Here is a 115,343-nt window from a genome sequence, read left to right as displayed (position 1 = left end):
CTATTTTTATTACTTGCTAAATAATAAATAAGTTCAAATTCCTTGGGTGGCATTTTAATTTCTTCTCCATTGTATATTACAGTATAGGAATTTATATCTATTATTAAATCATCAAACCTCAATGCCTCTTTATTATCTCCTTCTGAATTATACCTCCTTAAAACAGCTTTAATTCTGGCTAATAATTCTTTTGGTTCAAATGGCTTTACTATATAATCATCTGCTCCTAATTCTAAACCTAAAACCTTGTCAAAAGTCTCTCCCTTAGCAGTAAGCATTATTACCGGTGTTTCGTAATCTTTTCTTATCCATTTAAGCACATCCACTCCATCCATAATGGGCAGCATTATATCTAGTAAAACCAAATCTGGTTTATACTCTAAAAAACATTCTTGTGCTCCCCTGCCGTCATTACTTATTTTTGTAGCATAACCAGAGTTCTCCAGATACATCTTTATTATTTCGCATATATTTTCATCATCATCCACAATTAATATTTTAGCTATTTTCCCTTCCATTCTTTAACCCTCCTAATGTAATATTACTACCTTAAATTTATCATATATTAACCTCTTTTTTATAGTATATTCTTAAAAAGTTACAAAATATTTACTACTTTCAAAAATTCTTAATAAAAAAAGAAAAAGAATGGTTTTATTCGAGTAAAACCATTCTTTTTTATATAATTATTGTTCAAATAATTTACTTACTGAAATTTCTTCATATATTCTGCTTATTGCTTCTGCAAATACAGGCGCTACTGATAATACTTTAAATTTAGAGCTTTTCTTACTTGCTGGAAGATCAATTGTATTCAGCATTATTAATTCTTTTATTACTGATTCATTTATTCTTTCTATTGCAGGTCCTGATAATACGGAATGAGCACAACAAGCATATACTTCTTTTGCACCCATTTTTACTAATGCATTTGCACCATTTGTGATAGTACCAGCTGTATCTATCATATCATCTATAAGTATACATGTCTTATCTTTTATGTCACCGATTATATGCATAACTTCTGATACATTCGGTTTTGGTCTTCTTTTATCTATTATAGCTATTGGAGCATGAATTCTATCAGCAAATTTTCTAGCTCTAGTAACACTTCCTAAGTCTGGAGATACTACAACTACGTCGTCTCTTTGGTCAAATCCATTTTCTGCAAAATACTTACCTAAAATAGGAACTCCTAATAAATGGTCTACTGGTATATTGAAGTATCCTTGTATTTGAGATGCATGTAAGTCCATAGTTAATACTCTATCTGCTCCTGCTGCTGTTAAAATATCTGCTACTAATTTAGCTGTAATTGGATCCCTTGCTTTAGCTTTTCTATCCTGTCTAGCGTATCCATAATATGGCATAACCGCAGTTATTCTTCCTGCTGAAGCTCTTCTAAATGCATCTATCATTATAAGTAGCTCCATTAAATTATCGTTTACAGGTTCATTTGTAGATTGTATTATAAAAACATCCAAGCCCCTTACTGTTTCATTAATATCTACACATATTTCTCCATCACTGAAAGTTCCAACCTTTGCATCTCCTAGGGGAACCCCTAATATATCTGCAATATCCTTAGCTAACTTTGGATTTGCATTACCTGTAAAAATTTTCAAACCTTTACTTTGACTCATAATTGAGTAAACCTCCTTAGTACTATTTATTAAATGCTTTTTTTGTTACCCATCCTTCTTTGTTCGTCTGTTTTGCTCTAGCTATAGCCAAAGCATCCTCTGGTACTTCTTTAGTAATAGTTGACCCTGCTGCTATATATGAATTATTATTTACTTTTACTGGTGATACTAGATTCGTGTTACAACCTATAAATACATTATCTCCAATAATAGTTTTATATTTATTTTTTCCATCATAATTGACTACAACAGTACCACATCCAAAGTTACAACCTTCTCCAACTTCTGCATCTCCAATGTAGGTTAAATGTGATACCTTAGTATGGTCACCTATAGTAGATTTTTTTATTTCAACAAAATCTCCTACCCTCACTGATTTTCCAATTACACTCTCCGGTCTTATATAAGCGAAAGGACCTACTGTAGTATTATCACCTATACGACTTTCTAATATAACAGAGCTTTGAATTGTAACCTCAGCTTCTATTGTACTATCTTTAATTCTTGAATTGGGATATAAAATACAATTCTCTTTAATTACTGTTTTCCCTTCTATTACATTTCCAGGATATATAATAGTATCGTTTCCAATAATTACATCTGAATCAATATATGTGTTTTTAGGATCTATGAAGGTTACTCCATTTTCCATATGCTTATTATTAATTCTTTTTCTCATGATATCTTCTACTTCAGCAAGCTGAACTCTAGAATTAACTCCCATTGTTTCCTCAAATGCAACGGGCATGGCTCCTAATTTTTCACCTTTAGTTTTTAATATTTCAATCACATCTGTTAAATAGTATTCTCCCTGAGCATTACTATTAGATAGACTATCAAGACTACTTAAAAGGGCATCTATATCAAAACAATACATGCCTGCGTTAATCTCATTAACTTCTAATTCCTTTTTAGAACAGTCTTTATGTTCGACTATTTTTTTTACTTCTCCATTTTTTTCTCTTATTACTCTGCCATAACCATAGGGAGTTTCGACTATTGATGTGAGCATTGTCCCTTTAAAATTGTTTGCTTGATGAAAGGATACAAGCTTGCTAACAGTTTGAACTGTAACCAATGGAGCATCTCCAGTAAATATTGCCACAATTCCTTTTTTTTCTTTCAAAAAATTCCTTGCACATTTTACCGCATGTCCAGTACCCAACTGCTTCTCTTGAAGTGAATAACTTACATTTTTTGATATGGTATTTTCTTTTACCTTTTCTGCACCATTTCCGATAATTATATCAACATCATCAATACCAGCTTCTCTTAAAGTATCTATAACGTGGTTTATCATTTCTTTACCACATACCTTATGTAAAACCTTAGGTGTGGTAGATTTCATTCTTTTTCCTTCTCCTGCTGCTAGTACTACAGCGCAACTATACATTTTATCACCTCTTCAAGGTCATTTATTTCATTATTTAATTATATTTTATATGGGCATTAATTTCAACCTTATTAAACATATTCAGAAAATTCCCAAATACAAAAAGGAGTATTTCTACTCCTTTTCCTTTTGTTATTGATCTACTACTTCTTCTGATTCGTCTTTAACTTTTTCGTACTGGTCTAAAATTGCTTTTTGAATCTTTTCTCTTGTTTGTGTATTTATTGGATGAGCTATGTCCTTGAATTCTCCATCTGGAGTTTTTCTGCTTGGCATAGCTATAAACAGACCATTTTGACCCTCGATTACCTTTATATCATGAACAACAAATTCATTGTCAAAGGTCACTGACACAATGGCTTTCATTTTTCCTTCCGCAGCAATCTTTCTAACTCTTACATCTGTAATTTCCATAGATACTCCACCTCCGAGATGCTTATGTACATTATATTATTCTATATAACTTTCATTTTTCCTTCTTTATTTTTAAAAAATTATAAAAATTTAAAAATTTTATAATTTTATCTTTTTAGAAGGATATAGTATTACGTTATTGTCGGAATCAAATCCTTCAAATTCTACAATGGAAACATATTCTTCCTTTAATTTCTTTTCAATGCTTATATTATCTACCAATACACCTATCCCTACTAGATTACTGTCAAACTCTTTTAATAAGTCAATTATACCAAAAGCAGTTCCTCCAGCTTTCATAAAATCATCTATAAATACACAGTTGCTGCCACCTTTAATAGCTTTTTTAGATAAAGACATATTCTGTATTCTATTAGTGGATCCTGATACATAATTTATTGTAACGGTGGGGCCCTCTGTGACTTTTGTTTCTCTTCTAACTACTACAAGTTGCACACCTAACATTTTTGCAACCTCATATGCAAGAGGTATCCCTTTAGTCTCTACAGTTACTACATAATCTACATCCAAACTATTAAAAGCCGATGCTAAAATTACTCCTGCTCTTTGAATAATATAAGGATTTAAAATTAAATCTGTTACATAAAGAAAGTTTCCTGGTATTATTCTTTCTCTATCTTTTAAAATCATACATAATTCTTCAACAAATTTTAAGCTATCTTCTTCTGATATGCCACAAACATATCTTACTCCACCTGCTGCTCCCGATATAGTTTCTACTCTTCCCATAGAAAGTCTTGATAGAATATCTTTTATAGCAATTAAATCTTCGCTTATTGTTGACTTTGCTGCATTGAATTTTTCTGTAAATGTATTTAAATTTATTATTTTATTTGGATTTTCTATTAATATTTTAGTTATTGCTGCTATTCTTTGGTTACGTGTAAATTTTTCCATAATATATCACCTATCCGTTATTCTTACGAATTATTTTATTAAATAATTATCTTATTATTCATATTTTATTCTAAATGTTATATATAATCAATGTTTTATACAAGTTTTACAATATTAAATCGCAATAATGTGTTTTTTTCAGTGTTTTTTGTATATAATTATTTAATGGAGTTAATTTTTAAAGGAGTTGATTACTTTGTCGCTAGAATTTATTAAAAGTATGGATAAAAAAATTCACTTTATCGGCATTGGTGGAATAAGTATGAGCGGTATAGCTGAAATACTTTTAGAAAAAAACTATAATGTATCAGGTTCTGATATAAATAGTTCTAATATAACTAATATATTACAAAATAAAGGTGCAGAGATCTATATTGGTCACAAGAGTGAAAATATAGATAGCAATACAGGTTTAGTGATTTACACCGCTGCTATCTCAAAGGATAACCCAGAAATATTGAGAGCATCAGAGCTAAATATACCGTTAATGGATAGAGCTGAATTTTTGGGTAACTTGATGAAAGATCATAAATATAATATAGCAATCTCTGGTACCCATGGCAAAACTACTACTACTTCTATGGTTTCACACATAATTATAAAAGCTGAATTAGATCCTACAATATTAGTTGGTGGAGAATTAGATATAATAGAGGGAAATGTTAAAACTGGAAATAGCGAATATTTTATAACAGAAGCTTGTGAATATAAAGGCTCCTTTTTGAAATTTTTCCCTTATATAGGGGTTATACTAAATATAGATGAAGATCATTTAGATTATTATAAAGATATAACTGAAATTCAAAAAGCTTTTGTAGATTTTGCTAAAATGATACCTAATGATGGATATTTAATTGCATGTGCTGAGGATGATAAAATGGACAAAGTTTTACAATCCGTAGATTGCAATATAATAACCTATGGCTTAAATACAGGATGTATTCAAGCTACAGATATAACATATAATGGAAGCGGTTGTGCTTCCTTTAAAGTACTTAGAGATAATAATTATTTATTTACTGTAGACCTTAACGTTCCCGGAGAACATAATGTGTTAAATGCTTTGGCAAGTATAGGAATATCTTTGGCGCTAAATATAAGTTATGATCACATAACAGAAGGCTTAAAAAGTTTTCATGGAACTCATAGGAGGTTTGAATTAAAAGGTACTAAAAATGGCGTAACTGTAGTAGATGATTATGCTCATCATCCAACGGAAATAAAAGCCACCTTAAGAGCTTCAAAAAATTATCCTCATAATAGAATAGTATGTGTATTTCAGCCCCATACTTATACTAGAACCTACACTTTACTTAAGGAATTTTCAGAATGCTTTGATGGAGCGGACAAGATAGTCTTAGCAGATATATATGCCGCAAGGGAAAAGGATGAAGGATTGGTAAGTTCAGTAATATTAGGGGATAGAATGAGAGAAAAAGGATTATCTTGTGTAAATTTTCATAGTTTTGAAGATATAGTTAAACATCTGAAAGAAAATCTACTTCCGGGAGATTTACTATTAACTGTAGGCGCTGGAGATGTCTTTAAAATAGGAGAAATGTTTTTAAAAGAATAAAATATTTATAAAAATTTTATTTAAAAGTGTAAAACACCTTTAATGTGGTAACAATAATTATAAGTCATATTGGAGGTGTTTTCTTGTGAGAAATTTTTTAATATCTGCAGTAGTAAATTTGATTCTAATCATTATTTCTTATATTTTTTTCAAAAATATAATAAGTGGCCCCACAAGGCATAGGTTATATGAAAAATTCTTTAATTCCTTTGCAAAGTTTGTAATATATCTTTTTATTATAAGCGTAGGAATTACACTTATATCTGTTTTAGTTCTATACAGAACTAGATATATAGCCTATGTTAATGTTGTAACTCCATCATTATTATCAATATTAGTAGGATTTGTAGTTTCAACAGTTCCTACTCGTGGATCAGGAGATAAAGAAAAAGGGGCAAAATAATTTGCTCCTTTTTAAATTTGCCATAAAATCATATTGATTTTTCTCTATTAATAAACTATAATATGATTATCTACGGGGTGTGGCGCAGATGGGAGCGCGCGTGGTTTGGGACCATGAGGTCGCAGGTTCAATCCCTGTCACCCCGACCAATTTGTAATAAAAAAAATATATTTGAGAAAAATAAAGCAGATGAATTATTCATCTGCTTTATTTTTTTATCCGATGACTACCATCCGTAATACTCCCATCTTCTACAAGTGAGAGATATTAGAACTCTTGAGCTTCAGCGATTTAGAGTTCTTATGCTGTGCATAACGGATGCTACGTCCCTGGATAAGTTCTTCTAAGCTTCAGTTGGAGTAAGTATTCCTTTTAAGCAAACTCTATCTGAAGCTAAGAATCACTTGATATTTGAAAATTTTACAATGTAAAAAGGAGTTGATTTATAGTGAATGATGACTACAGATCCATTTTTAAAGAACTTGTAAAGGCTTATAAAGAAGATAATTTTCAAAATAAACTACAAGATTTATTTGATAGCGAAAATATAGATAAGGAGAAACTTGCTTTTATAGTATCTTCTCTCTCTGGAGTGGAGATTGATTTTAATAAAGACTATATAAAAAACATAGAAGAAGCAATAAAAAGCTACACCCCTGATCATCATGTAGTTTCAAGATTTTCATCTTGTAATGAAAATTGTCATAAAGATTCTGGTAGAACTCTTTGTGAAGACTCCTGTCCACTTAATGCTATTATGAGGGATCCTAAAGACAATAGGATATATATAAATAGGGATCTTTGCATAGATTGTGGTATATGTATAACTAGTTGTAAAAATGGCGGTATTTTAGATAAAACTGAATTTTTACCATTATTAAACTTATTGAAGAATAAATCTATAGTAATAGCTGCTGTAGCTCCAGCCATTACAGGCCAGTTTGGAGAAAATGTAAATATAAATAAACTAAGAACTGCTTTTAAAAAACTAGGCTTTACGGATATGGTTGAAGTAGCATTCTTTGCTGATATGCTTACTTTAAAAGAGGCTGTTGAGTATGACCACTTTATAAAAAATGAAAAGGATTTTATGATAACTTCATGTTGCTGCCCTATGTGGGTAGGAATGTTGAAAAAAGTATATAATAACTTAATTAAAAATGTATCTCCCTCTGTATCTCCCATGATTGCAGCTGGAAGGGTACTAAAAAAAATAAATCCTCATTGCAAAGTAGTTTTCGTAGGTCCATGTGTTGCTAAAAAAGCAGAGGCTAAAGAAAAAGATTTATTAGGGGATATAGACTTTGTTTTAACTTTTACAGAGTTAAAAGATATATTCGATACATATGAAATTCACCCGGAAGAATTAGAAGAAGATCTTTCTGATGAATATGCTTCAAGAGGTGGAAGATTATATGCCCGTACTGGTGGAGTATCCATTGCCGTAAGTGAAGCTATAGAGAGGTTATTTCCTAATAAATTTAAATACTTAAAAACTACGCAGGCTAATGGCGTTATTGAATGCAAAAAAATATTATCAAAACTTCAAGAAGGTGAAATAAACGCTAATTTTATTGAAGGCATGGGATGTGTTGGTGGATGTGTTGGTGGCCCTAAAGTTATAATACCAAAAGAACTTGGTAAAAATGCCGTAGATGACTTTGCCCAAAATTCAAAAATTAAAGTATCTGTTGATAGTAGCTGTATGATAGAAGTTTTAAAGAACCTAGATATTAATTCTGTAGAAGATTTTAAATCTAAAGAAAAAATACTTATCTTTGAGAGGGAATTTTAGTTATAATATAAATGTCTAAATAAATAGCCAAGAAAACTTGGCTATTTATATTGTGTAAATATCTAAATAAAAGGGGTTGTAAGCTTATGCTAAAAAATATTAAGGGTGCTATATTCGATATGGACGGGACTTTAGTAGACTCAATGTGGGTTTGGCATACTGTGGATGTAGAATATTTAAAAAAAAGAAATATTCCTATGCCTAAAGATTTAAAAGAAAATATTGAACATTTAAGTTTTAATGAAACTGCAAACTATTTTAAGAAAAGATTTAATTTAGAAGATAGCATAGAAGATATAATGGATGAATGGAACAACATAGCTCTAAAAGAGTACTCAAGTAATGTAAAATTAAAACCTGGCGCAAAAGAATTTCTTTCTTTGCTTAAATCTAATGGAGTAAAAATTGGACTAGCTACTAGTAATTGCGATATGCTTCTTCAAATAGCTTTAAAAAATAATGATATACTTCATTATTTTGATTGCATAACAACAACTAACGAAGTATCTAGAGGTAAGAACTTCCCTGATGTCTATCTTTTGTGCGCTGAAAAATTAGGAGTTAATCCAAAGGAGTGCATAGTTTTTGAAGACATACTTCCTGCGGTAATAGGTGCAAAATCAGCTGGAATGAAGGTAGTTGGAGTTCACGATGTATATTCAGATGAGCAAAAAGAAGAGATTATGAACTTAGCAGACTTATTTATATTCCACTATAATGAACTGACAAAAGCAGTGTAAAATTGATATAAAAGATACTTAGAAAACATTGATTTCTAAGTATCTTTTATATTTGTGTAGATTTAATATTTTATTGAATAGAATATAATAAGTAATTTTTGAAGGAGATTCTTTTTATGTGGTTTCTGTTTCTACTTATTTTATGTTCATCTCTATGCATAATCTATTATTTAAACAATAAAATATTTATACAAAAAAGAGAAATAATGATATTACAAAAACAAAATAAAGAATTAAAAGATAGGCTGAATAAACAAAATAAATCATTGGATGATATGTTAATACAGGATAAAGAAGATATATAATATATAATTAATTTTTCATTGACAGTAGAGAATAAAAAGGGATTTTATTATGCAAAATCCCTTTAACTTTCCACTGTCATTTTATTTAATTCTTCCATCCGCATATTCTGGAACAATATCTATTATATCTTTTTTACAGCAATATTTTAAATCATCAAGTAGGCCTAACTCTTCAATTCTATTATAATGGGTTGCTTCTTTAATAAAGCTTAAATCAGAGCTTTGTCTATATACAAAAAGAGCTGTTTTTGCAATATCTGTTAATTCAACCTGATGATTCTGTTCTAATATACAATGTATAATATATCCGCTACATATAAAGTCATCTATGGAAAACTGTCCATAAGTTCCAGCATTTACTATTACTAAACCTTCTTGTAAATTCAATACTTTTTTACTTACCGCTTTGGCATTTATCATAGCACCAATGAGTATATTCTTAGCACCTTCACATCTTTTTATTGCTTTTGTTCCATTACTTGTAGTCATTATTAATCTTTTATTATTAACTATATCCTTTGTGTATTCAAGCGGAGAATTTGAACAATTAAACCCATCTATTTTCAAAGCTTTTCTTTCTCCACCTAATATGCACTCACCTTCACTTGCCATTATTAAAGCCTCTTCAATTTCTATCACTGGAATAACTTCCTTACAGCCATTGTTTATAGCCGTAGTAATGACAGAAGTAGCTCTTAAAATGTCTATAACCACCACAGTTTTGTCCATAACCTCTTCTTTGTTTATATGATTAGCCGAAATCATAACATCAATCTTCATTTTGTTCAACTCCATTTATAATATTAATAAGTAATAACTTACCCCTTGTCTTTCTTTCCACAATAATATTGCTAACTAAAAAATTTTAATACTGAAATTATATATTAATATTTTATCACTTCAAAAATCTTATTTCCATTCACTAATCATGGGAAAATAATCTCTATTTCAAAGAAAGGTATGATCCTTGACATATTCCTCTTTCTTCTAGATTATTATCAATAGCATTTAATATTTCCCACTTCTTTAAGCTCCATTTTGGTCCAATCAATAAACTTCTCGGTGCATCTCCCGTTAACCTATGAACTACTATATCTCTCCTTAATAATCCTATTGCTTCACATATTATATCTATATATTCTTCTTTCTCTAAGAACCTAAATTCTTCCCTCTCATATAAATCCACTAGAGGAGTTCCTTTCATAAGATGTAGTAAATGAAATTTGATACCTTGAATATCCTTAGAAGATAAATATTTAACTGTTTTTAACATATCTTGTTTATTTTCTTTTGGTAACCCAAAAATACTGTGGACTACCACATCTATTTTTCTTTTTCTTAAGTTATCCAAAGCCTGTTCAAATACCTCTAAAGAATACCCCCTATTTATTATTTTTGCCGTTTCATCACTTACAGTTTGTAGCCCTAACTCTACCCATAAATAAGTTCTACGGCTTAGCTCTTCTAAAAGATCTAAAATCTCTTCTCCTAAACAATCAGGTCTAGTAGCTATTGCTAAAGCTACGACTCCTTCGTGACTTAAAGCTTCTTCATATTTTTCTCTTAATACAGAAACCGATGCATAAGTATTGGTATAGGCCTGAAAATAGGCTACATATTTTCCTTCCTTCCATTTCTTTTGCATTAATGTTTTAATATCATTAAATTGCCTGGATATTGAGTACCCTCTATCTCCTGCAAAATCACCAGATCCCCTAGCACTACAAAATACGCAACCTCCACTGCTTATTTTTCCATCTCTATTAGGACATGAAAAGCCTGCATCTAAAGATATCTTATATACCTTGCATCCAAACTTTTCTCTTAGAAAATAATTTAATGAATAATATCTTTTATTTCCCCATAAACTTTCCATATATGCAACTCCATTTCATCATAATTAATATAAAAATACCCATAAACATTATAGTCTACAGGTATAATCCTTTCAATATTTGTTCACATTATACTTTTTTAACCTTATACTCCTTCAAATCCAATTGCCATCTACCAATTAATTCACCTATAGACCTATCAGAACTAGACTTTGGTATAACTTCGTAATTTAATAAATCCTTATCAAAGGATGTAAATATTACATCTACCTTATCCATAGGATAATATTTTTCAAAATTATATGGTATCATATCTCCATTTTCAGAAAAATATACTCTTATGCTCTTTCCTTCAGCTTTTTTATATTGAGCAAGAACATATTTTTCATTGTCTGAAAACATTACATATTCTACTTTAGAATCTTTTAATAAATCTAATGACGTGATATTTTTTCCTATAGGTTTTTCTTTAACTAGATTTCTTTTTCCACCTTTTGGTTGACCACCACCCTCCGGTTCTTGACCTTGACCTTCTGGCTGCCCTGCAGCTCCTCCTTGTACTGTCATACTCTCATCAATTTTTACTATAGCAATATAACTATCTTTGCTATATGTAGTTATCACAATGCTATCCCCATTATACGAAAATATCATAGGTCCATAATTATCTTTAGGAACTGATATTTTATTGGTTTTTCCTTTATCATCTTTGGAAAATTCATAACTAGGTATACCACTATCATCTATTAACAAACTATTATCTATATTATTTCTTATTCTAATTCTTAAATTTCCATGCTTTTCAAAGGCTTCTCTTTCCATAATAGTGTTTATATCCTGTATCTTATAATCTTCACCTTCTTTGTTTACTTTGACTGTAATCTCCTCTAAGGAAGCATAAGGAGTATCATTGTTCATCTTGGTTACTTTAATTTTAAAAAGTCCAGCTCTTCCTAGTTCTATAATTTCACTAATATTATATCCTCTTATTTTTAAAGCTTTTTCATTGGTTTTCGTTGAATTTGCTGCCAACTCTTTTGAATAAAACTTTAATGCATCTTCATAATCTTCTTTTATTAATCGGTTCATATAACTATTCACTATGTTTTCTGCTGCTTTAATATCAAAGACTTTATCTATATCCTTTTCCGCTGTTGGTTTCTTATCGATTCTCCTGCATCCATTACAGCTTAATGAAAATATGAAAATACAAATAAATATAAAATATTTCTTAATTCTTCTCACGCTTCATTCCTCCATTTCTATATATAGTTTTCCTCAAAAATAAAATTTTTATATATAAAATCATTATTTTGAAATTTTACTATATATTTATATGGAATGCTTTTATTAATATGGGGAGGAGAATTTTTTGTTTAAAAACATAAAACTAGTATTTCAAATTGCCGCCGTGTTTATAGGCACTATTGTTGGAGCTGGACTTGCATCCGGTCAAGAAATAACTCAATTTTTTTCTACTTATGGATATAAGAGCTTTATTGGTATATTCATCTGCTGTATTATTTATATCCTATCAGGTTACATAATTGTAGATCTAAGTATAAAATATAGGTTGAATTCTTATAATGAACTAATTCAACTTGTAAGCCCTGGTCTTTTAGGTAAAGTTACTGACTTTATAACTACATTATTTCTAATAAGTGGATCTGCTATAATATTGGCAGGAAGCGGTGCCTTAATACATCAATACTTTAACTTAAATAAATGGGTGGGCATAATATTGATGTCTATTATGGCAATGTTTATATTGTTTAAAGATACTAAAGGACTTATACAAATAAACTCACTGATAGTACCTTCTTTAACAATAGTAATAATAACTTTGTTTATACTTTATGTATTTTTTCACGACAACACAAGCTTTTCATATGTAAAAACTCTCACAACTCATAAGAAAAATTGGTTTCTTTCAAGTTTACTATATTGTAGCTTTAATGTTTTATCTGCTTCGGGTGTAATGGTACCACTGGCAAAAGAAATTCCTAAAAAAAGATACATGTTTACTGGAATTGCTCTTGGAGCAATCTGCTTGACCGTATTATCATTAATAATCAATTTACTCTTAATGTTAAATATGCCCTATATATTTGAATATGAAATACCATTATTATATGTTGCCAATAGATTTGGAAAAGCTCTTCAATTTCTATTGCTTACAATAATATGGTTTGAAATGTTTTCTACTGAGGTGTCTGATATATATAGTGTGAGCAAAACATTGGAACAAACTTTTAAGATTTCTTATAAAAAAGGGTGTTTTTTAGTAATGTGTATTGCTATTCCTCTTTCTCAAATTGGATTTGTTAAGCTGATTACTTTTCTTTACCCTGCCTTTGGTTTAATAAGCCTTATCTTCTTAATTCAATGCTGCTTATTTTACTTTAAAAAATAAGGGTTCCATTATGGAACCCTTGTCTAAATTTTATACTTACTTAAATCTTCTTTAAATGATTCAGTAATATTTCTAAACTGATGAATAGTATCTACCAGTTTTTTAATTTCTCGTGTATAATTCGCTACACTAGCACTAACTTCTTCTGATGAAGCGGAGTTTTCTTGAGCAATAGCAGCCAAAGATTCCATATTTTCAAATATACTTTCTATAGTATGTGCTTCTTTATTTAAATCATTTATAGTATTTATCATATCACCTGCTACCGATTGCACAGAAGTTGTTGCTTCATAACTTATATCTCTTACATTTTCTAGGCTCTTAGTTTCATTTTGCAATATATTATACTGATTTCCTATTTTATCTGACAATATCTTTGTTTCTTCCGCAAAAGTAACTAAGTTTGAGTTAATTTCCTCAACAGCTATTTTCGTCTGCTCTGCAAGTTTCCTTACCTCTTCAGCAACAACAGCAAATCCCCTTCCTTGCTCTCCCGCCCTTGCAGCCTCAATTGAAGCATTTAATGCTAATAAATTTGTTTGTTCCGATATTTGAGATACTATTGACACAATGTTTGTTATATCTTTGGCCTTATTTTCTAGTTCTAAACTCTTATTATTAACTTCTTTGAATTTCTCTAAAGTATCTAAAATATTTTTACTTGTGTTGTTAACATTATCATAACTATTGCTAATTTTGTCTAACGCTTTTTCAAGTTCGCCTTTATTTATATTTTCTCTACCTACAATTCCTCTTAAATTCTCGATATTATCACTTAAAACAGACACAGCATGTTGTGTACTCTCAGCTTGAGTAACTGCACAATTAGCCACTTGTTCTACTACTCCCTCGATCTCTTCTGAGGTAGATCTCATAGAATCCGATATGATGTTAATACTGCCTCCAAAATTATTCATTTCGTCAGTAACACCTTTGAATCCGACAAAATCTGTTTTAATAATGCTCTTATATTCTTTTATAATCTTAAAGAAATCTTCAAAAAAATCTCCCGTTACTATATCCCCATCTTCTAAGTATTTATTTTCTTTTATCTTTTCTAATTCATTTTTTATTAATTCCTTAGGCATCATGAGTAGCTGTGCTACTATAAAAGAAGCTATAGCAGCTATGACTGATGATATACTTGCTTTTGTTATATTATTTGTACCCATTATAAATACATTGCTAATAAATGAAATTAAAAATGTAAATAAAGCTACCTTTCCACCAATATTTTTAATGAATCCTAATGAAAGAATTTTGTTAAACTTATATGTTTTTTGGTAGTAAATATCTTTTTCAAAAGTAAGTTTTAACTTCAATGAAGAATCCGTTCTATCAATTTCATCTATATTGATGCTTTCCTTAAAAAATTCCATACTACCATCTATTAGCCCTAAAAAATAGTCAAACATTCCCCTCTTTGAAGAATATGTAAAAACAGCTTGTCTATTTGATATAGGTTCAATTGTAACAATTGGAGGTTTAGCTCCTGGAAACTTTTTAGTCATAACAACATGTACATCAAATAAAGATTTAAAAAACGAATATAAATTTTCATGTTCAAAAAATGCTGGAAAATCCTTATGGAAGGTTTTTATATTATCCTTTCCTATCTCTCTCCATAATTTTTTTACATCTACATTTTTCTTTGTTGCAATATATTTAATAACATCTTTTACTTCTTTATCGTCAACAGTTTCAATAGGGGTGAAAATCCTCTTATTATTCCATCCAACAGATTCCATAGCTTTATTAACAATTTCGTCATCGTAGAGCTTTCTACAGGTCTTTAACCATGTAGATACTATCGTACCCTTCATATCGTATTTCCTCCCTCATAGGTTATAACCTTATACTAAATTTTAATAAATATAATAATAAATAAATTATACCTTATAAAGCATATTATTACAAAATATATAATATTATAATTTATTAATGAGTTAAATATTTTAAAGTATAGTGTATTATATATGTGGAGGTTGTCTATATGAAAAAATTTATAACAACAGTTATATTTCTTGTTGCTATACTTCTAACTATAGTATTTTTCCCTAGAAGTAAAGAACATGCTGTAATTGTTGCTTCTAAGGATAATTATTCTGAAATATATGTAGAAGAAAAATTATACAAAGTTAAATTTGCTAAAAATTATCCTGTAGGAACAGTAATAAACTACAATTATAATTTCTTTAAAACCTTTAATGTAAAAGTTCTATCTCCGATAGAGGAAAGAGTCATGAAAATAAACAACCACATCTATGATTTTGAACTATCTGGCGAATTAAAAGCTGATGACTCAATTAGTTTTTATTATTTAGATAAAAATAATAATATCTCTCCTCTATCAAAGGACAAAATACTTATAGGAAAAGAAAATATAAAAACATATTTAAATAAAAAAAATAATATAAAAACTTTTATTCTCACCCCTTATGACCTATCTATTATGAGAGTTGGTATTTCTACTACAGGCTTTAGTTCTTTAGAACATAATGAGATTAATTTAGCATGTTTAGAGGAAGTTGATTTATTTAATCTAAAAGAAAATTATAGAGAAACTGTACCCAAGGGTACAAATATTAAAATATCAGCTTTAAATGATAAAATATCATTAAATATAAATGGTAACATAAAAGTTTTTTCCACCAGAACATACTTTAAGGGAAATAACATTAGAATTGACAATATCACTAGAGGAATACCTAAATTTACACCCAATTATTCTGGAATTTTAGAGCTTACCAGCAATAACAACACATTATATATAATAAATGAAGTAAACATGGAAGATTATTTATGCAAAGTAGTTCCCTCTGAAATGCCTTCAAGTGGAGGATTAGAATCTTTAAAATGTCAAGCTATAGCAGCTAGAACATATGCATTGTCTGATATGCTTCAAAATAGATTTGCACATTTAGGTTTTTATGTTGATGATAGCACTCAAAGCCAAGTCTACAATAATATGCAGACTAACGAATTAGCCAGTAAAGCAGTATTAGATACCAAAGGGCTAATAATGACTTTTAATAATGAGCCTATAGATGCAAAATATTACTCTAGCTCAGCTGGAGTGGCTACAGCATATAAAGATGTATGGTTCAATGCAGATTGGTCTAGTGAGAATAAAGACTATTACTATAAAGGTTCCTATATTCATGATAATTTGATCCCCAACAATGAAAATGAATGGTTAGACTTTTATAAAAATAAAGATTTAAAGGCTATAGATAGTGACTCTCCTTATTTTAGATGGTATGCTCACTTTTCAAAAAATGCCTTGGAAAATAGTTTGAAAAAATCACTAAAGCTAATACACGAAAGAAGGTCTGCTTTTATTGATATATTACAAGATAATACAAAGATCAATAACATACCTGAATTAGGCGATATAAAAGATATTAAAGTATTAAAAAGAAGTGAGTTTGGAAATATCATGGAAATTTCTTTTTTGTTTAGTAATGCTACAGTAAATGTTAAAGGCGATTACAATATAAGAAGTTCCATAAGATGCAACAAAGACTTTTCCGGGGAAATAATCCCCATAATAAGGCATAAAAAAGAACCTTTAATCGATAATAATTTTTTACCATCTTCTTTCTTTGCTATAGAAAAAGACTCTGAAGGATTTAAAATCTATGGGGGAGGATATGGCCATGGTGTAGGTATGACTCAAAATGGAGCTATGGAAATGTCTAAAAAAGGTTCAAGCTATGAGGAGATACTAAACACTTTTTATAAAGATGTGAAACTTGAAAAAACGTATTAAAAATTGCGACGCATTGAAAATTATAATTTAAAACAAATACTTTTAAAAATTTAAAAATAGACTAAATTATTCTCACAGTTGCAAGTCTCTATAAAAATGATTTGTTGTACGAAACAGAGAGCTAAGCATGCAGTGAAGCCGCTCCAGAAAAAGTCGCTATTTCACTACATACTTAGCTCTTTTGTGTTTTACCAATTTTTTCTCAATTATAGTAAACACTTATTTATTGTGCAAAACTTAAAAATGCTATGTAATATGCCCTAATCTTTATTCTTAGTAATTATAAATCTATTTCCAATCTTATAAGTCTAGCAATAACCTTTAGGCTTTTGACATCTACAGTATCTGCCCTAACACTATTAGGATTGCTAATCAAAAGAATTTTGCTATTATCCAGCTTTTTAATTTGTCTAATTTTTCTTTCGCCTGCATCTTCAATTAAGCAAATAGAATTATTTATTACTTCTTGAGTAGAAGCCGCAAGAGCTAAATCCCCTTTGCTGATTCTAAATCCTATCATTTCATCATCTTCAATTTTTAAATAAAAAACCTTGTCTTGAGCATATCCCTCAATTTTATTTCCTACTATAGGTAATTGCTTACCTCCTAGTGTTTTATTTAATGTATATTCATATATAGGTATGTTCTTTAATACTGAACCAAAGGCTTCATTCCATACTTCGTTTATCTTTTCCTTTTTTGGTTCATAATTAAGCTTCTTTTCTTCTTTCTTAAATACTTCTTCTTCAAAAGACATAGTAATATCATTTAAATCTTTACCCAAAACTTTTCCTATTCTATCTATTAAATTTTGGTTAATTACTTTCCTGCCTAGTTCTATCTCATTTATAAAACTTTCTGAAACACCAAGTTTTTTCCCTAGTTGTTTTTGAGATAGTCCAACTTCATCTCTTAACTGTCTTACTTTTTCTCCTACTCTGCTCATAATTAAACACCTCGTTTTTTAAACAATTCTCTTTCTTCAATTAAATGTTCTAATAAATCTTTAAATGTCCACTTAATAGAAGTAGGGGTAACTACTGCAAGAATGGGTGACGGACTGAATACTCCCCTTACAGAACTTATGGCCCTATCTAACTCTATATCGCTTAAATTATTAAAAAGTATCACTTTTTCCTCTGGTAAATCTTGAACATTAAATAATTCTAATTTTAATCCATTTATAATATCATTAATAGTCATATTGCACATCTTTTTTTCTATTACCTTATATGTTGGAAGTTTTTTAATGCTCACCAAATTTTCCAAAATTTCTTTTTCTTTCTCCGTAAATCCATATATTAATATAGTTTTATTATTTTCCATCATACAGTCACTCCTTTCTGTTTCATTTATTGCCCTTTATCTCTTAATTATACAGTATTTAATAATAAAGTGTATACATTAAGATGAGTTCAATATTATTTAATTTTTTCACATTTTCTGACTATATCGCCTTCATCTTTTTGTTGACAAACAAACATATATAATTATAAAATCAGAAATATAAAATTTTATCCTAAACTTTTGTTCGAAGGAGGTAAAATATGTTAAAAGACTTAATTTATGTAATACACAAAGATAATCACTCTGAAGAGGCTCTCCGTTCAATATTTAGCTCTAACTCTGAAATTAAATTTGTTTCTTTTGTAGGTGTAGATTTAGCTGGAAATGACACAGATGAAAAAATACCTGTATCAATTTTTATGGAAGACATAGATACCTTTTTAAACGGTTCAGTTCAAACTGACGGTTCATCAGTATTCTTCCCAGGAATTGCATCTTTGAACAATGGAAAAATAGATATGATTGCTGACTTAGATGTTAATTGGTTTGTTGACTATAATTATGAGCATATAGATTTAGAAACTGGTAAACCCATCGGTACTCTTCGCATCCCTTGCTACCTTTATCATGATAATAAGCCTATAGACTCAAGATATATACTAAAAAACTCCATTGAATTCTTTAAATCTTCTCTAATGGACTTATTTAAGACTCACCCTGAATCACTATCATCATTCGGAATTAATTATAATGATATCGACTATATTGATGTTACTTCTGCTACTGAACTGGAATTTTGGGTTAAAACTCCTAATGATAAAGCAGAAACAGAAGAGTTATCTACATCTCAAGTTCTTCATGAGCAGTATTGGACTAGAACAAAAGGCGTTGTTAGAACTTCATTAGAGCAGTCTCTTATGATATTGGAATCTTACGGCCTTTGTCCAGAAATGGGACATAAAGAAGTTGGAGGGGTAAAAGCTAAACTAGATGACACAGGAAATCTTACTCATATTATGGAGCAATTAGAAATAGATTGGAAATACTCAAGTCCACTTCAATGTGCTGATAATGAGCTTCTCGCAAGAACTATGATAAAAGAAACCTTTAGAAAAAATGGTCTTGATGTTACTTTTCTAGCTAAACCTGTAGATGGGGTGGCAGGTAGCGGTAAACATGTTCATATTGGCATTGCTCTCAAATTAAAGAATGGAAAAAAGCTTAATTTATTTTCAACCAATGAAAAACACTTTTTGAGTAGCATCGGATATTCTGCACTTATGGGGATATTGAAAAATTATGAAGTAATTAATCCTTTTATATCTTCTACAAATGATTCTTTAAGAAGGTTACAACCTGGATTTGAGGCTCCTATTTGTATAGTTACTTCTATTGGCCACTCAGTTGAAGTTCCTTCTAGAAATAGAACTGTACTTGTAGGCGTAGTTAGAGATTTACAGAACTCTTTAGCTACAAGGTTTGAATTAAGATCTCCAAATCCTCATACAAATACTTATTTGGCTATAGCAACTCTTTATTTAACTATGTTAGATGGAATAAAATACGCTATAAAAAATAACAAATCTCAGGATGATTTATTAATGGAATTATCTAAAAATCCTGGTGTTGAAGTTCCATATTTAGAAAAAGAAAGAGCATATAGATCAGAAGAAGATGTATTTGAATATTTTACAGTAGAAGAAAGAGAGAGATATTTTGGAAAGGCTCCTGCAACTGTATATGAAAATTTAATAGCTTTTACTAAATATCCTGAAAAATTAAAAGCGCTCCAAGCTGGAAATATATTTAGTGATAAGATAATAAATAGTTTTAGGTTAGCCGCTATAAATAGATGGATCACTGAAATTTCCCATAGACTTATAAATAACTATACAGAAGAGATTAGAAGTTGTAAAATGATACATTCAAAAGACACTGCTTCAGATTTAGATATGTCAAAATGGATGAAAATTAACGAATTGAGACAGTATATAATGAAAGATACTCATGATCACAAAAGTTTATTTTCAAGAATTAGAGAAGCTGCATATAATAATAATTATGAGGAACTTTCGAATCTACAAAAAGAGCTTGATTTAGAAATGACTAATCTCAGAAAATACTATGCTTGTTATAAAAAGAATATACTAGATATATAAACTTAACCCTAGGTATATGGTTTTATATACCTAGGGTTTTATGAATTTATCCACTAAAATTCTCTTAAAGAAAACGACTTTACTACCATTTCTTTTCTATTATTAATTGGTTTCCACAATTCTATTCTCTCTATAGTAGCTGTTTCTTTTATACTTTTTCCCTTCATCATTTCACATGCATTTAAATACTCTTTACTACTCCATTCTCTTTGAGCATAATTTGTATTTGCTAAAGATACATGTAAATCCCAGTTATCTATATTTTGTCTTACTTTAAAATTGCTTAACTTTAAAGTATCATTAAATTTCCTAGCTAATCTTGATATATATCCTTTGTTTTGTAATTTAAGATTTACAGATTTGTATGGTGGATCAAAACATATTGCTCCATCTATCATTACTTTAAATTTCTTATAAGGATTTATTATATTATTTACTATTCTGGTCAATTCTTCTATATCAGGATCCTCTATAACCTCTAATGTTATATGTAACATAGGCATATTTTTATATAACTTATATTTTCTACATATACCTCTTTGAATATTCTCCATGTATTTATAAGATTCTTCATCAAATAAACCTACTAAATAATACTTCATTTTTATCCCCCAATTTTAATAACATATTTTATTTTCATATTAAAGTATATTATTACACACATAATTAAATTACGCAGTGAAATAATAATAATAATTCAATTAAATTAATATTTTATGGGAGGGACTTTAAATATGAAACATAATAATAGTATAGCATGTACAGTTAATGAGTGCAAATTCCATTATAAGCAGGATGACTATTGCACTTTAGATCAAATTAAAGTTTCAAAACATGAACCTGTAGCAACAACTATAAAATGTACTGATTGCTCTAGTTTTAAAAAAGATTAGCAAATGAAAATCCCAAAGGATAAATTTACCTTTGGGATTTTTGATTTATTTCTTTTTTAGCTATTCACATTTTAAATTTTAGTGTTAAAATAATATGGAATTATGATATAATATACTTTGTAGTAAAATGAGTATAAGTTTACGCATGTAAGTTCAATATATAGATAGATTAATAAATTCGTAGATAAGGATGGATGCGGGGAATGGAGAAATTAGTTATAAATGGTGGTAGATCCCTAAATGGTAAAATAGATATTAGTGGAGCAAAAAACGCTGCTGTGGCAATTCTTCCAGCAGCTATAATGGCTGCTTCAGGAGTTTGTACTATAGATAATATTCCAGATATTGATGACGTTCATTGTATAGAAAGAATAATAGAAAGCCTGGGTTGCAAGGTTAAAATATCTGATAACTCAGCAATTATTGATAGTTCATGTTTAAATAGCTACAATGCTAATACAGAAGATGTTAGAAAAATGAGAGCTTCTTACTATTTAATAGGCGCATTACTCGGAAGATTTAAAAAGGCTCGAGTTGAAATGCCTGGTGGTTGCTCTATAGGTGTAAGGCCAATAGATCAACATATCAAAGGTTTTGAAGCTTTAGGAGCTAAAGTTACTATTGAACATGGTTCTGTTTATGTCGAAGCTGAAAAGCTCATTGGTACAAATATTTTTCTTGACGTAGTAAGTGTTGGCGCTACAATTAATCTTATGCTAGCTGCTACACTGGCTGAAGGCACTACTGTTTTAGAGAATGCAGCGAAAGAGCCTCATGTAGTAGATGTAGCAAATTTCTTAAATTCAATGGGCGCAAATATAAAAGGTGCAGGTACCGATATAATAAGAATAACAGGTGTAGATGAATTAAAAGGATGTTCTTATAGTGTAATTCCGGATCAAATTGAAGCGGGTACATATATGATTGCAGCCGCTGCCTGTGGTGGTAAAGTTACCATAAACAATGTAATACCAAAGCATTTAGAATCTATTACTGCAAAACTTGTAGAAATGGGTGTAGAAGTTTTGGAAAACGGTGATTCTGTTACCGTTAACTCCAATAAAAATTTAAAAGGTGTAAATGTGAAAACTTTACCTTATCCTGGTTTCCCAACGGATGTTCAACAACCGATGAGCACTCTTCTATGTATATCTGAAGGAAGAAGTCTTATTAATGAGAGTATATGGGAAAGCAGATTTAAGCATGTAGATGAATTGAAAAAAATGGGTGCTAATGTTAAGGTAGAAGGTCGAACTGCAATTATTGATGGTGTAAATAGACTCACCGGCGCTATAGTGAAAGCGACAGATTTAAGGGCAGGAGCTGCTATGATAATAGCAGGTTTAATTGCAGAAGGAACTACTGAGGTATTAGATATAGATCATATAGATAGAGGGTACCCACATATCGAAAATAAATTTAATGCCTTAGGTGCTGATATAAAAAGAGTTACTGTTAAATAAGGTGGAGAATATTATGCATTTTTGTTCGTTATATAGCGGAAGCAGTGGAAATAGTATTTTTGTGTCTTCTGAAAAAGGCAAGATACTAATAGATGCTGGGCTTCCTGGAAAAAGTATAGAAAAAGCTCTATGCTCAATAGGGGAATCTCCTGAAGAAATAGATGCTATTTTAGTAACACATGAACATTCTGACCATACTAAAGGAGTTGGAGTTCTTTCTAGAAAATATAATATTCCTATATATACCCATCCCCATACTTGGGAAGCGATGATGTGTAGCATAGGAAAAATCAAAGAAGATAATATTAAATTCATTGATAGCAATAATATTACAATTAAAGATATGGAAATCATGAGTTATAAAATACCTCATGATGCAGCTTATCCTCAGGGATATGCTGTATATCACAAAGGAAAAAAGTTTTGTTTAGCCACAGATTTGGGTCATTTTTCATCAGAAGTAGAGAATATTTTAAAAGATGCTGATGCAATATTGTTAGAAAGCAATCATGATGTAGAGATGTTAAAATTCGGTCCATACCCTTATCCTTTAAAAAGGAGAATTTTAAGCAGTATAGGCCATCTATCTAACGAAGATTGTGGAAAAGCCCTACTTAAAATATTGGGAAACAAAGAAAAAAAAGTAATGTTAGGACATTTAAGCAAGACCAATAATTATCCAGAATTAGCATATCAAACTGTAATAAACATACTCTTAGAAAATGATGTAATATTAGATAAAGATATAAAAATTTTCATGGCTAAAAGGGATATGCCTAGTGACTATATCGAATTTTAAAGAAAGGTGAATAGTATGAAAGGTATTATCAGTATTGTTTTATGTTCTACTTTAATTGTTTCGTCAGTCGCATTAACTTCTTGCGAAAAGAGGGATAAGCTTAGCAAACAGAATAAGCAAAAAATTGAAAAGCTAAATCTTACTAATGATAAAGATAATACGGTAGAACTGCATCTATATTTTGATGCATCAAAAAATAACAAAGCCTCGGAAATAGCCGTGGAGGAGAGACTAATAAAAAATGATGAACTTCTTGGTGAAATTATTATGCTTGAACTTATTAAAGGTCCAACCGTTAATAGTAAACTAAAACCAATTTTGCCAAAGGAAACTAGATTAATATCTTTTTCTATAACTGATAAAATAGCTTATGTTAATTTCAGTAAAGAAGCTATCACCAATATGTCATCAACCAAAGAAGAGGCTTCTTTAAAAAGTATTATTTGGTCATTAACCACAATACCTTCTATAGAAAAAGTAAAATTTCTAGTAGATAACGAGGATATAAAAACTTTGGGTGGAAATTATAACCTATCTAATCCTCTTGGAAGAAATGATATGGATAATGCGAAGCTTAAATAAAAACTGAAATTTAATATTATTTATTGAATGTAAGATAATTTTCTATTATAATATTGTAAATTAAAAACTTTTACTAAAGGAGAAATGTATATGAGTTTATATAAGCAATGGACAGATATGGTTGTAGATTATGTTAGAACAAAAGGGGAGGCAGCCTTTTGGAAAGAATACGGCGCTATTGAAAAAAGTATCTATACTCAAGTTTTAGCTGAACATAATGGCCAAGTTGTTGGAGTTTTAAAGGAATTAGCTGATAAGTATAATACTCCTACAATTTTCTTCATAGGTTTTCTTGACGGAGTAAATGATAGCCTTAAAACCCCATTAGACCTTGATACACTAGATGAAAACTCAGAAGTGAGTTTAGATATTGACTTTGAAAAATTATATTTTAACATGTTAGATGCAAAAGCTGATTATTTATATGAACTTCCACAATGGGAAGCTATCTTCTCTATAGAAAAAAGAAAAGAAATACGTAATCAGTGGAAAGACACAAAAACTGTAGTAAATGATAATAAAATAGGAAGAAATGACCCTTGTTCTTGTGGCAGTGGTAAAAAATACAAAAAATGTTGTGGAAATAACTAATAATTAAATATTATAAGTAAATAATATACTGGGGCTGGCATTTATGCAGCCCTTTTTAAATTAATTTTTATAAAAATCAGGTGATAAATTATGAATATAACTATTATTTCTGTAGGCAAGATTAAGGAAAAGTACTTAAAAGATGCCGTAGGAGAATACTCAAAAAGACTAGGCAGATACTGTAAATTAGATATGATAGAACTTCCCGATGAAAAAACTCCAGATAATGCTTCTGAAAAAGAAGAACTTCAAATAAAAGAAAAAGAGGGAGATTTAATATTAAGAAGTATAAAGGATAATATGTTTGTAATAGCCTTAGATTTAAATGGCAAAGAGCTTACTTCCGTATCTTTTTCAAACTTCATAAATAATCTGGGAGTTAAGGGAGAAAGTAACCTAACTTTTGTTATCGGAGGATCCTTAGGACTATCCCCTCAAGTTTTAAATAGAGCAAACTACAAGCTTTGCTTTTCAAAAATGACCTTTCCCCATCAACTATTTAAAGTAATGCTATTAGAGCAAATATATAGAGGATATAGAATTATGAAAGGCGAACCGTACCATAAATGACGTAGGTTTTTGCTAAACTTTTATAGAAAATAATAATTTCTTATGAATTGCATTTAAAATTTCAAATATATAGTAAGCCATTATAAGAAATCTATACTAAGTTGATATGTATTTTTTATAATGGCTTATTTACAGGTTATTTTAAATATAAATCAATTACTTCCAATGCTTTTTTCTTCATTTCAGAGATAGCGTCAATAGGTTCAATAATTTCAATATCCTTGCCGTATCCAAAAGCAAACTCTATACCCTGCCATATAGCATCAAACTCTATATTAAGATAAATTTCATTTTTTTTAACCATAGTTTCACTTATAGTTATGAATTGTCTTTCTTTTATATGATTTAAGATATAGGGGCTAACTTTAAATGTAAAAGTATGCTTAGGAATTAAACTTTTAAAATTACTAATAGAATTTCTCCAGTAACTTTTTAAGTTGAAATCATATGGTCTAATAAACCTATCATCCATTAATAAAGCAGACTCAATAGAAGTTACTTTATATGTTTTAATAATTTCATTATTTACTGCAACTAAATACCAAATCCCTCGTTTGCAAACTAAACCAAGCGGATTTAGTACTACTTCTTTTGTTTCATTTATTTTTCTATATAATATCTTTAATGATTTTGAGTTCCATATAGCATTTTGCAATACAGAAAGAATGTCTGTATTTACACTAATATTAGTCTCATTCCAAGTATACATATCTATATAGATATAATTTTGAATGTTTTCAAATTCTTTTACTTGATTAGGTGAAGAGTTTCCTAAAATTTTAAGTATTGTAGAATTCTTAAGATTTTCAACGCCTAAATCCTCTAAAATTTTATCACCAGTAGGAATGAATAAAGAGAAAAGTTCATTTTCATTTATTCCTGTAATGGAAGTTTTATAGTCTCCTAAAAGCCTTATCCCACCATTTATACCCTTATCAGAAACTATAGGTACTCCAATACCACTGAGGGTATCAATATCCCTGTAAATAGTTCTTACAGAAACCTCAAGTTTTTTTGATAGTTCAGAAGCAGTTAATTTTTTATGTATTTGTAACAACATTATTATAGAAATTAATCTGTCTGCTCTCATAACCTTCCTCCTATTATATGACATAAGATGTCAACTATTATAGACTATAATTAATTAAGTATCAAACAATAATAATTATAAACTATATGAAGACTAAAATAATATTTTAGATAATAAGGAGGAACTTAATATGAAAAGAAAAATAATTTTAAATTTAGCGATAAGTCTTGATGGATATATAGCGTCAGAAGATGGTGGTTTTGATTGGATAGTTGGAGATGGAGACGACACATTAAATACTAAAAATAAATTCGATTTTGATAAATTTCTAGAAGGAATAGATGTAGTAGTTATGGGTAAAAATTGTTATGCGCAAAATATGCATAATGACTTTAAAAATAAAAAGGTATATGTAGCAACATCAGAAGAAATTCAAAATCAAGACAACATCCACTTTATTAGCGGAGATATATGTAAGGTAATCCAAGAAGAACAAGAGAAGGATGGCAAGGATATATTTCTATTCGGTGGTGGAGGACTTGTAGATAACTTTATTAAGGCTGATATTATTGATGAATATATAATTGGAATAATTCCTACAATATTAGGAAAAGGAAGACCTTTATTTTTAGAAAATAATCCTACAATAAAACTACATCTAAAAGAGTATGTGGTAGATAGCGGTATTACAATTTTAAAATATTCAAAAATATAAACTAATCCTTAACCTTGATATTGGGGTTGGTCACTTAATTATTCATCAAAGGCTTTTAGATTATCAATTGCTTCTTGATTTGGATAGACTCTCATATTATCCCTCCTTCATTTTGTTACAATTTTAGTATATAATTACAATACAATTACATAATTGCGATAATGTTAAGCTTGGTTGACAGATTTCCAATGATAGTTGGTAGAGGTAACAGTTGTCAAATAGTACAATAAAACGGAGGGAATGAGATGAATTTTAATAAAAAGCTATTGTCTTTGAGAAAAGAAAAAGGATTGTCTCAAGATGAATTAGGCAGTCAGTTAAATGTATCAAGACAAACAATATCAAAGTGGGAATTAGGTGAAACAACTCCTGAAATGGATAAATTAATATTAATAAGCGAATTTTTTAATATATCACTAGATGGGTTGGTAAAAGGCACATGCACTTCAGAGGTTAACTCTAAAGTTTCAGATATTTCTGTAGCTAAATTAGATACACCGAAAAAAAGTGTATATGAGATTATTCTTTTACTTGCTAAAATTTTTGGTATGATATTTTTGATTGACGCTATAATTATGATAATATATTTTGTTTCAAATGGATTTCCCGCATAATCAAAATTCATCTTACTACAATAAATAGTAAGGAGAAAAAAGATGAGCATATCACAAATTAAGTCGTCATTTATGAAAAACAAAAATTCAATTGTAGGTATCATAAAATCCATACTGGGGTTTATAGGAATTTACATGGCATCGGGAATTATTGGACAGATATTCATAATTATAGTTTTTAAATGTATTGGTATTAATATTTTTAGTGATGCTATGCCAGATAATATTTTAGTACCAACTATGCGGCTTTTGGGATTTATATTCTTCATTATTGGCACTATTATATACTGCAAATTTATTGAAAAGAGATCTATGCAATCAATGGGCTTCATTAAAAAAGGCTTTATTATCAGCTATTTAAAAGGGTCTATAATAGGTATTATTCTTATATTACCAGTACTACTTATTCCAATTTCTGCTAGAGCTTTAACTTTTAGTGGTATAAATAATGATATAAATTTATTATCAGTAATTTTATTTTTATTTGGTTATATTATTCAAGGTATGGCTGAAGAAGTGATGTGCAGAGGTTATCTAATGACCTCACTTTCTAAAAAAACATCAATGTTTTGGGCAGTTCTCATTAGTTCATTAGTTTTTACATTTCCACATTTACCACCATTGTTTGCAAGTGGTGTTCAATTTGGGACAATTGGTTTTGTTAATACAATGTTATTTTCTATATTTGTTTCTTTATTTATGATAAAAGAAATGAATATATGGATCATAGGTGCTATACATAGTTCATGGAATTATATATTAGAAGTATTCTGTGGAATTAGTATTAGTGGTAGAAAAGTAAACACATCAATTTTGATTTTTACTGGCAATGAATCTAAAAGCTTAATTAATGGTGGAATATATGGATTAGAGGCAGGGATTATAACTACTGCCATATTAATAATTTCTATAGCAGTTCTAATATTTACAATTAAAAGAAAGGCCACACTTAGAAGCGCTACGAGGACCGTATCATAAATAGTTTACACTTTCTCGAAATCTATTAATATATGATAAAATATATGGCAATACCCGAAATGGATATTGCCATTTTATAAGGAGTTACTGGACAAACCTCTTTATTTTTTTGATAGTTCACTTAATATCCTAACGATATTCTCCTTTGTTATGTTTTTCTCTCTTAAGACTACTTCTCCTTCTTTTGTGAAAATTAAGCCCGGTGCTTCTACATTTCCCAGCCTAGAAGCTAAGCTTGAATTTTTGTATACGTCTATCTTATTCACTTGAAGGGTAGCTGCCATTTCTGACTCCACTTCTTCAATAATCTTCAATAACTCTCTACTCTCCTCATCAATAGGAGACCATAGATAAATTAGTCCTAATTTATTCTTTTGCATTATTTCTTCTTCAAATATCTCTGACTCTGCAATATATTTCTCCGCACCAACTCCTGCTATAGCTCCGTCGCCAACAGCTGTAGATACTTGTTTTAAAAACTTATCTCTTACATCTCCCGTTGCAAATACTCCCTCTACATTAGTTTCCATATTTTCATTGGTCTTAATAAAACCTTGAGGGGTTAAGTCAATTTGTCCCTTGAATATTTCTGTATTAGGTAAATATCCGATAAATAAAAAGCATCCATCTACCCTTGTGTCTATAAGTTCTCCAGTCTTAACATTTTTAAGTACTACCTTATTTAATCTCTCTTCTCCCTCAAAAGAATGTACCATTGTATTCCATACAAATTCCATCTTAGGGTTTTTAAGAGCTTGTGCTTGAGCTATCTTATTGGCATCCATAATTCCTTCATCATGAATAACTGATACTATTACCTTATCTGCAAATTTTGTTAAAAACATGCCTTCCTCAATTGCTGCATCTCCACTACCTATAATCATAACAGTTTTCCCAGTATAATATGCAGCATCACAAGTAGCACAGAAGGAAATACCCTTATCATATAGGAAATTTTCTTCATTTAATGCCTTTGTAAGTCTTGGCTTGCCACCGGTAGATATAATTACGGTTTTAGCATGGTATACTGTCCTAAAGGTTTCCACTAACTTGTCTTTTCCCTCTAGATTAACACCTCTAACGTCTGTAAGCTTAAAATTCACTCCAAATTTTTTAGCTTGCTTATGGAATAAATTCATAAGTTCTGTGCCTGAAATATCCTCTGGGAAACCAGGATAATTAGCTATTTCACTGGTATAGGTAGCAAGTCCACCCACAAGAGATTTTTCAATTAATAAAGTTTTAAGCTGTGCTCTACCACAATATATAGCGGAGGTTAACCCACCGGCACCTCCTCCTATTATAACTACGTCATAATATTCATGCTTTTTTTCCATAGTCTTCCCTACCTTTCACCTTCTTTAAAAATTTAAAAAGGTTTTAATTTATACTTGTTTTTTATTCTCAACCTAAATCATAAGGTGGCTCTATTAAAGCCACCTTGATTTACGAAATATGAACAATATCATTACATAAAATATTTAACTAAAAGCTTGCTTCCAATCCAAGCACCTATAAATATGAATATCCAATACATCCAACCATGTAGAGACATGGAAGCTATTCCACTAAATAAAGCCCCTATATTACATCCAAAAGATATTCTTGCACCGTACCCCATAAGCAATCCTCCAAGGATAGCTGCTATTACTTGCTTCATGGATTTAATTTTTTTAATCCTAAATTGAGAAGCTAATAAGGTCGCTAAAAAAGCTCCCACAATTATGCCTACATTAGATACAGAATGCATATCATTTATAAATCCACCGCTTAATGCTGCAGCATGAGACTTTTGTTGAAAGTAATACCAATTTTCAGGGTGCCCACCAAAGAATTTATAAATCCATGCTCCCCAGTAGGATAGAGGAGTAGTAACTCCCCAAGCTTTTCCTGTGGATGCAAACATACCTATATTAAGCAGTCCTAGTATTACTCCTCCAGTTACATAAGTCCAAGGATCTTTAAGAAGCTTTTTATAGTATGGATTATTTTTAATTTCCATTTTATATCCTCCTATTCAAACTTCTAGTAATTACTTAGTCTTTTCAATAAATATCTCCCATTGACCATCATCTACTTCTTCAATTTCCACATTATGACCTTCTTTTCTAGCCCATTCCGGTATATTTTTCATTGCACAACTATGATCTATATCAACTATTAATGCTTCTCCCACCTTCATAGTTTCCATCTTCTTTTGAGTTTTAATTAAAGGTACTGGACAAGCCTCTCCTAAACAATCTAATCTTTTTTCTGACATAACAAATTCCTCCTTAAAAATATTTAATAAATAAATTAATTTTCTTGAGATTTTTTATTGCCAAACCACTCAGCTAAAATATATAATCCTAATAATGCTATACACTGAAAAGCTACTGCAGGTGCCCATCCTAATACATCAGGCAGAAATACTCCCTTTTCAGGCATAAACTTTTCTGCCCACCAACCGAAATCCTTTGCTCCCCATAAGGAACCTATAACAAAGAATATAAAGGCAAGCATTTGCATTAAAAAGCCTTCTCCCACTCTCATCAGAGTTCCAGAAGCACATCCTCCAGCTATTACTGCACCTATACCAAACATTATGGCTCCAATAGCTATATGCACCCCTACTGGTGATATATTACCTGGTATAGGATTTCCTTTAACATAAGCTCCATATTGAATAGATATAAATCCTACACTAGCAGTAGCTATAGTAATAATAACTGCCTTAGTAAGGGATGTCCCTCCTGTGAGTACTGGATCTCTTAAAGATGCAGTAAAACAAAATCTAGATCTTTGAAGTGTAAATCCTGCTGCTACACCAAACATCCACATTAGGGATGCTCTTGGATTGTTATTTCCCATGAAAAAACCTACTCCAATAATTGCAATAAATAAAGCCACACCAAATGGTATTTGGTTAACCTTTTTCTTTTTAGGTCTTCTTGAAACGGAAGTTTTAACTTCAGACATTTTCTCACCTCCTTAATTGTTTGTTAATTAACTAACTTACAAACTAAGATCTTTACAATATAATTTTACTACATGTAATCTAAAGAAAATCATTAGTTTTTCTGATATAAGATTAGAATTTGTTATACTGATATTTTAATTTTCTGAAAATATTATTGTAATTATATGGTATAATAGTTTTGAAATAATTAAAATATTAACGATCCAAAAGAGGAGAAATTATGAATATAAATTATTTAATATCATTTTTAGAAACTTTGAAGCAAAATAGCATATCAAAAGCTGCATCAAGTCTTCATATGACACAATCTGCCTTAAGTCAGCAAATACAATCTTTAGAGAAAACGCTAGACTCTCAATTAATGATAAGAAGTAATAAAGGACTTCTCTTAACTGAGGAGGGTGAAATCATTGAAAGCTATGCAGAAACTCTAATAAATATATATGAAAATATGATAAAAGAATTAGAACAACTAAAGAAGTCTAATATGCAAAATATAAAAATTTGCTCCTGTAGTACAGTTGGTCAATATCTTTTACCCTGTACATTACATCTTTTTAAAAAAGATAGGCATAATCTTAAATTTAATCTTAGAATTGAAGAGAGTAAAAAAGTTATCGATAGTGTATTGGATTTAAGTTGCGATATTGGTTTTATTAATGGAGAAACAAATATAAAAGGTATGGAATGTTATGAAATATGTAGTAACGAATTAGTATTTATCTACTCCAATAAAAGGAATATAGATAAAACTAATATTAGTATAGAGGAAATATGTGAATTGCCCTTAATACTTCCACCAGAAGGGACGAGCACTAGAGATATGATTAATACACTGATATCTATGAAAAATATAAAAAATTTAAATGTTGAAATGGAACTAGAATCTATTGAAGCGATAAAGGTTTCTGTTATGGCAGATTATGGAGCTTCCATAGTTCCTTATACCTCTGTGAAAAAAGAAATTTATTCAAAAGTCTTGAAAAAAGCCAGTATAACGGAGCAAATATGTGACTGCAAAATAAGTATGATATATAATAAGCATATAGCTTCAAATGTCTACATAAAAGATTTCATAAACTATATTAAAAGATATGGAAGAGAGACCTTTTGTTGATTATACAAAAGGTTTCTTAGTTCTTCTCATTGAAAAGCTTTATAGCTAGTGCTATTGCTTTGTTATAGTAATATACCAAATGCCCATCTCCTCTTCTATGTTTATAGATGCCTTCATTGCATTAAAGGCATCTTTTATATTTTGGCAGGAACAACTATGATCTGTAACTATAGTAATGCTCTCTCCTGAAGTTAGTTTCTTGTAGTTAAGCTTTGCTTTTATTAAAGGAATAGGACAAACATCCAACACACAATCAATAACCCTATTTTTCAAATTTATCCCCCTTTGAATGACAATAATAATTGAATCTATATACTTTGTCACAAGGAATTTTTTACATTATTTACTATATTATACGATAAGAAATTATTCTCTACAAGTAAAACACACCCTTCTTCTTAATAACTCACTTAACAATATGCTTCAAAAGCAATAGAACCTTTTTTAAATACTCCTCCTACATTATTAGATAATGTTTTGATTAAGTAAATGCCAAATGATACAATATTACTAAACTGTGGAAAAATTACTCCACTAACTTAAATGAAACAGGAGAAGTTTTATGAATAATAAAAAACGTAATAAAATCTTACCATCCCAAATACCAGAGATATTAGATATGCTACCACCCTTTGTTAATATACAAGATGAGGACTTTATGTCTATGGGCATTATTTCCAATTGTTCCATTGAAAATGAAACTGCAGAACGTGTGATCTTAAAACAAATTGTATTTAAGAATGTTATATTCAAAGAAGTATCATTTAAGTTTTTTGATTTAACAGATGTTAAATTTGAAGACTGCGACTTATCTAATGCTGATCTGAGCGGTGCGATCATACATAGAGTCGAGATGATAAACTGCAAAATTATGGGCATAAATTTAAGTGAATCCACTCTTCAAAACGTTACCTTTGATAATTGCAATGGTCGCTACGCATTTTTTAGATTTTCTCACTGCAAAAGAGTAAGCTTTAAAAATTCTTTATTACATAGCGTAGACTTCCAGCAATCCCGTTTTTCTGAAGTTGAATTTTTCCATTCTAATTTGCAACAGGCAGAATTATCAGGAACAAATTTAAATGGTATTGATTTAAGTAGTTGTGAAGTAGAAGGAATTGGTGTAAGAATAGAAGATTTATCTGGAGCTGTGGTGTCTCCAATGCAGGCAGTCTTACTCTCAAGACTATTAGGTCTCATCATCAAATATGACTAGAAATAAGAAAAATAATATAAATGAGCAAAACCCTTAAATAATTTCATAAGAAAATCGATAATTATTTATAACAAATAAGATTGGAGAAATAGATTTGAAAAAAAGATTAATTACTAAAATATCACTATTTATTGTATTTGTAATTTTTATTACTATATTTCCAAGGAAATTTGTAGTTCACGGAATGGAGGAATCTACTGATGGTGAGGTACGAGCTGTTTGGATGACCACTGTTCATAATATAGATTGGCCTTCAAACAAACATTATAAAAATATACAGGCGCAAAAATCAACTTTAGTAGATGATATGAAATTTATTCAAGAAAATAATATGAATACTGTCTTCTTTCAAGTTAGAGGAATGGGCGATGCTTTATTTCCATCTACCTATGCTCCATGGTCAAAATATTTAACAGGAACTTTAGGGAAAAATCCTGGATATGATCCGTTGAAATTTGCCTTAGATGAAGCTCATCGTAGAAATTTAGAGTTTCATGCTTGGTTTAATCCCTTTAGAATCGATAGTAATGCTAAATACTTTAATAAACAAATTTATATAAATAGTTTACCTAAGGGCAGTCCATTAAAAAGCAATCCCAATTGGATAATTAGATATGGAAACTACCACTGGTTAGATATAGGCATTCCACAAGCTCGGGAATATGTAATAAATACTATACTAGAGGTTGTTAAAAATTATGATATCGACGGTGTTCACATAGATGATTATTTTTATCCTTATCCTGAAAAAGGAGTTATTTTTCAGGATAGTAATACATACGCACAGTATGGTAAGGGATACTCTTCAATAGCTGATTGGAGAAGAGATAATGTTAATAAATTTATAAAAGAACTCAACAATAGAATAAAAGAAACAAAACCTAATGTAAAATTTGGAGTTAGTCCCTTTGGTATATGGAGAAATGGAACTTCTTTTGGAGGAACACCTACTACTGGATTAAGTAGCTACGACGCTATATATACGGACTCAAAAAAATGGATTGACGAAGAGTGGATTGATTATATTGTTCCTCAAATATATTGGGAATTTGAAAATAAGCACTCTCCTTATGCTACATTGGTAGATTGGTGGTCAAAGCAAGTTGAAGATAAAAATGTTCATTTATATATTGGACATGCTGCATATAAGTTAGGAGATACAAAATCTTATGGTCAGGCATGGGGCAAAAAAAATGAGATTATAAATCAAGTTAAATATGCAAGGAGCAATAAAAATGTTGTGGGAGAAAGCTTTTTTAGCTTAAGAGACTTAAAAGCAAACAAGCTAGGAATTAAAAACATACTAAAAGCTTTTTACCCAACAAAAACAAAAATTCCTCAAATGCATTGGCATGACATGTAATCTTAAAATTAAGAGAACCCCGTTAAGTAAGTACAGTAAAAAACTGTTGCGAAATCTACTTAGCGGGGTAATTTTTATTTTAAATAATATGTTTTAAAAATTTAAATCTTTATAAAATTATTATATAATTCCTAAATTTTCATTAATTAATAGCTAACTAAAACTGTATAAATTATCAAATCTATAGTAATCATTAATAAATCCTTCGTATATCATTTCCTTATTTCTAATTTCAAACAAATCATCTGGTGTAATTAGTTCAGGAATTTTATGTGAATTATAAATGTTGCTTCTAATTAATACTTCCGAGACAAATTGTGAGCAAAAATAATAGTTTCTTCTTTTAAAAGGTTTGTTTAGTAATACCCCAAACAATCCCAAGAAATTATATCTATATTTGTGTTTTTTTATTAAAAAGAATTCTATTTCTCTCTTAAGAGAATTGTATTGTTCCTCAGTAACAGGTATTCTGTATATTAAGCATTCACTTCTTCTAAACTTCCTATAAACTCCACCATATAAGCTTTCTTCAACTAATCCTCCCGAAAAAGGATTATTAGGGTTAGTCCTACCAAAAGAATACATCTTTTTAAAGCTGCTATCAAAGCTAACTGATGCATGTACATATTTAGTTTCGGAGAAGATACTTATTGCCTGTGAAAGCCATGTTCCTGTTCTTGAAAAAATTAAATAAATATATTTACTACTCATTTCATCATACCAAGCTCCTTAATGTTTTTAATATATTTTTTCACATATCTTACTTGTTAATTATAAAACACAAATCTTAACCTATCATGAAATAAACATTATATTTTCCTTAAAAAATTATAAAGTTTGTTTAAATTCTAAAAATACATATATTGAAATAAGCTATTAAGAATGTTATTAAAACACTAAAAAAGAACATATCTTTAATAGGTTAACATAAATATTAAGTATTTTCTTTATTTTATCATAAATAATGGACACTACCAACTATTATTAATAATTGATTATACTAATTCATTATAATACTTCCTCATATAGCATATTATCCCTTATAATAATCAATAATAAGCATTGGATTTTTATTAAAAGAATATCATAATAGAAATAGGATAGTATTAGAATGTGTTACAATATAATTATTACGCTATGTTAGGAGTGAATCAATTGCTTAATGAAGCTTTAACCGCTTTAAATGAGTATTATGGATATAAGAGTTTTAGACAATCCCAAGAAGAGGTAATTAAAAGCATATTGGAAAATAAAGATACCATAGCCATAATGCCTACAGGAGGTGGGAAATCTATTTGCTATCAAATACCAGCTCTAATATTCAATGGTATTACAGTTGTAATTTCTCCTTTGATTTCTCTTATGAAGGACCAAGTTGATGGAATAAAAGAATTAGGAATCAAATGTGACTATATTAATAGCTCTAGAAACAACTCAGAAATTAGAGAGATATTATTTAATCTCTCATCAGATAAAATTAAACTATTATATATAGCTCCTGAACGTCTTGAGTCCCAAGAATTTTGCGAACTTATGAAGGATTTAAATATATCCCAAATAGCAATAGATGAGGCTCATTGTGTCTCTCAATGGGGTCATGATTTCAGAGGAAGCTATAAATACATATCTACTTTTATAAAAACATTGAATAAAAGACCTGTGGTTACAGCTTTTACAGCTACAGCTACGGATGAAGTAAGAGTTGATATAGTAAATCTATTAGGTCTTAATAATCCTAGGTTATTAGTATCAGGATTTGATAGGCCAAACCTAAAAATATCCACATTAAAAGTTCCAGATAGGACGAAATTTTTACTCCAGTATGTGAAAGAAAATAAAGAGGATTCGGGGATTATCTATGCTGCTACAAGAAAAGATGTAGATAAAATTCATTGCTTGCTGATTGATAATAACATAGACGCTTCAAAATATCATGCAGGTTTATCTAATGAAGAACGAAAAAATAATCAAGAGGATTTTGTATATGATAGATCAAAAATAATAGTAGCCACTAATGCTTTTGGAATGGGAATAGATAAATCAAATGTTAGATATGTAATGCATTATAATATGCCTAAGAATATAGAAGCATATTATCAAGAGATAGGTAGAGCAGGCCGTGATGGTGAAAAGAGTGAGTGTATTTTGCTATTTTCGCCCCAAGATATAATAACTCAAAAATATCTTATTGAAATAGGCATTCAATCACCTATGAGGAAAATAAACGAATATAAAAAACTTCAGCAGATGGTAGATTTTATTCATTATAACGGTTGCTTAAGAAAATATATCTTAAATTATTTTGGTGAAGATGTACATTATGATGAATGCGGTAATTGTAGTAATTGCTTAACAGAGGGAGAGCTTATAGATAAAACCCTAGAAGCCCAAAAAGTTCTTTCTTGTATTTATAGAATGAATCAGAGTTTTGGAGTTGGTACTGTTGTAGATGTATTAAGAGGTTCTAGGCAACAAAAAATTATCCAGTATAAGTTTAATGATCTCTCTACATATGGGATAATGAAAGACTATTCTAAAGAAGATTTGAGTAATTTTATTAATACACTAGTAGCCCATGGGTATATAGACTTAAAAGATGGCAAATATCCAACGATTCTATTAAATATGGAATCAATGAAGATATTAAAGAATGAAAAAAAAGTACTACTAAAAGAGATAAATAAGGTTGAGAAAATAAATGTTAATAATAATCTTTTTGAAATTTTAAGAGAATTAAGAGCAGAAATTGCTAAATCTGAAGGGGTTCCCCCTTATGTTGTTTTTCATGATAATACTTTAAGAGAAATGAGCAGTAGATATCCTAAAACTGAAGAAGCAATGATGAATATCTCTGGAGTTGGTAAAGTAAAATTTGAACGATACGGTAAATTGTTTTTAAATAGAATAATAGATTATATAAATGATAACAATATTAACTTTAGTTCAAGTTCTAATGAAGAAAATAAAGATATATTTGAAGTATCTACTGATATGAATTTGTACACTAGATTAAAAGAAGTTAGAAATACAATTGCTAAAAAAGAAAATATTCATTTCACTAAAGTTTTTTCTATAAATACATTAAAAGAAATGAGTGGACGATACCCTCTTTGTAATGAACATTTATTAGATATTTCAGGGGTTGGCCCTGTAAAACTTGAAAAGTATGGTGATTCATTTTTAAAAAGTATTAAAGAGTATTTAGATCAAAATAATATTGTTCCTCATTGGGTTCATAAAGGAAAATCTAAATTAATTATAGATGGAGAAACTAGAACAAATAATGAAATTTCCATAGATATGCTTAAGGAAGGTGCCAGCATAGAGGAGATTGGTGATGAGTTAGAATATTCTATTGGAACTATAATAGGATATGTACTTAAATTTATCCAAGAAGGTAATGATTTAGATGCTAATTTAAATTTAAAACAATACTATAATGAGGAAGAAAAAAATATTATTTTAAATGTAATTAGAGAGTTAGAGAATAGTGATTATAAATCCATTAAAAATAGACTTCCTGAAAATCTTAGTTACGAAACTATTATGGCAGTAATACTAGAATTTCATATATCCAACCATGAAAAATGATTGTATTTAAGGGATAGGATTTTATTTTTAAAATTCTATCCCTTAAATATTTCATACTTGATTTATAAAATAATATATAATTAAGATATATACTAAAATTATTAATGCTAGGAGGATAATTATAATGTTAAATAGATTTCAACTTAAGTTGTTAATGTTATTTTTTATGTTGCTGGATCATGTAGGAAGTTTTATCCCCAACACACCTATTTGGTTAAATTACATTGGTAGAGTAGTTGCTCCTGTATTTTTCTATCTACTAGTAGATGGTTATTTTTATACGAGAAATAAAAATAACTATGCAAAAAGACTTTTTATAGCCTCTGGTATAATGGTTATAGGCAATACATTTTTCTCCATACTGTTCCCAAAAGGAAATCAAATAATAAATTTTAATACTTATATAGTTTTTTTAGTTTTTATCATATTGCTTATAATAGATACTTATTTTCTATGGAAATCTCCTGCCCAGAATAAAGATAGGGTGATATTGAGTGCTTCTGTTTTTGCAATAATTCCTGTAGTTCTCTCTGTAATTTTTCCAGATTTGAAAATTTTAAAAAATAATATATTTTTATCTATGGCTTTTTGTATAATGTGGTTAATTTCTATGGAGGAAGATGCTATCAGAAATAACTCCTTAGGTAAATTTAGAACCATAAGCATATTTTTTCTTTCACTGTTTACAGAGGCAAGCATTCTAGGTCCTTCTATGACTTATATTTTTTATAAATATAGAAAAGACAACAAGGCTTTAATTCTTTATTATTCTATAATATCACTATTTTTCGGCATGGGTAATTTAAGTTATCAAGGGCTATTTTATGAAAATATTCAATGGATGATGATTTTTTCCATACCTTTCTTTTATATTTATAACGGTAAGAAAGGCAATGATTTAAAGTATCTTTTTTACTCTTTCTATCCAATCCATATATGGATATTGTATATAATTTCATTCTTTATAGAAAAATAAATTATTAAATATGGTGTAGTAAAATTTTACTACACCATATTGTTTTTCTTTTTTATTTTTAATATGTTTATAACTACTTGCACACATCTACCCAAGTACCATCTGTAATTTTTTCTAAGTCCCCCAAACTTATCTTTACTGCTGAATTAGGTGAACCTGCCGCTGGATAAACGAAATCATAAACCTTTAGTGACTGATCTAAAAATACTTTTAATGAATTTTTCAAACCAAAGGGACAAACACCGCCTACAGGATGCCCCGTTATCTCTAACACTTCTTCCGGTGACAGCATTTTAGCTTTAGCTGAAAAAACATCTTTAAATTTTCTATTGTCTACTTTCATATCTCCTTTAGCCAAAATTAAAATTGTCTCATCCTTAATACTAAAAGCCATTGTTTTAGCTATCCTTCCTGGTTCAACTTCTAGAGCCTTTGAAGCTAACTCTACAGTAGCGCTGCTCACATCAAACTCTAAAATTTCAAGATTAATTTTCTTACTTTTAAATTCTTCCTTAACTGCTTCTATACCCATTTTCATTAGCTCCCTCTAGCTATAAACTTTTAAACAATTATAGCATATTTACCTCTTTAAATTCATTATTTTCTGTTTTTGCTGTTATTTTAGCTTTTTTTATACTTTTTGTTTGCATTAAGTCAAAATTGATGATATTATGTCGGTTATGTCTATTTATAATTATATTTTTAGGAGGACTATATGAAATCAAACGAAACTCAAAATGTAAAAATTGTTACCGCTGATCCATCAGCTTTAGGCCTTTTAGGACTAGCTATGGTTACATTAGTAGCCTCTACTCAAAAACTTGGAATTACTAGTGAAGTATCTCTTGTAATTCCTTGGGCAATTTTCTTAGGTGCATTTGCACAATTATTTGCTTGTATCAATGATGCTAAAAAGAACAATGTCTTTGGAGCTACCGCTTTTGGTGGATATGCCTTCTTCTGGTTTGGTACTGCTACTTCTTGGTTAATACAAATGGGAGTATTCGGTGAAAAACTAGCATCTACTGCTGATCCTAAACAACTTGGTTTTGCATTTATCGGTTATTTAATTTTTACTATTTATATGACTATAGGAGCAATGGAAACACATAAGGTATTATTTATAATATTCTTCTTAATAACCCTTTTATTTTTAGGACTATCTTTAAGCTCCTTCCACATAGCTTATGGATTTTCAAGCAAACTGGCTGGTTATTCAGAACTATTAATATCACTATTTTCATTTTATGGTTCTGCAGCATCAGTTTTAAATGCGCATTTTGAAAGAGAATTTTTACCTGTGGGAAAACCTTTTGGTATATTTAAAAAATAGTTACATATTAATCATATAAAAACAAAAGTGTCCCCTTTTTATTGGGACACTTCTACTTTCTTCTCTAATTCTTCAATTAAAGAAATATATTTATTTTGAACACCTGTCTGGTTTGCTTTTTCTTCTACTTCTCTACTTCTTGTATTTAGTATATCTTTGCTTTTTTCTGATAGAGAACGTTCTGCAAAAGTATATATGATACTATCTTCTTTATCTATGTGACGATTCAACAAATCTGTATAGGATATAGCATTAGCGATTACATCTAGTTTAGCTTCTTCATTACCATTTTCTAATTCTTTTAAAGCCAGTTCTAAATTATGCATATATAATCTTCCCAAATCATGTTCTATTAACATTCCTGTAATTGGCCCCTTTTTACCCATTTCAAATTCTTCATCCATTAAAGTAAATAATATATTTTCTTCTTTACTATGGTGGTGCTTATCAGCATAATTTCTAACAAAATCTATTATTCTATAAAAATCATTATAATCTACATTTTCATCTTTGAGCACCTTATAGCAATATCTTCTTATTACCTTTAGCATTCTCTTAATGTTTTTATGCTCTTCAACCATCAATTCTATAGCATTCATATCTATTCCCCTTTATTTTTTAATTTCATGAACTCTCATACCATTTTTAATAGATGTATAATAATTAAATGGAGTATTTAAGGCTTTTACAAAAGACTTTATCCAAGCTTCTCTGAGTATATAAAAGTTGTTTACATCTCCGCCTTCCTTTTTCCAATATGGCATATGTAAGCAGTTAGTAGTTATCCAACTATATATATCCTCACTATTCTCTAAAGTTTCATTCACTCTATCACAAGGCATTCCCTCTAATATATAGTCATTTAACATGTTATAAACTTCCGTAGGCGTAGATATTGTAGATTTTTCTGCATATTCACTACCTAATTTACTACCCTGTTTTTCAAATATGTTTGTTAAGTCTTTAATACTTTCTGGAGAGGTTTTTAGTATTTTTGTAATCCAAGCACTTTGTCGTCCTTCCGATCTAGATATTTTATCTTGTAGCCATCCATGTATGTTGGAAGTATCTATCATTTCTTCTAATGACTTATTTTCCATTGGTTCCCCATATTTACTATATATCTCTTCCTTCCATTCATCTACAGGTAAATCACCCTTTTCTTTTGCCCAATTAACTATATTTTCTTCCAATCCTTCAAACCATTTAATTTTATTGAATAACCAATAATGTATTTTGCCTAAAAATAAGCTCATCCTTATTCCTCCTCTATCTATTTAACCCTTCTAAAGATTTTATTAAAGCTTTATCATCTCTGGTTTTATTCCTATTATTTCCCCTATTAACATTTCCTTATTAATTGTTTTTATTCCCTCCCATGCACATAGTAGTTTCTCGCTTAATTTCTAAATTTATAATCTTATTATAATTATTATTTCCACTAATTTCTGTAACATAAGTTACGAATCAAAAATAATGTATATGTTTTTTGTATACTTTCTTGATTAATTCCTTATATTTACACTAACTTGCCTTTATAATATAATGAAATATGTATTAATAATATAGTAAAGATACTTACAGTTGATTATTTAACAAAGGATGGTGATTCAAATAAAAGATAAGTTTAAAGATAAAGCCTTATTGGCTGATTTATCTCTGCTATTTGTAGCTATAGTATGGGGTAGTGGTTTTGTGGCTACTAAAAATGCATTAGATACCTATTCTCCTTATTTTATAATGGCTTCTAGGTTTTCTATTGCTTGTTTATTTATAGGAGTAATATTTGCAAAAAAAATAAAAAAGATCAATAGAAATGATCTTTTTGCTGGATCTATAATCGGATTTTTTCTTTTTCTAGGCTTTGCTGCTCAGACAATAGGTCTTCAATATACTACTGCTGCAAAACAAGCCTTTTTAACAGGCACTAATGTGATTATGGTTCCTTTCATATATTGGATAATCAAAAAACAAAAACCTGATATTTACAACCTTGCTGCCGCTTTTTTATGCTTTATTGGTATAGGATTTTTAACTTTAGAGGGTAGTTTACACATAAACTTTGGAGACGGACTTACTTTAATGTGCGCTTTATTTTTTGCCTGCCACATAGTTTCAGTAGGGTATTTTATTGAAAAACATGATCCTATAATACTTACTTTTATTCAGTTTCTAGTGGCCTCTATATTATCTATTATAAGCATCTTTATATTTAATGAACTACCTTTATCTTTTTCCAGAAAAGGAATTCTCCCAATTCTATATTTAGGATTATTTAGCACACTATTAGCTTTTTTAATACAAAATATAGCTCAAAAATTTACTACTCCAACCCATACAGCAATTATTTTATGTCTTGAGTCCGTATTTGGAAGCTTATTATCTTGCTTTTTATTGGGAGAGGCTTTCACATATAAAATGTTTATAGGATGTGGAACAATTTTTCTTGCTATTATAACAGCAGAGACAAAATGGGAATTTTTAAAACCTACAAAAGAAAATAGTTATGACTGCTGATGAAAATTTATTTACTTCATGAAAATTATTCATTTTCATGAAGTGAACAAATCTTTTCCCAAACATCTGGATGGGTCTTTTTTAAATTTATAATTTTAAAATTATCATTTATAAATACTTGAGAAGTATAGCCCTTTGCTAAAAGTTTGCCATCCTCTTCCCTTATTACGTTGTAATTAAATATAACCTTTATGGGACTTAGTTCCTTAACAAATGTCTCAATTATTATGCTATCATCGTATTTAGCTCCTTCTATGTATTTGCAGTAAGTTTCTACTAAAGGCATCATAATTCCTTTGTCTTCCATATATTTATAAGTCATGCCAGATTTGAGTATATATTCTCCTCTTCCAATTTCAAACCAAGTGTAGTAGTTGGCGTGGTAAACTATCCCCATTTTATCTGTTTCTGCATATCTAACTTTTATTCTTGCTCTACTTTTGTACACAAATATCCCCACTTTCTTTAAAATTAGTATATAAGTTTTATCAACTATTGATTAAACTATACATAAAGTATAACATTATATATAGTTTAATTAAATAAAATTGCTGTAGCATAAGTTACTCGAGATAGGAGGATTATAAATATGAGATTACTATTAACAAACGATGATGGAATAGATTCAATATCATTGCATATTCTAGCAAAAGAGCTTCAAAAAAAACATGAAATAATAATTGTGGCTCCTAGTACCCAAAGAAGTGCTGCAAGTCATTCTATAACTATCCATAACCCGCTTTCAGTAAAGGAAGTTAATATACCTGAAATAAGCTCTAAAGCTTATAGCGTTGATGGTACTCCTGCTGACTGCGTTAGAGTTGGATTAGAAAAAATAATAACTAAACCTGTAGATATGGTTATATCAGGTACTAATATAGGTGCTAATTTAGGAATGGATATTCTCTACTCTGGAACTGTTTCTGCTGCTGTAGAGGCTGCCATTAACAAGATTCCCTCTGTTGCTATATCCTGTGAGGTAGATTTCTTAGCTGAAACAAAAGAAGAGCATTTTATCACCGCTGCTAAATATGCTTCTAAAGTAATTGAAATATCAAAAAATAATCTTATAGCTAATGACATAGTATTAAATGTGAATGTTCCTGCTATAAAAGAAGAAGAAATAAAAGGTATTAAGGTTTGCCCTATGGGAGGTAATCTATACGAGTTTTTTTATGAAGAAAAATCTCATGAAGATGGCACTATGCAATTATCTCTCTCTGGTAGACATAATCAAAATATACAAGGAAGTACAGATGTATACTATCTAAAAAATGGGTATGTAACACTTACTCCTCTTCACTATGATTTTACAAACTTTAAAATACTAAATGAGGTAAATGGGTGGTTCACTCCATAATTTTATGGCGTGAACTCTTCAATATTTTTGATTATCAAACTCTTCTTTAATCTTATTTAGCTTATCCTTTTGTACCAATAGAACTAATCCTGTTAATGCTAAGGCCTTTGCTCCTAATATTAGTCCCTTATCCCCTTCTTTGGATATAGCCGCTTCACAAAATTCTTTAGTATGAGATACTAATGTGCTTTCACCAATTCTTATATAAGGATGTATTGTGGGTACTACATGGCTTACATTCCCAGCATCTGTGGAGCCTATCCCCTTTACTATATCAGTCCTTATTTCCTCTCCTAAATACCTTACATTATCAATGAATATATCATCTAATGCTCCATTTTTTATTAAGTTGTCTACCGGATTTTGAAATGGAATTATATTTAACTTTGCTCCAGTAGCAAATGATGCTCCCTTCGCTATGTCTTTTACTCTATTTGTTACCTCGTCGCATCTTTTTCTTGTTGAAGCACGTATATAAAATCTAGCTTTAGCATATTCTGGTACTATATTAGGCATGTCACCTCCATGGGTAATTATTCCATGTATTCTCACATCACTAGTAACATGCTGCCTTAAGGCATTAATGCCATTAAACAACTGGATAATAGCATCTAACGCGTTTATACCCTTTTCTGGACAAGAAGCTGCATGAGCTGGTTTACCTATAAACTCAAAATCTAAAGGGTCTACAGCTAATGAAGTACTAGTTGAAGAAGTTTCATTGGATGGGTGTATCATCATACAAACATCTATACCATTAAAAAGGTTTTCTCTTACAAAACTTGCCTTAGCACTGCCATTCTCTCCTCCCTCTTCTGCTGGAGTTCCGAAAACTACAACTTCACCTCCTGCTTCATCTAAAACCTTACTTAGAGATATGGCTGCGGCTACACTTGCTGCTCCAATAATATTATGCCCACAAGCATGCCCTAAACCTGGCAACGCATCGTATTCTGCAAGGTATCCTATAACGGGTCCATTTTCATACCTACTTTTCTTTCTAGCAATAAAAGCAGTAGCATGTCCTGCTATATTTTTTTCTACATGAAATCCCTCTTTTTCTAGCTTAGATGTTAAAGTCTCTAAGGCAAATACTTCTTCGTTTCCTATTTCAGGTTTTTCATGAATACTATGACTGATTTTTATATACTCTTCTTTATTTTTTTCTACCTCCTCTATTATTACACTTCTTAATTCTTTTAAACTCATTAAAATATCCCCCTTGTTAAAAAAATTATAAAAAATAAAACCTCTTCTTAAAAGATAAGAAGAGGCAAATATATACCCTACTTGTTCTTATCTTTCAAGAAAATTTCTTGTTGGATTTGGCACAGTATTCTAATTAAAGAACCCGCTGCCGAGGTTTCATAGGGCCAATCCCTCCACCTCTCTGGATAAGAATTTCAATATTTATTTATAAAAAATACTACCCTCTTTTGTTAAAAATGTCAACAGCATTTTTTAAAATTTTATCTATTGACATACAATAAAATACTGATATAATTAAAATCAATAATTTAATACGAAAATGACCTTATCAAGAGAAACTGAGGGACTGGCCCTATGAAGTTTCAGCAACCAACATATTAATATGTACGGTGCTAAATCCAGCAGAACTAAGTTCTGAAAGATGAGGAAGGATTAGTGCAATTGTGAGTCCTTTCTAGGGCCTTTTTTTATTGCTAATGGGCATCCTCTTCTTTCAGAAAAGAAGGGGATTTTTTATTTATAAAAAATAAGGAGGTATGTACTTTGATATTAATACAAAATGTAAAAAAATCTTATTTAAGTAATAATAATACTGTTGATGCTCTTAAAAATGTAACTTTGAAAATAGATAAAGGTGATGTTTTCGGGATTATAGGGTATAGCGGTGCAGGAAAAAGCACACTGTTAAGGTGTATAAATTTATTGGAGAAACCAAACCATGGGAAGATTACAATAAACAATCAGGAGTTAACTTCATTAGATGAAAAAAGCTTACGAAAATGCAGAAAGAAAATTGGAATGATATTTCAACATTTTAATCTTATGAGCAATAGAAACGTATTTAAAAATATTTCTTATCCACTTAAAGGAAGCGGACTAATCAAAAGTCAATTAGAAGAGAAAGTGATTAACCTACTAAAGCTAGTTGGGCTTGAGGATAAATTAAAAGCTTACCCCTCTCAATTAAGCGGGGGAGAAAAACAAAGAGTTGCCATTGCAAGAGCTTTGGCTAGTGACCCAGAAGTTCTTCTTTGTGATGAAGCTACTTCTGCTTTAGATCCTCAAAATACAAAATCCATACTAAGCCTTCTGAGGGATATAAATAAAAAACTAAATCTTACAATAGTGATTATAACCCATCAAATGGAGGTAGTTAAAGAGGTCTGTAATAAGGTGGCAATAATGGAAGGAGGTGAGGTTTTAGAGGTTGGAAACACTTTAAATGTATTTACATCTCCTAAAAATCCTACAACTAAAGAGTTTGTAGCTAGTATATTCAAATATGAAAATGTATTGGAATCTTATAATAGTTTAAATAATGAAATCATAGCCAAAATCTCTTATATAGGGGAAACGTCTGGTCAAGCTTTAATATCTAAAATATCCATTGACTTTAATATTTATATAAATATTTTATATGGAAATATTGAAAATATTCAAGGTGTTCCTGTTGGAAATTTAATTGTAACCTTTAACGGTGATGAAGAAAAAATATTAGAAGCTATAAATTATTTAAACAAAAATAATGTAAATGTAGGGGTGATAAATCATGATACAAACTATAATAAATCTAATTCCCAATGTGATAGAACTGTTTCCTGATATGATAAAAGCTCTAGGAGAAACAGTATATATGGTAACTGTAGCTGGCTTAATATCATCTTTTATAGGTATTCCCCTAGGAGTGGTATTAGTTGTAACTAATAAAGGAAACATTTTAGAAAATAAGTTTATTCACAGTTTTTCCTCTAAAATAGTGAATACATTTCGCTCTATCCCTTTCGTGATTTTACTAACAGCTATTATACCTGTTACTAGATTGATTGTAGGCACTACCATAGGAACTAAAGGGGCAATTGTTCCCTTGGTTTTTGGTACTACTCCCTTTGTTAGTAGACAAGTAGAATCAGCTTTATTAAAAATAGATCCTGGTGTTATAGAAGCAGCAAAAGCCATGGGTTCAAGTCCTTTTGAGATAATCTTAAGGGTGCTTTTACCAGAAAGTCTACCTGGCATTGTATATGCACTAACTATAACAATAATAAGCTTGATTGGTTTTTCTGCAGTTGCAGGAACTGTTGGAGGAGGAGGGTTAGGCGATTTTGCAATAAGATACGGCTACCAATATTTTAAAACCGACATAATGGTGGTAACAATATTATTACTTTTATTAATAGTAAACTCCATTCAGAGTTTAGGAGAACTTATATCAAAAAAATTAAGTCATTAGGAGGAATATATTATGAAAATCAAAAAAATTGCATTATGCATTTTATCTTTATTATTAATTTTTACATCATTAATAGGTTGTTCGAAAAACACCTCTTCAAAAGGTGACGATAAGACAGTTATTAAATTAGGTATTACTGGAGAGGATCGTGGAGTCTGGAAAAATATCAAAGAACGATTAGCAAAAGAAAATATTGACCTACAAATTATCTCTTTCTCAGATTATAATAGACCAAATTTAGCTCTTTCTGACGGTGAAATAGATGCTAATGCATTTCAAACTATAGCCTTCTTTGATAAATTCAAGTCTGACCACAATTTAGACTTGGTATCAATTGGCTATACTGTTTTAGCACCTATGGGGATATATTCAGAAAAATTAAAGAATCTTGATGAATTAAAAAATAATAGTAAGATAGCTATACCAAACGATGCATCAAATGGTGGAAGAGCATTAATACTACTGCAAAGTGCTGGTTTTATCAAGTTAAGAGATGAAGTAGGTATAACTCCAACGGTTAAAGATATTATAGAGAACCCTAAGAATTTGGATATTGTTGAATTAGCGGCTACACAAATTCCTCGTTCTATGAAAGATGTAGATATAGCTGTTATAAATAATGGTGTAGCAGTGGATGCTGGCTATTCCCCTGTAAAAGATTCTATTCTTATAGAAGATACAAAAGATCCTTCTACAAAAAATTATTTTAACATAATAGCTGTTAACGCTAAAGATAAGGATAATGTTGCACTAAAAAAGTTAATTCAAACATACCAAACAGAGGAAACTAAAAAATTAATAGACGACCTTTACAAAGGATCATCTATTCCCGCATTCTAAATAAAAATTGCGAAGCAAATTTATTTAACCTAAAATTGCTTCGCTTTTTCTATTTTATCATTAATTGTTCCTTCATCATATCTAAACTCATGGATCCTTGAATTCCACTGTAAACATATCCTTCTTCGTCTATAAAAAATGAAGTTGGAAAAGCAGAAATTCCATATTGAAGAGATATTTCTTGGTTAGTATCTAATAGTACTGGAAAAGTATATTTATTTTTTTCTATGAAACTCTTAACTTTATCTTTGCTTTCACCAACATTTACCGCTAAAATTACTATATCTTTGTCCTTTGTTTCTTCATAAAGTGTTTGCATATGTGGCATCTCTATCTTACAAGGACCACACCAACTGGCCCAAAAATTTAAAAAAACCTTTTTTCCTTTAAATTCACTTAAACTTATTTCTTTTCCATCTATATCTTGAAGTTTAAAATCTATAGCTTCAACTTTTTTTGGTTCTTTATCTTCTGACTTGTCTTTTGTCTCTACCTCACTTTCTACCCTAACATCATTAGCTTGAGAATTTTTTTTACTGTTATAATTAACTACAACAACAGATGCTAAAATTAATAATGCTAAAATAGATATCATCAATGGTTTTCTTTTCATTAACTCACCCCTAACTAAATAAGTTATTTAATAAATACGTCTTATCCATAAAAGTTAAAAGTCCAAGCATGATTAATAATACTCCGCTTATTATTGAAATTAAATTAAAATATTTATATATTTTTTTTATATATTTTGAAATAGCTTCAATTAAAAAGGCTGAAAGTAAAAATGGTATTCCTAAACCTGCCGAATATGCAATTAAAAGTAGTACTCCTTTGCTTAAAGTTTCTAAATTACCTGCGTAAATTAATATAGATGTTAAAACCGGTCCTATACATGGAGTCCATCCTATTGCAAAAGCCATTCCTAAAAAAATAGAGCTGATTCCCGATTTATTAAAATTTAATAATCTTTTCTCCCTATATAACGGCTTTATTTTTATTATTCCTGTAGTATGTACGCCAAAAACTATTATTATTATTCCTCCAACTTTTTTTAGTATAAATCTATTTTCTTCAAATAATTTTCCCAGAGTAGTAATCGAAAGGCCCATTATCATAAATATTATAGAAAATCCTAAAATAAATCCTATGGATTTATATATAACAGTTATTCTTTGTTTGTTATTTACTTCTTCAAGTGTTGTTCCTGCTAAATAGGATAAATACATAGGAATTAATGGAAGCACACAAGGAGATAAAAATGATAATACCCCTGATGCAAAGGCTAATAATATAGATATATTATCCATTTTAAGTTCCTCCAAATTAAATATTTTGAATTTAATGATAGCATATTTTTGTGAAGGTTTTATGAATATTATAAAAGCCTAATATGTATTTATATTACAAATTTGATAATTATATTCACATTTTCAGGAAATATTGAATACCTTATTATTGTAACAAAAATATGAGGTGAAAAAATGCAGTATTATTATAATCAATGGATGAATCCAATGAAGGATTGCAAACACATGGGTGATAAATATATATTTCCCAGAAACGTGCAGTTTGCCAGGGCCTATGTGCCTATTCAACCCTATGTAGGCACGTTCCCATTAGACGAAGCTTTAAGAAAAGGAACTTTGTTTACAAATTTATATTTTCCTTATCCCGTTAAATCATGTGAGTCTAGGGGGAGGGACTATAATGGATAAATGTAATACAAAATCTGATCGTAGTCAATTGCTAAGAAAAATCCGTGAGTTAGAATTTGCCGCTGTAGAGTTAAATTTATTTTTAGATAATAATCCTCATAACCAACGCGCTTTGGACCATTATAATTGTATTACAGCAGATTTGGTGAAATTAAAGCGAAGATTTGAAATAGAATTTAGTCCATTGACTAATTTTGGAAATGCGCAAAGTAAATGTCCTTGGGGATGGGTAGAAGAACCTTGGCCATGGGAAATAGGGGAATAGGAGGATAATTGTATGTGGGTTTATGAAAAGAAACTACAACATGAAGTAAAAATAAAGTGCAAAGACTTGAAAATGGCTAAATTTCTTGTTACTCAATATGGGGGACCGGATGGTGAATTGAGTGCAGCTATTAGGTATTTAAATCAGAGATATACAATGCCAACTGGGAAATCTAAGGCATTATTGACTGACATTGGTACTGAAGAATTAGCTCATGTGGAAATAATTTGTTCAATGATTTATCAATTAACCAAAGATGCCACTCCTGAAGAATTAGAAGCAGCAGGGCTTGGAGGCCATTACGCTCAACATGATCATGCCTTATTCCCAACTGATGCTAACGGAGTACCATGGACTGCAAGCTATATCGGAACCTTAGGTGACCCTGTAACAGATCTTCATGAAGATATGGCTGCGGAACAGAAAGCTCGTTCTACTTATGAACATTTAATTGATTTAACTGATGATCCTGATATAATCGATGTGTTAAAGTTCTTGTGGGCAAGGGAAATAGTTCATTATCAAAGATTTGGCGAAGCATTGAGAGATGTATATGATGATATTGATAGCAAAAAGATCTTTTTAATGAAAAAATAGTTTATAATATGATTTAAATATATAATACACCTGGGATTTTAGTGACAATTTCTCAGGTGTATTAACATTTTTTAATTAATAAGTTATATTTAGATTATAATATTTGGAGGTGTTTATATAATGTATATTGGCTACTATAAATCCCCTATAGGCATAATTGAAGTTGGTTGTGATGAAGAAAATATCTTAAAATTAGACTTTGTAGATAATAGAGTAAAATTAGAAAAAAAGAATGATTTATTAGCATTATGTTTAGAAGAATTAGATGAATATTTCCTGGGAAGAAGAAAAACTTTTTCTATTACTTGTGCTCTTAATGGAACAGAATTTCAAAAATCTGTATGGACTGCTCTTACAAAGATACCTTATGGTCATACCTGTACATATAAAGATATAGCTATAAATATTGGAAATCCCAAGGCTGTTAGGGCTGTTGGCGGCGCAAATAATAAGAATAAAATTTCAATAATATTACCTTGCCATAGGGTAATTGGCTCCAATGGTAATTTAGTTGGCTACGGTGGAGAATTGTGGAGAAAAGAATGGCTTTTAGAACATGAAAAAAAATATTTATAACTTTAAAAATTAAGAGTTAAGAATAAATGTTCTTCTTAACTCTTAACTCTTAACTCATTATTATACTGCATTTATAATATTTAATCTCTCCATAAAAGCCTCTGGCTTTTCTAGTTCAGAAAAACCATTATATTTATAAAATCCTTGGGCGTCTTTAGTAGCTAACATAAGTCTTTCAATATCTTTAATTTCAGGGTGCGAAATAACGCAATCTATTAGCCATTTCCCAAGACCTTTACTTCTGTAATCTTCATCAATAAATACGTCTCTTATATAACCAAAGGTTGTATAATCAGTAACCACTCTGGCAAATCCTATTTGCTTGTCTATGTGATATAAACTAAAACAAAGAGAACTTTTTATAAATTTTTTAATTATTTCTTTATTCCTTTTTTCTGCCCAATAAGACTTAGCTAATAATTCATCCACTACATCAATATTTACTTTTTCTGGATCTGTAGTTATTAAGAATTCTCCTAATTCATAAATTTTATTCATGGTTTTTCCTCCTATTAAAATTCTCTTTTTAAAATTCTCTTTATTGATTTTTCAATTTTGCATAATGATTATATATTAAATAAAGATATTTTCATATATGTTTTTTATAAATTTTACCCTTTATTAATGATGAATTTATCTACAAAATTAGACTAAATATCCTCTTGACATAATCATCATAAAATATTATAATGTTTAGATATAGAAATATAGTTAAATACTATGAAGAGAAGAGTAAATATAGGAGGTAACTATAGCGAGTTGGTGATAGTGAAAGACTGACGTGAAACCTTTATTGAAGAACATCTCTGAGTTTCTAACCGAAATCAATATAATTTGAGAGTAGGCTTAGAGGTATCCAAAGCCTTATTTTTGGTAAGTATGTATTATTACGTACTGATTTTGAGTAGGCCTTTTAGGCAAAATGGGTGGTACCGCGAAATTAAGTCTTTCGTCCCTTTGTGGATGAAAGGCTTTTATTTTTATATAATAATTTAGATTTAATATAATACAAATATAGGAGGATTTATAATGGAAAAGGTATCTGTTAAGCAACTTTTTAGAAACACTGAAGAATTTACAGGTAAAGAAGTGTCAGTTTCTGGCTGGGTAAGAACAGAAAGAATGTCAAAAGCTTTTGGATTTATAGAATTAAATGATGGTAGCTTTTTTAAAAATATACAGGTGGTATTTAATGATGAATTAAGTAACTTTGAGGAAATTTCTAAGCTATCTATAAGTTCATCTATAATTGTTGAGGGAAAAGTAGTTGAAGCTCCTAATGCTAAACAACCTTTTGAAATACATGCAACGAATATAATTATAGAAGGGTTATCAGATTCCGATTATCCACTTCAAAAGAAAAGACACAGTTTAGAGTTTTTAAGAAGTATAGCTCATTTAAGACCAAGAAGTAATACTTTTTCAGCTGTTTTTAGAGTTCGTTCATTAGCTGCCTATGCTACACATAAATTCTTCCAAGAAAGAGGATTTGTTTATGTTCATAGTCCAATTATCACTGGTAGCGACTGTGAAGGTGCAGGAGAAATGTTTAGACTTACAACTCTAGATTTAAATAATGTTCCAAAGGATGAGGAAGGTAAAGTAGATTTTTCCCACGACTTCTTTGGAAAAGATACAAACTTAACAGTAAGTGGCCAGTTATCTGCTGAGGCTTATGCTCTTTCCTTTAAAAATGTTTATACTTTTGGTCCTACTTTTAGAGCGGAAAATTCAAATACTGCAAGACATGCTGCTGAATTTTGGATGATAGAACCTGAAATGGCTTTTGCTGATTTAATAGATTATATGGATGTAGCAGAAGATATGGTAAAATATATAATAAGCTATGTTATGGAAAATGCTCCTGAAGAAATGGAGTTTTTCAATAGCTTTATAGATAAAGGTTTATTTGACAGATTAAACAATGTAATAAATTCTGAATTTGCTAGAATAACCTACACTGAAGCCGTAGAGCTTTTAAAGAAATCAGGAGAAAAATTCCAATATCCTGTAGAATGGGGAATAGATTTACAAACTGAGCACGAAAGATATATCACAGAAAAAATATTTAAAAAACCAGTATTTGTAACTGACTATCCTAAAGACATTAAGGCCTTCTACATGAGATTAAATGATGATAATAAAACTGTTGCCGCGGCTGACTTATTAGTGCCAGGAGTTGGAGAAATAATAGGTGGAAGCCAAAGAGAAGAAAGATTAGATGTTCTTGAAAAAAGAATGGAAGAAATGAACTTAAAGAAAGAAGACTATTGGTGGTATTTAGAATTAAGAAAATATGGAACTACAAAACATGCGGGTTATGGCTTAGGCTTTGAAAGAATACTTATGTACATGACTGGAGTGTCAAATATAAGGGACGTTATTCCTTTCCCTAGAACAACTGGTTCTGCAGAATTCTAAAATACTTAGATAAAAACACCTAATTATAGGTGTTTTTATCTTTTTTTAAACTTCTTTTTAAACTTTTTTTAAATTTTCTTAAATTTATTTTAACTTTTTTAAATGTAACCGATTGCGTGGTCTTTTAATTTTCTAAAACTTTGATACAATATAAATGTATTAAAAAGTATATGGAAAGGCGGATTTTATCTTATGGATTTTAAAAATCTTTTTGTTTTGCAAAAGAAGTTAGACCATCATATAGAAACTAAACATACTTTAGATGGTAAAACTCTCTTTTCTAATAAAATTTTAGCCCTACAGGTAGAAATTGCGGAGTTAGCAAATGAAACTCGATGTTTTAAATATTGGTGTAATAAAGGGCCATCTGAAAAAGCAAAAATATTAGAAGAATATGTTGATTGCTTGCATTTTATTTTAACTTTAGGATTAGATAAAAACTACGATGAGGAAAATTTTTATATTCATAAGGAAAATTTAAAAGATAATTTAACAGATCAATTTTTAAATCTATACATAGATATAAATGATTTTGTGGTTTGCCCTTCTAAAGATCATTATCAGACTCTATTCGAAGATTTTCTATGTCTTGGTTTAAGCTTATCTTTTACAGAGGAAGATATAGAAAAAGCTTATCTATTAAAAAATAACATAAATCATACGAGACAATTAAATGGGTATTAATAATATAATAAATAACCACCTCTCTGGATAAAATAATTCAGAGAGGTGGTTGTTTTATGTTAGGAATAATTCTTTCAATAGTAGCAGGAGTATGCATGAGCTTTCAAGGTGTTTTTAATACTAGATTAGGTGACAAAATTGGTCTATGGGAAACAAACTTAGTAGTTCAGGGTATCGGATTTGTTCTTACTTTACTGCTTGTATTTATTATTGGAAATGGAAATATTAAAAATGTAAAAGATGTAAATAAAATATATCTACTAGGTGGAGTTCTTGGAGTTATAATTATTTATACAGTGATGAGAGGTATTAAAAGTCTTGGCCCTACCTATTCAATTTCTACGATTTTAGTAGCCCAATTAACAGCTGCTGCGATTATAGATGCATTTGGTTTATTTGGATCAGAACAAATGAAATTTGGTATGACTAAGATAATAGGCGTAATAGTTATGGTAATAGGCATAATAATATTTAAATGGAAAAGGTAATTTTGGGAACATTTATAACTTATTAGTATTATAATATATAATGGAATAATTTTTAGGGGTGGGCTATGTTTTGGTTCAAAAGTAGATTAAATGATGATTTAAAAAAGATTGTAAGAAGTAACTCTTATAAAAATATAAGAGTACTTATACACTGCAAAACTCTACAGGGAAAAATAGAACATAAAATTAAGAGTTTAGGAGGTAAAGTAATAAGAATAATACCTTCTCTAAATTGTATATCTGCCAACATTTCCCCAAAAGTTATAGATAGATTGATGGAGTACCCATATATTAAATATATAACCTTTGATCCTCACGCCTTTTTATGTGGTGAAAGTATTTTATCTGCAAATGGTGTAGTATGGGGAGAAAAATATCGTCTTACAGGGAAAGGTATATGCGTTGGCATAATTGATAGCGGAACATATCCTCATTCTGATTTATTAAATCCAAATAATAAAATTGTACAATTTGTAGATTTAATTAATAGCTATAAATATCCTTACGATGACAATGGTCATGGAACTGCTATAAGTGGAATAATATGTGGTAACGGTAATCTTTCAAAGGGTGTATATAGAGGTATTGCTGAAAATAGTCGTCTATATTCTATAAAAGCTTTTAATAATTTAGGAAAAGGGTATGTTTCTGATATACTATATGCTATTCATAAGCTTATAGAAGACAGTGCTGAATTTAATATAAAGGTCATATGCTTACCCTTTGAAATTACTGAAAATGATGATTTTATACTTTCTCTTTTTTCAAAAATATTTAAGTTAGCTGTTGAAAAAAATATAATTATTGTAGTTCCATCAGGTCATAATGGTAATGACGAATGTTCTATGAGGGGTATAGCAATTCTAGAAAATTGTATTACCGTTGGGGGATTAGATACTACTTCGCCGATTATAAAGTCCTATACTAATTCCTCTGCCGGCCCATCAAATAAAATAGAAAAACCTGATCTTTCTGCTGCTTGTGTAAGTATATGTACTTTAAATTCAAACACAAATTTTCTTTCAGAGAGAAATGGAATAAAAATTTATCCACAACCTTTGGAGAATCCTTACACATTTTACACAGGCACTTCCTGTGCTGCTGCATATGTTGCTGGTATTTGTTCACTGCTATTTGAGAATAATCAAGACTTAACTTTTAATGATGTATTATCTTTATTTAAGGTATCTTGCAATTTATTAGATATTCCTAAAGCAATTCAAGGAAGAGGTAAAGTAGATTTAATTAAGCTACTACCATAAGCTCCATCAGATTACTTTTATTATTAAGTAATTTATGGTAAAATACATTAAATAGTACTAAGGAGGTATTCTTTATGTTAAGCGAAAGATTAAATAAAGCTATAAACGATCAGATTAACTACGAAATGTATTCCGAAAACATATACCTTGCTATGCAAGCATATTGTTCATCGATAGACTTAGAAGGTTTTGCTAACTTTTTTAAGGTTCAAGTACAAGAAGAAAGATTTCATTCAATGAAATTCTTTAATTTTATAAATGATAGAGGTGGAAAAGTTACTATTGGCGCTATTGAAGCTCCAGAAAATGATTATAGCTCCATCTTAGATGTATTTAAATCGGCTTATGAGCATGAACAAAAGGTAACTCAAAGAATATATAATTTAGCTGATTTAGCTACTGAGGAAAGAGACCATGGAACAATGAGCTTTTTAAAATGGTTTATCGACGAACAAGTTGAAGAAGAAAGTACATTTAGTTCTATGATATCAAAATTAAAAAGAATTGGGGAAAACTCTGCAGCTATTTATATGTTAGATGCTGAGCTAGCTCAAAGAACTTTTACCCCTCCAACCGATACTGCTCAATAGCATTTAAAACGCCCCTAATATTAGGGGCATTTTTTAATCTGATCCATAGACTCCTATATTTCTATATTTTTTATATCTATTATCTAGCAATGTTTCTAAAGATAATTTTCTAAGTTCAATAAATGACTTTATTAAATCTTCTTTTATTGTATTAATGATAATCTCTATGTTTTTACTAGCATCACCCTTTGGTTCACCTATCATCTTATCTATTATCCCAAAATCCAGCAAATCTTTTGATGTTATCTTCATTATATCAGAGGCTTCTTCCGCTCTTTTAGCATCTTTCCATAATATACTTGCAAAGCCTTCTGGAGATAATACAGAGTATATTGAATTTTGAAGCATCCAAATTTTATCCGCTACAGTGAGAGCTAATGCTCCACCGCTACCCCCTTCTCCAATTACAATAGATATAATTGGAACCTTGATATTTGACATTTCTATTAAGTTTCTTGCTATTGCCTCTCCTTGCCCTCTTTCTTCAGCTCCAACCCCACAATAAGCTCCAGGTGTATCTACAAAACAAACTATAGGTCTATTAAATCTTTCAGCTTGCTTCATAAGCCTTAAAGCTTTTCTATATCCTTCAGGATTAGGCATACCAAAATTTCTTTTTATATTATCTTTCAAATCTTTACCTTTCTGCTGTGCTATTATGGTAACTGGAATCTCTTCTAAAAAACCTATTCCTCCTATAATACACTGATCATCTCCAAAGTACCTATCTCCATGTAGCTCAATAAAAGAATCGAAGATTTTATCTATATAATCTAAAGAAGTAGGTCTAGAAGAACTCCTAACCATATTAACTTTTTGCCAAGGGGTTAATTTATCAACTATTTCTACTTCCTCATTTGTTTTTTTCATTTTTGTATATAAATTATCACTTTTTTCTTTACTGTGCATTCTCAATATAGAATAAAGTGTATCTTTTAAGTTTTCTCTCTCTACTATTTTGTCTATAAATCCATTCTTCAGCAAAAATTCAGCTGTCTGAAATTCTTCAGGTAATTTTTCCTTTATAGTTTGTTCTATAACCCTTTTACCTGCAAATCCTATTAATGCTCCTGGTTCTGATAATATTATATCTCCAAGCATAGCAAAGCTAGCAGTAACACCACCTGTAGTTGGATCCGTTAATACAGATACATACAATAATCCTTTTTCCTTAAATCTAGATAGCGCTGAGGATACCTTTGCCATCTGCATTAATGAATACATTCCCTCCTGCATTCTTGCTCCACCTGAAGCAGTAAAAATTATTAATGGCAATTTTTCTTCCATCGCCTTCTCTATAGCTCTCGTAATCTTTTCACCAACTACTGATCCCATGCTTCCCATTAAAAACCTACTATCCATAACGCATAGTAAAGTTTTTTCTCCATTTATATTGCCGATCCCTGTAACTACTGCTTCTCTTAGTCCTGTATTTTTTCTCATTTCAGAAATTTTCTCTTCATAACCTTCAAAATTTAATGGATTTAATGTATATACATTGTTATTTATTTCTTGCCATGTTCCATTATCTACTATATCTTTAATTCTCTGATATGCTGGCAATCTAAAATGATATTTACAGAAACCACAAACTCTATAACTTTCTTTTAAATCTCTAGTATAGATAATTTGACCACACTTTTTACATTTCGCCCACATACCATTTGGAATATTAGGCTTTTGCTCTTCTTTTACTAGTTCTTTCTTTTCCATATCTTCTAGGTTATGAGAGCTTACTGTAATATATTTAGTTTTCTTAAAAAGCCCTTGAAACATCTATATCATCTCCTATTATGGTTTCTGTCAACAAACCCTGTATTATAGTTACCTTCAATAAAGTTAAAGTCATTTATTATATTGAATTGATAATCTATATTAGTTTTTACTCCCTCTATTAAAAATTCAGTCAACGCTCTTCTCATTTTATTTATTGCTTCTTCCCTATTTTCCCCATAGACTATTAGTTTAGCCATCATTGAATCGTAGTTTGGAGGTATTACATAGCCATCATATAAATGAGTATCTACCCTCACTCCTGGCCCCCCTGGCATAAACAAAATTCTAACTTGACCTGGTGAAGGCATAAAATCTCGCTCTGGATCCTCAGCATTTATCCTACACTCAATTGAATGTCCTTGCAGTTTTATTTCTTCTTGACTTATGTTTAGCTTTTCTCCTGACGCAATTTTAATTTGTTCTTTTATAATATCTATTCCTGTAATAAGTTCTGTTATAGGGTGTTCAACCTGAACTCTTGTATTCATCTCCATAAAGTAAAATTCACTATTATTATCTAGTAAAAATTCAATAGTACCTGCATTTTTATAGCCTACGTATTTTGCTCCTTTTATAGCCGCTTCTCCCATTCTCTTTCTTAATTCTGATGTCATTATAGGACAAGGAGCCTCTTCCAATATCTTTTGATTTCTCCTTTGAATAGAACAATCTCTTTCTCCTAGATAAATAATATTTTCATAATTATCACCTAAAATCTGTATCTCTACATGCCTTGGATTTTCTAAGTATTTCTCCATATACATATTATCATCTCCAAAAGCTACTTTAGCTTCTGCTCTAGCTGTTTCAAGTGACTTTATCAATTCTTTCTCTTCTCTAACTATTCTAATTCCTCTACCTCCACCACCAGCGGAAGCTTTAATCATAACTGGGTATCCTATTTTATTAGCATTTTTTATTGCATCCTCGTCACCTAAGATTGGAGTTTTACTGCCTGGAATAACTGGAACTCCTGCTTCTATCATCATTTCTCGTGCTTTTGATTTATTACCCATTTTTTCTATGACTTCTGGATCAGGACCTATAAATGTTATATTACATTCTCTACACATCTCAGCAAATTTGCTGTTTTCAGATAAAAAACCAAATCCCGGATGTATTGCTTGTGCTCCACTAAGTACAGTTGCACTTATTATATTATTCATATTTAAATAGCTGTCCTTTGGAGAGGGCGGGCCTATACAAACTGCCTCATCAGCCATTTGAACATGTAATGCTTCTCTATCAGCCGTTGAATATACAGCAACAGTCTCTATTCCCATTTCTCTACAAGCTCTAATTATTCTAACAGCTATTTCTCCTCTATTGGCAATTAGTATTTTATTGAACATATTATCACCCTATCATAAACATTATTTCTGCTTCTGCTGCTTTTTCACCATTCACAGTAGCTATAGCATTAGCTATTCCTGCTACTCCTTTTAACTTAATTAATTCCACTTCCAGCTTTAAAGTATCCCCTGGTACTACTTTTCTTCTAAATCTAGCTTTATTTATTCCTGCAAAGTAAGCTGTTTTTCCTTTAAACTCTTCTAAACTCAAAACAGCCACTGCTCCTACTTGAGCTAATGCTTCTATAATTAAAACTCCTGGCATTACAGGCTCTTTTGGGAAATGTCCCTGAAAAAAGTATTCATTCATGGTGACATTTTTATATCCTATAGATTTTTTTCCTGGCTCAATTTCCTCAATCCTATCAATTAATAAAAAAGGATATCTATGGGGTAATATCTCCATTATTTCATTAATATTTAAACCTTTATTCATTATCTCACCTTCATTCTAAATTTAATATTTAATTTTAAAGAGTTCCCCTCCATACTCTACCATGCTTCCTTGCTCAACCATTATTTCTACTACTTCTCCATCCACTTCGCTATAAATTTCGTTCATCAATTTCATGGCCTCCACAATACATAAAGTATCTCCCTTTTTTACCTTACTCCCTACTTTAACAAAAGGGTCTTTATCTGGAGCTGATGATGAGTAGAATGTACCAACTATCGGAGAATAAATAGTCTTAATATTTTCTTCTCCCTCTCTTTTTCCCTCTATTTTGTTCTGTACTTCTTCTACAACATCTCTTACCTCTATATCTTCTACTCTTGTAGATAAGCTTTCATCTTTAAATTCCTTAACATGTATCTTTTCACATTCTTTTATGATTTTTATAGATAATCCATTTTCCTGAACTTCTAAGTTAGTAACTTTAGAATCACTCACAACTTTTATTAATTCAGCTATTCCTTTAAAATCCATATCTATTCACTCCATTTTTTTAATAGGATAACTCCATTATGTCCACCAAATCCTAATGAGTTAGACATAACATAGTCTAATTTGCATTCTCTTCCTTTATTAGGAACATAGTCTAAATCACATTCCTCGTCCTTAACTTTATAACCTATTGTAGGAGGTATGAAATTATCAACCATTGCCTTTATAGATGCAATGGCTTCCACTGCTCCAGATGCTCCTAAAAGGTGCCCTGTCATAGACTTAGTTGAGCTTATTGGTAATTTTTTAGTATAATCTCCAAATACAGATTTTATTGCCTCTGTTTCAAACTTATCATTATACTCAGTTCCTGTACCATGAGCATTTATATATGAAACCTCTTTAGTACTTATTCCAGCTTCTTCTATTGCAATTTTCATCGCTCTAGCTGCACCTTCTCCTCCTGGAGCTGGTGAAGTTATGTGATAAGCGTCACAGGTTGACCCATATCCCACTAATTCCGCATAAATATTAGCTTCTCTCTTTTTAGCATGTTCTAAGGATTCAAGTACTACAATACCTGCTCCTTCACCCATTACAAAGCCGTTTCTCTCCTTATCAAATGGAATGGATGCCCTTTTAGGATCCCTACTTTTACTTAATGCAGTAAGAGAAATAAATCCAGCCATAGAAAGGGGAGTTATGGATGCTTCAGTACCTCCAGCTATGATAATATCAGCTACACCACTTTGTATCATTCTATAAGCTTCACCTATGCAGTTAGTTCCTGTTGCACAAGCTGTTACAATTGTAGTACATATTCCCTTTGCACCAAATTTTATAGCAATATTTCCTGCCGCCATATTGCTTATTATCATTGGAATAAATAATGGATGGACTTTATTAGGTCCTTTTTCTAATAACATTTCCTGTTGCTTTTCAACGGTTGCAATTCCACCTATGCCTGATCCAACAACTACTCCAAACTTTTCTTTATCTATATTATCTAAATCTAAATTTGCATCTTTAACAGCCTCTACTGCTGCTGCTACAGCAAATTGGCAATATCTGTCCATCCTCTTTGCATCTCTTCTATCTATAGACTCTTCAGGATTAAAATCTTTAACCTCTGCCGCTAATTTGGCTTTAAAATTTTCTGTATCAAAAGCTTTAATGAAATCTATTCCGCAAAACCCATCTTTTAAATTGTTCCAAAATGTATCTACATTATTGCCTATAGGGGTTATTGCTCCCATACCTGTTATAACTACTTTTCTTTTCATCTATACTACCAACCCTTCTATTAAAATTGGATTTTTTCTATATAACCATTCCTCCATCTACATTTATAACCTGACCTGTAATATAGGAAGATTTATCTGATGCTAGAAAAGCTACTACTTCTCCTATATCTTCAGGCTTTCCAAATTTCTTAAGAGGAATATTGTTTAACGAAGCTTCCTTAACCTTATCGGATAATACCTCTGTCATATCTGTTTGAATAAATCCTGGAGCTACTGCGTTAACATTTATTCCTCTTGCTGCTAATTCCCTAGCAACAGATTTTGTTAATCCTATTATTCCAGCTTTAGCAGCTGCATAATTTGCTTGGCCCGCATTACCTGCAATACCTACCACCGAAGATATATTTATTATTTTTCCATACCTTTGCTTTACCATATATGGAGTTGCATGTCTAATACAGTTAAATGCTCCTTTTAAATTTACTTGGATTACTTTATCAAAATCTTCTTCCTTCATTCTCATAATAAGACCATCAGCAGTAATACCAGCATTGTTCACTAAAATATCTAAAGAATTAAAGGTATTTACGGCAGACTTTACTATACTTTCAGCTTCTTTAAAATTGCTAATATCTCCTTGAACAGCAATTGCTCTTACCCCTTTATCTTCTATTTCCTTTATAACTTCTTCTACTACTTTTGCACTACTTCTATAATTTATAACTATATTTGCGCCAAGCTCAGCAAGTTTAAGAGCAATTGCTTTTCCTATTCCTTTAGCTCCACCTGTAACAACAGCAGTTCTTCCCTCTAAAACTCTATTTTGCATAATTATTTTCAACTCCAATTTCAAAAATTATTCAATATTTAATGCCTTTAATGTTCTATCTAAGGATTTTAAATCTTCAATGTTATACACTTCTGCTTTTCTATTTATTTTTTTTACAAAGCTACTTAATGATTTTCCAGGTCCTATTTCTATAAAAATTTCTATTCCATCCTGAAACATTTTGTTTATGCTCTGTTCCCATTTTACAGGACTCATAACTTGCTTTTTTAATATATTTTTTATGTTGTTATCTTCAAGATAATCTCCTGTAACATTAGTTATTAGCGGAATAGAAGATCTTTTAAATTCTATTTCTTTTAATTCCTCTTCCAATCTATCTGCTGCCTTAGCTAACATGGAGCTGTGAAATGGACCACTTACATTAAGAATTATTGCCTTTAATGCTCCCTTTTGTTTAGCAATTTCACATGCATAATTTAATGCATTCAACTCCCCCGCTATTACTATTTGACCTGGGCAATTAAAGTTAGCTGGTTCTATTATTCCTAATGAAGATGCTATTTTACAAACCTCATCTATATTTTCTTCATCTAATCCTAAAATAGCTGCCATACCACCTTTTCCCTTTGGTACTGCTTCCTCCATATATTTTCCTCTTTTTCTAACCAAGCCAACAGCCTCATTAAAATCTAATCTTTTGCTACATACAAGAGCTGAATATTCCCCCAAACTTAGTCCAGCTACTACAGTGGGTATTATTCCATACCGCTCAAATGTTTTTAAAGTCCCTATGCTATGTGTTAATATAGCCGGTTGTGTATTTTCAGTTCTTGCCAGTTCTTCTTCCTGTCCATTAAAGCACATTTCACTTATACTAAAGCCTAATACTTCATCTGCTTTATGGAATATATTCTTACACTCTGAAAAACTATCATATAGCTCTTTTCCCATCCCTAGGTATTGTGCTCCTTGCCCTGGAAACAAAAAAGCTATTTTTTTATTCCCCATAACTTAGTCTCCCATCTTCAGATAAGCCTTCTAAAACAACTTTAATATCAAACATTTCTTTAATTATCTCCTCACAAGTCTCTTCCTTATCTACGAGTCCAGCAATTTGACCTGCCATTAAAGAACCATTATCTATATCTCCATCTTTAACAGCCTTTATTAAAGCGCCCTTTCCTAATTCATTTATATCTTCTATTGATACATTTTCTTTTTCTAATAGTTGGAATTGTCTCGTCAATTTATTTCTAAGAACCCTTACTGGATGGCCTGTGCTTCTTCCAGTAACTACTGTATCTATGTCTTTCGCACTAATGATTTTATTTTTATAGTTTTGGTGAACTGTACATTCCTTAGCCACTAAAAATCTAGTTCCAACTTGAACCCCTGTGGCTCCCAACATAAGTGCTGCAGCCAATCCTCTTTTATCACCAATTCCTCCTGCAGCTATAACAGGTATCTTTACTTCATCCACCACTTGTGGAAGCAATGCCATTGTAGTTAGCTCTCCAATATGTCCCCCTGCTTCACAGCCTTCTGCAACAACGGCATCCGCACCAGCTCTTTCCATTCGTTTTGCTAATGCAACAGAAGGAATTACTGGTATAACTTTTATTCCATGTTCTTTCCACATGCTTATATACTTACCTGGATTACCTGCTCCAGTAGTAACTACCTTTACACCTTCTTCACACACCATCTTGGCTATATCTTCTGCATACGGACTTAATAACATAATATTTACGCCGAAGGGTTTATCTGTTAGTATTTTTGCTTTTCTAACTTCCTCCCTAACTATTTCTACTGGTGCATTACCTGCTGCTATAATTCCCAATCCCCCTGCATTTGAAACTGCTGAAGCTAAACTACTGTCTGCAATCCACGCCATTGCACCTTGAATTATAGGATACTTTATTCCTATCATTTCACAGAATAAATTTTTATTCATACTGTCCCTCCTATTCAACGGCTCTTTCTTGTACAAAGTTTACAGCATCACTTACTGTTTTAATTGCTTCTGCATCTTCAATCTGTATATCAAACTCTTCCTCTATTTCTATTACGATTTGAAACAAATCTAAAGAATCTACTCCTAAATCCTCAAAAGAAGTTTCTAAAGTTACCTTCTCTTCTTCAACATTTAGTTGATCACAAATTATGTTTCTTATCTTTTCAAATATCATTTCTTTATTCCTCCTAAATTTAAATACTATTTACACCATTTTATAATGGATCCACCCCAAGTAAGACCTCCACCAAAACCAACCATAAGTATGTTTTGGCCCTTTTTTAAGAGTCCTTTTCTATTCATTTCATCTAAAGCTATGGGTATGCTTGCTGCTGAAGTATTCCCATAGTTTTGCAAATTAATATAGAATTTTTCTTTATCTATATTTAATTTCTTTATGGTATAATCTATTATCCTTAAATTAGCTTGATGGGGGATTATATAATCTATACTGTCTATATCTAACTTAGTCTCTTTTAGAAGCTTCTCTATAGTCTCTTCCATAACTTTAACTGCAAATTTAAATATTTCTTTCCCTTCCATGTATAAGTATCCACTACTTTTAGCAACTTCATGTCCTAGTACTTCTTTTCTTAAAATAGTGTTATTTATATCTACGGGTGCAGCATCACATTTTAAAAGATTGCTTCCCCTCCCATCAGAAGCTATATAGTTTCCTAATATACCTTGTTCATTACTTATGCTCAAAACAGCTGCTCCTGCTCCATCACCAAAGAGCACGCAAGTGCCTCTATCATTCCAATCTAATATTTTTGATAGTGTCTCCCCGCCAATTATTAGAGCATTTTTCATAGTTCTATTTTTTAAAAACTCATATGCTATATTTAGGGCATATATAAAACCAGAACAAGCTGCTGAAATATCAAAACATACTGCTTTATTAGCACCTATTAGGCCTTGAACAATACATGCTGTAGATGGTGTATAACAGTCTGGAGTGGTTGTAGCTACTATAATTAAATCTAGGTCTTCTGCATTTATATGGGCGTTTTCTAATGCGTTAATAGCTGCTTTAGCTGATATTTTAGAAGTATTTTCTCCTGTAGTAATCCTTCTTTCACCTATTCCTGTTCTGCTTCTTATCCATTGATCATCAGTATCTATAAATTTTGACATCTCATTATTAGTTAATATTCTTTCAGGTACATAACTTCCTGTACCCATTATTTGTACTTCTCCCATGCTTTAAGTCTCCTTCTTTTCAACCTCTAAATTATATTTACTTTTGAAAAATTTATTTAACTTTTCAAGGGATGATACTAATACTTCTTCTTCCTCTTTTGACAATCCTGAAATTGTTTCTTTTACCATATTGGAGTGAAATTTTTCATGAATCCTATAAGCCAACTTTCCTTTTTTAGTTAGATTTATATAGACAATTCTTCTATCTTCCTCAGATCTACTTCTCTCTACATATCCTTTTTTCACTAAATTGTTGATGGCTGTAGTCAGTGTTCCTACAGTGATTTTTAAATCCATTGCAACTTCTGACATGGTTCTTTTATTATAAAGACTTATAGCTTCTATAGTATGCACTTCTGTTACTGATAAATCTTTAAACTCTCCACTTTGTAAAGCATTTTGCTCAATTGTTAGAATATCGTTAAATATATCCACTAAAAGCTCATTCAATACGTTTATTGACCTACTCATAATTTTTCACTTCCTCACTTAACTCTTCTATGAGCTCTTTCACAGATATAATTTCATTCATTTTATATCCATTGCTACCTATAAAAAGTAATCCCTCTTCTACATTTCCCCTAACAGCATTGATTAATGCTTTTGATATACAATATATAGTAGTTTTAGGATTACATTTCTTTAAACAGCCATAGCATCTGTCAATTTCACATCTATTTTTTTCAATGTTTTTAACAAAATTATTAATTATTGCTCTGCCTGGAAGCCCAACAGGACTTTTTATTATATCTATATTTTCTTCTTCACACTCTAAATAGCATTTTTTATAGTTAATATGAGCATCACATTCTTCTGTACAAATAAATCTTGTGGCCATTTGAACTCCGGAAGCCCCTAATTTCAAATATTTCCCTATATCTTTTCCAGTGTATATTCCACCTGCAACAATTATAGGTATGTTTTTTTTATATTTATTTTCAAAGTATTTTACTTCTTCAATTACTTCTTTAAGCATTTCTTCTAAAGTCAAATTATTATTCGCTATAAGCTCTTCATAATTAAATCCTAAATGTCCGCCAGCTTCTGAACTCTCAACTACTATAAAGTCTGGAAGATAAGAGTACTTATCATACCAAAGTTTACACATTAACTTTGCTGCTTTGCTAGAAGATACAATTGGTGCTATTTTAGTTTTGCTACCTTTGATTAAATCAGGTAAATTTTTAGGAATACCTGCTCCTGATATTATTACATCTATTCCTTCCTCTACTGCAGCTTTAACCATTTCATCATAGTTATTCATAGCTACCATTAAGTTCACACCAATTATTCCTGTAGGACTTAATTCTTTAGCTTTTCTTATTTCCGTTCTTAAAGCTCTTATATTAGCTTCTTTGCTATTGGTTTCAAAATCCTCTTCATTAAATCCAATTTGAACTCCTGATATAATTCCTATCCCACCTTCATTTGCTACTGCTGAAGCTAGTTTTGAAAGTGAAACTCCTATGCCCATGCCTCCTTGGATAATAGGGATTTTAGCCTCTAAGTTTCCAATTTGCAAAGGAGACATCTCCATAAAATCTCCTCCTTATTTTTTCGATATTCAAATATTTTGATAGTCAAAGTATATACTCAAAAAAAATATTTGTCAATTATTTTAAAAAATGATGAATATAATTTTTTCCATTACATCCATCATCTTCATATTACTCATAATAAGAATATTTTATTTCTAACCTTTTAAATAGCATTACAAGGATTGCACCAAATATTAAATATATTATTCCACATATTATAAAAGGCACTAAAGTAAAATCTCTGGTCATTATTTCTTTAGATGCTCTTAATATCTCCTCCATGCCTATTATTGCCACTAAGGAGGTATCTTTTATCAAGCTAATGACTTCATTACAAGTAGCTGGTATAACTCTTTTAACTACTTGAGGAATAATCACTCTTTTCATCATTTGATAATTATCCATTCCCAATGCTTTTGAGGCTTCGTATTGTCCTTTATCTATAGATTGAATACCATATCTAAATATCTCTGTAAAATATGCCGAGTAATTTAAGGTAAAAGTTATTACCGCTGCATTGAATCTACTAATTTTAAGTCCTAAATATGGCATACCGAAATATATAAAAAACAACTGTATTAGCAAAGGGGTGCCTCTAAAAATCCAAATATACACACCTATTATAAAGCTACATACTTTATTTTTGGACATCCTTATTAAAGAAAATACTATAGCTAGTGGAATAGAGATTATTAGCACTATTAAAAAAAGACTTAAAGTAACATTACTACCTTTTAGAATAAACAAAATAGTATTATATAGCTTGGACATTTATAACCACCTCTATTTTACAATTAGATCTTTTCCAAGCCATTTTTTTGATATCCTTTCTGTTGTGCCATCCTTCTTCATTTCATCTATTATTCTATCTATCTCTTCCTTAAAAGCTTCGTCAGTTTTTCTTACTCCTACTCCAAAGGGTTGTGTACCAAAATTTTCATCTAAAATCTTAAAAGCATCTTGCTTTTTTGTCATATAATATCTTCCTACTGCTTCATCTATAACTACAGCTTCTACTCTACCTATAGATAAATCCATTAAAGCTTCAGCATAATTTGCATATCTTTTTATTTCTTTAAAAGTTTTCATAATTTCTGGCTCTGTTTTTATGGCGTCCTCGCTAGTGCTCCCCATTTGTATTCCTATAACCTTATCTGTTAAATCTTTCTTATTTTTTATTTTGGAATCTTTATTAACCATAATAACTTGTCCATCAACGATATATTCCTTGGTAAAAGCTATTTGCTCTTTTCTCTTCTCAGTTATACTCAATCCGTTCCATATAACATCCACGTCACCATTATTTAAACTTCCTATTATACCATTCCAATCTACAGGTTTAAATACCACTTTAACCCCCATCCTAGTAGCAACTTCTTTTGCTAAATCTATATCCAATCCTACAATTTCTCCTTTTTCATCCCTGAATCCCATTGGGGCAAAAGTATCATCTAGCCCAACTATAAACTCCCCTCTTTTTTTAATTTCTTCTAAGGATTTATCTTCTTTACTATGATTTTTATCACATCCCATTAGTAATATACTTAAAGCAAAAAATACTGCTAAAATCGTTAATAGTTTCTTTTTCATCTGATAACTCCTCCTTTTATTAATCAATATGAAACTCATTATACTTTAGTACACTAAATTTGTAAAGTGGTAATTGATGAAATTAAATTCTCACTAAAATAAACTGCCACCAATAATTAATATTAGCGGCAGTTTATTTTAGTTTATGTATTCAGTAGGTTCTTGAGGTACTCCTTTAATTCTTACTTCAAAGTGGAGGTGAGGTCCTGTACTTCTCCCTGTGCTCCCCACCTCTGCAATTTTGTCGCCTATTTTAACATATTCACCTTTTTGTGCAAACAATTTGCTGCAATGTCCATATATTGTAACAGTATCATCACCATTATCTATTCTCACTACATTTCCATATCCATTCTCCCATCCAGAATAAATAACTTTTCCAGGCAATATAGCATGTATAGGAGTACCTGAAGGTGCTGCTATGTCTATCCCATTATGCATCTTTCCCCATCTCATTCCAAAATTAGAAGAGACGGTACCTCTTGATAGCACCGGATTACTATCCTTAATATTTTCACCTTTAATTGTAAAACTTATATCCCAAACTTCATTGTGTCCATTCATAATATTATATGCAAAATATTCAGCTTCCCTAACCTCTTCAGCATTGACTATATCTTCGTAGTAAGTTATGTTGTTATTTAATATAACTTCTTTTATATTTTTAAATTTGGAGCTTTTAACACTCTCTTCTCTAATTATGCTTAGCATCTTATTTATATCTTCTTTGCTATTTAATACAGCAACCTTTACTCCATCTGATTTAACTACTATGGCTTCTTTCGTTACTATTTCTTCATCTACCTCTTTGTTGGATTGAACACTTTTGTCTATGTAGAATTTATTATTCATAATAGTGATGGAAAATAAGGTTATCATTGAAATTAAAAGCAATATAAATGACTTTCTATTTTTTATTTTCATAATATTATTCTCCTTTTTATTCACTGGATATTTGTTGTAAAAAAAGCATCTTTATCTATTCTATGCATATTTTAAAATTTTATAATAGATTTTAATAAAATGCTTTGTTGAGATAAAATATATACTTTGTTATAATTAAATGATGTAATAATTAATAACAGGGGGTGTTTTTGTGAGTACTTTCATATTTAAAGATAAGAGTTTTGGATATACTCCCGTAAATAATATATTTATAGATAAACACATGCCTAGAGCTCGTGGTGAATTTGTTAAAGTATATTTATTAGGCTTAAAATATTGTGTATCTGGAGAATTAGGAGTAAATTCTTCTATTATGGCTAGTACTCTTCATCTGTTAGAGACGGATGTTCTGAATGCGTGGTCTTACTGGAATGATGAGGGTGTTATAAAAATGACGCCTGTAGATAATATGGGCAATTTTTCTATTGAATTTATTGATTTAAGTGAAAGCAGTATTAATCCTACCGAAGATATAAACTTGTTGGAAGAGTTAAATAATAACTCTACTAAAGATATGCTGCAAGACATAGAAAAATTATTAGGTAGACCATTATCTTCAAAGGAAATGACCATGTACATAGGTTGGATTAAGGATTATAATTTCCTTCCTGAAATTATATTGTTGTTAATACAGTACTGTGCTTCAAAAGGTAAAACTGATTGTAGATATATAGAAATGGTAGCAATTGCATGGCACAATGCTAAAATTAAAACAATAGAAGATGCTCAAACTTTTATAAAAAAACATGAAGATAAATGGATAAACATTAGAAAAATCCTAAACTACATAGGAATAAAAGATGGAGAAGTAATGAAGCCTCAAGAGGAACTACTAACAAAATGGTTATCTTCATATGATTTCTCTCTAGACATAATATACAGAGCCTGTGATATATGTTTTCATAGAATAAATAAGGCAGACTTTAAATATATTGATGGAATTTTAACTAGTTGGTTTAAGGATGGAATAAAATCCATAGAAGATGTTGATAAAAAAGATAATAAAAAAGTTTATAAAAAAGCTGGTGATTTTAAACCTAAACTAGATAGCTTTAATAATTACGATCAGCGAAACTATGATTTTGATGAATTAGAAAAAAAATTATTAGGATGGGATAATAATGCTTAAAGGCTACGGAGAAGAAATTGCAAAAATGTATGAAACCTTAAAAGTTAATAATGAAAACTCTCTTAAAAATAGGCGTGACGAAATCGAAAAAATAATTCCTAAAGTAATTGCCATAGAAAATGAAATTGCTCAACTTTCTATAGAACTTTCAATCAATATATTGAGAAAACGAGAAAATGTTGATAAATTTATAGACGAAACAAAAGAGAAAATAACAGAATTAAGAATGAAAAAATCAGAGTTATTAGTGTCAAGAGGATATCCTCTTGACTACCTTGAAATGCACTATAATTGTTCTAAATGTAGTGATACAGGATTTATGGGTGTGAAAAAGTGCGATTGTTACAAACAAAATCTAGTTAAAATATTATATAAAAACTCTGAATTAAACAATATGCTAGAAAGAAATAATTTTTCTAATTTTACTTATCAATATTTTTCTCCAAATAGAAATTCCAATGAACCGGAGAGCCCACGTAAAAATATGGAAAAAATATCTAGTGTTGCATGGAGTTTTGTAGAGAATTTTTCAGATTCAGAAGAGAATCTTTTATTTTTTGGGGATTCAGGTACTGGAAAAAGCTTTCTTGCTAGCTGTATAGCTAAAGAATTGTTAGATAAAAGTTATATGGTAATATATAAAACTGCGGTAGACTTAATAAAAGATTTAAAGCAATCCAGGTTTGGTGGTGAAGAGGAATTGGAAGACTTATTAATTAATTGTGATTTATTGATCATAGATGATTTAGGAACAGAACCTATAAATGAGTTTTCTAAAATAGAATTATTTAACTTACTTAATACCAAACTTTTAAAAAGAAAAAAAATGATAATCTCCACTAATTTCTCCATAGAGCTTCTACTAAAGAACTATTCAGAAAGAACAACTTCTAGGCTATTAGGTAATTTTACTTTATGTAAATTCTTTGGGGAAGATATTAGAGTTAGATTAAATATGAATAAAAAGAAATAGAAATAATAAAAAAACATACACCTTTTGGTGTATGTTTTTTACTTTGGAGCTGGCAATAGGACTTGAACCTACAACCTGCTGATTACAAGTCAGCTGCTCTGCCAATTGAGCCATGCCAGCATATATTGGCGACCCAGAAGGGACTCGAACCCTCGACCTCCGGCGTGACAGGCCGGCACTCTAACCAACTGAGCCACTGGGCCATTAATAAAATGTGGTGGGCACAACAGGGCTCGAACCTGTGACCCTCTGCTTGTAAGGCAGATGCTCTCCCAGCTGAGCTATGCGCCCACATTATAACATGGTGACCCCTACGGGACTCGAACCCGTGTTACCACCGTGAAAGGGTGGTGTCTTAACCGCTTGACCAAGGGGCCTTTAAACAGGCACTCTTGCTCGGTGCCACCTAACATAGATAATAATACAAGATAATCACCAAAGTGTCAACAGTTTTTTTAAAAGTTTTTTAGCATTTTTATTAAAAAGGGGCTAAAGCGTTAATATTGTTAGACTTTAGCCTTTTTTTATTAATGGAAATTGTAGATTAATAATCTTTATTTCCACCATACCCTATTGAATCCATAATAAGCAATGCTGTATCTTCTATTGCTCTATTTGTTACATCTATAACTTTACATCTAAGTCTTTTCATAATTCTATCAGCATATTCTAATTCATCTAACACTCTTTCTCCATTAGCATATTGTATATCTGAAGATATCATTGAGAATTTATCCATTCTATGCTTTCTTATTTCCATTAGCCTTATTGGATCTATTGTAAGTCCTACTACTTTTTTATTATCTACTTCAAAAAGTTCCTCTGGTAGTGGTACTTCTGGCATGAGAGGTATATTTAAAGCTTTTATACCTTTGTTTGCTAAATACATACATAATGGAGTTTTAGATGTTCTGGACAAACCAACCAATATAACATCCGCAACTTTTATACCTTTATGATCTTTACTATCATCATATCTCATAGCAAACTCCATCGCTTCTATTCTTTTATCATATCTAGCATCCATACTGCGAAGAGCTCCTGGTTTATAATCTGGAAGCCTATTTAAAATCTTTGATGCTGTATTTATACATGGACCTAATATATTTATTATATTAATACCTCTCTCTACACATTTTTCAATTAAAAATTCTCTTACATCTACCAGCACTATTGTATTTATTATCATTGTATCGTTTGGAGATTCTATGCTATTTAAAAACTCTTCTGCTGCCTGAAAATTTTTTATATAAATTACTCTTTTTAATCTTATCTTCTCCTTAAATTGACTTGCAGTAGCTCTAGCAACTTGTTCTGCTGTTTCTCCTATAGAGTCCGATACAGCATAAATTGTTAACATTTAATTATCTACCTCTTTCTTTTATAGTAGGAAAGTTCTACTAAAGCACATCCCTCTATAGCTATGATACCTTTTTCTTTACAGAAACTCAATATTTCTTCACTTGCTGCTCCAGGTTGAATTAATATTTTATTTAAACCCAAATCATATGCTTGCCTAACTATATCCATTCCACTTTTAGGATTTATACATAAATCTATTACATCTATTTTATACGGTACATCCCCTAGAGATTTGTAAACATCGTTATTGTCACTATTTGGACTTACACCCTTTGCATTAAATCCAGAGTCTATTAGCTTATTTAATATTCTATAGGCATATTTATCCTCATTCAAAACATCTCCTACTACTACCCAATTTTTAAATTCTAATAATTGTTGAGCGTCCATATAAACTCATCTCCTTTTATTATTTTAATTATATTATATACTTATATTATATAATTATAGCTCGCAATTATATATGTTTTTTGTATATAATTATATATGAATATTATTTGTTATTAAAAGGAGAGGTTTGTTTTGTTCCATGATATTATTATTGTCGGTGGAGGTGCCTCGGGATTAGTGGCAGCTATTGTTGCTAAAGATAGAGGTTTAGATGTAGCTATAGTTGAAGGTAATGATAGGATAGGTAAAAAGATTTTAACTACAGGTAATGGTAGGTGTAATATTACAAATACATGTGTAAATAACTTAAAATATTACAGCAATAATACTAATTTTTTTAAAAGTATTATAGAAAGTTTTAATTTAAATAACACAATAGAGTTTTTTAATTCTTTAGGACTTCCATTAGTAGAATTAGAAGATGGAAAAATATATCCTATGTCTCTACAAGCTTCTTCTGTATTAGACATATTTAGAATGGCTATAGATGAAAGAAATATACCATTGTATTTAAACTCAAAAATAAATAAAATCCAGAAGTTAAACAATACATATAAGTTATTTACTTCAGAGGATATAAGTTTTACCTGCAACAAATTAATTTTGAGTTGCGGTGGTGCTTCCGCTCCTGCCACTGGTTCCGACGGTTCCGGATTTTTATTAGCTAAATCTTTAGGTCATGAACTTATATCTCCTGTACCTGGGCTTGTTCAACTAAAATTGAAGCATGATAAGTTAAAAGCTTTATCTGGAATTAAATTTGATGGAACTTCAAAAATTTTTATAAATGATGAATTGATTCGTGAAGAATATGGAGAAATATTATTTACTGACTATGGTATTTCTGGCCCACCAATACTTCAAGTAAGTAGTATTATTTCAAGAGCACTTTATGAAAAAAATAAAGTTGTAATATCAATAGATATTAATCCAAACACTACTAAAGAACAATTATCGTTTTTTTTAGAAAATCATTGGGGTACTTTTAGTTATAGAAGTTTACATGATTCACTTATAGGTATAGTAAATAAAAAACTTATACCTATATTGTTAAAAGAATGTAGTATATCTGATATACACAAACCATGTTACCAATTATCATGGAAGGAAAAAAATTCTATAATTTCTTTATTAAAAAAGTGGAATTTTGCTGTATATGACACAAATTCTTTTAAAAATTCTCAAATAACTTGTGGTGGAGTTGATACTAAAAATATAGATCCTTATACTCTTCAATCTAAAATTGTTCAAAATTTATTTTTTACTGGGGAAATCTTAGATGTGCACGGAGATTGTGGAGGATATAATTTACAATGGGCTTGGAGTAGTGGCTATATAGTTGGTACCAACATATAGTTAAAAAGAGTCTATAAGTTTTCGACTTATAGACTCTTAGTAGTTATTTATTTAATGCATCCATTAATTTAGCTAAATCAAGTCCATGCACCATCGCTGCTTGTTCTACAGTTTCTCCTTGAGCTGATGGACAGAATACACAACCCATTCCAAAGCTTGCTAATACTTCTGCAGTTTCTGGTTTTAATCTTATAACTTCGCCTATAGTCATATCTTTGTTTATTTCCATAGTTTTCTACCTCTCCTTTAGTATTATTTACAATTAATAAAGTATATCAAAATAGTAAACTTTATTAATTATATTATAATTCACAATTTATTATGTTTCAAGTATACAATTATTATATACTCGATTCAAGATGCCATACCTATAAATATTATAATTGTGCTATTTTCATGGTCTGATCTCTTTTTGGACCAACAGAAACTATTGATATTTTAGTATCAGATAATTCTTCTATCCCCTTTAAATATATCTTAGCGTTTTCAGGTAACTCTTCATAGCTTCTTGCATTACATATGCTTTGATTCCATCCATTAAATTCCTTATATATTGGGTTACATTGAGCTAAATCCTCTAAACTAGCAGGTATATAGTCTATCTTTTTCCCTTTAAATTCATATCCTATACAAACTTTTATTTTATCTAATCCAGCTAAAGTATCTATTTTAGTTATAGCAAAACTAGTTAGACCTGAAACCCTAGCTGCGGTTTTTAGTATTACAAGATCAAGCCACCCACATCTCCTAGACCTTCCTGTAGTAACTCCATATTCATGGCCTTTTTCTCTTATCCAATCACCAGTATCATCCGTTAGTTCAGTAGGAAAAGGTCCCTTACCCACTCTTGTAGTATAAGCCTTTACTATTCCTACAGCATTACTTATCATCCTTGGTCCAATCCCTGCTCCTATACAAACTCCACCAGCTATGGTGTTAGATGAAGTTACATAAGGATAAGTACCATAATCAATATCTAGTAATGTCCCTTGAGCGCCTTCAAATAAGACTTTTTTCTCTTCTTTTATATGTTTATATATTTCAACAGATGTATCTTTTACAAAGGGCTTTATTTTTTCTGCATATAAAATATATTCTCTAAAAACCTCTTGAACATCTAATGGAGTCTCTGAATATACTTTAGTAATTATATTGTTTTTTTCTTCTATATTGTCTCTTAATTTTTCTTTAAATACATCTCTGTCTATAAGATCACAAACCCTAATGCCACTTCTCTCCATTTTATCAGTGTAACAAGGGCCTATTCCCTTTCCTGTAGTTCCAATATCTTTTTTCCCCCTTGCCCTTTCCTTAATGCCATCTAAAATCTTATGATAGGGCATAATAATTTGTGCTCTGTCACTTATTATAAAATTATTCGGTGTAATAGAAACACCTAACTCCTTTAAGTATTCCATTTCTTCAAAAAGTGCTTTTGGATCTATTACTACTCCATTTCCTATTACATTAATTTTGTTATCATATAATATTCCTGAAGGTATTAAGTGTAGTTTATACTGTTTATCTCCTACCTCTACAGTATGACCTGCATTATTTCCTCCCTGATATCTTACAACTACATCTGCCCCTTCAGCAAGATAATCTGTCATCTTACCTTTCCCCTCATCACCCCATTGAGCACCTAGAACTACTACTGCTGACATATTTACCACTCCTTATTTCTTAAAATAGGATTTTACAATTTTTTAGTTATATCTCTAGCAACAACAACTCCTGTTACTGATGCTTGCATAAGTCCTCTTGTTATTCCTGCTCCATCCCCTATGGTGTATAAGTTTTTTACTGCTGTTTCAAATTTATTATTAGTATCAAACTTACTTGAATAAAATTTTACCTCTACGCCATATAACAACGTATTTTTACTATATAATCCGGGGGCAATCTTATCAAAAGCCTTTAATGCCTCCACTATCGAAGTTAGATGTCTTTGAGGAAGTACAAAACTTAAATCCCCTGGGACTGCATAGCTTAATGTTGGAATAGTAGTTGATTTTTTTAATCTAGAGTAATCAGTTCTTCTTCCATTTAAAAGATCCCCTAATCTTTGCACCATTATTCCTCCACCAGTTAACATATTTCCTAGTTTAGCTATATACTTTCCATAATCTATTGGCTGATTAAATGGTTCAGTAAATGTTGTGGATACTAATACAGCAAAATTTGTATACTCTGTCCTTAATTCTTTTTCAGAATAACTATGTCCATTTACAACTGCTATATCTCCATCATAGTGTTCTTCTGACACAACACCACCTGGATTCATACAAAAAGTTCGCACTTTATTTTCAAAAGTATCAGAATAATAAACAAGCTTAGCCTCATATAAATCTTTTGTTAAATGATCCATTACTGAATTGGGAACTTCTACTCTAACCCCTATATCTACGGCATTATTTGTGGTTTTTAATTTATGTTTCTTAGCTTGTTCTGTTAACCATTCAGCTCCTCCTCTTCCCGGAGCAGCTACAACATAATCAGCGCTTATTTCTTTGATTCCTTCTTTATCTTGAAGGATAACACCCTTTATTGCCCTATCTTCTATTATAAAATCTTTAACTTCTGTTAATTCACTAAAATCTGTATTTGTATTATTTATAAGATGATAGTACATGTCTCTTAAAACATTGTAAGCTAATTCCGTACCTAAATGTCTAACAGGACATTCTACAAGACGAATATTATGCTTACTAGCCTCATATTTTATTTTGTCCGTTTTTTCACTATTTAACCCATAAACAGTCTTATTTGCTCCAAAATTTAAATATATATTATCACAATATTCTATAAGTTTATTGCAATCTTCTTCTGTAAAATATTCTAATATTCTTCCACCTACTTCTGGACTTAATGAAAGCTTCCCATCGGAGAAAGCTCCTGCTCCTGACCAGCCAAATGTTATCCCGCAAGGTTCGCAGTTTACACACTTCCCTATGGTTCTTGCAGGACATTTCCTCTTATCAATATTTCTTCCTTTGTCTATTATTAATATATTTATCTCTGGTTTCAACTTTGTTGTTTCTAATGCAGTAAATATTCCTGCTGGACCAGCCCCTATAATTATTAAATCATATTTATTTTTCATCTTCATCCCCTCCAGTAATATGGTAACAAAAATAATTTTTCCAATCAACATAAATCCGAATATTATTTATAATTTTTTATATATAATTCGCATTGTGCTGTTTTAAAACTTTTATTGTTATAAATTTATTTTACAAATTAAATAATTATATTATACTTATTATATATACTTATTATTTCCAATAAAATTATATATATATATAAATTAGGAGAGATAACTATGAATATTCCAAATATACTAACCTTATTTAGAATATTTTTAATACCTGTATTCATCCTAGTATTTTTTTCTAGCATGAAAAATAGTTTCTTATTTTCAACAATTATTTTTTTTATAGCTGGAATTACTGACGTTTTAGATGGATATTTGGCTAGAAAATATAATATAGTTACTAAATGGGGTATAGTTTTAGATCCTTTAGCCGATAAACTTATGCTAATTACTGTACTAAGCTGTCTGACTATTAATAATATGATTCCTTATTGGATGTTGCTTATTGTCGCTTCAAAGGAACTAGCTATGATTATCGCAGGTGCAATTCTATATAATAAGGATTTTATAATCCCTTCAAATATATTTGGCAAGGTAGCTACCTGTATGTTTTATCTAGCTATTTTTATTCTAATGTTCAATAAAAAATATGGTCAATATTTTTTAGATATTGCTATTGGTAGTGCTATTATTGCTTTTTTTAACTACTTAATTTTTTATATGAGGCAAAATAAAATAAAAAAATAGGGAACACAGTTTAAATGTGTTCCCTTTCTTTATTCTTCCCATAAATCTTTTATTAACTCTTCTATTAATTTTTTTCTGTTTTCTGTTTCTACTTTATCTATAGTTATATTATTATTCTCATCTATGATAATAACATCCCCTTCTCTTGCTTCAGGAGGGATTATACTTAGATTTAAATTAATCATAGTTCCTTTTTCTAATTCAATTACAGCATAGTTTTCTTCTATTCTGTCTATTACTCCCTGCATCATAATTTGTACCTCCAATATTCTCCTTAGTCCATAGCTACCAACTCTAACTTTATCACATGGTCCATATTTTTTATTTCATCAAGAAGCTTGTTAAACTCAATTTTTAAATTAGAAATATCAAAGGTTATATTTACATTTGCAGTATTATTTATAGGTATTTCCTGATTAATCGTAAGTATATTGCCTTTGTAATAGGCAATATTATCCAATATTCTAGATAATGTTCCTGGCTCATGATCTAAAGTAAGTGCTATTATAACTTTATGGTTGTTCATATTACCAGTTACAGTAAAAACAAAGTCTTTATACTTATAATAAGTACTTCTGCTTATTCCTACCACTTTTACTGCTTCAGTAATTTCTCTTACTTTTCCAGTTTTCATTAATTCTTTCACTTCAATAACTTTTTCAAAAATATCAGGCAAAACACTGGTATGTATCATTAAAAACCTATCATTCATGTAACCACCTCATATAAATTTAGATAACATACTTATATGCCTAATAGTAACATAGTTAAAACATATATACAACTGTCCTTCTATGAATTACACAATATTTTTAATATTTTTACTATTCTTTAATTTCTACTAATGTGTTTTTAGGTATATTGTTATATATCCACTTTGCTGCATCTTTTTCTAATCTTATGCACCCATTAGAAGCTTTACTACCTAGCCTTTTATATTCATATTCAATTATCCTTCCATTTAAATCATGCAATGCACTGTGAAATAAATAGTTATAATTAAATCTAACATAATCATAACATATATACCCCTTCTCGTATCCAAAGCTATGACCTCTATCTCCTATTAAAAACCGTCCTGTAGGGGTTGGACTAACATCTAACCCTGTGGAACATATGAAGTTTTTTATAAGCTTATTATCCTTATAGACATACACTCTCTGCTTGGTTATATCAACGATAATACTATATAACTTAGATGGAGTAACCTTTTTTATATAATTTTCATGTATATAACCTTTAATTTCTTTCGATGTTCCATAACTTAAAACTTGTACATAATTAAAAGAACCCTTTTTATCTAATACCTTCACTTCTTGTGTACTTCCATAAATATATCCTATAATCTGAGAGTTTAAATTTGCATCTTTTCTTACCATTATTCTTGTTGTCTCACTAGCGTTTCCAACGTATAATTCGCTAATAGCAGGTGCCGATGGATTGCTATCTTTTTTAATCGATTCTTTTGGCTCCTTTGATACTATAATATCTATATTTTTAAGATCATCATACTCTCCTAATGAATCATTGCATGCACCAGGCAATTCCCCTCTTTTAACTCTAACGGATAATTTATAGGAACCTTCTCTCAACTTTCCTGTATTTATCTTAAATTCCTCTGCAGAATAAACTTTATTTGAATAACCGTTGGTTACTTCACTCCAGCTTTTAGATATATTTGAAAACAAAAATATTCTATACTGTACAGGTCCATAATATCCCATTGTTTTTATCTTCAAATTTAAATTGGAATTCTCAAAATATGGTGGTTTATTTAATATAGATACATCTAACTTTGGCTCACCATTTTTCAAACATTCAAATTGAATAATTTTATAATCATCATAAGTTATATCATATTCCCCAATTAATACATTCTTATTTCCTAAGCCATTGCTATTTTTAGAAAATATTAATATATCATAATTTCCAGGTTGTATATCAAATATATAAAATTTAAATGGTTTTTCTCCATCTCTGTCAAAGGTATATCCGCTAGTCAATTCCATTAAGTTTCCATCATCTAAGGACTTAAGAAATACTCTATAATTTACTTTGCCTTTGTAGTTAGATTTAATAGTGTACTCTATCAATTTATTTTCATAAACTGGATAATTATCAAAGTTCATCTCAGCATTCTTAAATATTGTGTTTTCTATTATAGGTAACTCATAATTGATATTATCTTTAGCATTAGCTTTATTACTTAAAAAAATAAACCAACAGAATACTAAAATAAATATTTTAATACTTTTTTTCATAATTTCCCCCCACTTTTCTTATTAATAATACTTTTAATATATATGCTATGTGTCTGAATAAATGTGATTAAAATTATTTTTAATTAATAGGTTTCATTTTTCTCTATTAATGAATAGTATGTATTAACGCTAATGACGAGAAATTAATTAATGATTATAGATTATAGCAAAAAAGGGAGGAACTATTAATGAGTCTTATGAGTAGTTATAACAAATGTCAGGGAGAAAGTTTTAGTAACATTTCATGCGAAAGTGCTGAAACTAGTTCACGCGTAGTTGAAAACCACAATTGTCACGCTGGTGAAAGACAATGTCATGCTAATGTTAGTAACGCAATGACAAAATCCATGTGTGAAAATTTTCCTATAAGAAATACTTGCGCAAAAGGATCTACATTATTTAAAATACCAACAGTTTTAGCTTTCTTCACAGTTCAAATAGACACAGAAGCAACTTTAACCTTAGAAGAGCCAGCTACAGATATAAAATTTATCGACAAAGATGTAAGAGTAACTCAATGTCACCTTGTTCCTGGAACTGATAAAGTTTTCTTAGAAGGATTCGTTAAAAAGAATATTGTTTTCTCTACAAAAGGATGTATGAATAAACATGGCGTATCTGGTGATATTAAACACACAACTTTAAGAGTACCATTTAGCTGTGTAACAAAAGTAGATTTCTTAAACGGATTTAATGCTGGAAATATATTCAAAGAAAATCAAAGAACAATTGAAATAGAAACCCAAGAACAACATTGTTGCAGAAAAGAAGAACGCATCATTAATAAAGAAGTAGATCATAATTTCGTTCACAACTCCGTATTTAATGAAAAAGTATTCTGCGAAATAGAAGAAGCTACTATTTTTGAATCTGACATTGAAATGGATAAATGTGAGGAACGCGAAGATCATAGAGATAGATGTCATGATAGAGAAAGATGCGAAGAACGCGAAGAGCATATGGAACACACATTCAGAAGAGTTAAAGAAAAAATGGTAATATTCCTTAAAGTAAAATTGTTACAGGACAGACAAGTATGTATCCCTGGCGTAACTTTCCCAGGAATACACCATGAAAAATGTGAATAATAATAAACCTATAATGATAAAAAGGCTCAATTTATTTTGAGCCTTCCTATTTATATTATGTTTTAGGAGGTTAATATGAAACAGAATAAAAAAAACACTGTAGATTGGGAGAAATTGATACGAGAAGTTATATTGCTATATAATGAAAAAAATAACAATATAAGAAAAGGTAAAGTTGAAAAGACTCCTGATAAAGTTGAAATTGAGAAAGAAACTAAAATTGAGAAAACTCCTAATAAAGTGGAAACTATAAAAAAAAACAACGTTGAAAAACCTCCTGCTAAAACTGAAACTATAAAAGAAATTAAAATTGAGAACCCCCATTTTAAATCTGAAACTAGAAAAAAAACTAGAATTGAGAAAACTCCCGATGAAGTGGAAGCTATAAAAAAAAACAACGTTGAAAAACCTCCTGCTAAAACTGAAACTATAAAAGAAATTAAAATTGAGACCCCCCATTTTAAATCTGAAACTAGAAAAAAAACTAGAATTGAGAAAACTTCCAATGAAGTGGAAATTATAAAAAAAAATAACGTTGGAAAAACTCACGATGAAGTGGAAACTAAAAAAGAAAAAAAAGCTAGGAAAACTCCTGATAAAGTTGAAATTAGAAAAGAGAATAAAAAGAAATGTAAAAAAACTATTAAAAACATACACAATGGAACAAATAGCTGTGTTTCTGTAGATTCCAAATTAATTCCATTATGCACAAACATTCCTGTTCCTCAAATTTCATTAAATGGTCCTTTAATATGTAAACTCCCAGTAATATTGTCACAATTCCAAGTGGAAATAGGTTGTGAAGCAGATATTAATTTTAGTAAGCCCGCTACAAACATAATAGATGTTAAAAGTAATATACATATTACTGAATATGATTTAATAGTTGATGTCAATAAATTATTCATTTCCGGCTACATAAGAGAAAGTATTCAATATAACAATATATCATCAAGTAAAGTAAAACATGTAACCGTCAATATACCTTTTCAATGCGTAACTAGAGTTGAATTTACTACCCCACCTGTTCTACAAAAAAACAGACCAAATATTAAATATAATTTAACTAACGGCTCCATAGGAACTATTGGAGAAGATGATTGTAATGATCTATTCTTCTCAAACAATGAAGTTCTCAATGAAAAAATTTATTGTGAACTACTATCTGCAGAGATACTTCAAATAGTAACTAAACTAGATAATACTAAGATTGAAAAATACAACAATTTAGTTGGATGTAAAAGAACAAAAAATAAATTTTCCCTTGGCTTAACAATTAGACTATATCAAAATCAACCTGTAAATATTTAATTTCCTAGGAAATACTTAATTAAATAATAATAAAAAAAAGAGGACATATTCCTCCTTTTTTTATTGATGTATAATATCCAATCTACCAAATTTACTGTATTGACCTAACCAAGCTAGTTTTACAGTGCCTGTTGGACCATTTCTTTGTTTTGCTATGATACATTCTGCAACATTTTTATCCTCTGTTTCTTTATTATAATATTCGTCTCTATATAAAAACATAACTAAGTCTGCGTCCTGCTCAATAGATCCTGATTCTCTTAAGTCTGATAACATAGGTCTATGATCAGCTCTTTGCTCTGGCGCTCTTGATAGCTGTGAAAGTGCTATTACAGGACATTCCATTTCTTTAGCTAAGGCCTTTATCGAACGAGATATTTCTGATACTTCTTGCTGTCTACTTTCAGAGCCTCTGCTACCTGACATAAGTTGAAGATAGTCAATTACTATAAGATCTATTCCTTGTTCTATTTTCAATCTTCTACATTTTGACCTCATTTCCATTACAGAAATACCAGCAGTATCATCAATAAATATTTTAGCCGCTGAAAGAGGTCCTGATGCCTTTGCAATGTTTTCCCAATCTCGGTCCTCTAGATTACCTGTTCTTAATTTTAACATATCTACATTAGCTTCAGCACATAATAGTTTATATGCTAACTGTTCCTTAGACATTTCTAGGGAGAATACAGCTACGCTTTTACTATCTCTTAAGGCCGCATATTGTGCTAAGTTTAGAGCAAATGTAGTTTTACCCATGGAAGGTCTTGCAGCAATAAGAATCATATCTCCCTTTTGAAACCCAGATGTTTTAGAGTCTAATTCTGGAAAACCAGCTGCTACTCCAGTAACCCCACCTTTATTATTATAGATTTTTTCTATTTCTAGAAAACCTCTTTCTAATACTGTACTCATGGCTTCAAAATCATTTGTATTCCTATTATTAGATATATTAAATATTCTTTTCTCTGCTATATCTACTATGCCTTCTACATCATTTTGCTTATTATAACTGTCTTCAATAATGTCTGTTGAAGCTCTTATAAGCCTCCTTAGAGTAGATTTATCCTTTACAATTTTTATATAGGATTGAAGATTAGCCGTAGATAAAACTGAACTACACACGGAAGTTATATAAGTTATTCCTCCCGCGGCCTCTAACTTTTCCTTTGATTGTAGATTTTCTGTTAATGTAATTAAATCTACAGCCGTATCTCTTTGGTATAGATCTAATATGGCATTGAAAATAACTTGATGAGCTTCTTTGTAAAAGTCATCTGTTTTTAACACCTCTAAAGCCTGAACTATAGCAATCTTATCTATTATCATAGCTCCTAAGACGTTTTGTTCAGCGTCAATGTTATGAGGCATACTTTTCAATGGTGCATTCATTATCATCTCTCCTTGTGTTTAAAAAGCTATTTTAATCAATTCTTCTATATTATCAACAGCCTTTACTTCTATATCATCAAGTCCTACTGGAACATCTTTTAAATTATCCTTGGGTATTACTACTAACTTAACACCCTTTCTTCTTGCACCATATATTTTTTCAAAAATTCCTCCAACAGGCTTTACTTTTCCCCTTAGAGATATTTCCCCAGTAATAGCCATATCCTGTCTTATAGGTTTATTTAAAAGGGAGCTTATTATACATGCTGTTATTGCCGCTCCAGCTGAAGGACCGTCAATACGTCCTCCCCCTATTATATTTACGTGTATATCATAATCGCTAATATCTTTATCAGTAATTTTTCTAATAACTGAAGCTGCATTAAATACTGAGTCTTTAGCCATACTTCCTGCCGTATCATTGAATCTTACTTTTCCATGTCCCTTTTCTTTTGCCTCAAATACAGCCGCTTCTATTTCAAGAGTTGACCCAATATATCCAGCTACCCCTAGTCCATGTATATGACCAATTTCAAAATTATTATCGCAATTTGCTTCTTCATATGGTGATAGCCTGTTTATAGCTAATATTTGTTTCAAATCTTCTAATTTTATTTTTATTTTATCATTGTCAACATCCAAGTTATTATTATAAATTACATATCCATATACATCTGATAGTATATTAACGGCCTTTCTTCCTTCAATAGTATATCTGCTTATCATTTCTGGTATACCATCTTCTAATTCAATATTTAATTTTTGTGCAGAGTTTATTATTATATTTTGTATATCTTTAGGTGTTAATGGTTGAAAATATACCTCTGTGCATCTCGATCTTAATGCTGGATTAATATCACCAGGTTCCTTAGTTGTAGCACCTATTAAAATAAAATCTGCTGGAGCTCCTTTTTCAAATAAATACTTGATATACTTAGGAGTATTTTCATCATCTGGATCATAATATGATGATGAAAATTCTACTCTTTTATCCTCTAAAACTTTCAATAATTTATTTTGAAGTATTGAATCAAGTTCTCCAATTTCATCTATAAATAGTACTCCACCGTGAGCCTCAGTAACTAGTCCTGGTTTAGGCTCTGGAACTCCTATTTCTGCCAAATCCCTTTTGCTTCCTTGATATATAGGATCATGAACTGATCCTAAAAGTGGATTTGTTATCTCTCTTGGATCCCATCGTATAGTAGTTCCATCTACTTCTATAAATCTAGCCTCTTCCTCAAATGGAGTGTTTTTTAACCTTTTAGCTTCTTCTAATGCAAGTCTTGCCGCTGTAGTTTTTCCCACTCCTGGTGGTCCATATAGTATAATATGTTGAGGATATGGAGAAGCCATTTTTGAAAACAATGATTTTATAGCTATTTCCTGCCCCATAATCTCTGAAAATGACTCTGGCCTTAATAAGCTTTGTACACTTTTAGTAAGTTTCTTTTCATCTAATGCTTTTAATTGATCATACTTTTTAAGGGTTTTTCCATTTTCAGGCCCCTTTTGTTTTCTTATAATACCAAGTCTTATTTCATCCATATACTTTTGTTGTTTTTCTACTAGATTTCTTTCAACTTGCTTTTCTATATTGTTTTGTACATATCTTTTAGCTAATGCCTCAGAAAGCCACTTATTGGTACTCTCTAAGGCATCATGAACATTTTTCTCATCAGGTACTACTTTGATTCCTTTTCCGTCACTTATAATTTTATTTATAGCATATAATCTTTTATATTTGTCTTCATTTTCTATATAATCCTGAAGTTTAAATTTTACCACTCTAGCTCTTATTGTTTTTTCGTCTAATACTTTTTTCATTATCTCATATAAGACATTCAGTTGAGTATCTAATGATAAAACATCAGATACTTCTTTAGCAAATTCGTTAATATATTCAGATTTCACACTTATCCTCCTTATTGCTCTTCAACAACCACCTTTATTTTAGTAGATATTTCAGGATATATTTTCACTTCTACTTCATATGTTCCTAGTTGTCTTATTGCTTCTACTACTATTTTCTTTTTATCTATATCTATTTTATAAGACTTTTTCAGTTCATCTGAAATGTCTTTCCCTGTTATTGATCCAAATAATCTTCCATTTTCACCTGACTTAACTTTTAATTTTATTTCTTTTCCTTTTAATCCATTAGCAATTTTTTGTGCTTCTTCTATTTCAGCCAACTTTTGTTTTCTTTCAGCCTCTTTTTTGTTGTTTAGTATATGCATATTAGCATCTGTAGCTTCTATTGCTAATTTTCTAGGAAATAAAAAATTTCTTGCATACCCATCTGAGGCATTTACTACATCCCCTTTTTTTCCTAATGCTTTAACGTCTGATAATAAAATTACTTTCATTTTTCCTCACCCTCCATTAAGTATTTATCTATAGCATATTCTAACTTCTTTACTGCCTCTTCAATTGAAACATCTTGAAGTCTTGCACCTGCCATAGTCATATGTCCACCGCCGCCTAGTGCTTCTAATAAGATTTGTACATTTATGTCACCAAGGGATCTTCCACTTATCAATACCTCATCTCCTATTTTAACAAAGACAAATGATGTATTGATACCTGTAATATTTAGCAACTCATCAGCTGATTGTGCAGCTAATACAGTATCTTCTATATCCGGTGGGCAAATAGCTATAGCTATTCCATTAATAACCTTAGCTGACTTTATTATTTGATATTTTTTCAAATAAGTTTCTAAGTCGTCAGAAAATAGCTTTTTTACATCTAATGTGTCTGCTCCCATTTTTCTTAAAAATGATGCAGCTTCAAAAGTTCTCACTCCTGTTTTAAAATAAAAATTTTTAGTGTCAACACATATTCCTGCAAGTAATGCCTCTGCTTCTATAACCTTTAGTTCAGGTTTTTCAGACATATACTGTATTATTTCAGTAACTAGTTCCGATGTAGATGAAGCATAAGGCTCTATATAGCTTAGTAAGGTTCCCTCTATTGCATTAGTAGATTTTCTATGATGGTCTATTATTACTGTTTTTTTACTATTCTCTACTAATTTAATATTCTCCACAATACCTTTACTATGAACATCTACTAATATTAATAAACTATTTTCATTTATGTCATTTATAGCCTTCACACTATTTATGAAAGCAGTACCATACTCTTTTTCCGATTTAATTTTTTCCATTATGGGCTTTATACTATTGTTAATACTATCTATAACTATGTAACACTCTTTATTTAGATTTCTTATAGCACTAAATAGTCCAATAGCAGCTCCTAAGCAGTCTATATCTGAGTTAACATGTCCCATAATATATACTTTATCACTTTCGTTAATTAAATTTAGTAAAGCATGAGCAATAACTCTAGCTCTTACTTTAGTTCTCTTTTCTACTTCTTTAGTTTTCCCTCCATAAAAAGCTAGCTTTTCTCCACTTTTTACAACTACTTGATCTCCACCTCTACCCAAGGCAAGCTCCTTTGCTGCAACAGCATAACTCTCATTTTCAAGCGGTGTTACACCACCCCTACCTATTCCAACACTTAGGGTTACTATTAATTTATTTCCTATATTTATTTCTCTTACTGAGTCAAGTATATCAAATTTTTTGTTCATTTCTTCCTGTATGTATTTATCTTGAACTGAAATTACATATTTATTAGAAGAATATTTTTTTAGCATAGCATTTAAATTTTGGCTATAACTATTAATTATTTTTTCAATTTCTGCTATAAGTTGAGGCTTTTTATCCTCTTCTGTAGTTTTTATTACATCATCTAAATTATCTACTTCAATCAACATAACTGTTTCTTTGTTATTATCTATTTCAACTATTTTTTTGTATATATCTGTAATATCACATAAATATATTAATATTAATTTGTCTTTTTTATTTTTATTATCAGAAGAGTCAATTATATTAATATAAAGATCATAATACTGATTATCTATTTTTATTCCTCTATATGTATTTTTCTTTCCATCCAGCACATGCTTCAAATTTATATCTTTTATTACATCATTTATATTACGTTCTAAAATACTCTCTTGATTAACTACAGTTGAAAAATTTTGATTGTACCAAAGTATATTTCCACCCTCACCTAATATAATCATAGGTAACGGAAGCTTTAGAAGAGTATTTCGTGTTGCATTATCTAAATCCGTAGAAAAGTTTTTTATAAAATTCTCCCACTCACTTTTCTTTAACTTATTATTATTCACATTATTTATTATTAAAAAAATATACATAAAAAGTGATACTATACCTAGTAAAATATTATAGTATGTTATAATAAAAATTAATATAGCTATCATAAACATATAGCTTTTATTCCATGAAATAAAGTATTTATATTTATTATCCATGCCTAGCCCTCACTATTTATTATTGACTATTCTATTTTTATCTATCTTTCTAAAGTCAATAATTATATCTGAAATTCCCAACATTATATATACCATTGCAAACTGTGAAAATAAAGTGAATATTATTATAAATAGGCTTATAGTTTTTGATAGTTTATATTTTATTCTTAAATAATAAATAGCTACGGATAAACCATTAAAAAGAAATATATACTGCAAAATTAATTGGGATGAATTTAATATATACTCACCTATTTTAATATTTTGTCTAACTAATATAACTCCTATAAGTAGAGCAACTGCAACTATAGTTGCAATTTTTATATTTACATGTATATGGGTAAATTTAGGCATTTCCCTCATATTGTAATTTAACCTCTTTAGTATAACTCTTGTTATATTATATGTAAAATATGCAAATATAATAGAAGACATTATAAGTATTCCTGGAATTATTTTAATTATAAAATCCGTGTTAAACAACTTAAATGAATCAATTAAAGGCTTTAATTTTTCTTCACTTATCCCCATTTGACTATACATACTGATTACTGACTGCAGTGATTCATTCATAATTTTAACCATCTCATCTACAAAACCTACTACAGTGCTTTTGCTTATTAGTAAAATATAAACAGTAATATCTATAATGGTTCCTATAAGAGATGAAATAGCTAATGCAAAAATACTAATTGATACATTCTTATCCTTTTTTATACAATAACCTAAAGCAATACCTGTCATCCCAAACATTATGGCAGAAGTCAAACCTGATAAAGGATTATATATAAAGCCAACTAATATTCCACTAGCTACAACTGATGTTATTGTTACTTTCAAATTGTGTCTTAACAATAAAACAGCAACAGGTATAGGTAAAATAAATCTACCTAATGTTGAAAAAATAGGTAAATATATATTCATTAAAGCTAATATAACTAGTAGGCCAGTTATAACTCCTGCTTCTACAGTACTTTTAGTGTTATACATTCTATTATGCATACATTCCTCCATTATTGTCTTTCTTTTAAATGGGAGTATAATCTGCTTAAGTCTTTTCCTTCTTTTTCAATATCATCCTCATCAATTATACCCATTTTTAATTTTTTTTTCATATTTTCATCTACTGCTGTAAAAGAATACCCTAATCTATCTGCTAATATATATAATACAGTTATTGCTCCAGAAATACAATCTAATATGGCACCCTGTGCTACATTTGTCCCTTTTGTTAATAATTTAAAAAAGTCTCCTATTACACATAATAATTCTGCTTTTAAATCTTCTATTATTTGGACATTTCTCATAATGTTCAAATTATCCTTTTTCATGCCTCTTCCCCCTATAATACACCTATTGTAATTATTACCATATACATATAATTAAAACACATATACTTTAATTATATGTGTAGTATAGCTTTTTTACAATAATGATACGATAATAAGGCCTATAATAAAACAGGAGAGGAATAACTTTCCTCTCCATTAGTAACTTATCTTATTCTGTTGTAAATGGTAATAATGCTATGTTTCTTGCTCTCTTTATAGACTCTGTTAATTCTCTTTGATGTTTAGCACAGCATCCTGAAATTCTTCTTGGAAGAATTTTTCCTCTTTCAGTAACATATTTTCTTAATTTATTTATATCTTTATAATCAATTCTTTCTGATTTATCTGCACAGAAAGAACAAACTTTTTTCTTAGCTCTTCTCATTCTGCCGCCGCCTCTTCTTGCGCCGCCATCTCTTCCTGCTTCCTTATTCATTCTCTTCCCTCCTTATAATTAAAATGGGATTTCACCATCATCTATTGGTGTTATATCCTCTCCATAAGAATTTTCAGGGAAACTATTCATTGGATCACCATAATTACCTTGGGATCCACCTGATTGCTTGCCTCCCCATTCTAAAAATTGTACTTCATCTGCAACTACCTCAGTTACATATCTTCGTGTTCCATCTTTTGCTTCATATGTTCTAGTCTGAATTCTTCCACTAACTCCCATAAGTTTACCTTTACTCATATAATTAGCAGTTGATTCAGCCTGTTTACCCCATACTACTACAGGTATAAAATCTGCTTCTTTATTTCCATCTTTAGAAGCAAACCTTCTATCGATAGCTAATGTAAAGGTTGCAACAGCCGTGCCTGTTCCAGGAGTAAATCTCAATTCTGGATCCTTGGTCAACCTACCTATCAAAACAACCTTATTCATTTAAACACCACCTATTTTTCTTCTTTTATGATGATATGTCTTATAACTGAGTCGTTGATTCTGAACAATCTGTCTAATTCTTCTGGTAATTCTGGCTGAGAACTAAAATTGATTAATGTGTAGTAACCTTCACCAATCTTTTCTATTTCATAAGCAAGCTTTCTTCTGCCCCAAAAATCAACGTTTTCAACTACTCCACCAGCATTTTCGATAACAGTCTTAAACTTTTCTACATTAGTTTTTACTGCCTCTTCATCTAATGATGGATGTAAGATAAATATTGTTTCATATTTTCTCATTAGATTTCACCTCCTCCCCTTGGACTAACGGCTGTGGTTTCCACAGCAGGGACTACCAATCTATTTTATCACTATTCAAATTAAAAATCAACATACTTTAGTTATTTTCATTAATTTCTGATTTTTTAACTACTTTCTTCATATCCTTTTCGAATTTATTTCTTTCTATCATAACAATCCTATTACAAATACAACATTTTATTTTTATGTCTGCACCCATTCTAATTATTTTCCATTCCTTACTACCACAAGGATGAGTTTTTTTCATCTCAACAATGTCTCCAAGATCAAAAGCCTTACACATAATTTTTTAAATTACCTCCATTTAAATATTTAATTTATACTTATATATTATAATATTACATAAATAGTTAATAAACAATTAATATAGTGCTATAATTCTTTTATTTACTACTTATCTAGGATATAATTAAATTAAAAAATATAAGAAGATTTTGTTTAGTAAAAATATTTGGGCTAGTTCTGGAAGAAGTCTATATGAAAAATATTGATTGCTCTTATTTAGAGTATTTATTATATAAAGATTTTGCAATAATGACAAGAATAGGATGTGAGTAAATGGATAACTTAATCGAAAAATTTGACAAGTATATACTTTTTTTTGTTATTTATACGTTGGCCTTTATTTTATTTTTCAAATCCCTTGATTATGCATTACCTTTCTTTTTAGCTTTTATTTTTTCATTAATTTTAAAGAAACCAACAGAATTATTAATTAAAAAGCTAAAATTAAAAAAAGGATTCGCTGCGCTTATAACCACTTTATTGTTTTTTACATTAATACTATCTTGTATATCATTAGTAGCTACATCATTAACCCGTGAAGCTATTCAATTAGGTAAAAATACTCAGAGTTATATCTCTACTAATTCTAATGATATTAATAATTTTTTTAAGAATTTAACTGCTTATTATAACAACTTGGATCCTTCAATCATTGCTACCGTAGAAAGTAATTTTTATAGCTTTATAAGCAAGCTATCTAATATAACTGTATCCATCACTAGTAAAATAATACAAACTACCGTCTCTTTTTTAACATATATACCTTATCTTTTTATGTTAATATTATTTACTTTACTCTCAACTTATTTTTTTACTAAGGATCTTAGTTTGGCTAAAAATAAGCTAATGAGTACTATTACTCCTGAAAAATCTGATAGACTATACGATATTTTGAAACAATCTAAAAAAATGTTGTTAAATTATGCACTTTCTTACCTTTTAGTTATTACTATAACATTTTTAGAGACTCTAGTGGGATTTTTGTTTTTAGATGTAAAATATGCTCTTATTTTAAGTATTATTGCTGCTATTTTTGATATATTACCTATCTTAGGTATAGGAGGCATTTACATTCCTTTATCACTAATTTATATTTTTATATATAAAAATTATTTTATAGGTATAGGAATACTTATTTGGTATGTAGTAGTAACTGTGATAAGACAAATATTAGAACCTAAAATTGTATCATCATCATTAGGTATACATCCTGTATCTGTTTTAGCTTCTATTTTTATTGGATTAAAAATTGCCGGTATTAAAGGTATGTTCTTTTGTATGTTTATGATAGTAGCATTCAAAATATTGAAACAAGTGAAAGTTTTGTAAGTACTGTATACAATTCCTCCTTATGGGTAGAATTCCATATAGGAGGTTTTTTATATGGATGAAAAATTATTAATTGATTGTACTAATAATGATTCTATAAATATATTGAGGGACACTCTTTGTAATCATCTTTTACCAATAGTTAAATCTCAGAGAGCTATTATTTTATTATGTATTGGCTCGGACAGATCAACTGGAGATAGTCTTGGTCCATTAATTGGCCATAAATTAAGATTTTTGTCTAGAGATAATTTTTTTATATATGGTAATTTAGAGAAACCTGTACATGCTAAAAATTTATGTGAGACATTAGAAGAGATAAACTCAAAATATGATAAACCTTATATAATAGCTATTGATGCATGTCTTGGCAATGTGCAAAATATCGGTAAAATATGTGTTCAAGAAAAACCCATTTCACCCGGTTCTGCTGTTAATAAAAACTTACCCTCTGTAGGCGATTTAAGTATAACAGGTATTGTTAATATATCTGGAATGCTTGAATTTATGGTACTACAAAACACAAGATTAAATACTGTTATGCAATTAGCTGAAACTATATCTGCTGGAATATACCATAGTATTATAAAAATTGTTGGTGGGAAAAAATCTAATACTATTACAAATAATATTACAAAAATAAATTAAAAAACCAAGTTTTAAACTTGGTTTTTTAATTTAAAATATTGAACTATATGTCCTATTATTTAAAATATATTCAATTTCTTCAATACTTCTACTTCCCGAATCCACAATTAATGTACCATCTCTATTTAATGTATTTTGAAAAGTTAGCTCTTTTAAACCACCGTCTTTCAAATTACATATAATAGCATCACAAATTTCATCCTTTAAAGAAGTTATTACTTTGTATCCTCTTTTCTCTAACTCTTTTCTTATATATAAAAGTTCTTCCGAAACACACACTATCATAAAAAAACCTCCTTTATGGTATATTAACCAAAAGAAGGCTTTTTATTCATATCTATATACTTTTGCTCATTGCATCCTTTAATACATATTTTTCTTCTTCTGACAATTCATATCTAGATAATCCTTTATCTATAGGCTTAGCATAAGTTGTACTATCATCTCTTCCATATATACCAGTTAATATAATTCCATCATTTTTATTGTCTAACAATACAATTGAATAAGATAAATCACTTCCAACGTTTTCAAAAGCTCTATATCTAACTATTGATGTTTTTTGTATGCAATTATTTAATTTAATATCAATTTCTTTACTAACAGTTTTTAATTTATCTATTTGTTCAGTAACATTATCTACTTTATCTAAATATGAGACAACCATTTCTTCTATGTTTTTTATATCTACACCTCTCATAAATTTTCTATATCTTTTTTCTAATTTATTAATAGCACTAAATTGAATAATAATAATTAAAAATAATATAATTATTAAACATAGTCCTATAATTAATAATATTGGTTGATATTCTGATATTAAATTTATTAAACTTTCCATTGTATCTTCCTTTCTAGAGATGTTTCACGTGAAACAATATTATAATTCAAGAATGTCTAATATTCTTTGCAAATCATCTTCAGAATAATATTCTATTTCTATTTTCCCTTTATTTTTTTTATTATTGATATAAACCTTTGTTCCAAATAAATCCTCAAGTTTATTCTTTATATCATTATAATATGGATTTAATTTATCGTTCTCTTTACTTTTTTCTTCTTTCTTATCATTAAAGGATTTAATTAGCTTTTCAGTTTCTCTAACACTTAAATTCTCATCTATTATAATTTGTGCTATATTATATTGTAAATCATTATCATTAATTGATAGTAATGATCTTCCGTGCCCTTCACTAATAACACCATCAATTAAGTAATCTTGAACTCTACTATCTAAATTTAGCAATCTTAAACAGTTTGTAATGGCAGTTCTAGATTTTCCCATTCTTTTACTTAATTCTTCTTGTGTTAAATCATAGTCATCTAGCAGTTTTTTATATGCATTTGCTTCTTCTATTGGATTTAAATCTTGTCTTTGGATATTTTCTATCAAAGATATTTCTAATATATTTTTATTACTAGTATCCATTATTATTACAGGTATTTTCTTCAACCCTGCTAGCTTTGCAGCTCTCCATCGTCTTTCACCAGCAATTATTATGTATTTATTACTTTCCTTATTAACAATTATCGGTTGAATAATACCATGTTCTTTTATTGATTCACTTAGTACTAATATTTTTTCTTCATCAAACTTTTTTCTAGGTTGTCCATCATTAGGCAACACTAAGTCAATTGATATTTCATTTTTTACATCATTTGCTTCATTATCAAGTTCTTCAGGTATAAGTGCCCCTAATCCTTTACCTAAACCAAATTTTTTATTCATATGTTATTATTTTTGCCTCCTTATAAATTCTTTAGCAAGATTTTCGTAAGCTTCGGCCCCTTTACATTTTCCATCATATAATACAATAGGCAATCCAAAGCTTGGAGCTTCCGCTAATCTTATATTTCTTGGTATAGTAGTATCATATACTTTATCTTTAAAATATTTTTTAACTTCTGATACAACTTCCAAAGAGAGATTTGTTCTACCATCGTACATACTCATAATAACACCTTCTACTTCTAAATCTTTATTTAAAGATCTTTTTACTAGTTGGATAGTATTTATAAGTTGTCCTACTCCTTCTAATGCATAAAATTCGCACTGTATTGGAATGAGAACTGTATGAGATGCAACAAGGGCATTTATTGTCAATATACCTAAAGATGGAGGACAGTCTATAAAAACATAATCATATTCATCTTTTATTTGCTCTAATTTTCTTTTTAAAATATTTTCTCTTTCTTGATCTTGTATTAATTCAACTTCTGCTCCTGCTAAATTCATATTCGATGGTACTATGTGATAATTTTCTAGTACAGGGCTAGCTTTAATTATATCCTTTATATCTTTTTCACTAGTAAGTAAATCATACACCGAGTTTTCTAGTTTTCTTTTGTCAAACCCTAACCCACTTGTAGTATTCCCCTGTGGATCTATATCGATAGATAATACTTTATATCCTTCCATGCAAAGATAGGAGCACAGATTAATATTTGTAGTAGTTTTTCCAACGCCACCCTTTTGATTGAATATAGATATTATTTTCATATTTCTCACCTATCTTTCTTTTAATACTCTTATATTTTATTATATAACAATATTAGAATATTAAAAGCATTTTAATTAATAAAAGATAAAATTTATTTAAATTTTTGGATTAAATAAAAAAGAGCCACAAAGGCTCTTTTAATATGTAGAATGTTTCACGTGAAACATTTATTATTTTTTAGGAATAGTAATAGTAATTTGTATTTTATCTTCTAATTCTTTAGAAGAATACTGAGCAGATACCCCATATTTATCAAAAACTTGTCTAACTGTATTAATATATACTTTAGGGCTAAATATACCTTTTATTTTTTTCTTACCATCTTTTGATAGATTATTTTCAGTTATTTTTATTAACTCTTTTTCTATTAATTCTTCAGTCTTTTTAACATTTAAATTATTTTTAATAACTACTTTTAATATTTTAAATTGCAACTCTTCCGTTGGAAGTTTTAATAATGCTCTAGCATGTCTTTCTGTCAGACCATTTTCTAATAGCATCCTTCTTACATTAATTGATAATTTTAATAGTCTAATTTTATTAGCTATAGTAGATTGTTTCTTTCCAATAACCTCGGCTAAAGCTTCTTGAGTATAATTGTGTTCTTTTATTAAGTTAAAAAAAGCCTCTGCTTCTTCCAAAAAACTCAAATCTTCTCTTTGAATATTTTCTAATAATGCTATAGCCGCAGAATCTTTATCCGTTACATCTACTACTATCACAGGAACTTGCTTTAATCCAGCCTTTTTAGCTGCTCTAAGTCTTCTTTCTCCTGCTACTAATTCATATGTACCCTCTCCAATTCTTCTAACAGACAACGGTTGAATAATACCATAACTTTTTATGGATTTGGCTAACTCATCTATAGATTCCTCATTAAATATTTTTCTAGGCTGATATACGTTAGGATATATTAAATCCGTATCTACAAAATTAATGTTCTCTTCCATATTCAATCATCCCTCTTATCTTTTCCTCTTATTAACAATTCTATATTAAATAATAAAATCCTTCTTTTAAAAAATATATTTCTATGACAAAATACAACAGACAAATTAACAAATATTATTTGAGCGGATTTTTAGAAGCAGTTCCTGCTTTTCTAGGATATTTAGCAGGAGTATTTTTAATTTTTTTTATTACTACTAAATTATGTTTTAGATTGCTTCCTTCTATATTTAATTGAATAATATCTTCAACTTGGCCTCCCAATATACTTATTGCTTTGGCACCATCCTTTATTTCATCTTCTACTGCTGGACCTTTCATTGCAATAAAATATCCATTTACTTTTACATATGGTAAGCAAAATTCACTTAAAACTGCTAAATTAGCTACAGCTCTAGATACAACTGCATCAAACTTTTCTCTGTATTCATTCTGTTTTGAATAGTCTTCCGCTCTACCATGAAGTGTCACTAAATCATTTAAATCTAATTCCTTTATTACTTCATTCAAAAAATTAATTCTTTTATTTAAAGAATCTAGCAAAACAACCTTTTTATTATCATCTATTATTTTAATAGGTATACCAGGAAATCCAGCTCCTGTTCCTATATCTATTATATTATCTAAATCTTTTAATACTGGACATTTATATATTTTTATACAATCTATAAAATGCTTTTTTATTATCTCTTCATCTTCAGTAATAGCAGTTAAATTAATTTTATTATTCCATTCTTTTATCATGTCTTTATATTTAATAAATTTATCATATTTTTTTTCATCAAAATCTATACCTACATCTGAACACGCAGTTTTTAAAATATCATAATATTGCATTTTTACCTCCAAGGCTATTGAGGGATAATTATAAATTATCCCTTCTGTACTTTTGTTCTAAATAAATTAGTAATACAGAAATATCTGCTGGTGATACTCCTGAAATTCTAGAAGCCTGCCCTATATTCATAGGCTTTATTTTAGTCAATTTTTGAATTGCTTCAATCCTTAATCCATAAATATTACTATAATCTATATCTAAAGGAATTAATCTATTTTCTAATTTTTTAAACTGATTTACTTGTTCTATTTGTTTTTGAATATATCCTTCATATTTTGACATAGTATTCACTTCTTCTTGAACATCTTCAGGTAATTCTGGTCTAAATTCATCTAATTTTTTAACTTTAAAATAATCTAACTCTGGTCTTTTGATTAGTTCATACATACTTATTGGTTTTTTTAATTCTGAAGACTCTAAAGATGATAAGAACTCATTCACTTCTTTTTTATTAGTTATTTGTAATCCTTTTATTCTTTCTATTTCTTTTTCTATAGATTCTTTTCTTTGCGTATATTTGTCATATCTTTCTTTAGTTACTAATCCCACATTATAACCTTTTTCTGTTAGTCTTAAATCAGCATTATCTTGCCTTAATATAAGTCTATACTCAGAACGGGATGTCATCATTCTATAAGGTTCATTTGTGCCTTTAGTAACCAGATCATCAATTAATACCCCTATATATCCATCGGATCTAGTTAAAATTAATGAATCCTTTTCCCTTATTTTCATTGCAGAATTTATTCCTGCAATTAATCCTTGTGCAGCTGCTTCCTCATATCCTGAACTTCCGTTTATTTGACCAGCACTAAATAATCCATCTATTTCTTTAAATTCTAAAGATAACTTTAATTGTTGAGGATCTATACAATCATATTCTATAGCATATGCTGTCCTTAGTAACTCTGCATTTTCAAGTCCTGGAACAGTCCTATACATAGCAATTTGAACTTCTTCTGGAAGAGAACTAGATAACCCTGCAACATAAAGTTCATTTGTGTTTTCTCCTTCTGGTTCAATGAAAACTTGATGTTTATTTTTATCCGGAAATCTATTTACTTTATCCTCAATAGAAGGGCAATATCTAGCTCCAACTCCTTCTATTGAACCATTAAACATAGGAGATCTATGAAGATTTTTTCTTATTACTTCATGAGTTTCCTCATTAGTATATGTCAAATAGCATGATACTTGCTCTCTATCTAAATTCCCGCTCATAAATGAAAATGGAACTATTTTTTTATCTCCTGGTTGTTCTATCATTTGGGAAAAATCTACCGTTTTTTTGTTAATTCTAGCAGGTGTCCCTGTTTTAAATCTTCTTATACTTATATTTGAATCCATTAAATTTTGTGTTAATTCCTTTGCTGGGAACAATCCATTAGGACCACTGCTATAAGATATTTCACCTATTATTATTCTCGCATTTAAATATGTTCCAGTAGCAAGAATAACAGATTTAGTGTTATAATATCCTCCATTTTTGGTTAGTACACCTTTAACTCTTCCATCTTTTATATCTATTTTTATTACTTCTACTTGCTTTAATGTTAAGTTTTCCTCTTTCTCAAGAATCTCTTTCATCCTTGCAGAATACTTGGCTTTATCAGCTTGGGCTCTTAGCGAGTGTACAGCAGGTCCTTTTGATGTATTTAGCATCCTTGATTGGATAAAAGTATTATCTATATTTATTCCCATTTCTCCACCAAGTGCATCAATTTCTCTTACTAAATGTCCTTTTGCTGTACCACCTATATTAGGGTTACATGGCATCATTGCAACACTATCCAAATTTATAGTACATATTAAAACTCTGCATCCTATTCTAGCAGCAGCTAATGCCGCCTCGCAACCTGCATGACCTGCTCCTATTACAACTACATCATAATCTCCTGCAAAATACTTCATTTACTATTCTCCCTACTTTCCTAAACAAAATTCTGAGAATATTTTATCTATAATATCTTCTTCAACTGTGTCACCAGTTATTTCTCCAAGTCCTATCCAGGCATTTCTTATATCTATAGAAGCTAAATCTATAGCTAAAGTAACTTCTAGTGCATCTAAGGCATAATTTAAGCTTTCTCTAGCTTTTATTAATGCTTCTTTATGTCTTGTATTAGTGATTATAAGCTCTCCTGCCTTTACCTCACCACCAAAAAATAAATCTTTAATGCACTCTTTTAATTGTTCTAATCCCTCTCCTGTTTTAGCTGAGGTTTCTATTATATATTTTGAATCTATATCTTTTAATATATCTTTATCAAATCTATTTTCTAAATCTATTTTATTTAAAAGTACAATACTTTTTTTATTCTTAATATAATTTATTATCTCATAATCCTCCTGATCCAATTCTCTACTGAAATCAAGCATTAAAATTATAAGATCACCTTCATCTATTTTTTCTTTAGATTTTTCTACCCCAATTTTCTCCACAACATCCTCAGTATTTCTTATTCCTGCGGTATCTGTCACTTTTATTGGAACTCCATCTAAGTTTATATATTCCTCAATTACATCCCTAGTAGTACCTGGTATATCCGTAACAATAGCTCTTTTCTCCATAAGCAAGGCATTTAAAAGAGAGGATTTTCCTACATTAGGTTTTCCAACTATAATTACATTTAAGCCTTCTCTTAATATTTTACCCTCTTCAGCAGTAATAAGTAGTCTATCTATATTTTTATTTATTTCATCTAATTCCTTTTTTACTCCCATGGAAGTTACTTCTTCTAAATCCTCTTCTGGATAATCCACCGTAGCTTCTATATGGGCAATAGTTTCAAGTAATTTATTTCTTAAATAAGCTATTTCTTTAGATATTCTCCCTCCAGATTGTAGCACTGCGGATTTCATAGATAATTCTGTTTTAGCTCTTATAATATCTATAACAGCTTCCGCTTGACTTAAATCTATTCTTCCATTTAAAAATGCCCTTTTAGTAAATTCTCCTGGCTCTGCAATTCTAGCTCCTGCTCTTATAACTTCTTCTAATATTCTTTTAGTTGGAGTTACTCCTCCATGGCAATTAATCTCAACCGTATCTTCTGCTGTAAAACTTTTAGGTCCTTTCATAAAGCTTATTAAAACTTCATCTAATACTTCTCCACTATCCATTTCAATTATATGTCCATATTTCATGGTATAGGGCTTCATATTTAAAATACTGCCTTCTTTCCTGCCTTTAAAAATCTTATCAACTATTCTTAAGCTCTCACTACCTGAAACTCTAATTATTGATATTCCGCCTTCCCCTAGCACCGTTGCAACAGCAGCTATAGTATCAAATTCTCTCAATTATTACACCTCCTTATAATGTAAGCAATAAAATAATTCTTAATCTCAACTGGAGTTTATTTATAAGAGATATTTACTCCAGCTAAATTTTAGTGGCTATAATTTAAAAAGAAAGCCACTTTAGGCTTTCTTTAAATCAACAATAACTCTTCTGTAAGGTTCATCACCTTCACTATATGTCTTAACATAAGGGTCATTTTGTAATACTGAATGAATTATTCTTCTTTCATAAGGATTCATAGGTTCTAACTTAACAGTTCTTCCCGTTCTTCTCGCCTTATTTGCTATCTTAAAAGCAAGTCTTTTAAGAGTTTCTTCTCTTTTTTGTCTATAATTTTCAGTATCTAAAATAACTCTTTTATATTCTGAATCTTGATCTTTATTTATTACTAAGCTAACTAAATATTGAAGAGAATCTAAAGTCTCCCCTCTATAACCTATAAGCACACCCATATCTGGTCCAGTCATAGATATTTTTAAAGAATCTTCTTCATCTTTTACCCTAATTTCAGCCTGTATCCCCATATTCGATAGTATTTCTCTTAAAAAGTTTTTAGCTTCATATTCATAATCTCTTTTAACTATAACTCTTATTTTAGCAGGTCTTGCCCCAATAAGCTTAAATAAACCTTTGCTACCTTCATCTAGTATTTCTACATCAACTTTATCTCTAGTTAGGTTTAATTCCTTTAAAGCAGCACTTATAGCATCTTCAACGGTCTTACCTATCATATCCAAAGTTTTCATACCGTAAGCACCCCCTAGGCATCTTTTTCTGCCATATGTTTTTCTTCTAACTTCTTAGTAAGTACTGATTGAAGTGTCTGTATTATATTACTTGCTACCCAGTATAATCCTAAAGCAGCTTTTATTCTAAATGTTATAAAAATCATCATTAGAGACATGCTTAAGTTCATTGTACCGGCTTGCTTCGCTTGAGGATTATCTCCAGATGGGTTCATTATTAATCCTGAATAATATTGTGTTGCTCCGGCTAGAACAGCAAGAACTATATCTGGCTTACTTAAGTCCTTTATCCATAAAAAGGTAACTCCATTAATTCCTTGTATATTATTAAATACATAATATAAAGCTATTAATATAGGCCACTGTAATAATAAAGGTAAGCATCCTCCAAAAGGACTTACTCCTTTATCTTTGTATACTTTCATTACTTCTTGTTGAGCTTTTTGAGGATCATTTTTATATTTATCTTGAATCTTTTTGATTTCTGGTTGCATTTTATTCATTCTTATACTTGATCTTATTGACTTTATATTAAGCGGCATAAGCAGCAATTTTATTATCAACGTAAATAATATTATAGCTAAACCATAAGAAAAATTAGGATTTGTAATTACGCCATTAACTAAGTTATGTATAAAAACAAAACTCTCAACCAAAAAGTTATTTAACCAACTCATCCTAAACCTCCAGATACTTTATTTAACAGGGTCATATCCACCTTTACTAAAAGGATTACATCTTAATATTCTTATAACAGCCATAAAAGTACCTTTTAAAGCTCCATATTTATTAATCGCATCCAATGCATACTGTGAACAAGTAGGATAAAATTTACAACAAGGTCTCTTTAGAGGTGATACATTATTTCTATAAAAATTAATTAAATACACTAAAAATCTTTTCAATTATTTAATATACCTGCCCTTTTAAATAGATTTATTAATGAATTTTCTATTTGCTTATAATTTTTATCTTTTGCATTAGTTCTTGCTATAACAACTAAGTCATAACCTTGTTTTACTCTACTACTATTAAGTCTATATGTTTCTTTTATTAACCTTCTTGTTCTATTTCTTATCACACTCTTGCCGACCTTCTTACTTACTGAAACGCCCAATCTATTGAAATTATTCTTTCCATTTCTATATGTATATAATACAAGTAGATCGTTAGAAATAGATCTTCCCCTTCTGTAAACAACCCTAAATTCAGCATTTTTTCTTAATTTATATTTTTTCATATTGAAAACTCCTCTTTTCTGCAGTTGCAGAAAAAGGCCACAATAATAGCGGCCTTAAGCTGTCAATCTTTTTCTACCTTTTTGTCTTCTACTCTTCAGAATTCTTCTTCCTGATGAAGTTTTCATTCTCTTTCTAAAACCGTGTTCCTTTTTTCTCTGTCTCTTCTTTGGTTGGTATGTCATAAACATGCACACTACACCCCCTTCGCACAATTATAATTTATAGCAAATAACTTACTATCAATTTATAGTTTTACTATTAAATTATATATTCATGACCTCTCAATGTCAAGAAAAAGGCTATTGTTAATATTTTAAAATATTTTTTGTGGATAACTTCTTGAAACCATGTATATGTTCTGATATTATTATAAAAGACATGTTAATAACTTCGTAATGGAAAAAAGTTATCAACAGCTGTTGATAACTTTGTGTATAACTTGTTGTTTTTTTATTTATACCCTTATTTTATCCCATTTTTTCTTTATTATTTACATATTAATAATGTTAAAAAGTTTTATCCACAACTGTATATAAGTAATTATATCCAATAAATATTAACTTTATTATAAACATGTGAATAATTTTATTAACATTTGTCAAGAAATTAAGATAGCACTTTATTTATGTATATAAATTGTTAATTATTATAAATTTTGAACTGGAGGATAAAAAATGAGTATCCAATTAAATGATATTTGGGAAAAAACCTTAAATATTATTAAGGGTGAGCTTACTGAAGTAAGTTTTAACACCTGGATTAAAAGTATTACTCCATTAAAACTAGAAAATGATACTGTATATCTATGTGTTCCAAATGATTTTACAAGAGGAATATTAAGCAGTAGATATAAGGAGTTAATAGTTAATGGATTAAAATTGATTACTTCAAAAAAATACAACATTGAATTTTACATTGAATCTGAAGAATCTTCAACTACAACTAGTAATAATAAAAAAGAAAATTTAGAAATAAAAAAAGGTAATAATATAGTAGTAAATGATGAAATGTCTGCTATGTTAAATCCTAAATATACTTTTGATTCTTTTGTTATAGGTAATAGTAATAGATTTGCTCATGCTGCATCCTTAGCAGTTGCCGAAGCTCCTGCTAAAGCATACAATCCTCTGTTTATATATGGAGGAGTTGGACTTGGAAAAACGCACTTAATGCATGCTATAGGTCATTATGTTTTACAAAATAATTCAAAATCAAAGGTAGTATACGTTTCTTCTGAAAAATTTACAAATGAATTGATAAATTCAATAAAAGACGATAAAAACGTTGAATTTAGAAATAAATATAGAAATGTAGATATTTTACTAATTGACGATATTCAATTTATTGCCGGAAAAGAGCGTACTCAAGAAGAATTTTTCCATACTTTCAATGCTCTTTATGAAGCAAATAAACAAATTATATTATCTAGTGATAGGCCGCCAAAAGAAATCCCTACTTTAGAAGATAGGTTGCGCTCTAGGTTTGAATGGGGACTTATTGCTGATATACAAGCACCTGATTTTGAAACAAGAATGGCAATACTAAAGAAAAAAGCTGATGTTGAACATTTAAATATACCAAATGAAGTAATGGTATATATAGCCACTAAAATTAAAGCTAATATAAGAGAATTAGAAGGAGCTTTAATTAGAATTGTAGCATTCTCTTCATTAACTAATAAGGAAATCAGTGTTGATCTAGCATCAGAAGCATTAAAAGATATCATTTCTAATAAACATTCAAAACAGGTAACAATTGAACTTATTCAAGATATAGTAGCAAGTTACTTCAGTTTAAGAGTAGAAGATTTCAAATCTGCAAGAAGAACAAGAAATGTAGCTTTCCCAAGACAAATTGCAATGTATCTTTGTAGAAAGCTTACCGATACTTCTTTGCCTAAAATAGGAGAAGAGTTTGGGGGTAGAGATCATACTACAGTAATACATGCATATGAAAAAATATCTACCAAATTAAAGGAAGATGAATCCCTTCAAAATACAATAGGAGACTTAACGAAAAAAATTAATCAACAATAATCAACATATGTTTATAATAACCTTATAATATATTGTTGATTATAAATTTTTTTTTTTTTTGATTTTATAATGTGGATAAATGTATAGGATTTGTAAATACTTATCCACAATTACCTTGTACATTATTTCCTATAGATTTCAACGGTTCTAGGGGTTATTAACATATTCACAGCCCCTACTACTATTACTACTAATAAATATCTTAATATCTTCTCTATATTACACTAAAAATAACATGTGGATTCTTTTTAAGGAGGTCTCATTTATGAAATTTGTTTGTGAAAAAAATATATTAAGTGAAGCTATATCTATAGCTCAAAAAGCGGTTACAGGAAAATCAACAATGCAAATACTACAGGGAATACTTATTAACGTAGAAAAAGATAGTATAAAATTTACTGGTTCTGACATAGATTTAAGTATTGAAACTAAAACTAAAGCAGAAGTTTTTGAAGAGGGTTCCTTTGTTGTTGATTCTAAAATATTTGGAGAAATTATAAGAAAACTTCCAAATGATAAAATAGAAATATATTCAAAAGAAAATAATACTATTGATATAATATGCCAAAAATCTAAATTCAACTTAGTACATATGAATGTAACAGATTTTCCAGAGTTACCTAAAATCAATGAAAATATAATATTCTCTATTTCACAAAAAATATTGAAAAATATGATAAGAGCAGTGATATTTGCTACTGCACAGGAAGAAACTAGGCCAATTTTAACTGGTGTTTTATTTGAAATAAAAGATAAAAAACTAAATTTAGTTGCCTTAGATGGATATAGATTAGCACTAAAAACTGAATATATAGATAATGAAAATAATATTAGTGCAGTTATTCCAGGAAAAACTTTAAATGAAGTTTCAAAAATATTAGAAGAAAGTGATGATGTTGTAAATATTACTTTTACACCTAACCACATATTATTTAGCATTGGAGAGACAAAAATAATTTCAAGACTTTTGGAAGGAGAATTTATTAAATATAATTCAATAATTCCTGAAGAATATAATTTAAAGGTTATTGCTAAAAGATCTGATTTATTAAATTGTATAGAAAGAGCATCTTTAATGGCCAAAGACGGAAATACAAGTCTGATAAAACTAAATATAGAAGATGACAATATGATTATAACTTCAAATTCTCAATTGGGAATGGTAAGAGAGGAGTTTAGTATAATTTTGCAAGGGCAGTCTCTACAAATTGCATTTAACTCAAAATATCTTATAGATGTATTGAAAATAATGGATGAAAATGAAATAGTTATGGAATTATCTAGTAGTATTACTCCATGTATAATAAAAAATAAAGATATAGATAATTGTACTTACTTAATTTTACCTGTTAGACTATTAAATAATTAAGGAGAAATAAGTATTATGAAAGAAATAGAAATAAATACAGATATAATAAAACTAGATTCTTTTCTAAAATGGTCAGCTATAGTTGTTAATGGATCTGATGCAAAAATGATAATTAAAGAAGGTATGGTTAAAGTAAATGGTGAGATAGAAACCAGAAGAGGAAGAAAAATAACTAAAGGTGATAAAATAGAAATCGAAAATGAATGTTATATTGTAGTTTAGAACTTATTAGTGCACAATGTATATTTAAAGATAATCTTCTATACATTGTGCATACTAATTTGTGCAATAATTATATTATGATATAATAATTAGTAAAAGGTGTTTTTATGTATGTTAAATATTTACAACTAATAAACTTTAGAAATTATAAAGAGTTATTTATTGAACTGAGTAAAAATGTAAATGTGTTTATTGGGGATAATGCTCAAGGTAAAACTAACATTCTTGAAAGTATTTATTATTCTAGTATAGGCAGATCTCACAGAACTAATAAAGATAAAGAGATGATTAATTGGAATGCACAAAATTCCTATATACAACTTTATGTAGTCAATCAAAGACTGGATAAAAAAATTGAAATTAAAATATTTAAAGAAGGTAAAAAAGGAATCAACGTAAACACAATAAAAATTAATAAAATAACTGATCTTTTTAAAATACTCAATGTGGTTATGTTTTCACCAGAAGATTTAAAAATTGTAAAGGAATCTCCTTCTTATAGGAGAAAATTTTTAGATATTGAATTATGTAAGTTAAATGAAAAATACTATTATAATTTAGTTCAATACAATAAAGTGTTAAACGAAAGGAACGCATTATTAAAGAAAATTAATGATAATAATAAAAATATTATAGATGTGTACGATAAACAACTATCAAATTACGGTAGCTATTTAATTAAATCAAGAGAAAATTATGTAAATGAAATGAACATTATTGGGAATAATATACATAGAGATATAACATCTGCAAGAGAAAATATTAAATTTGAGTATATCTCTACAATATCTTTAAAGGAAAATATAGAAACTAATTTTTATAATGGGTTAGTGAAAAATAGAAAAATTGATTTTGAAAAAAAAATAACTTCAATAGGGCCTCATAGAGAGGATTTTAGTATAAAAATAAATGATATAGATGTTAGAAGCTTCGGATCGCAAGGACAGCAAAGGACATCTATTTTGACTATTAAATTCTCCTCACTTCAAATTATTAAAAATTTAACGGGAGAATATCCTGTATTGCTGTTAGATGATGTTCTTTCTGAACTTGATTCCAAGAGACAAAAATATATTTTAAAATCAATTAAGGATATTCAAACTATAATAACTTGTACGGGATTAGAAAATATAGAAAATTATATAGATGATACTGGAAAAATTTTTAAAGTGGTTAATGGAGACTGTGTTGAGTATAAAAGATAGAAATAGTAAAGAGGAGGAATCTTTGTGTTTTTACATTTAGGAGAAAATGTAGTTGTTCCTTTGAAAGACGTAATAGGAATTTTCGATATAGAAAAATCTATGTATAGTTCAGATACTATGCAATTTTTAAGGTTGGCTGAAGAAGATGGATTTGTAGAAAGAATAACTAAAGAGAAACCAAAATCATTTATAATAGCAGAGGTAAATAAAAAGAGTAAAATATATTTATCACCGATTTCATCTGCTACATTAGCTAAAAGAACCAAAGTAGTATACTATGAACCTTAAATTTAAGGAGGATAAATATGTTAGAAGAAAATAAGCAACAAAATTACGATGAAAGCCAGATACAGGTGTTAGAAGGGTTAGAAGCAGTTAGGAAAAGGCCAGGAATGTATATAGGAAGTACCAGCTTAAGAGGGCTTCATCATCTTGTATATGAAGTAGTGGATAATAGTATAGACGAAGCATTAGCTGGATATTGCGACAAGATAGATGTGATTATTAATGAAGATAATTCAATTAATGTTGAAGATAACGGTAGGGGGATGCCTGTAGGAATGCATCCTAAAATGAATAAACCTACAGTAGAAGTTATAATGACAATTTTACATGCTGGGGGAAAATTCGGAGGAGAAGGATATAAAGTTTCAGGAGGACTTCATGGTGTTGGAGCTTCTGTAGTTAATGCTCTTTCAGAAGTTTGTGAAGTTGAAGTAGCTAGAGAGGGATACCTATGGAAACAAAGATATGAAAGAGGAATAGCTGTAACAGGATTAGAGAAAATAGGTGAAACGGAAGAACATGGAACTAGAACATATTTTAAACCTGATTTAGAGATATTTGATGAATTAGATTTTGATTATGATACATTAGCTCAAAGACTTAGAGAATTGGCTTTTTTAAACAAGGGAATTAAGATAGTACTAAGTGATAAAAGAGTAGATAAAAAAGAAGAGTTTCATTATGAAGGAGGTATAAAATCCTTCGTTTCTTACTTAAACAGAAATAAAGTGGCGCTTTATCCAGAACCTATTTACATAGAAGGTAATAAAGATGATTGTTCTGTTGAAATGGCGCTACAATACAATGATGGATACAATGAAAATATATTTGCCTTTGCAAATAACATCGATACTATAGAGGGTGGAACTCACTTAGCAGGATTTAAATCAGCTCTTACAAGAGTATTGAACGATTATGCTAAAAAGTTTGGGCACTTAAAGGAAAATGATAAAAACTTATCTGGTGATGATATTAGAGAAGGATTAACTGCTGTAATATCAGTAAAATTAACTGATCCTCAATTTGAAGGCCAGACTAAAACAAAGCTTGGTAATAGTGAAGTAAGAGGAATAGTAGATAGTGTATTAGGAGAAGGTGTAGGAAATTTCTTAGAAGAGAATCCTAATATAGGAAAGATAATTATAGATAAAGGCTTAATGGCATCTAGAGCAAGAGAAGCTGCAAGAAAGGCAAGAGAGTTAACTAGAAGAAAGTCAGTCTTAGAAAGTAACGCGCTACCTGGAAAATTAGCAGATTGTTCATCAAAGGATCCAAAAGAATGTGAAATCTATATAGTTGAAGGTGACTCTGCTGGAGGTTCTGCAAAGCAGGGGAGAAATAGACAATTCCAAGCGATACTTCCATTACGTGGTAAAATAATGAATGTTGAAAAGCAAAGATTGGATAAGATATTAAATTCTGAAACAATACGATCCATGATAACTGCCTTTGGTGCAGGGATAGGTAAAGATTTTGATTTAGAAAAAATAAGATATCATCGAATAATTATAATGACAGACGCAGACGTAGATGGAGCTCATATTAGAACCCTTCTACTTACGTTCTTCTATAGATACATGAAAGAATTAATAGAGCAAGGACATGTATATATTGCTCAACCACCATTATATAAGATATCTAAAAATAAAAAAGACCAATATGTTTATTCTGATCCAGAATTGGAACAAAAATTAGAGGAAATTGGTGGAAGAGATAATAGTACACAAATTCAAAGATATAAAGGTTTAGGAGAGATGAATGCAGAGCAACTTTGGGATACAACTATGAATCCAGAACATAGAGTTTTATTAAGAGCTACAGTTGAAGATGCAATGGCTGCTGATGAAATATTTACTATACTTATGGGCGACAAGGTTGAGCCTCGTAGAGAGTTCATTCAGGAGAATGCTAAGAAAGTTATGAACCTTGATATATAAGGTGGAAGGTGTGAAATTGGATGTACAATGAAGGAAAAGTTTTGGAAATTGATATAAAGCAAGAGATGAAAAAATGCTACATTGACTATGCAATGAGTGTTATTGTTGGTCGTGCTCTTCCAGATGTTAGAGATGGTTTAAAACCAGTACATAGAAGAATACTTTATTCTATGTATGAGTTAGGATTAGCACCAGAAAAATCTTATAGAAAATGTGCTAGAATCGTAGGGGATGTTTTAGGTAAATATCATCCTCATGGAGATAGCTCAGTGTATGATGCTCTTGTTAGAATGGCACAGGATTTTTCAATTAGATACACTCTAGTGGATGGACATGGAAACTTTGGTTCTGTAGATGGAGACTCAGCAGCGGCTATGAGATATACAGAAGCTAAAATGAGTAAAATTGCAGTAGAAATGTTAAGAGATATAAATAAAGAAACTGTTGATTTTTCTCCAAACTTTGATGGATCAGAAAAAGAACCGGTAGTAATACCATCAAGATTTCCTAATCTATTAGTTAATGGTTCTTCCGGTATAGCTGTAGGTATGGCTACAAACATACCTCCACACAACTTAAATGAAGTTATAGATGGAATAAGCATGATAATTGACAATTCTGAAGTTACTATTCATGAGCTTATGACTAAAATAAAGGGACCAGATTTTCCTACGGCAGGTACAATTATAGGTACTAGAGGCATAAGGGAAGCTTATGAAACAGGTAGAGGTAAAATAATTGTAAGAGCAAAGGCGGATATTGAAGAAGAAAAGAATAGACATAGGATTATAGTTACAGAACTACCTTACCAAGTAAATAAGGCTAGACTTATTGAAAATATGGCTGAATTAGTAAAAGATAAAAAAATAGAGGGAATATCAGATATTAGGGATGAATCCGACAGAGACGGAATGAGAATAGTTATAGAAATAAAAAGGGATTCAAATCCTAATGTTGTTTTAAATCAGTTATATAAACATACAAAGATGCAAGATACTTTTGGAGTTATAATGTTATCTTTGGTAGATAATGAGCCACAGACATTGAACTTAAAACAAATGCTTGTTTATTATTTAGATTTCCAAAAAGAAATAATTAGAAGAAGAACTCAATTTGAATTAGATAAAGCACTAGCACGTGCACATATTTTAGAAGGTCTTAGAATTGCTCTTGATCATATTGATGAAGTTATAAATTTAATAAGATCATCTAAAAATGCAGAAGAAGCAAGAAATGGATTAATGAATAGATTTGGCTTAACTGAAAAGCAGGCTCAAGCTATACTAGATATGAGACTTCAAAGATTAACTGGTTTAGAAAGAGATAAAATTGAAGATGAATACAATGAATTAGTTAAGACTATATCTCATTTAAAGGAAATATTAGCTAATGATCAATTAGTACTTGGCATAATAAAAGATGAGCTAAATGAAATAAAAAATAAATATGGCGATGAAAGAAGAACTTTAATAGAGCAAAATATTGATGAAATAAACATTGAAGATTTAATACAAGAGGAAGATGTAGTAATTACTTTAACTCATTCAGGTTATATTAAGAGAATATCTGCAGATGCATACTCATCCCAAAAAAGAGGGGGAAAGGGTATACAGGCAGCTAAAACTAAGGAAGATGACTTTATAAAGAGAGTATTTATTACTTCAACCCATAGTGATTTATTATTCTTTACTAACACAGGAAGAGTGTATACTATTAAGGCTTACCAAATACCTGATGCAGGAAGAACAGCTAAAGGTACTAATATAATTAATTTAATACCACTAAATCCAAATGAAAACATAAAAGAAGTAATAGCAATGAGAGAGAAAATCGATAAAGGTTATTTAATAATAACTACTAAAGGTGGAATTATTAAAAAGACTCCAATAAAAGAATTCTCTTCTATTAGAAAAAATGGATTAAATGCAATTACTTTAAGAGAAGATGATGAGTTATTGAAAGTTAAAGTCACAAGAGGAGACGCAGAAATATTAATAGTAACTCAAAATGGATATTCTATAAGATTTAGTGAAAAAGATGTAAGACCTATGGGAAGAACTGCTACGGGAGTAAGAGCTATAAGCTTAAGGAATGGTGATATAGCAGTTACTATGGATATATTTGTTGAAGATGAATATGTTTTAGTTGTGAGTAAGAATGGATTTGGAAAAAGGACTCCTGTTTCTGAATATACCCTACAAAATAGAGGTGGAAAGGGTATGTTGACTTATAAAGTAACAGAAAAAACTGGTAAACTAGCAGCGGCAAGAGTGGTAAAAGACGGTGATGAATTGATGCTTATTAATAGCAGCAATACAGCTATAAGAATATGTGTATCGGATGTAAGTATAACTAGTAGAAGTACTATGGGTGTTACTTTAATGAAAACCGATAAAGATGAAAAAATATTAGCGGTAGCAAAGATAAGTGCAGAAGAGGATGAAGAAAAAATCAATATAGAAGAAGACGAAATAATTAGTATAGAGGAAGATGAAGTAATTAATATAGAAGAAGACGAAACAATTAATGAAGATGAAGAAGAAACAGAAGAATAATAGTAAAATAAAGGCCATTCAATGGATTTTAATGCATTGAATGGCCTTTATCCTTATTAAAGTTATATCAACTTTATCTAGTGTATCACTATGAGAGATATTAAGAAAAATTGAGATTTAAAGACTATTAATAATATAGTTTTCAATAAGAAGATATAATTAATATGTGAGAAAGAATAAATTTGATAAAATAATTTTTGTCGCTGCGAGATGAGCGACAGGTTAGTGAAACAAAATGATACTTAAATTTACGAAAAAAACGAAAAAAAAACGTTGACAAAAATAAGTTTAAGTGATAACATGTAATAGTCGCTTGAAGCGGCAACGGTCTTTGAAAATTAAACAGAGGAATGAAACCAGTC

Annotated in this window: 125 protein-coding genes, 5 tRNA genes, 2 riboswitches and 1 other annotated feature (1 of these 133 running past the window's edge); of the genes, 53 read left to right on the top strand and 77 right to left on the bottom strand. The window is 29.8% G+C overall.

Annotation, left to right across the window (positions count from 1 at the left end; all coding sequences use genetic code 11):
- From RYO54_RS07675 to purR, 5 genes are all read right to left on the bottom strand, one after another.
- Window positions 1-518: the 5' portion of a response regulator transcription factor gene (locus RYO54_RS07675; protein ID WP_315117232.1), read on the bottom strand. 169 nt of this gene lie to the left of the window's left edge; only the first 518 of its 687 coding nucleotides appear in the window; it begins with the start codon at window positions 516-518; the stop codon falls past the left edge of the window.
- Between the two features lie 168 nt (window positions 519-686).
- The gene (locus tag RYO54_RS07670) at window positions 687-1,643 is read right to left on the bottom strand and encodes a ribose-phosphate diphosphokinase (protein ID WP_399549193.1); all 957 of its coding nucleotides are present in this window, start codon (window positions 1,641-1,643) and stop codon (window positions 687-689) included.
- Between the two features lie 22 nt (window positions 1,644-1,665).
- Window positions 1,666-3,036 carry a bifunctional UDP-N-acetylglucosamine diphosphorylase/glucosamine-1-phosphate N-acetyltransferase GlmU gene (gene glmU, locus RYO54_RS07665; RefSeq protein ID WP_315117230.1) on the bottom strand — a complete coding sequence of 457 codons (1,371 nt, stop codon included), beginning with the start codon at window positions 3,034-3,036 and terminating at the stop codon, window positions 1,666-1,668.
- 132 nt (window positions 3,037-3,168) lie between these two features.
- Window positions 3,169-3,450, bottom strand: coding sequence for a septation regulator SpoVG (spoVG, locus tag RYO54_RS07660; RefSeq protein ID WP_315117228.1), 282 nt, complete (start codon window positions 3,448-3,450; stop codon window positions 3,169-3,171).
- A 99-nt stretch (window positions 3,451-3,549) separates the two neighbouring features.
- Entirely contained in the window at window positions 3,550-4,368 is an 819-nt protein-coding gene (purR, locus tag RYO54_RS07655; RefSeq protein WP_315117227.1) for a pur operon repressor, read from the bottom strand.
- 196 nt (window positions 4,369-4,564) lie between these two features.
- Here purR and murC point away from each other — a divergent pair, with 196 nt between their 5' ends.
- The 6 genes from murC to RYO54_RS07625 all read left to right on the top strand — a co-directional run bounded on the left by murC (window position 4,565) and on the right by RYO54_RS07625 (window position 9,187).
- Window positions 4,565-5,944: a UDP-N-acetylmuramate--L-alanine ligase gene (gene murC / locus RYO54_RS07650; protein WP_315117225.1), complete on the top strand. Its 1,380-nt coding sequence runs from the start codon at window positions 4,565-4,567 to the stop codon at window positions 5,942-5,944.
- A gap of 85 nt (window positions 5,945-6,029) precedes the next feature.
- A complete protein-coding gene (locus tag RYO54_RS07645; protein WP_315117223.1) occupies window positions 6,030-6,347 on the top strand; it encodes a hypothetical protein in 318 nt (105 codons plus the stop codon).
- A 73-nt stretch (window positions 6,348-6,420) separates the two neighbouring features.
- Window positions 6,421-6,496 (top strand) — tRNA-Pro (locus RYO54_RS07640).
- Window positions 6,497-6,795: 299 nt separating this feature from the next.
- Complete coding sequence (locus tag RYO54_RS07635; RefSeq protein ID WP_315117221.1) at window positions 6,796-8,142, top strand: [Fe-Fe] hydrogenase large subunit C-terminal domain-containing protein; 1,347 nt, start codon at window positions 6,796-6,798, stop codon at window positions 8,140-8,142.
- A gap of 86 nt (window positions 8,143-8,228) precedes the next feature.
- Window positions 8,229-8,882, top strand: a complete 654-nt coding sequence (locus RYO54_RS07630; protein WP_315117219.1) for an HAD family phosphatase — start codon at window positions 8,229-8,231, stop codon at window positions 8,880-8,882.
- Window positions 8,883-8,998: 116 nt separating this feature from the next.
- Complete coding sequence (locus tag RYO54_RS07625) at window positions 8,999-9,187, top strand: hypothetical protein (RefSeq protein ID WP_315117218.1); 189 nt, start codon at window positions 8,999-9,001, stop codon at window positions 9,185-9,187.
- Window positions 9,188-9,268: 81 nt separating this feature from the next.
- On the opposite strand, the gene RYO54_RS07620 is transcribed toward RYO54_RS07625, so the two are convergent.
- The 3 genes from RYO54_RS07620 to RYO54_RS07610 form a co-directional block, all read right to left on the bottom strand.
- Window positions 9,269-9,967 carry a 2-phosphosulfolactate phosphatase family protein gene (locus RYO54_RS07620; RefSeq protein WP_315117215.1) on the bottom strand — a complete coding sequence of 233 codons (699 nt, stop codon included), beginning with the start codon at window positions 9,965-9,967 and terminating at the stop codon, window positions 9,269-9,271.
- A gap of 163 nt (window positions 9,968-10,130) precedes the next feature.
- A complete protein-coding gene (locus RYO54_RS07615) occupies window positions 10,131-11,063 on the bottom strand; it encodes a TIGR01212 family radical SAM protein (protein WP_315117213.1) in 933 nt (310 codons plus the stop codon).
- A gap of 88 nt (window positions 11,064-11,151) precedes the next feature.
- The gene (locus RYO54_RS07610) at window positions 11,152-12,267 is read right to left on the bottom strand and encodes a hypothetical protein (protein WP_315117211.1); all 1,116 of its coding nucleotides are present in this window, start codon (window positions 12,265-12,267) and stop codon (window positions 11,152-11,154) included.
- 127 nt (window positions 12,268-12,394) lie between these two features.
- Between RYO54_RS07610 and RYO54_RS07605 the strand changes: the two genes are divergently transcribed.
- Complete coding sequence (locus RYO54_RS07605) at window positions 12,395-13,435, top strand: transporter (RefSeq protein WP_315117210.1); 1,041 nt, start codon at window positions 12,395-12,397, stop codon at window positions 13,433-13,435.
- A 23-nt stretch (window positions 13,436-13,458) separates the two neighbouring features.
- Here RYO54_RS07605 and RYO54_RS07600 read toward each other — a convergent pair whose 3' ends face one another.
- Window positions 13,459-15,258 (bottom strand): heme NO-binding domain-containing protein, encoded by a 1,800-nt coding sequence (locus tag RYO54_RS07600; protein WP_315117209.1) that lies wholly within the window; start codon window positions 15,256-15,258, stop codon window positions 13,459-13,461.
- A 170-nt stretch (window positions 15,259-15,428) separates the two neighbouring features.
- On the opposite strand from RYO54_RS07600, the gene RYO54_RS07595 reads away from it, so the two are divergent.
- The gene (locus RYO54_RS07595; protein ID WP_315117207.1) at window positions 15,429-17,207 is read left to right on the top strand and encodes a SpoIID/LytB domain-containing protein; all 1,779 of its coding nucleotides are present in this window, start codon (window positions 15,429-15,431) and stop codon (window positions 17,205-17,207) included.
- A gap of 280 nt (window positions 17,208-17,487) precedes the next feature.
- On the opposite strand, the gene RYO54_RS07590 is transcribed toward RYO54_RS07595, so the two are convergent.
- Both RYO54_RS07590 and RYO54_RS07585 read right to left on the bottom strand, forming a co-directional pair.
- The gene (locus tag RYO54_RS07590; protein WP_315117205.1) at window positions 17,488-18,153 is read right to left on the bottom strand and encodes a helix-turn-helix domain-containing protein; all 666 of its coding nucleotides are present in this window, start codon (window positions 18,151-18,153) and stop codon (window positions 17,488-17,490) included.
- A gap of 2 nt (window positions 18,154-18,155) precedes the next feature.
- On the bottom strand, window positions 18,156-18,533 hold the full coding sequence (locus RYO54_RS07585; RefSeq protein ID WP_315117204.1) for a DUF3783 domain-containing protein: 378 nt from the start codon (window positions 18,531-18,533) through the stop codon (window positions 18,156-18,158).
- A gap of 221 nt (window positions 18,534-18,754) precedes the next feature.
- On the opposite strand from RYO54_RS07585, the gene RYO54_RS07580 reads away from it, so the two are divergent.
- Window positions 18,755-20,653 carry a glutamine synthetase gene (locus RYO54_RS07580; RefSeq protein WP_315117203.1) on the top strand — a complete coding sequence of 633 codons (1,899 nt, stop codon included), beginning with the start codon at window positions 18,755-18,757 and terminating at the stop codon, window positions 20,651-20,653.
- A 53-nt stretch (window positions 20,654-20,706) separates the two neighbouring features.
- On the opposite strand, the gene RYO54_RS07575 is transcribed toward RYO54_RS07580, so the two are convergent.
- The gene (locus RYO54_RS07575; RefSeq protein ID WP_315117202.1) at window positions 20,707-21,255 is read right to left on the bottom strand and encodes a 2'-5' RNA ligase family protein; all 549 of its coding nucleotides are present in this window, start codon (window positions 21,253-21,255) and stop codon (window positions 20,707-20,709) included.
- 132 nt (window positions 21,256-21,387) lie between these two features.
- On the opposite strand from RYO54_RS07575, the gene RYO54_RS07570 reads away from it, so the two are divergent.
- The 6 genes from RYO54_RS07570 to rlmH all read left to right on the top strand — a co-directional run bounded on the left by RYO54_RS07570 (window position 21,388) and on the right by rlmH (window position 25,551).
- The gene (locus tag RYO54_RS07570) at window positions 21,388-21,546 is read left to right on the top strand and encodes a DUF1540 domain-containing protein (protein ID WP_315117200.1); all 159 of its coding nucleotides are present in this window, start codon (window positions 21,388-21,390) and stop codon (window positions 21,544-21,546) included.
- Between the two features lie 203 nt (window positions 21,547-21,749).
- The gene (locus tag RYO54_RS07565; protein WP_315117198.1) at window positions 21,750-23,009 is read left to right on the top strand and encodes a UDP-N-acetylglucosamine 1-carboxyvinyltransferase; all 1,260 of its coding nucleotides are present in this window, start codon (window positions 21,750-21,752) and stop codon (window positions 23,007-23,009) included.
- 13 nt (window positions 23,010-23,022) lie between these two features.
- Window positions 23,023-23,808: an MBL fold metallo-hydrolase gene (locus tag RYO54_RS07560; protein ID WP_315117196.1), complete on the top strand. Its 786-nt coding sequence runs from the start codon at window positions 23,023-23,025 to the stop codon at window positions 23,806-23,808.
- A gap of 15 nt (window positions 23,809-23,823) precedes the next feature.
- The gene (locus RYO54_RS07555) at window positions 23,824-24,390 is read left to right on the top strand and encodes a GerMN domain-containing protein (RefSeq protein ID WP_315117256.1); all 567 of its coding nucleotides are present in this window, start codon (window positions 23,824-23,826) and stop codon (window positions 24,388-24,390) included.
- 90 nt (window positions 24,391-24,480) lie between these two features.
- The gene (locus RYO54_RS07550) at window positions 24,481-24,981 is read left to right on the top strand and encodes an SEC-C metal-binding domain-containing protein (protein WP_315117194.1); all 501 of its coding nucleotides are present in this window, start codon (window positions 24,481-24,483) and stop codon (window positions 24,979-24,981) included.
- 90 nt (window positions 24,982-25,071) lie between these two features.
- Window positions 25,072-25,551: a 23S rRNA (pseudouridine(1915)-N(3))-methyltransferase RlmH gene (gene rlmH / locus RYO54_RS07545; RefSeq protein WP_315117192.1), complete on the top strand. Its 480-nt coding sequence runs from the start codon at window positions 25,072-25,074 to the stop codon at window positions 25,549-25,551.
- A gap of 136 nt (window positions 25,552-25,687) precedes the next feature.
- Here the strand turns inward: rlmH and RYO54_RS07540 are convergent, their stop codons facing one another.
- Entirely contained in the window at window positions 25,688-26,641 is a 954-nt protein-coding gene (locus tag RYO54_RS07540; protein ID WP_315117190.1) for a YafY family protein, read from the bottom strand.
- 130 nt (window positions 26,642-26,771) lie between these two features.
- Here RYO54_RS07540 and RYO54_RS07535 point away from each other — a divergent pair, with 130 nt between their 5' ends.
- The 3 genes from RYO54_RS07535 to RYO54_RS07525 all read left to right on the top strand — a co-directional run bounded on the left by RYO54_RS07535 (window position 26,772) and on the right by RYO54_RS07525 (window position 28,888).
- Window positions 26,772-27,296, top strand: coding sequence for a dihydrofolate reductase family protein (locus RYO54_RS07535; protein WP_315117188.1), 525 nt, complete (start codon window positions 26,772-26,774; stop codon window positions 27,294-27,296).
- Between the two features lie 245 nt (window positions 27,297-27,541).
- Window positions 27,542-27,910, top strand: a complete 369-nt coding sequence (locus RYO54_RS07530; protein WP_315117186.1) for a helix-turn-helix domain-containing protein — start codon at window positions 27,542-27,544, stop codon at window positions 27,908-27,910.
- 72 nt (window positions 27,911-27,982) lie between these two features.
- Complete coding sequence (locus RYO54_RS07525) at window positions 27,983-28,888, top strand: CPBP family intramembrane glutamic endopeptidase (protein ID WP_315117184.1); 906 nt, start codon at window positions 27,983-27,985, stop codon at window positions 28,886-28,888.
- A 101-nt stretch (window positions 28,889-28,989) separates the two neighbouring features.
- Here RYO54_RS07525 and RYO54_RS07520 read toward each other — a convergent pair whose 3' ends face one another.
- The 4 genes from RYO54_RS07520 to RYO54_RS07505 all read right to left on the bottom strand — a co-directional run bounded on the left by RYO54_RS07520 (window position 28,990) and on the right by RYO54_RS07505 (window position 31,846).
- Window positions 28,990-30,225, bottom strand: coding sequence for an FAD-dependent oxidoreductase (locus RYO54_RS07520; RefSeq protein ID WP_315117182.1), 1,236 nt, complete (start codon window positions 30,223-30,225; stop codon window positions 28,990-28,992).
- Window positions 30,226-30,356: 131 nt separating this feature from the next.
- Window positions 30,357-30,890, bottom strand: a complete 534-nt coding sequence (locus tag RYO54_RS07515; RefSeq protein WP_315117180.1) for a YeeE/YedE thiosulfate transporter family protein — start codon at window positions 30,888-30,890, stop codon at window positions 30,357-30,359.
- Window positions 30,891-30,920: 30 nt separating this feature from the next.
- Window positions 30,921-31,148 (bottom strand): sulfurtransferase TusA family protein, encoded by a 228-nt coding sequence (locus tag RYO54_RS07510; protein ID WP_216440918.1) that lies wholly within the window; start codon window positions 31,146-31,148, stop codon window positions 30,921-30,923.
- Between the two features lie 35 nt (window positions 31,149-31,183).
- Complete coding sequence (locus RYO54_RS07505) at window positions 31,184-31,846, bottom strand: YeeE/YedE thiosulfate transporter family protein (protein WP_315117177.1); 663 nt, start codon at window positions 31,844-31,846, stop codon at window positions 31,184-31,186.
- Between the two features lie 221 nt (window positions 31,847-32,067).
- Between RYO54_RS07505 and RYO54_RS07500 the strand changes: the two genes are divergently transcribed.
- Window positions 32,068-32,964 (top strand): LysR family transcriptional regulator, encoded by an 897-nt coding sequence (locus RYO54_RS07500; protein ID WP_315117175.1) that lies wholly within the window; start codon window positions 32,068-32,070, stop codon window positions 32,962-32,964.
- A gap of 51 nt (window positions 32,965-33,015) precedes the next feature.
- On the opposite strand, the gene RYO54_RS07495 is transcribed toward RYO54_RS07500, so the two are convergent.
- On the bottom strand, window positions 33,016-33,237 hold the full coding sequence (locus tag RYO54_RS07495; protein ID WP_315117173.1) for a sulfurtransferase TusA family protein: 222 nt from the start codon (window positions 33,235-33,237) through the stop codon (window positions 33,016-33,018).
- 346 nt (window positions 33,238-33,583) lie between these two features.
- Between RYO54_RS07495 and RYO54_RS07490 the strand changes: the two genes are divergently transcribed.
- Entirely contained in the window at window positions 33,584-34,180 is a 597-nt protein-coding gene (locus RYO54_RS07490; protein WP_315117172.1) for a pentapeptide repeat-containing protein, read from the top strand.
- Between the two features lie 94 nt (window positions 34,181-34,274).
- Window positions 34,275-35,543 carry a family 10 glycosylhydrolase gene (locus RYO54_RS07485; RefSeq protein ID WP_315117170.1) on the top strand — a complete coding sequence of 423 codons (1,269 nt, stop codon included), beginning with the start codon at window positions 34,275-34,277 and terminating at the stop codon, window positions 35,541-35,543.
- Window positions 35,544-35,696: 153 nt separating this feature from the next.
- Here RYO54_RS07485 and RYO54_RS07480 read toward each other — a convergent pair whose 3' ends face one another.
- A complete protein-coding gene (locus RYO54_RS07480) occupies window positions 35,697-36,254 on the bottom strand; it encodes a hypothetical protein (RefSeq protein ID WP_315117169.1) in 558 nt (185 codons plus the stop codon).
- 426 nt (window positions 36,255-36,680) lie between these two features.
- On the opposite strand from RYO54_RS07480, the gene recQ reads away from it, so the two are divergent.
- Together recQ and RYO54_RS07470 are read left to right on the top strand one after the other, a co-directional pair.
- Window positions 36,681-39,134, top strand: a complete 2,454-nt coding sequence (gene recQ / locus RYO54_RS07475; RefSeq protein WP_315117167.1) for a DNA helicase RecQ — start codon at window positions 36,681-36,683, stop codon at window positions 39,132-39,134.
- 124 nt (window positions 39,135-39,258) lie between these two features.
- Window positions 39,259-40,110, top strand: coding sequence for a TraX family protein (locus RYO54_RS07470; RefSeq protein ID WP_315117165.1), 852 nt, complete (start codon window positions 39,259-39,261; stop codon window positions 40,108-40,110).
- A gap of 73 nt (window positions 40,111-40,183) precedes the next feature.
- Here the strand turns inward: RYO54_RS07470 and RYO54_RS07465 are convergent, their stop codons facing one another.
- A complete protein-coding gene (locus RYO54_RS07465; protein ID WP_315117255.1) occupies window positions 40,184-40,642 on the bottom strand; it encodes a YbaK/EbsC family protein in 459 nt (152 codons plus the stop codon).
- A 183-nt stretch (window positions 40,643-40,825) separates the two neighbouring features.
- Here RYO54_RS07465 and RYO54_RS07460 point away from each other — a divergent pair, with 183 nt between their 5' ends.
- Window positions 40,826-41,443: an acetate uptake transporter gene (locus tag RYO54_RS07460; protein WP_216440929.1), complete on the top strand. Its 618-nt coding sequence runs from the start codon at window positions 40,826-40,828 to the stop codon at window positions 41,441-41,443.
- A gap of 38 nt (window positions 41,444-41,481) precedes the next feature.
- On the opposite strand, the gene RYO54_RS07455 is transcribed toward RYO54_RS07460, so the two are convergent.
- Both RYO54_RS07455 and RYO54_RS07450 read right to left on the bottom strand, forming a co-directional pair.
- Entirely contained in the window at window positions 41,482-42,042 is a 561-nt protein-coding gene (locus tag RYO54_RS07455) for a hemerythrin domain-containing protein (protein WP_315117161.1), read from the bottom strand.
- Between the two features lie 12 nt (window positions 42,043-42,054).
- A complete protein-coding gene (locus RYO54_RS07450; protein WP_315117158.1) occupies window positions 42,055-42,699 on the bottom strand; it encodes a hypothetical protein in 645 nt (214 codons plus the stop codon).
- Between the two features lie 349 nt (window positions 42,700-43,048).
- Between RYO54_RS07450 and RYO54_RS07445 the strand changes: the two genes are divergently transcribed.
- Complete coding sequence (locus RYO54_RS07445; RefSeq protein WP_399549185.1) at window positions 43,049-43,960, top strand: DMT family transporter; 912 nt, start codon at window positions 43,049-43,051, stop codon at window positions 43,958-43,960.
- A gap of 25 nt (window positions 43,961-43,985) precedes the next feature.
- On the opposite strand, the gene RYO54_RS07440 is transcribed toward RYO54_RS07445, so the two are convergent.
- On the bottom strand, window positions 43,986-44,408 hold the full coding sequence (locus RYO54_RS07440) for a thioesterase family protein (protein ID WP_315117154.1): 423 nt from the start codon (window positions 44,406-44,408) through the stop codon (window positions 43,986-43,988).
- A gap of 141 nt (window positions 44,409-44,549) precedes the next feature.
- Here RYO54_RS07440 and surE point away from each other — a divergent pair, with 141 nt between their 5' ends.
- Window positions 44,550-45,320: a 5'/3'-nucleotidase SurE gene (gene surE, locus RYO54_RS07435; protein WP_315117153.1), complete on the top strand. Its 771-nt coding sequence runs from the start codon at window positions 44,550-44,552 to the stop codon at window positions 45,318-45,320.
- Between the two features lie 18 nt (window positions 45,321-45,338).
- Here surE and RYO54_RS07430 read toward each other — a convergent pair whose 3' ends face one another.
- The gene (locus tag RYO54_RS07430; protein WP_315117151.1) at window positions 45,339-46,529 is read right to left on the bottom strand and encodes a M20 family metallopeptidase; all 1,191 of its coding nucleotides are present in this window, start codon (window positions 46,527-46,529) and stop codon (window positions 45,339-45,341) included.
- An 84-nt stretch (window positions 46,530-46,613) separates the two neighbouring features.
- A riboswitch (SAM riboswitch) is annotated at window positions 46,614-46,721 on the bottom strand.
- 130 nt (window positions 46,722-46,851) lie between these two features.
- A riboswitch (SAM riboswitch) is annotated at window positions 46,852-46,957 on the top strand.
- A 115-nt stretch (window positions 46,958-47,072) separates the two neighbouring features.
- On the opposite strand from RYO54_RS07430, the gene RYO54_RS07425 reads away from it, so the two are divergent.
- Genes RYO54_RS07425 through RYO54_RS07415 form a run of 3 tightly spaced genes read left to right on the top strand, consistent with a single transcriptional unit; the run spans window position 47,073 to window position 49,599 of the window.
- The gene (locus RYO54_RS07425; protein ID WP_315117150.1) at window positions 47,073-48,131 is read left to right on the top strand and encodes an ATP-binding cassette domain-containing protein; all 1,059 of its coding nucleotides are present in this window, start codon (window positions 47,073-47,075) and stop codon (window positions 48,129-48,131) included.
- Complete coding sequence (locus RYO54_RS07420; RefSeq protein WP_315117148.1) at window positions 48,079-48,759, top strand: methionine ABC transporter permease; 681 nt, start codon at window positions 48,079-48,081, stop codon at window positions 48,757-48,759. Before RYO54_RS07425 ends, RYO54_RS07420 begins: the two co-directional genes overlap by 53 nt.
- A gap of 12 nt (window positions 48,760-48,771) precedes the next feature.
- A complete protein-coding gene (locus RYO54_RS07415) occupies window positions 48,772-49,599 on the top strand; it encodes a MetQ/NlpA family ABC transporter substrate-binding protein (RefSeq protein WP_315117147.1) in 828 nt (275 codons plus the stop codon).
- Between the two features lie 49 nt (window positions 49,600-49,648).
- Here the strand turns inward: RYO54_RS07415 and RYO54_RS07410 are convergent, their stop codons facing one another.
- Both RYO54_RS07410 and RYO54_RS07405 read right to left on the bottom strand, forming a co-directional pair.
- Window positions 49,649-50,212 carry a redoxin domain-containing protein gene (locus RYO54_RS07410; RefSeq protein WP_315117145.1) on the bottom strand — a complete coding sequence of 188 codons (564 nt, stop codon included), beginning with the start codon at window positions 50,210-50,212 and terminating at the stop codon, window positions 49,649-49,651.
- A gap of 10 nt (window positions 50,213-50,222) precedes the next feature.
- Window positions 50,223-50,906, bottom strand: a complete 684-nt coding sequence (locus RYO54_RS07405) for a cytochrome c biogenesis protein CcdA (RefSeq protein WP_315117143.1) — start codon at window positions 50,904-50,906, stop codon at window positions 50,223-50,225.
- 174 nt (window positions 50,907-51,080) lie between these two features.
- Here RYO54_RS07405 and RYO54_RS07400 point away from each other — a divergent pair, with 174 nt between their 5' ends.
- The 4 genes from RYO54_RS07400 (at window position 51,081) to RYO54_RS07385 (ending at window position 52,752) form a co-directional block, all read left to right on the top strand.
- Window positions 51,081-51,314 (top strand): spore coat associated protein CotJA, encoded by a 234-nt coding sequence (locus tag RYO54_RS07400; protein ID WP_315117141.1) that lies wholly within the window; start codon window positions 51,081-51,083, stop codon window positions 51,312-51,314.
- Window positions 51,304-51,579, top strand: coding sequence for a spore coat protein CotJB (locus RYO54_RS07395; protein WP_399549198.1), 276 nt, complete (start codon window positions 51,304-51,306; stop codon window positions 51,577-51,579). The genes RYO54_RS07400 and RYO54_RS07395 overlap by 11 nt, the downstream gene beginning before the upstream one ends.
- Before the next feature lie 12 nt (window positions 51,580-51,591).
- The gene (locus tag RYO54_RS07390) at window positions 51,592-52,176 is read left to right on the top strand and encodes a manganese catalase family protein (protein ID WP_315117137.1); all 585 of its coding nucleotides are present in this window, start codon (window positions 51,592-51,594) and stop codon (window positions 52,174-52,176) included.
- 120 nt (window positions 52,177-52,296) lie between these two features.
- Window positions 52,297-52,752 carry a methylated-DNA--[protein]-cysteine S-methyltransferase gene (locus RYO54_RS07385; protein WP_315117133.1) on the top strand — a complete coding sequence of 152 codons (456 nt, stop codon included), beginning with the start codon at window positions 52,297-52,299 and terminating at the stop codon, window positions 52,750-52,752.
- Window positions 52,753-52,812: 60 nt separating this feature from the next.
- On the opposite strand, the gene RYO54_RS07380 is transcribed toward RYO54_RS07385, so the two are convergent.
- The gene (locus tag RYO54_RS07380) at window positions 52,813-53,250 is read right to left on the bottom strand and encodes a GNAT family N-acetyltransferase (RefSeq protein WP_315117131.1); all 438 of its coding nucleotides are present in this window, start codon (window positions 53,248-53,250) and stop codon (window positions 52,813-52,815) included.
- Between the two features lie 213 nt (window positions 53,251-53,463).
- Window positions 53,464-53,712 (top strand) — a binding site (T-box leader).
- A gap of 69 nt (window positions 53,713-53,781) precedes the next feature.
- Between RYO54_RS07380 and asnS the strand changes: the two genes are divergently transcribed.
- The 5 genes from asnS to RYO54_RS07355 all read left to right on the top strand — a co-directional run bounded on the left by asnS (window position 53,782) and on the right by RYO54_RS07355 (window position 58,197).
- Window positions 53,782-55,173, top strand: a complete 1,392-nt coding sequence (gene asnS / locus RYO54_RS07375) for an asparagine--tRNA ligase (RefSeq protein WP_315117129.1) — start codon at window positions 53,782-53,784, stop codon at window positions 55,171-55,173.
- Window positions 55,174-55,365: 192 nt separating this feature from the next.
- Window positions 55,366-55,857 carry a dUTP diphosphatase gene (locus RYO54_RS07370; RefSeq protein WP_315117128.1) on the top strand — a complete coding sequence of 164 codons (492 nt, stop codon included), beginning with the start codon at window positions 55,366-55,368 and terminating at the stop codon, window positions 55,855-55,857.
- 56 nt (window positions 55,858-55,913) lie between these two features.
- Window positions 55,914-56,345, top strand: a complete 432-nt coding sequence (locus RYO54_RS07365) for a DMT family transporter (RefSeq protein WP_315117127.1) — start codon at window positions 55,914-55,916, stop codon at window positions 56,343-56,345.
- A 65-nt stretch (window positions 56,346-56,410) separates the two neighbouring features.
- Complete coding sequence (locus RYO54_RS07360; protein ID WP_315117126.1) at window positions 56,411-57,607, top strand: S8 family serine peptidase; 1,197 nt, start codon at window positions 56,411-56,413, stop codon at window positions 57,605-57,607.
- 74 nt (window positions 57,608-57,681) lie between these two features.
- On the top strand, window positions 57,682-58,197 hold the full coding sequence (locus RYO54_RS07355; protein ID WP_315117125.1) for a ferritin: 516 nt from the start codon (window positions 57,682-57,684) through the stop codon (window positions 58,195-58,197).
- A gap of 33 nt (window positions 58,198-58,230) precedes the next feature.
- Here RYO54_RS07355 and RYO54_RS07350 read toward each other — a convergent pair whose 3' ends face one another.
- The 15 genes from RYO54_RS07350 to RYO54_RS07280 form a co-directional block, all read right to left on the bottom strand.
- Window positions 58,231-59,973 (bottom strand): acetyl-CoA carboxylase carboxyltransferase subunit alpha, encoded by a 1,743-nt coding sequence (locus RYO54_RS07350; RefSeq protein ID WP_315117124.1) that lies wholly within the window; start codon window positions 59,971-59,973, stop codon window positions 58,231-58,233.
- A gap of 5 nt (window positions 59,974-59,978) precedes the next feature.
- Window positions 59,979-61,325 carry an acetyl-CoA carboxylase biotin carboxylase subunit gene (locus tag RYO54_RS07345; RefSeq protein ID WP_315117123.1) on the bottom strand — a complete coding sequence of 449 codons (1,347 nt, stop codon included), beginning with the start codon at window positions 61,323-61,325 and terminating at the stop codon, window positions 59,979-59,981.
- Between the two features lie 4 nt (window positions 61,326-61,329).
- Entirely contained in the window at window positions 61,330-61,761 is a 432-nt protein-coding gene (fabZ, locus tag RYO54_RS07340; protein ID WP_315117122.1) for a 3-hydroxyacyl-ACP dehydratase FabZ, read from the bottom strand.
- Between the two features lie 21 nt (window positions 61,762-61,782).
- Complete coding sequence (gene accB / locus RYO54_RS07335; RefSeq protein ID WP_315117120.1) at window positions 61,783-62,253, bottom strand: acetyl-CoA carboxylase biotin carboxyl carrier protein; 471 nt, start codon at window positions 62,251-62,253, stop codon at window positions 61,783-61,785.
- A gap of 2 nt (window positions 62,254-62,255) precedes the next feature.
- Window positions 62,256-63,494, bottom strand: a complete 1,239-nt coding sequence (gene fabF, locus RYO54_RS07330) for a beta-ketoacyl-ACP synthase II (protein ID WP_315117118.1) — start codon at window positions 63,492-63,494, stop codon at window positions 62,256-62,258.
- A 37-nt stretch (window positions 63,495-63,531) separates the two neighbouring features.
- On the bottom strand, window positions 63,532-64,284 hold the full coding sequence (fabG, locus tag RYO54_RS07325; protein ID WP_315117116.1) for a 3-oxoacyl-[acyl-carrier-protein] reductase: 753 nt from the start codon (window positions 64,282-64,284) through the stop codon (window positions 63,532-63,534).
- Window positions 64,285-64,311: 27 nt separating this feature from the next.
- Window positions 64,312-65,253 carry an ACP S-malonyltransferase gene (gene fabD, locus RYO54_RS07320; RefSeq protein ID WP_315117114.1) on the bottom strand — a complete coding sequence of 314 codons (942 nt, stop codon included), beginning with the start codon at window positions 65,251-65,253 and terminating at the stop codon, window positions 64,312-64,314.
- A complete protein-coding gene (gene fabK / locus RYO54_RS07315) occupies window positions 65,243-66,199 on the bottom strand; it encodes an enoyl-[acyl-carrier-protein] reductase FabK (RefSeq protein ID WP_315117113.1) in 957 nt (318 codons plus the stop codon). Before fabK ends, fabD begins: the two co-directional genes overlap by 11 nt.
- Window positions 66,200-66,209: 10 nt before the next feature.
- Window positions 66,210-66,434 (bottom strand): acyl carrier protein, encoded by a 225-nt coding sequence (gene acpP / locus RYO54_RS07310; protein WP_315117112.1) that lies wholly within the window; start codon window positions 66,432-66,434, stop codon window positions 66,210-66,212.
- 26 nt (window positions 66,435-66,460) lie between these two features.
- Window positions 66,461-67,462, bottom strand: coding sequence for a beta-ketoacyl-ACP synthase III (locus RYO54_RS07305; protein ID WP_315117110.1), 1,002 nt, complete (start codon window positions 67,460-67,462; stop codon window positions 66,461-66,463).
- Between the two features lie 3 nt (window positions 67,463-67,465).
- Window positions 67,466-67,933 carry a transcriptional regulator, SarA/Rot family gene (locus RYO54_RS07300; RefSeq protein WP_315117108.1) on the bottom strand — a complete coding sequence of 156 codons (468 nt, stop codon included), beginning with the start codon at window positions 67,931-67,933 and terminating at the stop codon, window positions 67,466-67,468.
- Window positions 67,926-68,999, bottom strand: a complete 1,074-nt coding sequence (locus tag RYO54_RS07295) for a nitronate monooxygenase family protein (RefSeq protein ID WP_315117106.1) — start codon at window positions 68,997-68,999, stop codon at window positions 67,926-67,928. Before RYO54_RS07295 ends, RYO54_RS07300 begins: the two co-directional genes overlap by 8 nt.
- Before the next feature lie 130 nt (window positions 69,000-69,129).
- Complete coding sequence (locus RYO54_RS07290; protein ID WP_315117104.1) at window positions 69,130-69,771, bottom strand: amino acid ABC transporter permease; 642 nt, start codon at window positions 69,769-69,771, stop codon at window positions 69,130-69,132.
- A gap of 12 nt (window positions 69,772-69,783) precedes the next feature.
- Entirely contained in the window at window positions 69,784-70,590 is an 807-nt protein-coding gene (locus RYO54_RS07285) for an amino acid ABC transporter substrate-binding protein (protein ID WP_315117102.1), read from the bottom strand.
- 138 nt (window positions 70,591-70,728) lie between these two features.
- The gene (locus RYO54_RS07280; protein WP_315117100.1) at window positions 70,729-71,514 is read right to left on the bottom strand and encodes a M23 family metallopeptidase; all 786 of its coding nucleotides are present in this window, start codon (window positions 71,512-71,514) and stop codon (window positions 70,729-70,731) included.
- Between the two features lie 172 nt (window positions 71,515-71,686).
- Here RYO54_RS07280 and RYO54_RS07275 point away from each other — a divergent pair, with 172 nt between their 5' ends.
- Window positions 71,687-72,664: a DnaD domain protein gene (locus tag RYO54_RS07275; RefSeq protein ID WP_315117099.1), complete on the top strand. Its 978-nt coding sequence runs from the start codon at window positions 71,687-71,689 to the stop codon at window positions 72,662-72,664.
- Window positions 72,657-73,637, top strand: a complete 981-nt coding sequence (locus RYO54_RS07270; protein ID WP_315117097.1) for an ATP-binding protein — start codon at window positions 72,657-72,659, stop codon at window positions 73,635-73,637. Before RYO54_RS07275 ends, RYO54_RS07270 begins: the two co-directional genes overlap by 8 nt.
- Before the next feature lie 44 nt (window positions 73,638-73,681).
- Here the strand turns inward: RYO54_RS07270 and RYO54_RS07265 are convergent.
- The 6 genes from RYO54_RS07265 to RYO54_RS07240 all read right to left on the bottom strand — a co-directional run bounded on the left by RYO54_RS07265 (window position 73,682) and on the right by RYO54_RS07240 (window position 75,389).
- Window positions 73,682-73,757: transfer RNA gene (locus RYO54_RS07265), tRNA-Thr, on the bottom strand.
- Between the two features lie 6 nt (window positions 73,758-73,763).
- Window positions 73,764-73,840 (bottom strand) — tRNA-Asp (locus RYO54_RS07260).
- A 12-nt stretch (window positions 73,841-73,852) separates the two neighbouring features.
- Window positions 73,853-73,928: transfer RNA gene (locus RYO54_RS07255), tRNA-Val, on the bottom strand.
- Between the two features lie 11 nt (window positions 73,929-73,939).
- Window positions 73,940-74,014 (bottom strand) — tRNA-Glu (locus RYO54_RS07250).
- A gap of 167 nt (window positions 74,015-74,181) precedes the next feature.
- Entirely contained in the window at window positions 74,182-74,997 is an 816-nt protein-coding gene (locus tag RYO54_RS07245) for a pyruvate, water dikinase regulatory protein (protein WP_315117095.1), read from the bottom strand.
- 8 nt (window positions 74,998-75,005) lie between these two features.
- Window positions 75,006-75,389, bottom strand: coding sequence for a CoA-binding protein (locus RYO54_RS07240; RefSeq protein WP_315117093.1), 384 nt, complete (start codon window positions 75,387-75,389; stop codon window positions 75,006-75,008).
- Window positions 75,390-75,521: 132 nt separating this feature from the next.
- Here RYO54_RS07240 and RYO54_RS07235 point away from each other — a divergent pair, with 132 nt between their 5' ends.
- The gene (locus tag RYO54_RS07235; protein ID WP_315117091.1) at window positions 75,522-76,745 is read left to right on the top strand and encodes an NAD(P)/FAD-dependent oxidoreductase; all 1,224 of its coding nucleotides are present in this window, start codon (window positions 75,522-75,524) and stop codon (window positions 76,743-76,745) included.
- Window positions 76,746-76,788: 43 nt separating this feature from the next.
- Here the strand turns inward: RYO54_RS07235 and RYO54_RS07230 are convergent, their stop codons facing one another.
- From RYO54_RS07230 to RYO54_RS07220, 3 genes are all read right to left on the bottom strand, one after another.
- On the bottom strand, window positions 76,789-76,974 hold the full coding sequence (locus tag RYO54_RS07230) for a DUF1858 domain-containing protein (RefSeq protein WP_315117089.1): 186 nt from the start codon (window positions 76,972-76,974) through the stop codon (window positions 76,789-76,791).
- Between the two features lie 148 nt (window positions 76,975-77,122).
- On the bottom strand, window positions 77,123-78,409 hold the full coding sequence (locus RYO54_RS07225) for an adenylosuccinate synthase (RefSeq protein ID WP_315117088.1): 1,287 nt from the start codon (window positions 78,407-78,409) through the stop codon (window positions 77,123-77,125).
- A 32-nt stretch (window positions 78,410-78,441) separates the two neighbouring features.
- The gene (locus tag RYO54_RS07220) at window positions 78,442-79,848 is read right to left on the bottom strand and encodes an FAD-dependent protein (RefSeq protein ID WP_315117087.1); all 1,407 of its coding nucleotides are present in this window, start codon (window positions 79,846-79,848) and stop codon (window positions 78,442-78,444) included.
- 219 nt (window positions 79,849-80,067) lie between these two features.
- Here RYO54_RS07220 and pgsA point away from each other — a divergent pair, with 219 nt between their 5' ends.
- Window positions 80,068-80,586: a CDP-diacylglycerol--glycerol-3-phosphate 3-phosphatidyltransferase gene (gene pgsA, locus RYO54_RS07215; protein ID WP_315117086.1), complete on the top strand. Its 519-nt coding sequence runs from the start codon at window positions 80,068-80,070 to the stop codon at window positions 80,584-80,586.
- A gap of 29 nt (window positions 80,587-80,615) precedes the next feature.
- On the opposite strand, the gene RYO54_RS07210 is transcribed toward pgsA, so the two are convergent.
- From RYO54_RS07210 to RYO54_RS07200, 3 genes are all read right to left on the bottom strand, one after another.
- Window positions 80,616-80,837 carry a DUF3006 domain-containing protein gene (locus tag RYO54_RS07210; RefSeq protein WP_399549177.1) on the bottom strand — a complete coding sequence of 74 codons (222 nt, stop codon included), beginning with the start codon at window positions 80,835-80,837 and terminating at the stop codon, window positions 80,616-80,618.
- Between the two features lie 23 nt (window positions 80,838-80,860).
- Window positions 80,861-81,298 carry an ACT domain-containing protein gene (locus RYO54_RS07205; protein ID WP_315117085.1) on the bottom strand — a complete coding sequence of 146 codons (438 nt, stop codon included), beginning with the start codon at window positions 81,296-81,298 and terminating at the stop codon, window positions 80,861-80,863.
- A 112-nt stretch (window positions 81,299-81,410) separates the two neighbouring features.
- Window positions 81,411-82,847: a L,D-transpeptidase family protein gene (locus tag RYO54_RS07200; RefSeq protein ID WP_315117084.1), complete on the bottom strand. Its 1,437-nt coding sequence runs from the start codon at window positions 82,845-82,847 to the stop codon at window positions 81,411-81,413.
- A 188-nt stretch (window positions 82,848-83,035) separates the two neighbouring features.
- On the opposite strand from RYO54_RS07200, the gene RYO54_RS07195 reads away from it, so the two are divergent.
- Complete coding sequence (locus tag RYO54_RS07195; protein WP_315117082.1) at window positions 83,036-83,935, top strand: CsxC family protein; 900 nt, start codon at window positions 83,036-83,038, stop codon at window positions 83,933-83,935.
- A gap of 75 nt (window positions 83,936-84,010) precedes the next feature.
- Window positions 84,011-85,246: an SPOCS domain-containing protein gene (locus tag RYO54_RS07190; protein ID WP_315117081.1), complete on the top strand. Its 1,236-nt coding sequence runs from the start codon at window positions 84,011-84,013 to the stop codon at window positions 85,244-85,246.
- A gap of 60 nt (window positions 85,247-85,306) precedes the next feature.
- Here RYO54_RS07190 and RYO54_RS07185 read toward each other — a convergent pair whose 3' ends face one another.
- The 10 genes from RYO54_RS07185 to RYO54_RS07140 all read right to left on the bottom strand — a co-directional run bounded on the left by RYO54_RS07185 (window position 85,307) and on the right by RYO54_RS07140 (window position 93,815).
- Window positions 85,307-86,638, bottom strand: a complete 1,332-nt coding sequence (locus tag RYO54_RS07185) for a replicative DNA helicase (protein WP_315117080.1) — start codon at window positions 86,636-86,638, stop codon at window positions 85,307-85,309.
- Between the two features lie 18 nt (window positions 86,639-86,656).
- Entirely contained in the window at window positions 86,657-88,552 is a 1,896-nt protein-coding gene (gene lonC / locus RYO54_RS07180; RefSeq protein WP_315117079.1) for a Lon family ATP-dependent protease, read from the bottom strand.
- 11 nt (window positions 88,553-88,563) lie between these two features.
- Window positions 88,564-89,007, bottom strand: coding sequence for a 50S ribosomal protein L9 (gene rplI / locus RYO54_RS07175; RefSeq protein ID WP_315117077.1), 444 nt, complete (start codon window positions 89,005-89,007; stop codon window positions 88,564-88,566).
- Window positions 89,004-90,995 carry a DHH family phosphoesterase gene (locus RYO54_RS07170; protein ID WP_315117075.1) on the bottom strand — a complete coding sequence of 664 codons (1,992 nt, stop codon included), beginning with the start codon at window positions 90,993-90,995 and terminating at the stop codon, window positions 89,004-89,006. Before RYO54_RS07170 ends, rplI begins: the two co-directional genes overlap by 4 nt.
- A gap of 12 nt (window positions 90,996-91,007) precedes the next feature.
- Window positions 91,008-91,997, bottom strand: coding sequence for a YybS family protein (locus RYO54_RS07165; protein ID WP_315117073.1), 990 nt, complete (start codon window positions 91,995-91,997; stop codon window positions 91,008-91,010).
- Window positions 91,998-92,008: 11 nt separating this feature from the next.
- Window positions 92,009-92,326 (bottom strand): MazG-like family protein, encoded by a 318-nt coding sequence (locus RYO54_RS07160; RefSeq protein WP_315117071.1) that lies wholly within the window; start codon window positions 92,324-92,326, stop codon window positions 92,009-92,011.
- Between the two features lie 169 nt (window positions 92,327-92,495).
- Window positions 92,496-92,762 carry a 30S ribosomal protein S18 gene (rpsR, locus tag RYO54_RS07155; RefSeq protein ID WP_216440986.1) on the bottom strand — a complete coding sequence of 89 codons (267 nt, stop codon included), beginning with the start codon at window positions 92,760-92,762 and terminating at the stop codon, window positions 92,496-92,498.
- Between the two features lie 18 nt (window positions 92,763-92,780).
- Entirely contained in the window at window positions 92,781-93,212 is a 432-nt protein-coding gene (locus RYO54_RS07150) for a single-stranded DNA-binding protein (protein ID WP_216440987.1), read from the bottom strand.
- An 11-nt stretch (window positions 93,213-93,223) separates the two neighbouring features.
- Window positions 93,224-93,511 (bottom strand): 30S ribosomal protein S6, encoded by a 288-nt coding sequence (gene rpsF / locus RYO54_RS07145; RefSeq protein ID WP_315117069.1) that lies wholly within the window; start codon window positions 93,509-93,511, stop codon window positions 93,224-93,226.
- Window positions 93,512-93,608: 97 nt separating this feature from the next.
- Window positions 93,609-93,815, bottom strand: coding sequence for a DUF951 domain-containing protein (locus tag RYO54_RS07140; RefSeq protein WP_315117067.1), 207 nt, complete (start codon window positions 93,813-93,815; stop codon window positions 93,609-93,611).
- A gap of 275 nt (window positions 93,816-94,090) precedes the next feature.
- Here RYO54_RS07140 and ytvI point away from each other — a divergent pair, with 275 nt between their 5' ends.
- Entirely contained in the window at window positions 94,091-95,146 is a 1,056-nt protein-coding gene (ytvI, locus tag RYO54_RS07135; RefSeq protein WP_315117065.1) for a sporulation integral membrane protein YtvI, read from the top strand.
- A 54-nt stretch (window positions 95,147-95,200) separates the two neighbouring features.
- Complete coding sequence (gene yyaC / locus RYO54_RS07130; RefSeq protein ID WP_315117063.1) at window positions 95,201-95,794, top strand: spore protease YyaC; 594 nt, start codon at window positions 95,201-95,203, stop codon at window positions 95,792-95,794.
- 30 nt (window positions 95,795-95,824) lie between these two features.
- Here yyaC and RYO54_RS07125 read toward each other — a convergent pair whose 3' ends face one another.
- The 13 genes from RYO54_RS07125 to rpmH all read right to left on the bottom strand — a co-directional run bounded on the left by RYO54_RS07125 (window position 95,825) and on the right by rpmH (window position 105,560).
- Entirely contained in the window at window positions 95,825-96,079 is a 255-nt protein-coding gene (locus RYO54_RS07125; protein ID WP_315117061.1) for a YkuS family protein, read from the bottom strand.
- Between the two features lie 52 nt (window positions 96,080-96,131).
- Window positions 96,132-96,635: a DUF4446 family protein gene (locus RYO54_RS07120; protein ID WP_315117059.1), complete on the bottom strand. Its 504-nt coding sequence runs from the start codon at window positions 96,633-96,635 to the stop codon at window positions 96,132-96,134.
- Between the two features lie 39 nt (window positions 96,636-96,674).
- Entirely contained in the window at window positions 96,675-97,523 is an 849-nt protein-coding gene (locus tag RYO54_RS07115) for a ParB/RepB/Spo0J family partition protein (RefSeq protein ID WP_315117057.1), read from the bottom strand.
- A 6-nt stretch (window positions 97,524-97,529) separates the two neighbouring features.
- Entirely contained in the window at window positions 97,530-98,294 is a 765-nt protein-coding gene (locus RYO54_RS07110) for an AAA family ATPase (RefSeq protein WP_315117055.1), read from the bottom strand.
- A gap of 171 nt (window positions 98,295-98,465) precedes the next feature.
- Window positions 98,466-99,245, bottom strand: a complete 780-nt coding sequence (locus RYO54_RS07105; RefSeq protein WP_315117053.1) for a ParB/RepB/Spo0J family partition protein — start codon at window positions 99,243-99,245, stop codon at window positions 98,466-98,468.
- Between the two features lie 115 nt (window positions 99,246-99,360).
- On the bottom strand, window positions 99,361-100,080 hold the full coding sequence (gene rsmG / locus RYO54_RS07100) for a 16S rRNA (guanine(527)-N(7))-methyltransferase RsmG (protein ID WP_315117051.1): 720 nt from the start codon (window positions 100,078-100,080) through the stop codon (window positions 99,361-99,363).
- Window positions 100,081-100,108: 28 nt separating this feature from the next.
- Window positions 100,109-101,992 carry a tRNA uridine-5-carboxymethylaminomethyl(34) synthesis enzyme MnmG gene (mnmG, locus tag RYO54_RS07095; RefSeq protein ID WP_315117049.1) on the bottom strand — a complete coding sequence of 628 codons (1,884 nt, stop codon included), beginning with the start codon at window positions 101,990-101,992 and terminating at the stop codon, window positions 100,109-100,111.
- A 12-nt stretch (window positions 101,993-102,004) separates the two neighbouring features.
- Window positions 102,005-103,384: a tRNA uridine-5-carboxymethylaminomethyl(34) synthesis GTPase MnmE gene (gene mnmE / locus RYO54_RS07090; protein WP_315117047.1), complete on the bottom strand. Its 1,380-nt coding sequence runs from the start codon at window positions 103,382-103,384 to the stop codon at window positions 102,005-102,007.
- A gap of 120 nt (window positions 103,385-103,504) precedes the next feature.
- Complete coding sequence (gene jag, locus RYO54_RS07085; protein WP_315117046.1) at window positions 103,505-104,131, bottom strand: RNA-binding cell elongation regulator Jag/EloR; 627 nt, start codon at window positions 104,129-104,131, stop codon at window positions 103,505-103,507.
- Window positions 104,132-104,145: 14 nt separating this feature from the next.
- A complete protein-coding gene (locus RYO54_RS07080; RefSeq protein WP_315117044.1) occupies window positions 104,146-104,808 on the bottom strand; it encodes a membrane protein insertase YidC in 663 nt (220 codons plus the stop codon).
- 18 nt (window positions 104,809-104,826) lie between these two features.
- Entirely contained in the window at window positions 104,827-105,036 is a 210-nt protein-coding gene (gene yidD / locus RYO54_RS07075) for a membrane protein insertion efficiency factor YidD (RefSeq protein WP_315117042.1), read from the bottom strand.
- Window positions 105,033-105,371, bottom strand: coding sequence for a ribonuclease P protein component (gene rnpA / locus RYO54_RS07070; RefSeq protein WP_315117040.1), 339 nt, complete (start codon window positions 105,369-105,371; stop codon window positions 105,033-105,035). Before rnpA ends, yidD begins: the two co-directional genes overlap by 4 nt.
- 54 nt (window positions 105,372-105,425) lie before the next feature.
- Window positions 105,426-105,560 carry a 50S ribosomal protein L34 gene (gene rpmH / locus RYO54_RS07065; protein ID WP_216441005.1) on the bottom strand — a complete coding sequence of 45 codons (135 nt, stop codon included), beginning with the start codon at window positions 105,558-105,560 and terminating at the stop codon, window positions 105,426-105,428.
- Between the two features lie 486 nt (window positions 105,561-106,046).
- Here rpmH and dnaA point away from each other — a divergent pair, with 486 nt between their 5' ends.
- From dnaA to gyrA, 7 genes are all read left to right on the top strand, one after another.
- Complete coding sequence (dnaA, locus tag RYO54_RS07060) at window positions 106,047-107,408, top strand: chromosomal replication initiator protein DnaA (RefSeq protein WP_315117038.1); 1,362 nt, start codon at window positions 106,047-106,049, stop codon at window positions 107,406-107,408.
- 265 nt (window positions 107,409-107,673) lie between these two features.
- On the top strand, window positions 107,674-108,777 hold the full coding sequence (gene dnaN / locus RYO54_RS07055; RefSeq protein WP_315117036.1) for a DNA polymerase III subunit beta: 1,104 nt from the start codon (window positions 107,674-107,676) through the stop codon (window positions 108,775-108,777).
- Window positions 108,778-108,792: 15 nt separating this feature from the next.
- The gene (locus tag RYO54_RS07050; RefSeq protein ID WP_315117034.1) at window positions 108,793-108,999 is read left to right on the top strand and encodes an RNA-binding S4 domain-containing protein; all 207 of its coding nucleotides are present in this window, start codon (window positions 108,793-108,795) and stop codon (window positions 108,997-108,999) included.
- A gap of 107 nt (window positions 109,000-109,106) precedes the next feature.
- On the top strand, window positions 109,107-110,204 hold the full coding sequence (gene recF, locus RYO54_RS07045; protein ID WP_315117032.1) for a DNA replication/repair protein RecF: 1,098 nt from the start codon (window positions 109,107-109,109) through the stop codon (window positions 110,202-110,204).
- A 24-nt stretch (window positions 110,205-110,228) separates the two neighbouring features.
- Window positions 110,229-110,492, top strand: a complete 264-nt coding sequence (gene remB / locus RYO54_RS07040; protein WP_315117030.1) for an extracellular matrix regulator RemB — start codon at window positions 110,229-110,231, stop codon at window positions 110,490-110,492.
- A gap of 17 nt (window positions 110,493-110,509) precedes the next feature.
- Complete coding sequence (gene gyrB / locus RYO54_RS07035; protein WP_315117029.1) at window positions 110,510-112,426, top strand: DNA topoisomerase (ATP-hydrolyzing) subunit B; 1,917 nt, start codon at window positions 110,510-110,512, stop codon at window positions 112,424-112,426.
- A gap of 20 nt (window positions 112,427-112,446) precedes the next feature.
- Window positions 112,447-114,981, top strand: coding sequence for a DNA gyrase subunit A (gyrA, locus tag RYO54_RS07030; protein ID WP_315117027.1), 2,535 nt, complete (start codon window positions 112,447-112,449; stop codon window positions 114,979-114,981).
- Window positions 114,982-115,343: the final 362 nt, after the last annotated feature.

This window comes from uncultured Clostridium sp. (assembly GCF_963515715.1).
GTDB lineage: Bacteria > Bacillota > Clostridia > Clostridiales > Clostridiaceae > Clostridium_AW.
The sequence above is the reverse complement of the archived record's forward strand: the minus strand, read 5'-3'. Positions and strand labels throughout refer to the sequence as shown.

Coding starts and splice junctions, on each gene's coding strand:
- RYO54_RS07530 (WP_315117186.1), top strand. CDS start 27,542: ATGAATTTTAATAAAAAGCTATTGTCTTTGAGAAAAGAAAAAGGATTG.
- fabG (WP_315117116.1), bottom strand. CDS start 64,284: ATGCAAAATAGAGTTTTAGAGGGAAGAACTGCTGTTGTTACAGGTGGA.
- fabK (WP_315117113.1), bottom strand. CDS start 66,199: ATGAATAAAAATTTATTCTGTGAAATGATAGGAATAAAGTATCCTATA.
- RYO54_RS07575 (WP_315117202.1), bottom strand. CDS start 21,255: ATGAAGTATTATTTAGTAGGTTTATTTGATGAAGAATCTTATAAATAC.
- RYO54_RS07480 (WP_315117169.1), bottom strand. CDS start 36,254: ATGAGTAGTAAATATATTTATTTAATTTTTTCAAGAACAGGAACATGG.
- RYO54_RS07415 (WP_315117147.1), top strand. CDS start 48,772: ATGAAAATCAAAAAAATTGCATTATGCATTTTATCTTTATTATTAATT.
- RYO54_RS07615 (WP_315117213.1), bottom strand. CDS start 11,063: ATGGAAAGTTTATGGGGAAATAAAAGATATTATTCATTAAATTATTTT.
- rpsF (WP_315117069.1), bottom strand. CDS start 93,511: ATGAGAAAATATGAAACAATATTTATCTTACATCCATCATTAGATGAA.
- RYO54_RS07150 (WP_216440987.1), bottom strand. CDS start 93,212: ATGAATAAGGTTGTTTTGATAGGTAGGTTGACCAAGGATCCAGAATTG.
- pgsA (WP_315117086.1), top strand. CDS start 80,068: ATGAATATTCCAAATATACTAACCTTATTTAGAATATTTTTAATACCT.
- RYO54_RS07390 (WP_315117137.1), top strand. CDS start 51,592: ATGTGGGTTTATGAAAAGAAACTACAACATGAAGTAAAAATAAAGTGC.
- RYO54_RS07195 (WP_315117082.1), top strand. CDS start 83,036: ATGAGTCTTATGAGTAGTTATAACAAATGTCAGGGAGAAAGTTTTAGT.
- dnaA (WP_315117038.1), top strand. CDS start 106,047: ATGAGTATCCAATTAAATGATATTTGGGAAAAAACCTTAAATATTATT.
- fabZ (WP_315117122.1), bottom strand. CDS start 61,761: ATGAATAAAGGTTTAAATATTAATGAAATAATGGAGATATTACCCCAT.
- RYO54_RS07345 (WP_315117123.1), bottom strand. CDS start 61,325: ATGTTCAATAAAATACTAATTGCCAATAGAGGAGAAATAGCTGTTAGA.
- RYO54_RS07285 (WP_315117102.1), bottom strand. CDS start 70,590: ATGAAAAAGAAACTATTAACGATTTTAGCAGTATTTTTTGCTTTAAGT.
- RYO54_RS07625 (WP_315117218.1), top strand. CDS start 8,999: ATGTGGTTTCTGTTTCTACTTATTTTATGTTCATCTCTATGCATAATC.
- RYO54_RS07670 (WP_399549193.1), bottom strand. CDS start 1,643: ATGAGTCAAAGTAAAGGTTTGAAAATTTTTACAGGTAATGCAAATCCA.
- mnmG (WP_315117049.1), bottom strand. CDS start 101,992: ATGAAGTATTTTGCAGGAGATTATGATGTAGTTGTAATAGGAGCAGGT.
- RYO54_RS07355 (WP_315117125.1), top strand. CDS start 57,682: ATGTTAAGCGAAAGATTAAATAAAGCTATAAACGATCAGATTAACTAC.
- RYO54_RS07515 (WP_315117180.1), bottom strand. CDS start 30,890: ATGGAAATTAAAAATAATCCATACTATAAAAAGCTTCTTAAAGATCCT.
- dnaN (WP_315117036.1), top strand. CDS start 107,674: ATGAAATTTGTTTGTGAAAAAAATATATTAAGTGAAGCTATATCTATA.
- RYO54_RS07535 (WP_315117188.1), top strand. CDS start 26,772: ATGAAAAGAAAAATAATTTTAAATTTAGCGATAAGTCTTGATGGATAT.
- RYO54_RS07360 (WP_315117126.1), top strand. CDS start 56,411: ATGTTTTGGTTCAAAAGTAGATTAAATGATGATTTAAAAAAGATTGTA.
- recF (WP_315117032.1), top strand. CDS start 109,107: ATGTATGTTAAATATTTACAACTAATAAACTTTAGAAATTATAAAGAG.
- RYO54_RS07230 (WP_315117089.1), bottom strand. CDS start 76,974: ATGGAAATAAACAAAGATATGACTATAGGCGAAGTTATAAGATTAAAA.
- RYO54_RS07170 (WP_315117075.1), bottom strand. CDS start 90,995: ATGGATAATAAATATAAATACTTTATTTCATGGAATAAAAGCTATATG.
- surE (WP_315117153.1), top strand. CDS start 44,550: ATGAGATTACTATTAACAAACGATGATGGAATAGATTCAATATCATTG.
- RYO54_RS07140 (WP_315117067.1), bottom strand. CDS start 93,815: ATGTGTAAGGCTTTTGATCTTGGAGACATTGTTGAGATGAAAAAAACT.
- RYO54_RS07595 (WP_315117207.1), top strand. CDS start 15,429: ATGAAAAAATTTATAACAACAGTTATATTTCTTGTTGCTATACTTCTA.
- rlmH (WP_315117192.1), top strand. CDS start 25,072: ATGAATATAACTATTATTTCTGTAGGCAAGATTAAGGAAAAGTACTTA.
- RYO54_RS07590 (WP_315117205.1), bottom strand. CDS start 18,153: ATGAGCAGAGTAGGAGAAAAAGTAAGACAGTTAAGAGATGAAGTTGGA.
- accB (WP_315117120.1), bottom strand. CDS start 62,253: ATGGATTTTAAAGGAATAGCTGAATTAATAAAAGTTGTGAGTGATTCT.
- ytvI (WP_315117065.1), top strand. CDS start 94,091: ATGGATAACTTAATCGAAAAATTTGACAAGTATATACTTTTTTTTGTT.
- fabF (WP_315117118.1), bottom strand. CDS start 63,494: ATGAAAAGAAAAGTAGTTATAACAGGTATGGGAGCAATAACCCCTATA.
- purR (WP_315117227.1), bottom strand. CDS start 4,368: ATGGAAAAATTTACACGTAACCAAAGAATAGCAGCAATAACTAAAATA.
- RYO54_RS07245 (WP_315117095.1), bottom strand. CDS start 74,997: ATGTTAACAATTTATGCTGTATCGGACTCTATAGGAGAAACAGCAGAA.
- gyrB (WP_315117029.1), top strand. CDS start 110,510: ATGTTAGAAGAAAATAAGCAACAAAATTACGATGAAAGCCAGATACAG.
- RYO54_RS07420 (WP_315117148.1), top strand. CDS start 48,079: ATGATACAAACTATAATAAATCTAATTCCCAATGTGATAGAACTGTTT.
- RYO54_RS07400 (WP_315117141.1), top strand. CDS start 51,081: ATGCAGTATTATTATAATCAATGGATGAATCCAATGAAGGATTGCAAA.
- RYO54_RS07370 (WP_315117128.1), top strand. CDS start 55,366: ATGGATTTTAAAAATCTTTTTGTTTTGCAAAAGAAGTTAGACCATCAT.
- RYO54_RS07295 (WP_315117106.1), bottom strand. CDS start 68,999: ATGGAGATGTCTCCTTTGCAAATTGGAAACTTAGAGGCTAAAATCCCT.
- glmU (WP_315117230.1), bottom strand. CDS start 3,036: ATGTATAGTTGCGCTGTAGTACTAGCAGCAGGAGAAGGAAAAAGAATG.
- rsmG (WP_315117051.1), bottom strand. CDS start 100,080: ATGCAATATTATGATATTTTAAAAACTGCGTGTTCAGATGTAGGTATA.
- RYO54_RS07125 (WP_315117061.1), bottom strand. CDS start 96,079: ATGATAGTGTGTGTTTCGGAAGAACTTTTATATATAAGAAAAGAGTTA.
- RYO54_RS07120 (WP_315117059.1), bottom strand. CDS start 96,635: ATGGAAAGTTTAATAAATTTAATATCAGAATATCAACCAATATTATTA.
- RYO54_RS07305 (WP_315117110.1), bottom strand. CDS start 67,462: ATGGGAGAAGTACAAATAATGGGTACAGGAAGTTATGTACCTGAAAGA.
- fabD (WP_315117114.1), bottom strand. CDS start 65,253: ATGGGGAATAAAAAAATAGCTTTTTTGTTTCCAGGGCAAGGAGCACAA.
- RYO54_RS07505 (WP_315117177.1), bottom strand. CDS start 31,846: ATGTCTGAAGTTAAAACTTCCGTTTCAAGAAGACCTAAAAAGAAAAAG.
- RYO54_RS07570 (WP_315117200.1), top strand. CDS start 21,388: ATGAAACATAATAATAGTATAGCATGTACAGTTAATGAGTGCAAATTC.
- RYO54_RS07385 (WP_315117133.1), top strand. CDS start 52,297: ATGTATATTGGCTACTATAAATCCCCTATAGGCATAATTGAAGTTGGT.
- asnS (WP_315117129.1), top strand. CDS start 53,782: ATGGAAAAGGTATCTGTTAAGCAACTTTTTAGAAACACTGAAGAATTT.
- RYO54_RS07350 (WP_315117124.1), bottom strand. CDS start 59,973: ATGTTTCAAGGGCTTTTTAAGAAAACTAAATATATTACAGTAAGCTCT.
- rplI (WP_315117077.1), bottom strand. CDS start 89,007: ATGAAAGTAATTTTATTATCAGACGTTAAAGCATTAGGAAAAAAAGGG.
- RYO54_RS07520 (WP_315117182.1), bottom strand. CDS start 30,225: ATGGAAAAAAAGCATGAATATTATGACGTAGTTATAATAGGAGGAGGT.
- RYO54_RS07080 (WP_315117044.1), bottom strand. CDS start 104,808: ATGAGTTGGTTAAATAACTTTTTGGTTGAGAGTTTTGTTTTTATACAT.
- RYO54_RS07585 (WP_315117204.1), bottom strand. CDS start 18,533: ATGGAAAATAATAAAACTATATTAATATATGGATTTACGGAGAAAGAA.
- RYO54_RS07465 (WP_315117255.1), bottom strand. CDS start 40,642: ATGGGTATAGAAGCAGTTAAGGAAGAATTTAAAAGTAAGAAAATTAAT.
- RYO54_RS07240 (WP_315117093.1), bottom strand. CDS start 75,389: ATGGACGCTCAACAATTATTAGAATTTAAAAATTGGGTAGTAGTAGGA.
- RYO54_RS07290 (WP_315117104.1), bottom strand. CDS start 69,771: ATGTCCAAGCTATATAATACTATTTTGTTTATTCTAAAAGGTAGTAAT.
- gyrA (WP_315117027.1), top strand. CDS start 112,447: ATGTACAATGAAGGAAAAGTTTTGGAAATTGATATAAAGCAAGAGATG.
- RYO54_RS07560 (WP_315117196.1), top strand. CDS start 23,023: ATGCATTTTTGTTCGTTATATAGCGGAAGCAGTGGAAATAGTATTTTT.
- RYO54_RS07510 (WP_216440918.1), bottom strand. CDS start 31,148: ATGTCAGAAAAAAGATTAGATTGTTTAGGAGAGGCTTGTCCAGTACCT.
- RYO54_RS07525 (WP_315117184.1), top strand. CDS start 27,983: ATGAAAAACAAAAATTCAATTGTAGGTATCATAAAATCCATACTGGGG.
- RYO54_RS07580 (WP_315117203.1), top strand. CDS start 18,755: ATGTTAAAAGACTTAATTTATGTAATACACAAAGATAATCACTCTGAA.
- recQ (WP_315117167.1), top strand. CDS start 36,681: ATGTTAGGAGTGAATCAATTGCTTAATGAAGCTTTAACCGCTTTAAAT.
- RYO54_RS07050 (WP_315117034.1), top strand. CDS start 108,793: ATGAAAGAAATAGAAATAAATACAGATATAATAAAACTAGATTCTTTT.
- RYO54_RS07410 (WP_315117145.1), bottom strand. CDS start 50,212: ATGAAAAGAAAACCATTGATGATATCTATTTTAGCATTATTAATTTTA.
- RYO54_RS07165 (WP_315117073.1), bottom strand. CDS start 91,997: ATGCATAATAGAATGTATAACACTAAAAGTACTGTAGAAGCAGGAGTT.
- RYO54_RS07555 (WP_315117256.1), top strand. CDS start 23,824: ATGAAAGGTATTATCAGTATTGTTTTATGTTCTACTTTAATTGTTTCG.
- RYO54_RS07405 (WP_315117143.1), bottom strand. CDS start 50,906: ATGGATAATATATCTATATTATTAGCCTTTGCATCAGGGGTATTATCA.
- RYO54_RS07365 (WP_315117127.1), top strand. CDS start 55,914: ATGTTAGGAATAATTCTTTCAATAGTAGCAGGAGTATGCATGAGCTTT.
- RYO54_RS07600 (WP_315117209.1), bottom strand. CDS start 15,258: ATGAAGGGTACGATAGTATCTACATGGTTAAAGACCTGTAGAAAGCTC.
- rpsR (WP_216440986.1), bottom strand. CDS start 92,762: ATGAATAAGGAAGCAGGAAGAGATGGCGGCGCAAGAAGAGGCGGCGGC.
- rpmH (WP_216441005.1), bottom strand. CDS start 105,560: ATGTTTATGACATACCAACCAAAGAAGAGACAGAGAAAAAAGGAACAC.
- RYO54_RS07455 (WP_315117161.1), bottom strand. CDS start 42,042: ATGAATGCTATAGAATTGATGGTTGAAGAGCATAAAAACATTAAGAGA.
- acpP (WP_315117112.1), bottom strand. CDS start 66,434: ATGATATTTGAAAAGATAAGAAACATAATTTGTGATCAACTAAATGTT.
- yyaC (WP_315117063.1), top strand. CDS start 95,201: ATGGATGAAAAATTATTAATTGATTGTACTAATAATGATTCTATAAAT.
- RYO54_RS07460 (WP_216440929.1), top strand. CDS start 40,826: ATGAAATCAAACGAAACTCAAAATGTAAAAATTGTTACCGCTGATCCA.
- RYO54_RS07540 (WP_315117190.1), bottom strand. CDS start 26,641: ATGAGAGCAGACAGATTAATTTCTATAATAATGTTGTTACAAATACAT.
- RYO54_RS07430 (WP_315117151.1), bottom strand. CDS start 46,529: ATGAGTTTAAAAGAATTAAGAAGTGTAATAATAGAGGAGGTAGAAAAA.
- RYO54_RS07565 (WP_315117198.1), top strand. CDS start 21,750: ATGGAGAAATTAGTTATAAATGGTGGTAGATCCCTAAATGGTAAAATA.
- RYO54_RS07280 (WP_315117100.1), bottom strand. CDS start 71,514: ATGAAAATAAAAAATAGAAAGTCATTTATATTGCTTTTAATTTCAATG.
- RYO54_RS07190 (WP_315117081.1), top strand. CDS start 84,011: ATGAAACAGAATAAAAAAAACACTGTAGATTGGGAGAAATTGATACGA.
- RYO54_RS07300 (WP_315117108.1), bottom strand. CDS start 67,933: ATGAGTAGGTCAATAAACGTATTGAATGAGCTTTTAGTGGATATATTT.
- RYO54_RS07470 (WP_315117165.1), top strand. CDS start 39,259: ATGTTAAATAGATTTCAACTTAAGTTGTTAATGTTATTTTTTATGTTG.
- RYO54_RS07205 (WP_315117085.1), bottom strand. CDS start 81,298: ATGAATGATAGGTTTTTAATGATACATACCAGTGTTTTGCCTGATATT.
- RYO54_RS07105 (WP_315117053.1), bottom strand. CDS start 99,245: ATGGAAGAGAACATTAATTTTGTAGATACGGATTTAATATATCCTAAC.
- RYO54_RS07630 (WP_315117219.1), top strand. CDS start 8,229: ATGCTAAAAAATATTAAGGGTGCTATATTCGATATGGACGGGACTTTA.
- spoVG (WP_315117228.1), bottom strand. CDS start 3,450: ATGGAAATTACAGATGTAAGAGTTAGAAAGATTGCTGCGGAAGGAAAA.
- RYO54_RS07550 (WP_315117194.1), top strand. CDS start 24,481: ATGAGTTTATATAAGCAATGGACAGATATGGTTGTAGATTATGTTAGA.
- RYO54_RS07210 (WP_399549177.1), bottom strand. CDS start 80,837: ATGATGCAGGGAGTAATAGACAGAATAGAAGAAAACTATGCTGTAATT.
- RYO54_RS07115 (WP_315117057.1), bottom strand. CDS start 97,523: ATGAATAAAAAATTTGGTTTAGGTAAAGGATTAGGGGCACTTATACCT.
- RYO54_RS07225 (WP_315117088.1), bottom strand. CDS start 78,409: ATGTCAGCAGTAGTAGTTCTAGGTGCTCAATGGGGTGATGAGGGGAAA.
- RYO54_RS07450 (WP_315117158.1), bottom strand. CDS start 42,699: ATGAGCTTATTTTTAGGCAAAATACATTATTGGTTATTCAATAAAATT.
- RYO54_RS07490 (WP_315117172.1), top strand. CDS start 33,584: ATGCTACCACCCTTTGTTAATATACAAGATGAGGACTTTATGTCTATG.
- RYO54_RS07220 (WP_315117087.1), bottom strand. CDS start 79,848: ATGAAAAATAAATATGATTTAATAATTATAGGGGCTGGTCCAGCAGGA.
- RYO54_RS07270 (WP_315117097.1), top strand. CDS start 72,657: ATGCTTAAAGGCTACGGAGAAGAAATTGCAAAAATGTATGAAACCTTA.
- RYO54_RS07380 (WP_315117131.1), bottom strand. CDS start 53,250: ATGAATAAAATTTATGAATTAGGAGAATTCTTAATAACTACAGATCCA.
- RYO54_RS07200 (WP_315117084.1), bottom strand. CDS start 82,847: ATGAAAAAAAGTATTAAAATATTTATTTTAGTATTCTGTTGGTTTATT.
- jag (WP_315117046.1), bottom strand. CDS start 104,131: ATGAAAACTTTGGATATGATAGGTAAGACCGTTGAAGATGCTATAAGT.
- RYO54_RS07185 (WP_315117080.1), bottom strand. CDS start 86,638: ATGAATGCACCATTGAAAAGTATGCCTCATAACATTGACGCTGAACAA.
- RYO54_RS07110 (WP_315117055.1), bottom strand. CDS start 98,294: ATGAAAATAATATCTATATTCAATCAAAAGGGTGGCGTTGGAAAAACT.
- RYO54_RS07500 (WP_315117175.1), top strand. CDS start 32,068: ATGAATATAAATTATTTAATATCATTTTTAGAAACTTTGAAGCAAAAT.
- rnpA (WP_315117040.1), bottom strand. CDS start 105,371: ATGAAAAAATATAAATTAAGAAAAAATGCTGAATTTAGGGTTGTTTAC.
- RYO54_RS07620 (WP_315117215.1), bottom strand. CDS start 9,967: ATGAAGATTGATGTTATGATTTCGGCTAATCATATAAACAAAGAAGAG.
- RYO54_RS07160 (WP_315117071.1), bottom strand. CDS start 92,326: ATGAAAAAGGATAATTTGAACATTATGAGAAATGTCCAAATAATAGAA.